This window comes from Trichocoleus sp. DQ-A3, assembly GCF_039961975.1.
In the GTDB taxonomy this organism is placed as follows: domain Bacteria; phylum Cyanobacteriota; class Cyanobacteriia; order Cyanobacteriales; family FACHB-T130; genus FACHB-T130.
The window spans coordinates 1-115,343 of sequence record NZ_JAMPKC010000005.1; the positions used below are offsets into that span (position 1 = coordinate 1).

Sequence of the window (115,343 nt, forward strand, 5' to 3'; positions counted from 1 at the left end):
TTTTCGGGACGCTATCGCAATCGTAGAAAGCGGTTTGGCTTACGCTTCAACTTGATTGCGGGACTGTTGAACTACGAACTGGCACATACTCACTGATTCATGCAGGAGGTCTAATAAACTGGCTTGTATGCAGCACCGCTTCACCATGATCCGGAATCCATGCTACCCATTCGTCCTCAGACTGCTGGCAAAGTAGCAACGCTTCATCGTGGCTATAAGGGTTGGGAAGTTCTAGCAACTGTACCCAAGTCGAATCCTGATAATCCATCTGAGACTGGGTTCGATTGGTTTGAGGTGCCCAGCTTCTAGTCCGAGACAGCAAAGGAAGTACGCAATAATTCAATGTCATATCTGTTTCCCCTCCAATAGCGATAACAGCACTCAGAGTTGGCTGACTGCTCTCCGTCGCAGTTAAGAGCCTCCACTGATAAGCTATTTTCAAAACATTTCTGTAACAAATGCTACGGAATTTTTGCCGATCAAATCAACTACCTGTCGTAAAACTTTATGTTTGATAAGACGAAACCTAAGAGGGATGCAAGATCCAGCGAATAGCAATTCTCTATTGGAGGCAGTAAAGTTTAACCCCACCCCCGCCCCTCGACCTTCACCCAGAGGGGTTCAATATTCTCCCCTCTCCGTTCACGGAGAGGGGTTGGGGGTGAGGTTCCGAGTTCAGCAAAGAATGCAGAGGTAAGCAAAGTTAAAAAAACGACCCAGAATTGACTACTTCATTGTTGAAGATTTGAGGGGAATAGCGGTGGAATCAGGTGAGGCTTCGACGATAACACCCGCTTTATTTTCGGCTATCAATTTAGGTTTTAAGTAAAGATTTTCCAACAGGACAGCGGCACCCGCCACCCAAGGAGGAACAATCAACGCGCCAAGAATGCCTAAAACCTGCGTTCCTCCCAGCACCCCCAGCAGTTGATACAAAGGATGGACTTTCACAGAAGAACCTACCAGTAGCGGATCGAGGACATAAGTTTCCACATTCTGGATAATCACGAACAACAGCAGCACCCACAGGAACGTCCACCCACCTTGAGAAACTGCCACGATGAGAGCGGGAATGGCTCCCAAAACTGGCCCCACAAAGGGGATCAAATTGGTGAAACCAGCGATCACGCCAAGTCCGAGTGCAAACTCTGATAGCCCTAAAAAACCTAAGCCAAGGGTAATCGCTACCCCTAAAATCCCTGAAACCGCAACTCGACCTTGGATATAATTCCCCATCCGCTGGCTCATCGGTGTTACTTGAGCCTCCAGACGTTCATCCCAAGGTGACGGGAATAGCTGCACCAAACCTTTAACCAGGTTTTGACTACCCGCCACCATATAACCGGAAATCAATAAAGCCAAAATTAAGCTAAAAACACCGCCAATAATTCCTCTGGTGATGTCGTAAGAGCGCAGCAGGACTTGTTGACTGGAACGAAACACCCACCTGGACAGCGCTTGGGTATCAAGGAGTTGGTTGACTAAATCGGGTCGCTCGTCGTTGTAACTGATTACAATTTTCTGAATGAGTGCCCGAAGATTTTCAATGTATATTGGCAAATTGACGGCAAGCAGTTGAATCTGCGCGGCTACGGTAGGGCCAATAATCAATCCCGCCCCAACGATGCCAGAAATTAGCGTTACATAAACAACAATGACCGCCAACCACCGGGGAAGCTGCAAGCGTTCAGCCTTGTCGATGAGGGGGGAAATCGTTGCTGCGATGACTACGGCAACCATGAGGATGACTAGGAGACTCCGCAGCTGCCATAGCAACACTCCCAACAAACTGGTGACGACAATTAGCAGGATATTCGATAGAGAAATCGCAGTGCGCCGCTCGAACATGATTTAGTAGCGATGGGCTAGGTGTAAACTACCTACACAAAGAATAGCGCTATCGTGTGGGCTTGCAGCGTCACCGAGAAATCCCTCTGTTTAAACTTGCGCCACTTTGTTGCAATACACACTCCTAACCTTACCCCCAACTCGATCTCCACAAGTGGAAAGGGGCCGGGATGGGGTTAAATTGCACTGCATCCCAACGAGAATTGCGATAAGAGGGACACAACGCGCTAGGCGACTCCATGAAATTTAGGTTGAGTCATCTTCTTTAACAAAGCTTTGGCTTGATTGAGTTCTTCGTTGCGCTGGTACAGTTCTTCACTGAGAGACTGCAACTCCTGATTCATCGTCTGTAGTTGTTCGTGGGTGGACTGGAGTTCCTCTTGAGTCCTGTTCAACTGTTTTTTGAGATCCAGACGTTCTTGCTGAACGGTTTTTAGCTCTTCTTGAAGCACCAGGAGTTGTGTCTGCTCGGTTGTTAACGCTTGATGGGTAGACGAGGGTTGCTTGGTTTTTACCTGTGGCTGAAACACTTGCTGGAACTCTGGCTGGAACACTTGCTGGAACGCTTGCTGCAACTCTTGCTGCAACTCTTGCTGCAACTCTTGCTGGAAGTATGAGGGTTGCTTTTCTAGAGGCTTCACTGCCTTTTCAGGGCTTGTCTGGGTAAGCGATCGCAACTCCTCTCCCTTAGTCTGGACACCTTTAGTCTGGACACCTTGGCTAGTCTGGACACCTTGGCGGATGCGATCGCGTTTGGAGTCCTGCACCTCAGATGCATTCAGATGCACATTCACCTTTGGCGTCTTTGTATAAACACGTCGCTTCAAATCTGCGGTGCTGAAAGTCTGAGGGCTGTTGAGCAGTCCCTCCGCATGACCTAATACGAGAAAGCCACTATCCCGGAGCGCAAAGTGAAAGCGGGACTGGATTTTTCGTTGGGCTTCGGGATTAAAATACATCAGGGCGTTGCGGCACATCAGCAGATCGAGACGGGAGATGGGCGCATCTTCAATCAAGTTGTGGCGACTAAACAGTAGCGCAGAACGCAACTCCTTATGAACAATGTAGCTGTTAGGAGTGTTATCAAAGTATTTCTCTAACAAAGCGGGAGGAATCCCCGCAACTTCCTTAGCCGTATAAGTTCCCTGACGAGCTTGCTTAAGAGCTTCCTCATCGATATCTGTGGCGTAGATTTTGACCCGCGCCTGGAACTGTTCGATTCCCAGTATCTCCGCAAGGATGATTGCTAACGAGTAAGCTTCCTCCCCAGAAGCGCATGCAGCACTCCAAACTCGAATCGGTTCGTCTGGTTCCTTCTTCGCAACGATCTGAGGGATCAGCTCGTGAGACAAATAATCCCAAACTGAGCGATCGCGGAAGAAAGAAGTAACATTGACTAAAAGTGTGTTAAATAGGTGAGTAAATTCTTGGGGATGCGCCTTTAGGTAATCAATATACTTTGTACAGCTGTCGATTTCCACTTTCTGTATCCGGCTCATTACCAGACGCATCAAACTAGGACGCTTGTAGCTGGTGAAATCAAAACCACGACTTCGCTTTATGTAGTCCAGCAAAGCTTCTAACTCATAAGCTGCTTTAGTCCGGGGCGGAGTCGTATAGGCAGTTGATTGTGATATTGGCATCATTTATCGTTATACAAGTAAAAGTGTAGCGACCTGTCAAGTAGAGGTATATTTTTTAGCAATTGTCCTAAATCGATCCCGCCTTGCCCCGCAAGCGGGGCAAGGCGGGATTTTGATGTTTATTTTTTTGATATTTAGCATCATCTAGATAAATTGCGATCGCTGTAATTACTTTAGCGGTGAATGCTTCTAGATTCATCCTCACAAAGTAGAGCGAACAGTAACAGATATTCCAACGGATGAAGAGGTTTTTAGACCCTTGGTATCAAAGCAACCAACCTTGAGGTCAAGGCACTCTGAAAGATAATTATCCACCTATTTTTAACAGGGAGTCGCACTACCAGACTTCTAGGCTTCTTTGTTTTAAATTCCTAAGAATTTCTGAAACCAATTCTTTCTGCTTTGGAGTTAGTTTATTCCAACCATTTCCCCAAAGTTTTTCTTGGTTCGTATCATTATATGTAAAAGGCATTCTTGTTAAATTATTCATTTTACACCTCTTATTTCCTTTGACCCTGACAGATGGAAACTCCCTAATTCAGTCGTCTGTTAAAGGAGACAACAAGGGACACGAGAGGAACTTAATACTCGACTATTTCAAGCATAAACGCGAGTAACAGTAACGTCTGTCCGGTTTCGCACATATTTAGGGAAACCTACAAGATTTATCGGCATCTAGTCATGTTTTGTGGTCAAAAACCCCTTTTAGCTCAGCTTTGCTGAGACTCATCACATTTTTCAGTTGCCATCTTCGCCTTCATACTTGGCAACACGACGGAGCTTCAAAGCTGTCTATCTAATGATGTGTAACTGTCTCTTGTGATGGTGACGGTAGCATCTCACCATGTACTACGATTGTGCGCTTCGTGCTTGGCTCCCCTTAGTAGCGCTTAGGAAACCGCGCAGAATGACAGTTTCAGCTCAAGTTACACTTGGTACTATCTAAACAATAAACGCGATCGCAAACGCCGTCTGTCCGCTTTCGCACATACGAGAAAACAAACAATTTAAAAAGAATTTATCCGCCATTTACCCAGCGTCGCCCGCTTGAAGAATGAATTTGATAGCTATTCGTGAACCCAGGGTTGAATATTCTCCCCTCTCCGTGAAGGTCGAGGGGTTGGGGGTGAGGTTCCGAATCTATTGCATCCAAAAGAGAAACCCTATATACAACGCTCGCCCAATCATTAATCCTAGCCGCAGTTGTGCAACAGCATCTAGGGCAACACCATCTAGTACAACGCCATCTAACGGTGTTCCGTGCCAAGCAACCGACCGAACTCGGCTTTGATAATTCCATAACACTCGCAGGAGATCGCTTCCAAGTCGCCTTGATTCAGAATGGTGATTTTGCCACGGCTGTAGCGAATCGTTCCCGCTTTGCTGAGGGTGCCAGCCGCCACCGTGACGCCAGAACGGCGCGTGCCCAACATCTGGGCGATAAATTCCTGAGTGAGGGGAAACTGGTCTGATTCCACGCGATCCTGAACGGTTAGCAGCCACCGGGCAAGTCGCTCTTCTATCGTATGCAGGCGGTTGCAGGCGACTCCTTGAGAAACCTGAGTCAGCAGTGCTTGCGTATAGCGCAACAGCAGGCTTTGCAGTGCCCCTCCCCGCTTAAACTCGGATCTGAGCTGCTCTGCCTTCATTCTCATGCCATTGCCTGCGACCTGCACCAACGCTCGGTTGCTCGTTTTGTTGCCTCCTAAAATTATGGGGAGACCTACCATTCCGTCATTACCCACCATTCCAGCTTCCACAGTCGAGCCATCTTCCAGCACGCTGAGTAAAGAAACAATTCCCTGTTGGGGAAAATAAACGTATTCAATTGGTACGCCAAGTTCGTAGAGGACTTGATTGAGTGGGAGCGAGACGGGTTCTAGATGGGGAACCAGACGTTCGTACTCCTCGTCAGGCAAAGCGGCAAGAAGTCGATTTTTTATTGGCTGAAGAGGATCTTTGGGGACTGACATGAGGAGTTTCCTTAATTTAGCCGTGTTAGAAAAGGCATCTAACGGCAGAAGGAGAAGAACTCAGTAAACCAATCCTAATACCAAAAGGTGTATTTTCTGAATAGAAAGCCGCACGCTTAGCAGGTTAAAGTCTTACAGCCGCTTACTGATGCTGTATTCATTCTAATGGGGTGTGAAATTTTCTCACATTAATAATATTCCCTAGATTCCTAGAGCAACTTTCTAGGTTATGTTGCAAAAACTTGCTGAAAAAAGTTTGGGTACGGAAATCGGGATGTAAGCGCTGATTCTATATAAACTCTCAGCACTTTACTCCTAGATACATCGCAACACTCCCGACCCAGAGGCATAGGATGTCGAATTTTGATCTCGTTTTAAAGTTATTGCTGCAACTAACCGTTATTCTCGCTACTTGTCGCATTGTGTCGATGATTGGGCGGCGCTATTTTGGTCAAACCGATGTTGTCTGCGAGATGATCGCGGGGGTGATGTTAGGGCCATCTCTGTTTGGTCTGCTGCTTCCTGATGTGCAGCAATGGCTGTTCCCCAAAGCCCCGATTGTGATTGATGCGGCGACGAAAATTCCCAACCCATCGATGTCGATTCTCTTTGCCATCAGCCAGATTGGGTTGGTCATTTATATGTTCTTGATCGGCTTAGAGTTTAATACCGATTTGATCAAGCGCCGAGTCAAGAGTGCCGGTTTGGTATCTGGGGCAGGAATTTTGGCTCCTTTTATCTTAGGCGCGATCGCAGCTTTGTTGTTGTACGGCAATGGCGAACTCTTCAAACCTGGAATTACTCGTCCGGCAGCAGCCTTATATCTGGGCGCATCCATGTCGATTACAGCATTTCCGATGCTCGCCCGGATGCTATACGAACGCGGCATCGCCAAAACCCGCTTCGGGACGCTGGCACTGGCAGCTGGTTCGATCGATGATGCGACGGCATGGTGTTTGCTAGCGATTGTACTTGCCAGCATTAAAGGCAGCGCCAGTATTGCCGCTTTTGCGATTGGCGGGGGTTTTGGCTACGTGTTGTTGATGATTTTCGTCGGACGACCGGCATTTACCTTTTTCGCACGTCGGACGAAGCAAGAGAAGGGCGTGACGATGCAAACCCTGACATTAGTTTTAGTCGTTTTGATGGTATGCGCGTGGTTTACCGATTTGGTAGGCATCTATGCGGTGTTTGGGGCGTTTATTCTGGGCACAGTGATGCCACGGGGCGAATTTGCCGACCAAGTGCGCCACCACACGGAGTTTTTGACGACTTCGTTTTTGCTCCCGATTTTCTTCGTTTTCTCCGGACTGAACACGCAAATCGGGTTAGTCAACACGCCGCAACTCTGGGCGATCGCATTACTGATTATCCTGATAGCGATCGCGGGGAAAGGGCTAGCTTGTATGTTGGCAGCAAAAGTCGCCGGTGAAAGTTGGCGCGAGTCCGCAACCATTGGGGCGCTAATGAACGCACGAGGATTGATGGAGTTAATTATCCTCAACATTGGTTTAGAGGAAGGTGTAATTACTCCAACCTTATTTACCATCATGGTCGTTATGGCAATTATCACTACCCTCATGGCATCCCCGCTGGTTTCATTATTGTTGCAAGGAACCAATTATGAACCTGTTCCCAGATAAGCCACGCCATGTGCAAGTTTTTCTAATTCGCTCAAAGGCCTCGCAAATCTAACCTAGTGCATTCCTCTTCAAAACCCCTCTATCGAGGTCGGAGAGGGGTTTGGGGAGCCTGCTATGCCTACAGGTTTTAAAAAGGGGCTGAGGGTAGCGAAAATAAATTGCTGAAGAAATACGGAAAATTGCCAACAGCGATCGCAGATATAGCAATTCTATTTGAGTAATGAGCCAGCCCTTGAGATCCCCAACTTCTGTCTGGAAATCGCAGATCTCGCCTTCACAAATCATTTAGGATGCAGATAAGATAATCAGACAGAAAAGCCTTGACTCCAAAAGGAGTCAAGGCTTTTTTGCATAGACAATGAGTTGTTACAGCACAAGCGTTTACTACCTAAGACCGCTCTGATGGAGGGTTGCGCCTCCCCTCGGTAGTAACAAAGTGGAGGAAGCGACAAAAACTCCACACCTTCTAGGCCTTTTGTTATTCAAACCGTTCGGACATCTGACGTCGCTCTTCTTTGATGTCCGATTCTGGGCCACTGCGGCATAACGCCCATCCGGTGTTTTTTTCCTTAATCAGAATAACAATCGCCAATTTAAATGTTGTCGTGCTAGCGGTAGAACCGCTGTCAGTCTGTAGAGGCAACTACTAGCATGGCTAACATCTATCTCTGGTGGGAAAGTTCCGGGCTGTAACTGTGTATACAGCAACCACGACGGCTATCTGTACAAGCCTATTCACAAGAGGGTGAATCCCTCCAAAAGTCTCAGCCACAACTGAAATTAACCGTTTAGCATATTGGCTGCCTTTCTAAGACCAATCTTTGTTTTTTGTAGAAAGCTCTATTTTACTCGGATTTTAACTTTTACCGTTACATTTTTTAATCCAGAAGCCAGTTAGAAAACTTGACACTAGGAACGCAAATAGCTAAATAATTGCAACAGATAAGAAGCAATGTCCCCAAGGGACGACTTCTGCGAAAGGTTCGCATCCTTAACCCGCTACAATTTGAGAAAACTCTCCTTGAGGCATCTACCTATGAAAATCCTCCACGGTACTTGGATTCCTAAGGCAGAAGCTAATTTCCTACAAACAGGTGCATTTTACCTGTGGGTAGAAACCCCAATTTTAAAAAAACGCCGCAACTCGCAAAAAAACAGCCATCCCAGCCATCTTGCCAAAGACGACTTGGAAGCTTTTCTAAGCAATGAACTGGGAATCGCCACAGCACCCTATCATAAGATTAGCGAGAATATTTCTACTCAATACATTGCTCTTCCCACCGCGAACAACCAGCCTCTTCCTTCTCCTGAATTAATTAAATATTTGGAAGAAGAAGTTAACGAAGACTATGAAGAATTTACGGACTGGGAAATTGATACCTATGAAGTTAACGCTAGGGTAAAAACCGGCAGTTATAGCTATGCCAAGGTCAATAATGTTATTAAACTGCTTAACGATATTCACTTCTTGGCTTTACATAACTTTGGTGAAATTATTATCGGTTCAGACCTCCTATTTTGGTATCACTATACCCAAGCATTTAAACAAATTATATTCAAAGACCAATATATTCCCAGCCTCAAATATCGAGAACTTCCTGCTGTAACCAAAGGAAAACGCAAGCAAACCGCTAATTCCTTTGAAATTTATTCAGGATGGGAAATTGTTTCTGAAAAATACGAAACCTTAATTCAAAGATATGCAGACTATATGCCTCTAGTCTGCGTTGCCGGTTCTTCCGTACCCAGGACAACAGTAGAATTTTTTTCTAAAGAAAGCTTACTCCGTCACTTTTCTGAATGTCTGTTGCATGAAATTGTCACCCATACTCCCTCGACTGCTAAATTCGATCAGCAGATTACAGATACCATCCTTTATGATTGTTTCTATCCGGACAGCAAAAACCCGCAAACTACCGAAAAAGCTTTAGAAGAATACAAGCAGTGGTATGCCTGGAAAGCTAAACTAACCCGCAGCCAAAATACAGGGAATTTTGACCTTTGCTTTCAGTTAAAAGAAGCTAACTCTGAAACAGATAACTGGCAAATTGTTTTCTTGGCTAACTCCAAACAAGATCCATCCTTAAAACTTTCCTTAGGGGATTATTGGCGGCTGAATCAGAAAAGTAAAAAAGATATTCAAAAATACTTTGGCAAAGATTTTGAAAATAATCTGCTTTTGAATTTGGGATATGCAGCGCGGATGTATCCTAAACTGTGGCAGGGATTAGAAACTGACCAGCCAATCGGGTTGCAACTTAATCTGCAAGAAGCCTTTGAATTTCTCAAAGAAAGCGCCTGGGTATTAGAAGATTCCGGTTACAAAGTCATCGTTCCCGCCTGGTGGACGCCGGATGGTCGTCGGAAAGCTAGAATTCGGCTGAAAACGTCTTCTCGAAGCGTTGGTAAATCCAAAGCTGCTAACAAAGGATACTTTAATTTAGACGCGATTGTTGAGTATCAATACGAGCTATCAATTGGCGGTCAGCCGGTTACTCAAAAAGAATGGCAGCAACTCGTCAAAGCTAAAACGCCGCTGGTGCAATTTCGCGGTCAGTGGATAGAACTAGACCAAGAAAAGATGCAGCAGATGTTGGAATTCTGGCAATCTCAGGCTAAAGAACAGCCAGAAATGACTTTGTTAGATTTCATGAAATTAGCCGCAGCAGCGGAGGATGATATTGAAGTCGAGCATGACCAGACATTGTCAGAAATGATGGCGAAATTGGAGGATAAAAGTAGACTAGAGCCGGTTCAAAATCCGCCGAAGTTGCAGGGAAATTTACGCGAATACCAAAAACGCGGCGTGTCCTGGTTGCAATATTTAGAAACGCTCGGTCTAAATGGTTGTCTTGCTGATGATATGGGATTAGGTAAGTCGGTTCAAGTAATTGCTCGGCTGGTGAATGAAAAAGAATCGACAAATTCAGTTTTACCAACTTTATTAATTGCACCGACATCAGTTGTCGGAAATTGGCAAAAAGAAATCGAAAAATTTGCGCCTCATCTACAAGCAATGGTGCATCATGGCAGTAGCCGCATTCAACAAGTCGCTGATTTTAAAGAAGCTTGCCTTAAGCATGATGTCGTGATTACATCGTTTACTTTGGCTCGAAAAGATGAAAAACTTTTGCATAGTCTGAAATGGCATCGAGTGGTAGTGGATGAAGCGCAAAATATCAAAAATCCTAAAGCTGCTCAAACTAAAGCAATTTTAAAATTGACCGCTAACCATCGACTGGCACTAACGGGAACCCCAGTAGAAAATAGGTTATTGGATTTATGGTCGATTTTTAACTTTCTGAATCCTGGCTATTTGGGTAAAGAAGCGCAATTTCGCAAGGGTTTTGAGATCCCAATTCAGAAAGATAATAATCGGGTGAAGTCTACGACGTTGAAGAAATTGGTAGAGCCTTTTATTTTACGTCGAGTCAAGACTGACCAATCAATTATTAACGATCTGCCAGATAAAGTTGAACAAAAATTATATTGCAATTTGACAAAAGAACAAGCTTCTCTTTATGAGGCTGTCGTCAAAGATGTGAGCGAAAAAATCAATGATTCTGAAGGCATTCAGCGCAAAGGGTTAATTTTGTCAACCTTGCTGAGGCTGAAACAAATCTGCAATCATCCAGCGCAATTTTTACAAGATGGGAGCGAATTTTCAACCGCGCGATCGCATAAACTTAGCCGTCTTGCAGAAATGGTTGAGGAAGCCATTTCTGAAGGCGAAAGTTTGTTAATTTTTAGCCAATTCAAGGAAATCTGCGACTCTCTAGAAAAATACCTCAAGCATACTTGTCACTACAACACTTATTACATTCATGGAGGCACCAACCGCAACAAGCGAGAACAAATGATTACCGAATTTCAAAACCCAGAAACTGAACCATCGGTGTTTATTCTTTCTCTCAAAGCTGGCGGAGTTGGCATTACGCTAACGAAAGCAAATCACGTCTTTCACTTTGACCGCTGGTGGAACCCCGCCGTTGAAGAGCAGGCGACAGATAGAGCTTTTCGGATTGGTCAGAATAAAAATGTATTTGTTCACAAATTTATTGCCATTGGGACTTTGGAAGAACGCATCGATAAAATGATTGAAGATAAGAAAAAGCTGTCTTCTGCTGTTGTCGGTACCGATGAAGCTTGGCTGACAGAACTTGATAACGAAGCCTTTAAACAACTGATTTCACTGAACAAAGCTGCAATCTTGGAGTAATCATGGCTCAATTTAGCCGTACCTGGTGGGGAAAACGCTTCATTCAAGCCTTAGAAGCTTTTACCGATCCTGCGAGATTAGGACGAGGACGTTCCTATGCGAATGGGGGGAAAGTCCTCCACTACAAAATTGACCAGAATGAAATTAATGCTGTTGTCAAAGGTTCAGTGAATCCCTATTTTGGAGTTTATAAAGAGCCAACCTATATTATCAATATTGAAATTACACCGATTGATGAATCTAGTTGGTCGAAGGCGATTAAACACCTTTCATCAAAAGCTAGCTTTGTCTCCAAGCTATTGATGAATGAAGTTCCCGATAATATTGAAGATGCTTTTTCTGACCTAGGATTGCATCTTCTCCCCCACAATCGCAAAGATTTTAAAACCAATTGTTCTTGTCCAGATTACGCCAATCCCTGCAAACACATCGCGGGTGTCTACTACTTGGTAGCGTCCCAACTAGACCACAATCCGTTTCTCTTGTTTGAACTCAGAGGTTTATCTAAAGAGGCACTGCAAGCGGAACTGGCAAAATCTCCTTTAGGAGAGGTTTTATCCACTGAACTCATAGCAAAAGAAATTCCTTTAGAATCCTCGGCGTCTTACTACACCCCACTGGAAAAAGTCCCGGTTACTGAGAAGGTAAATCCCAGAGAATTTTGGTTGGGGACTAAGCGACTGCCTCAAACTGTTGAAGTAGCATCGCTGGCAAGTTTGCCAGCAATTTTGATTAAAAAGCAGGGGGACTTTCCGCATTTTTGGAAGAAAGATAGTTCTTTTATTGAAGTAATGGAGGAGTTTTATGAGCGGGTTAAAACAAAAAATCGAGATGTGATGTAATACTGCTTATTCTCTCGCGTGCATTGTAGAGACGCGATTAATCGCGTCTCTACGCCAATTAAAATAGGCTCATACAAATTACCTTTAATAGCGATACACTTGGAATTTGCTCTTTGCCCCTTTTGTAAGGGGATCTGTATCAGTCTTTTTGTGAAGTGGAGTGAAATCCTTTACCAATAATTTTTAGAGAATTTTGCCAATCTCTATGCAGAATTGCCCATAACGCCACATCCTCAAATACTCCCGACTTTCGCACTCGCTGGCGTAGCACCCCTTCTTGTACAAACCCGTTTTTCTGAAATACTTTTCCCGAAGCTGGATTTCTGACCATGTGATAGCCATAGAGCCTATTGAGAGATAAATCTTCAAAACCGAAATGAAGCACTGGTTTCAATGCTTCACTCATGTAACCTTGTCCCCATGCTTCAACTGCTAACCAAAAACTCAGTTCAGCCTGAGAATGCTCCCGTTCAATATCTCGAACCTCGATAATTCCGCTAAACACACTCTCAGATTTACGCTCAATCACAAATGTGACAGAATGACCCGCTTCAAACTCTGCAAGTTGCTTAGAGATGTATCGCTCAGCTTCACCATTAGGGTAGGGATGAGGAATGGAAATCATGGCATCAGCGAGTTCACGAACGCTAGCAAATGTCTGGATGGATAGAGCATCCTCAAAAGTGAGCGGACGCAACACTAACCTACTTGTCTTTAACGTAGCTTGAGCAGTCATGAAACGTATCTTATCGCAACCTATTTTTTAGATGTAACTTGAGTATTGATTTTCTGGTTTTTGGCTTAACCTGAGAACGAGAGATATCTTCGTAAGGTGGCATCAACTGTTAGCTGAATTTCTGGATAATTGCTCTTTTTTACATTTTCTAAAGCCAACTTCACCGCTTGGTCAGGATAGATAATTTGTCCCAACCGTTTCACAGCATACAACTGGCGAAACTCCTCTGGATGCTGCAACTCGTCAAGCAAAAATGCTTTGTAGCGCCAAAGAAAATAGTTCTCGAAAGCTAAAGCGCTTTTACAATATTCCCTCAGTTGCTTTCGATTTGCCTCTGCTTCCGGCACCCGATAATTCCAATGATTGCGGCATTGTTCGTAAATGTCTTCTACAAGCGCCGTCCACTCGTCATTAATCCATTTGCGGTACTGGATAACACATTCGCGCTTCGTTACCACATATTGTCCGGCATCTAGGGCGATGAGTGCTGTCGCCGGACAAAGGACATTTAACACTAAATCTTTAGTTCCGTAGTGAATCGTTCCATCCGACGCACGCATCTGACGGCGATCGCAACCATAAAACTCACCGTCCGGATCGGGATAGTCGAGAGGAAACGTTAACACCTCCGGATTGCCACGCGATCGCGTCAACAACCGATATGGAAAGTGCATACTGTCCAGGATATAGCTATCTATTGGCTTTATTGGAACTAGAGGGCGAATGTCTTCCCCATATATCAGAAGCGTGCCTTTCTGGAACCTAACCGCACCAATCCGAAACAGTGCCTCTTCACTGTCTGCGGTCATACCCAGTTCTATAGAGGTAATTTTCTGGCACTCGTCGCTTATCTGTGCGAATTCCTGTCGTTCGTCAGAAGTCAGGCTACCGTTAAAAACGACGCGCAGATCGATATCACTGGTAGCTACCGCAGTGCCATCAGCATAACTGCCTTCCAAATAATAGCCGCGAATGCGACCTGGAAAACTTTGCTCGACTTTGCCGATAATTTCGCAGGCGATCGCGTCAACTTTCTCGACACCTGTTGAGGCAATGAGACTAATATTTGTCATCTTCGGTTAAAGTCTGCTTGTAGACTTCCCGTTGCGATTGTGAAGGAATTGAATTATACCAACTCTTTATAACAATGCATTCGATTGTTCTGTAGGGACATGGCATTGCTATGTCCCTACAGAAAATAAATAATGCTCATAAAGAATTGGTATTAGCAGAAATTAGCGATCGCACCTCTTCTAAAATTCCTTGATAAATCTAACACATGGCAGCAGATCCCCCCAACCTCATGAATTGGGGGGCTAAGAAGGAACGCAAATAGCGACAGAATTAATCAATGGGATTAAGCCGTAAGTCCACATGGTTTTTTGGCAGAGAAATGAATAGGGGCAGGTTTTAAATTGAAACCCACCCCTACTTCCGATATATTTCGCCCAACAGCTGCTGCTACAGGTCTTAAGCTATGAACGAGATCCACCATATCTTCTAAGGAAAGCGCCTGACGAGCATCGGAAACAGATTTTTCGGGTTCTGGATGACACTCAATAATTAAGCCATCTGCACCACAGGCGATCGCTGCCTTTGCCAAAGGTGCTACCAATTCCCGCTTACCGACGGCATGAGACGGATCGACAATGACTGGCAAGTGGGTTATCTGCTTCAAAGCCGCTACCGCGCCTAAATCCAGCACATTGCGCGTATAGTTATCGAAGCTGCGAATACCCCGTTCGCACAGCACCACATCGGGATTGCCGTGGCTTAAAATATATTCCGCCGCCATGACAAATTCTTCAATCGTAGAAGCTAGACCGCGTTTGAGCAATATTGGCTTGCCAGCTTGACCCAAAGCTTTCAGCAAATCGAAGTTTTGCATATTACGGCTCCCAATTTGCAGCATATCCGCGTGAGTCGCAACAGCTTCTATTTGCCCAATTGACATCACTTCTGTGACGACGGGTATGCCATAACGCGATCGCACATCTGCCAAAATCTGGAGTCCTTCCACTCCCATTCCCTGGAACGCATAAGGAGAGGTACGGGGTTTGTAGACACCGCCACGCAGCGCCTGAACGGGTGCAGCGGCGAGTTGGCTAGCGACAGTTTCCATCTGTTCTAAGCTTTCCACTGTACAAGGCCCCCCGATGATCGCAAGTTCCGTCCCACCGATGGAAACTTGTTCGGAAAGTTTGACAGTGGTTTGGTGATTGGCGTGGGATTGCGAGGCGAGTTTGGCGTTAATCATGGTTTGAGTCTCCTTGAAGCTAAAAGATTTTTCTGACCCTTCCTTGCAGGAGGGAGTAGGGCGAGGGAGTTGACAAAAAAGCCCGGAACCTTTTCTAGTTCCGGGCTATAGACGATTCATTGGCATGACGCTATTTACCCGGAACTTGTGGGCCAAAAATAAAAGCCATAAAACCAGCTACTGAAATAGGTCATCACCATGAAAAGTTGCTCCTTAAAACAAAAAAACCGCAGATTTTACTCTGCGGTTCACCGGGCGGTTCCAATGCGGGCACTGGATTCACTGCCGGTGAACCGTCCTAAACCAATAAAAGTAAAAACTGCTGCTGAACATAGGGGGAAGCGTCTAATTTGGTTTAATTTTGAGAATTTACTGCGTACCTGAAAATTTTGGCAAAAGCCAGTTTTTTCTAGGTCGCTATGGAACTTATCACTCTTTTATTTAAGTTTTATGCAATAAGTCCATTCATCCATGAACTTAGCAAAGGGATCAAATTGCGTCAAGACCCCTGCGAGGGTAAATCAAGCGACTAATCTTGAGGAAACGCCTGAATTAACACCACCGAACTGACTACCAGTAACCCTCCCAATATTTGTCTGCCTACGAGTTGCTCTCCTAGGAAAATGATTCCCAGCAGCACCGTCACCACGGGTTCGATGGTGGAGAGAATGGCAGCTCTGGAGGTTCCCAGCCGCTGGATACCCGCGAACAGGGTAATGATGGGCAGCACCGTGGCGATCGCTGCCAACCCGGCGATTGTCCCTAGGGCGATGCTCGTTTGGGGAACAATCAGCCCCCGCCCCAAGCAAGCGGCTCCCATAAAAGAGAGGGCGGCTCCCAGAGACAGATAGGCGCTGGTTGTCACCGGAGAGAGCGATCGCACTAATCTCGCCCCAAAGGTTAGATAAAGTGCGTACCAGGCTCCCGATGCGATCCCCAAGCCTAACCCTAAAGGCTGCACGGTCGTTCCACCCAAATCGGCAGTCAGCAAACAGCCGGTGAGGGCTAAACCGAGGGCAATCTTCCGGTAGAATCCAGGGCGATCGCCTTCGATTACCCACGCCAAGACAGTGACAAAGGCGGGATAGGTGTAAAGTAACAAAGCCGCAACGCCAGCGCTGGTATAAGCAAGAGCGCCAAAGAACAGAGTTGCTTGAATCGCATACCCCACGCCTCCTAAAAGGGTAGACGCGATCGCGTCTTGCGGTTTTAAGCGCCACTCGTCTCGCCACACCAGCCACGCCCAGAGTACCACTGCCGCGCCTGTAAATCGCCAAGCCAGGGTGCTGGACAAATCTAACCCTTCCGCATAGGCAAGCTTGGCGAAGATCGCCAGCGTCGCAAAACCCGTTGCGGAAACGGCTATCAGAGCAACTCCCACTCGATTGGGGCGAGGCGCGGTTCTTCCTTCCTCTCGTTTGTCGTTTGGCATCGAGTCCTCCTGCTTCTACATCAGCATACGAGAAACGACAGGGTGCAATTGACAAGTTTCCAGATATTCTTACAGAGGTGAGAGATGCCCAATTTTCGATGACATCAAGCAGTGAAAGTATGACTCGTCTCAACCATCCAGGGGAGAACTCGTTGCTACTTTCCTACGTCTCATCGGGTGGGAAAATTCATCATGCTCTGCAATTTCAGCCACAATTCGCTATGTCAATCAAGAAAATTATTTCTTACGTCCTGCTAATTTTTGTACCCATTTCAATTGCTGCTGAATATTTAGGGTGGGGTTCGCTTGCCATTTTTATTACATCAGGGATCGCGATCGTCCCCCTAGCAATTTGGTTAAGCACTGCGACTGAAGAAGTTGCCGTCGTTACGGGGCCTTCGATTGGTGCATTGTTAAATGCAGTCTTTGGAAATGCGACCGAGCTAATTATTGCTTTAGCAGCTCTAAATGCTGGTTTAGTTGACATTGTTAAAGCAAGTATTACTGGAACAATTATCAGTAATTTACTCCTAGTCATGGGCCTTTCCATGCTGTTAGGAGGACTGCGCTATAAAGAACAGGAATTCAAGCCGATTGTGGCGCGAGTGAATGGTTCCTCGATGACGCTGGCAGCGATCGCCCTTATTTTGCCTACGACGGTCATCAATACCTCAAATGGTGTTCCACTCGATGCAATTCGCAATCTCTCCCTCACAGTTGCCACTGTGTTAATCGTAGTTTATGCTCTGACGTTACTGTTTTCTTTAAAAACTCATAGCTATCTTTACGAGGTGGGATTAGTCGATTTAGACTCACCAAATTCAATCGGTTCTGAAGCTGAATCAACTGCCCACAAACCGAATCTTTGGCTCTGGATTGGTGTGTTAGTAGCCTCTACGGTTGCAGTTGCCTTTGAGTCAGAGATTTTTGTGGGAGTTGTGGAGGAAGCAACAAAGGGTCTGGGTTTGACTCCCTTATTTACAGGTGTTGTTCTGTTACCTCTCGTTGGCGGTGCAGCCGAATATGTAACTGCGGTCAACGTCGCTCTCAAAAACAATATGGATTTATCCGTCTCTGTGGCGATGGGATCTAGTTTATTAGTTGCCCTGCTCGTGGCTCCAATTTTAGTTTTGGTAGGAGTTGTCATTGGTCAACCAATGGATCTCAACTTCAATCCTTTTGAAGTGATTGCGGTAGCGATCGCTGTCACTGTTGCCAATCTTATCAGTCTAGACGGACGCTCTAACTGGTTAGAAGGCGTACTGCTCTTAGCAACCTACATCGTTTTGGGAGCAGCTTTTTACTTTCATCCCGCCTAATGGTTGTTTTTTGATAATTGGGAAAAAGTTTTGAGTTAAAGGACTTTCGCTCGCCTCAAAACTCAAAATTCAAAACTCTCATTACCAAATCCTTACGCCGAACGTCCGCTTTCTCCCTTCACCACCGCTGCTCCAATTAAATGCGCCAGACGTAATGCCTCTGGAACGTTGCCGCAGTCAGTCAGACGTTGCAGCACCGCAGCGGTTACGTCTGGCTCAGCACCGCACACTTGGAAAAAGAATGGCGGGAAGGTATAAATTCCACCAGCACGCTGCAAAAGCTTGAGCCGTCGCTCTGGCTGTGGCAAGTGGTGAATGGCTTGTTTGACGGCGGCTAAATCAGGCTGACGCCGCATCACGGCAACGCAGGGGAGTTCCAATCGCTCGGCAAGCTTAGGAAGGTCAATCACATTAAAACCGCCAAAAGCGATGCCGTCGAGCAGCACCAAGTGTAATTGCGGCAAGAACTTTTTACCGAGCAGTAGGTTACAAACGGTATCAGTTGCATTCCAGCCATCTTGCCGCACCTTTCCCCACACCATGCCCTCAAAGCGGGTGCCTGCACAAACGATCCCAGCGATGGAGGCACTACCACCCCTACGGCGTGCGAACGGCGCATCATCGAAGCCGATGACGCGAATTAGGCGATTGAGTCGGAGTAAAGATTCAAGATTCATCTCACACCAAAAAAGCGATCGCATCCGTGATTTTAAGCTAATTTTCCCTTTTAGAAGCGCTTAAAGTAGCATTTTTGAGCTTAAGAAACTAAGACATACTAATCGCCCTAGAAAAGCTTATTTCTGCCAATTTTCAGGAAAATATGTTTAATTCTAACTTGATCGCTCGTCTAACTCAGGCCTCTTGGTGGCATCCGAGGTACTAAAGTGCCCAAAAGCACCCGTGAAAGCTGAACCAGTCCGCTCTAAATAATGAGAAAATGTTAAGTTATCTATCATAAAAACTTGGTGGCAGAATTATGGCTCAAATTCAATTTTCCAGAGGGATCAACGAAGAAGTCATACCGGATGTAAAGCTAACCCGCTCTAAGAGTGGCGCTCATGGCACCGCTACGTTTTATTTTGAAAGTCCCAACGCCTTTAACACCGAAACCTCAGGGGAAATCACTGGGATGTACATGGTTGACGAGGAAGGAGAACTGTTGACGAGAGAAGTCAAGGGCGTATTCGTCAACGGTCAAGCAAAAGACCTCCAAGCAACTTACCTGATGAAGTCTCCTGAAGAATGGGATCGCTTCATGCGCTTCATGCAACGGTATGCAAAAGATCATGGTTTGGAACTTAGCCAGTCCTAAATAAAGAGCTAAGTGCTTGGGGCACAGGCAATACCCATGCAATCCGGTTCGGATAAGCTCATTTGCCTACCAGTAACCTCCGGTAGAGACGCGAAATGGTGCGGCACTGCACTGCGTTAACGTGTCGCAGCACGAATGCACCATTTCGCTAATGCGTCTCTACACCCCTCCACTGAGCGGTTGAAACTGCACACCGACAGCAAGCACACATGAAAACCTGCCGGGAGCAGGTTACAGAACCCTTGATTTTCGGTTGGTTCGCGCTTTTAGGACTTGGAATGCAATCGCCGCAAAATTCCATTCTGAGGGCTTGGTGCAAAATTTGAGTTAACCGAACAGTATTTGAATGCGCGTGCCCTTACCGAGAGCTAGCGAAATCAGGAGTCAAGATTCGTAGGAACGGTTAATCGGACAGCCGTGTGGCAGTAAGATATCCCAGAAAAGCCCGTTTTTAAAAACTCAAAACTCTTGAGGGAATAGCTTACCCATGACCAATCTACCTCACCCAGACCCGGAGAGGATGACAGTGACTTGCGCTGTTATCACTGTTAGCGATACGCGATCGCCCGAAACCGACAAAAGCGGTCAATTGATTAAACAGTTACTCCGAGATGCCGGTCATGCGGTCTCAGAGTACGCCATTCTCAAAGATGAACCGGAGGAGATTCGGGCGCAGCTGCAAGCACTCGCCCAACGCCCGGATCTGGATGCTTTGATCTTCAATGGAGGCACTGGCATCGCGCCGAGAGATACCACCTACGACGCTCTAGAAAGCTTGCTCTCAAAAATCTTGCCTGGATTTGGCGAATTGTTCCGGTTTCTCAGTTATCAAGAAATTGGCTCGCGGGCGATCGCATCTCGCGCCGTTGCCGGTGTCTATCAAACCAAACTGGTATTTTCCATCCCCGGTTCTACCAATGCCGTTAAACTTGCCATCCAACAGCTAATTTTGCCAGAACTCGTTCACTTAGTTAGCCAGCTACAGAAAAGTGAGGAGTGAAGAGTTAGGACTGAGGACTGAGGGCTGAGGACTGAGAAGTGAAGAGTCAGGAATCACGAGTCAAGAGTCAGGAGTGAAGGCGTCTTACAGGCGAGTCAGTGAGAAATGGAGGGGGATAGGCGAGTGAAAGATAGAGTAGAGCGATTTGAAGATTTGATTGCTTGGCAAAAAGCTAGAATCCTTACAAAATCAATTTATCAAGTCACTCAACAGGGTGATTTTGCAAAAGACTTTGGGCTTTCTAGGCAAATTCAACGAGCAGCAGTCTCCATAATGTCTAATATTGCAGAAGGCTTCGAGCGAGGTGGTCGGGCAGAGTTTCATCAGTTTCTTTCTATCGCCAAATCTTCTTGTGCCGAACTTCGTTCTCAACTCTATGTCGCCTTTGATATTGGTTATCTCAAGCAGACTGAATTCAACCAGCTTTTAACACAGGCACAAGAAGTTGCTCGAATTACAGGCGGTCTTCGCGCTGCCGTTGAGAAACAAAAATACCAACAAAAAAGGACTGAGGACTGAGGATTGAGGACTGGGCTAGAAGAAAAGAAATATTTAAAAGTAGTCAATTTTTCTCCAGTTTCTTCTTACTTCTTCCTCTTTTCCTCAGTCCTCAGTCCTCAGTCCTCAACCCTCAGTCCTCACTCTTCAGCCCTCACTTCCTTTACTACTTACCGGACGCTAATCGGTCGGGTCCGTTGAGGTTTATTGGGTTGGGCAAGGCGGGTGTTTTCCAAAGCTGCGATCGCGCGAGCATATTGGGGATCTTGCTGAGTTCCCACCAGCGATGGATTCGTCCCCAGACGCTTTCGCTGATCGTCGTTCAGGTCAATCTTGATATCCGGAGTCACCCCCTTGTGGCTGATATCCGTTCCTAGTGGCGTGTAGTAGTGGGCAATCGTGACCGCTAAACCCGAACCATCGGAGAGAGAATGTACCGACTGCACTAACGCTTTGCCAAAGGTTTGAGAGCCAATAATTGTGGCTCGACCATTATCCTTCAACGCACCTGAGAGAATCTCGCTGGCGCTTGCCGAGTTGCCATCTACCAGTACAGCCAAAGGCAACTGTGTCAGCGCCGTGCGATTTGTCGCAAATTCTTCGTTGTCTCCCTTGCGGTCTACGGTACGGACGATAGCACCTTTGTCCATCCACATCCGGGCAATTTCCACACTCGCGTGCAATAATCCACCCGGATTTCCCCGCAAATCCAATACAAAAGCATCTACTTTGTCGTTATTCAGGGATTGGATAGCGCGGCGCATCTGCTCTGCTGAGTGAGCGCTAAATTCATTCAGACGGATATAGCCAACGCGCAACTTGCCTTCCTGCTTGACCGACTGACGGACGGCTGCTATTTCAATCTGCGCTCTGGTCAATGTCACATCAAAGTCGCCTTTTCCGTCTCGTGACAGCTTAAGCTTTACTTTCGTCCCCACCTCACCCCGAATCAGGTTAGCGGCGGCTTCCACACTCATCCCTTTTGTGGCTTTGCCATCAATTGTCAAAATCTTGTCCCCAGTCTGAAGTCCCGCTCTCACTGCTGGGGAATTCTCAATAGGTTCTACGACGGTAAGAACCTGAGTCTTTTCGTTCAGTTCCAAGCGCAAACCGACGCCAGAGAGTTCGCCGGAAGTTTGACTGGTGAGGGCTTGGTACTGTTTAGGATCTAAAAAGCGGGTGTAGGGATCGCCTAAGGTTTCCAATGCTTCCCGAATCGCCTTGTAGGCATCTTCACGGGAATTATAGTTTTTGTTCAACAGTTGTTGCCGCTTTGCTTGCCAATCCACCTGATTAAAGGTGCCATCAACATACTCGCGGTTGACAATTTGCCATGCCTCATCGACAACTGATTTTGGACTTTCCTGTAGAGCAGCGCGAACGGAGGAGCCAAAGAAAGACAAAGCTGCTGTCGTAGCGATCGCTCCACCAAAGAGAGCAACATGGAGCAAGGAAAAGTTTTTTGGGGATGGATTCATGAACGGTGGCTCGAACGGGTGGGGTTTAATGTGTAGATACCGCGTGACGCCTGAAACGAACTATTTCTAAGATACTCAGGTTAATTAACCAGGCTGCATCAATTTTGTGCCAGTTCGCCCAGTGTCCTCCTTATTCGTCTCTGTAACAAGGATAACAGTCTAATTTAGCTAGACTCCCCTGCAAATTTTTGTCTACCTAAGTGTAATCGCCGCCAGAGTAAAAGAACAACAAAATCGCTTGGCTAGCTAAAGTAGTGTTAAGCATCGGCTAAATACCCTTCAAATTCTCAAAATGCCCGGAAAACGCAGAGGTAGTTCAACTGTGCGCGATCGCATCAACTTATCTAGGCGGGCTGGTTTCAGAAGATGGCGACAACTTCTAACACCAGGGATCGCTATCTTTAGCGTCATCTTGGGGACATGGTTATTAACCATTATGCTAACTTTGCGCTCTGCGGCGTCCGGTCCGGTAGATGCCTATTTGGTTTTAGGAGGTAGTATTCGTAGAGAAATATACGTAGCTCAGCTTGCAAAAGAATACCCGCAAAGCCGCATATTAATTTCTCAAGGTTCTCCCGAACCGTGCATTTTGCTAATTTTTCAACGGGAAAATGCTCCCATAGAGCGAGTTTGGTTAGAAAAGTGTGCAGACTCCACCTTTGGTAACTTCTACTATAGTGTGCCGATTCTACGCGAATGGGGAGTAAAAAAAGTCAAACTAATTACTTCCGGTACCCATCTACCACGAGCTAAGTGGCTAGCACAGATTCTCATGGGCGCTCAAGGCATTTGGGTAGAGCCAGAGATTGTTCCCGAACAAGGCATTCCTGGCAATCGAGAATCCTCTTTCAAGACAGGATTGGACTTATCTCGTAGTTTGTTGTGGGCAATGGTGAGTCAGGTTTATCAGCCTAAATGTTCAAAATTAATTCCCCTGAAGGATGTAGATATAAAAGATTGGCGTCAGCGGGGTTTTAAGTGCGAACACCAGGGGAATATTCAGTAGCGAGTCGCGATCGCATTCTCTTACCCAGCCATAACAGATGCGGTCGCCGACTCATTTTTTAATAAACCGCAGTTTGAGCAGCCATTGCTCGAATGGTAGACAAGGGAATTTCATAGAAGTACCTTTGGCGAAATTTTTCTTCTTGAACGGCTGCGATAAATTGTTCGATGGCTGTCTCTGCTTTCGGTAATTGTCCGTTCCCTAAATCAGAATGGGCGTTATCTTCCTGGGAATGCCAAGTAATTTGAACCATCCAGTCGAGTTGTTTAACATGGAAGCCAAGATGAGAGATGGCTTCTAATCCGAGTTGGAGAGTGCGATCGCTAATTCCCAGCTTTTGGTGCAGTTGAGTATACGTCGCCTCTTGACCCGTTCGACTGAGGTATTTGGCAATTCCTAACAGTTGCAGCCAGATTTGGCTGGGGGGAACGGGTTCTGGGGGAGGATACGCGATCGCGAGGGTTTGATTTGCCTGAATTGCCCGCCTGAACCACACTTGCAGCTCATCCCAGCTACTGGGGCACTCTCGAACTGGCAGAACTGATCGCGCAGCAGTAGCAAGTGGGGACTCCTCACGACAGTCTAAAATCCAGTCTATCTGGTTCGGAGTGCCTAACTGCTGCGGCTGTTCTAAAGAACGCACGGCAATTATCCGCACTTCATAGTGAGGTCTAATCCCTTTATTAGGATTTTCGTAGCTATTAAAATCAAGCTCGACAATTGCATCGCATCTACCTTGGGGTAGCTCTTCCTTATAATGTCCCCACCAGATTCCGGAAAACCCAGTTTCGCAAGAGTCATCTCGAATTTTAAAAGTAGTTTTGATATATTGAACTTTTGTGCCTTTTAAGTCCTGAGTATTACTATTCCAAGTATTCTCAAACCAGCAATTTTGAATGAGCAATTTTGGTGCTGGATTGCCCATTCCGCAGGGTTCTAATAGTTTCAGTTCCCAAAATAAATCTCTTCCTAATTCACTGACCGTACACACCAAATCTGCCTGCACAATCGGCGCTAAAGGTGTCCCATCTGGGGTGCCCACCGAAGCTCGCAATTGCTGGTTAACCGCTTCTGTAAACAGGGGAATCTTATCAACTGGGAGACTCAACCCAGCAGCAAAGGGATGACCGCCAAATCGATGTAAGAGGTGTTCTTGCGCTTTCACCAACTGGTAAAGATCGACTTGATTCACAGAACGGGCGGAACCGCGTGCTAAAGCGTTTTCACTCAAGTCGCCTTCTGTACTCAACAAAATCGTAGGACGCCCTGTTTCTTGCGCTACTTGCCCCGCCACTAAACCCAACACACCGACAGGCCATTGCGTATCGCAAAGAACAATCACGCTAGTCGTTGATAAGTCCAGCTGGCTTAATTTTTTATTAACTTCAGTGGCGACATCTTTTTGCAACGATTTACGACGGGCATTGGCTAATTCTGTTTCTAATGCCAACTGCTGACAGCGCTTCTCATCGCGGCTGGTAAGTAACTCCACACAGAAGGAAGCATCCCCTTGAATGCGGCTAACTGCGTTAATTCTAGGGCCAAGACCGAAAGAAATGTCCGTTGGGCGATCGCCACTTTTCTGGCACAATTCCAATAGACGAGCCACCCCAGGACGATTGCGTTTTTTGGTTTGCTGTTGTAGCACTGAAATTCCTCGCTGTGCCAAGTAGCGACAATCACCGCTTAACTGCACCAAATCGGCAATTAAACCAATTGCCACTAAATCCAATAAATCTTCTAACGGCTGTTGGGGAACATCCGGCAAAGTTTCATAAAGTGCTTCCACTAACTTATAGGCAACAGCCACACCTGAAAGGTGAAACATCGGATGGTCATTGGATAAGTAGCGAGGGTTGATGATAGCTGTCAACGCTGGACGTTCCTCTGGCAGGGTGTGGTGATCCGTGACAATTACATCAATCCCTAGCTGATGGGCATATTCAATTTCCTTCAGATTTGTGCTGCCAGTATCGCAAGTTACAATTAGCTTTGTTCCATCTTGGACAAGGGCGTCAATTCCCCGTTCATTGAGTCCATGAGACTCGGTTAAACGATTGGGAATGTAATAAACTAGCTGCTGCTGCTGGGTAAAAAACTGTCCCAGTCCATCCCAGAGAACCGATGTTGCGGTAATCCCATCAGCATCAAAATCTCCCCAAATGGAAACTTTTTCCCCCGCGTTACGGGATTTTATTAATCGTTCTACAGCCCATTGCATTTCCTGCCCAAATTCAAAGGGACTTGCCGGGTGATACAACTGAGAATTTAAAAACCCCGACAATTGCTGAATATCGCGAATCCCCCGTTGCCACAACAGCTGTGCGGCATAATGTCCGGGTAATCCTGGGGCGTGGCGTCTGACTTCGTCAATAAATGCCGCCGGTGGTTGAACAGTTGACTGGATTTGCCATTGAAGTTGCTGCTGTGACATTTTTCTCTTTTATCCTTCTTTCTGGCATCCTATCTCACAATAATTGCCCAGAGGCTAGCGAAGAGATCGGCGTGCTATATGTTGCAAACAAAAAACAAAATAGGATTACAGATGTGTTGATAAAGGGATATGAATCTGGCATCAGCATTTAGCTGAAAATTCATACAACTACAACACTTTCTACTTTCTAATAATAATAGGAGTTACGCAGAGATCCCCCTTGCATCCCCCGATAAATTGGAGGCAATAGACGGAGCTGTTGTAGATATAAAGTGAAATGGGATAAAAATGCCGCCACAGCCTGATTAGACGCTGGGTACTAAAAGGATGTTTTAAAAGGGGAGGCTGCGGTAAGAAAGCTCACAAGGCTTAAGCTGAAATATTGTAGATACCTGCACCTTGTGAGCAAATGACTAAAGCATATCCTAGTAATCTGACGTGTGTTCAGTGGGAATTAATTGCAGACCTATTTCCGTCAGTAAAACCAGGTGGATGGAAGCGCAGTGTAGCTTTGTTGGCGGTGGTCAATGCAATTCTCTATGTACTGTGTCAGGGTTGTACCTGGCGAGCTTTACCAGGTGATTTTCCAGCTTGGTCAACCGTCTATGGTTATTTCTGGAGATGGAGCCAAGATGGTACTTGGTTGAAGATTCACGATCAACTTTATCAGTGGGTTCGGGCCGCCGCCGGAAGGGAACCTAGTCCATCAGAAGTTGCTGCTCGTGTGCCAATCAGTAGAAACAGCAACAATGATTTCAATAGATGTGGGTTATGACGCTCTTAAACAGATACACGGGCGTAAACGACATCTGACGGTAGATTTGTTAGGGTTGGTTTTGCGCGTCTTAGTCACATCTGGTAGTGTTCCGGAGCGTCAAGGAGCTAAAAAAGTCCTTAGAGGATGTTTTATAAAGTCTCCTTGACCGACTTTGACTAGCTCAACTACTGAGGGTTTACTACGGTAGATTGAGCATTTGAGGCTACTTAATCTCCTACTAAGGTAGCTTTCAGAACTTAAGTTGACCCTTTTAAAACATCCTCTCAGTGGCAGTAACCAGTAACTACTACATTAACGATGTGGACAAACTATACAAATAGGCGTGAGAGCAAAACCTCTTTGGGCATCAACTGAGTAATTTTATCTTTGACGCTTCAGATGAAAACTTGTCCCCAATGCAGTTCTACTCTCTGCCATTGTGTTGCGTTTGAGTTTGGGTCGAAAACAATCGCCCGGTAGCCTATCTCAAGCCGACAGCATTATTAATTTGAAATTCATCGCGCTGCCTTCTGGAAAAATATTGATAAAAAGAGTGCAAACAATCCCAGCACAATCCCAATCCAAATCAACGAATTAACTATTTTTTGGATTGGTGTTTCAAGTGAAGAGGCTTCTTCAGGTTGACTGGGTGTAGCATCAACCAGCGACAGAGTGGAGTCCCAAATAGGATTTCCGTGAATGGTGCCATGATTAGCATTGCTAGTTTTGTCATGGGCGATCGCACCCTCTCCTTCGTTCAACGGCCAATAGCTCACCAACCCTGCTTCATCTCCCCTCAGACGACGTGGCATACTCTCTTGAATCTCTGCCTGGGATAGCACTTTGTTCCAAACACGGGCTGCCGTGATTTGACCTTTAAAGAAGGAGCCAGAAAAATGAGACCCAATTGTGAGGGTGCGGTCTGAGGGAGTAAACGGTGGTACATTACTGGCTTGGCTGATGAGATGACCATCTCGATACAAACACATGATTTGTGTTTGGTTATCATAGGTAACAGCCGCATGAATCCAAGTATTAGCTGGGCTGGCGCTAGAATCTTTCACAAGCCACCACTTCTTGTTATGTCCAGATGCCAGACATCCGCCATTGGGCATAAATAAGGCATGGTCATGCCCAGAAAGGATGTTGTTGTACTGCGCCAGTGGTTCAGAGAGCTTCACCCAGGCTTCCTTGGTATAAGAGCTATTGACAATCCCTTCAGGACAGGTGATGAAATCATCTTGACCATCAAAGGTCAGCACATATTCAATAACAGGCTCAAGCAGGATTTTCTGATCTTTGGTGGGTGAAGTGGATGCTTCTTCGTCTTCAGATGGGCTGGGTGTAGCATCAACCAACGACAGAGTGGAGCCCCAAATATGATTTCCGTGAATGGTGCCATGATTAGCATTGCTAGTTTTGTCATGGGCGATCGCACCCTCTCCTTCGTTCAACGGCCAATAGCTCACCAACCCTGCTTCATCTCCCCTCAGACGATGTGGCATACTCTCTTGAATCTCTGCCTGGGTGCGCTCGCGGCTCCATAACTGCACCTCTGCCAGTCTACCTGGATAGAATAATTGCGAACCACCCAAGGAGCGACCCAGTCCCGCCTTAGCTGCTGGGGGGATAGGCATCGTTCTATTTGTTGCCTGATGCCACAATTTTCCATTGAGATAAATTTTCATCGCCCCGGTAGTCGCGTTTTTGGTAAACGCCCAATGTGTCCATTTGCCCTTGCAATCAGCCGCGTCAATATGCTTCGCCAACCGATCAAAATTGTTAACATGGGGATCGTTATTGCCACAATCAAAGTAAACCGCACTGTTACTCCAGGGTAAATGGACATTCAGTATTCGTTGATTGTTCGCACACCATACCTCGATTACTGAATTCCCTTGCGGTAGTGCTTCTCCGCCATAAGCCCAAAAACTACAAGTGATTTCCTTGCCCCAGGGAATACTTGCTGGAGGCAATTCCACCCAATCATCTTGACCATCAAAGGTCAGTACATATTCAATAACAGGCTTAAGGGGTGCTTCCTGGTTTTGTTTGGATGACTTAGCCATAGCTGTAACCGTTTTAATTGAGTTTTTTATGGTGAATAGAAGCGAAAACTGAAGCAATTGAACTACACAAATGCACCCCCGCCAAAGGCGTGAAAGCATCCACAGCCAGACGTTTTAAGTTGGTTATAGGTGCGATACTCAAACGCTGCTGGATCGTTGTAGTTTGCGCCATGCTGCAATTTCATCCGCACGTTTACCAACTCCTCTACGAAGCCGTGAACTACATCAACGGCTTCGTGCGTCTGAATTCAATCGGGACCTTTGACGGGAGGAGATTGTTTGGGGAGTTTCATAGTTTGGTTCCTTTGGGTGAATTGAGGCGTGGGCAACAACTTGGACGACTTCGCCCGCAAGTATCGAGGATTTTGCAAGCGCTACAACCCGAAAAGTAAGCCAGCTAGAAAGTGCGGTTGGGGGAATACGGTTTCCTAGATTTTTGCCTGGTCATAAGTTATAGAAATAGATAAATTTAGGTTAATCAAGAAATTGTAACGTTTCTTCGTATCAATGAATACTTATTGGTAATAGCTGAATATCAGTGTAGTTGCATGTTACAACAGCATCCAAAAGTAAGATTAATTGATGATGTACGCCACAGCATTGACGGCTTGCGCCATCGTATAAGCTAAATCGAGTTGGGGCAGATTGAGGCGAGCGTCGTGAAACATGGGCATACTTAACCCTTTGCATTTAGGAGCAATCCCCATGACTGGACTACCCGGCTGATCAAAAATGACGCTGGCGACATGAGTGCCGTGAAGAAACATCCCGCCATTTGGTCAAACCAACTCTGCTATTTTCTTGAGCCGTTCTCGCGATGGTTTGGCTCAAGAGATTGACAATTGGGCGGTAGGCGAATGCGAATACGGTCAATTGGTAGCAACTAGCCACGAAATGCTAATTGTCGTCATTCAGTTTTTGATTATTTGCTAACAATTAGTGAGCCAACAAAATTATTCGTCTCAAATGGATTGCGAAGCTGTCTGCCAGCTAAACTTGCTACTCTAGCGTTTGTTCGACGACGTTTGCGTGTTTTTTTCATTTGGGTGACTCCTATTTCTTTCTAGCCTGCAATGCTTCCAGAGTTCCCAAAGCTTCCTTGTCAATTTGATGATTTTGAAAGATTGCTTCCTAAGAGGATGTTTTAAAAGGGTCAACTTAAGTTCTGAAAGCTACCTTAGTAGGAGATTAAGTAGCCTCAAATGCTCAATCTACCGTAGTAAACCCTCAGTAGTTGAGCTAGTCAAAGTCGGTCAAGGAGACTTTTAAAACATCCTCTAAGTGCATAATCACGACAGACAGAACTGGGACAAAAGGCGATCGCGCGATCGCCTTTTTGGAGGGTGCGTTTCTCTTAGCACCCTAAATTCGCAATCTAATGAGGTAAAACCTGTTTCAATGCGTCCAGGAGGCGATCCACAGTCTCTGGACGACTGTTGAATCCCATAAGACCCACACGCCAGACTTTACCTGCGAGTTCGCCTAGTCCGCCCCCAATTTCGATATTGTGTTCGTTGAGCAGCTGACGCGCGATCGCTTTGCCATCCACACCCTCTGGAATACAAACAGTTGTAAGCGTTGGCAGGCGAAACTCTCGTTTAACGTGCAGATCGAGTCCTAAGTTTTCTAACCCTTCCCAGAGATACTCGACGTTCTTTTGATGGCGCGTCCAGCTATTTTCGATTCCTTCTTCTGCAATCAAACGCAACGCTTCCCGCAGAGCATAGTACAAGTTAATCGGGGCAGTGTGGTGATAGGTGCGTTCCTTGCCCCAATACTTACTCAACAACGTCATATCTAAATACCAGTTAGCTACCTTAGTACCCCGTTGTTGCAACTTCTCTACTGCACGGGAACCCATCGTAAACGGCGAAGCACCGGGAGGACAACCTAACCCTTTCTGGCTACAACTATAAGCTAAGTCAACCTTCCACTCATCCAGAAACAAGGGCACGCCCCCCAGACTGGTAACACTATCCACTAATAGCAGACAATCAAATTCACGACAGAGGTCACCGACTCCTTCTAACGGTTGGCGTGCCCCCGTGGAGGTCTCGGCATGGACTAAAGCCAGAATCGCAGGGCGATGAGTTTCTAAGGCGGTTCGGAGTTCGTCTATAGGGAACACTTGCCCCCAAGGTTTGGTAATCGTTCGCACATCCGCACCATATCGTCCTGCCATATCCACGAGGCGGTTGCCAAAGTACCCGCTAACGCCCACTAGAACCACATCACCGGGTTCGGTAACGTTGGCAATGGTTGCTTCCATTGCTGCCGTTCCCGTCCCGCTGACTGCAATGGTGAGGGGGTTTTCTGTCTGCCAAACATAGCGCAGCAACATCTGGATTTCGTCCATCAGTGCCAGAAATGCTGGATCGAGGTGCCCCACGGGAGGGGTATTCATCGCCTGAAGGACAGCGGGATGGGCATTGGATGGACCTGGACCCAGCAGCAAACGAGTCGGGATTTCTAGAGGGGCGAGTTGCAGCCGAGTTGTGTTGTTAATTGAGGAGGTTAGGGTCATGATTGGTTCTAGGCTCGATCAAGCGAGGACTATTTTAGAGTCTAAAGGTTAGCTGAGTGCAAGTAACGCTACTGATATAGCAGTCTTAAATAATTCGTGAAGGCGAGATCCCGAACTTCTTTAAGAAGTCCGGGATCTGAAGGGCTGCCTCACAGCTCAAATAGAATTGCGATAAATCATCTAAGAGACTATTTTTGAAGAAAATCTGAAAGCAGAAACTTAAGGACTTGCTAGTGTTTTAAAGTAGTCCTAAGGCTTTAAGACTGCGCCGGGTAATTTCAATGCGATTGACGCCATCATTATCATTTCGCATATCCATATTTGTGGCAAAGAAATAAACATTTTTGTTCTGTTCCAGATATCCCACAAACCAGCCATTCTCAGGAGTCGTACTGTCCGTCCAGCCAGTCTTTCCGCGCAGCACATAGTCTGGAGTTTGTTCGCGTACCATAATATCTTTGACCAAATCTAAGCTGCGTTGGGAAAAGGGTAAGTCGTTGCGATAGAGACGTTGCAGAAACTCAATCTCTTGTTTGGGCGTAATTTTTAAAGGGCCGCTTAACCAAAATCGATCGATTTGCTCAGATGTCCCAATTTGACGGTTTCCATAGCCGACTTGATTGATAAATTTCTGCATCCGTTCGTGCCCAATTTTCCGAGCCAAAACTTGGTAGAACCAAACCGTTGAGTCTTTAAAACCTTGGCGCAAGTTGGTGTCTCGGTTCCAAGCTGTGATGTTCCGTTGAATGCCGTCCCAGGTTAAAACAGTCACCTCATCTCGAATCACCCCTGTTTCCAATGCCACAAGCGCGTTGAAAATCTTGAAGGTTGAAGCGGGGAAGAATGCCGTTGAGTTTCGAGGCGCGTTATGTTCGTAGAATTGGTTTTTATTTTGGTCATAAACCACAATTGACCCTTCAATGCCCAGTTCTCGGAAAGAACGCCCTAGGTCTATCCCTTGAGTTGTAGTGATTTCCGAAGTTGGTTGAGGTGGCTGAGAGTTCGCAGCAGTGCCGAGGAAACCGCTAATGGTCAATAGCGCCACGAGGCTAGCAATGGCGATCGCGATCGCTAAAGGCACTTGCTTAATTCGATACATCAGGATTTTCCTTACGTGATTTTCAAACCAGTCCTAATACAGGAATGGGTTTGGCAATTCCTGAAATCTAGTTAGGTATCTGGGTCTTGCTGGCAGCAAATTCAAGTATTGCGACTGTTCTGGAGATACCAGGTATTGAGCGCCAGTTGATGCACCTCGCGCCAGGGAAGGTTATTTGCCTTCGCTAATTCGGCACAATCTTCGTATTCTGGCTGCACATTCGCGATCGCTTTCAGGTCAGGATGCCCTGTCCAGGCAACCTTGACGCGAACGAAGCCATATTCTGTCTGAACCTGTTGAATTTCTCGCTGCAAAATTGAGCGTTGCTGTGTCTGACGCCGGATGCCGAGTGTCGTCGTTTCTCGGAATAAGATCGCTTCGCAAGCGGATATTTGTTCGGGATGGCAAATAACCGTCAGCAAAATGCCAGGACGAGACTTTTTCATCCCAATCGGTTGCGTGAAGACATCCACCGCACCGGCGTTAAACAGTGCCTCAAACACATAGCCGATGGCTTGGGGACTCAAGTCATCGATTTGGGTTTCCAGCACCGAAATTATTTCTAAACAGGGGCTTTCGGAAGGCTGAATGAATCCCGACTCTTGTTGAGAGGCAAATCGCGTCTCTACACCCTCGCCAATCCAGAGGCGTAGAATATTGGGAATCGGTAACTGACGGGAACCGGCACCATTTCCAACCCGCTGGATCGTCATGGGGGGTGGAGATCCAAAGCCGGTGGCAAGCGTACACGCGATCGCTGCTCCAGTCGGTGTCACCAGTTCCCGATCGATCCCATTACTATAAACTGGCACCTGGCGAGATTCCCACAACTTTAATACAGCCGGTACCGGCACCGCTAGCTGACCGTGAGCTGCTCTAACCATCCCGCCACCAGTGGGGAGTGCCGAACAGTATAGTTCGTCAATCCCCAACCAATCCAAGCCCAGACAAGTGCCGACAATATCTACAATGGCATCAGTCGCCCCGACTTCATGAAAATGAACTTCTTCTGGGGGAATGCCGTGAACCGCTCCTTCCGCGTCTGCCAGCCGTTGAAACACTGCCAAACTAGACGCTTGTACTCGTAACGGAAACTCTGCGGCTGCAATCAACTGGACAATTTCTGGTAGATGCCGCGTCGGGGAATGAAAATGAACCCGATCGCGATCGCCATCGTAATGCTGATGCTGATGCCCACCATTTTGCCGGTGATGTTCGTGGTGGTGATTTGAATCGGTGCGATCGCGATCGCTCAAATCTACGTGAAATTTAGTAGCTTGCTGACCGTTCCGGTGAACGTGTTCGGCTCGTAACTGGTATTCTTGGGAAATTCCCAGCCTCTTGAGCTTTTCTATCAAATAATCTAGGGGAACTCCCGCATCTACAAGTGCCCCCAGGCACATATCACCGGCAATTCCTGTTGGACATTCTAGATACGCTAGCTTGTTCATAAGGAGTAATCAGGAGTCAGGAAAAATTCTGGATTCTGAATTCTGTAGTCTCAGTTCTGGATTCTGCATTATGGCGACAATCTACAATATCCATCCTGATACACCGCAAACTCGTGGAATAGAACAAATAGTAGGTGCCCTAAGAGCAGGCGCTGTGATGCTATATCCCACTGATACTGTCTACGCGATTGGCTGTGACCTAAATGTCAAGTCAGCGGTGGAGCGTGTGAGGCTCCTTAAGCAGCTATCTAATGATAAGCCCCTGACGTTCCTGTGTCCGTCTCTGTCCAACATTGCCCAATATGCCATCGTCAGTGATGTCGCTTATCGGATTATGAGGAATTTAATTCCTGGGACTTACACGTTTCTGCTACCCGCCACCAAATTAGTGCCGAAACTGGTGATGAGTCCTAAGCGCAAAACGACGGGTATTCGGGTTCCGGAGCATACAGTGTGCCAGTCGCTGTTGCAGGCATTAGGCAATCCGATTATTTCCACCTCAGCTCACCTCGTGGATGAGAATGGCAACGCCCCAACCCTAGGGTTGGAGAAGGCAAAATTGTTTGACCAGCTAGACAAGCTAGTCGATCTGATTGTGGACATTGGCTCGGAACCAGGAGATGGGGTTTCCACAATTTTAGATTTGACAGATGAGGAACCTGTCATCGTCCGGCGCGGTCTGGGATGGGAGGCTGCAACGGCTTGGGCGACATCGGTCAGTTGATTTTAGATGAAAGATTAAAGATTAAAGATTGAGTTAAAGCTTTTACATCCAAAATCCCCAATCGCTAATCTAAAATCCCTTTGCGAACTAAAGACAATTAACTACAGCCTCGGCACTAGGGAATTCGGACGATAACCCTACCAGCAATCCACTTCCTGGATTGTCCACTCAACACCAGCTCCTACCGCTTTGCGACAACACTTGTGCGTCGATAGTTTGAGGGGCGCAAGCCCAGATACAGCAAGGGTTAGTGCTTCTTTTAGGTCAGATGGAATGGGGAGAGAGCGTAGAGATGACCCATAGTGAGCTGAGAGTAGTAACACACCCGCTGTCCGGTGTCTAACAATCAGCCCCTACAGTCTATATATAGAGAGTTGAGACGGTCAATCGCAGGCGCTGCCTGAAGGGAGACAAAACTTTTGAACCGTTCTCAGTGGCTCTTGTTGACTTTGAATACTGTCGCTACCAGGGGCTTTCACCATGACAACTATTAATTCTCTCAGCCAATCTTCTGAAAATCTATGCCACTCGACCGAGCAACTGTTGGGAATCGACGTGGAAACGATGACCGGCCTGTTGTTAGAGGAATTGCGGACTGAAATCAAAACGACGTCATTGCACGTTCAGGCGATCGCTAACCGGATCGCTCTAGAGGTGCAGCGGATTTGCAGCAAGAGTCCGCGCATCCAGACTTCTGGTGAGGTTCGCTCTTGGCAGTTAAATCTGGGACGGCATCGGTTGCAAAAGTGTCTGTCATACTACCGGCTGGGTTCTAAGCGGGGTCGGGTTGAACTGCACAGCAACCTCAGCGCGATGGTTTATCGCTATGTGGTGTCGCCCAACTCTCAGTTAGGTTTTCAAGCCCGCTACAACCTGATTGAGGACTTCTTGCAAGAGTTCTACGCCGAGTCAATCAAAGCTTTCCGGCGGGAAAACGAGCTGACAATAGACTACACTCCCCGCACTCAACTGGAACTGGCGGAGTATATGGCATTCAGCGAACAGTATGCCAAGCGTCGCATCAATTTACCGAATGGCACCAGCCAGCAGCTAATTGTGTTGAGGGCACAGGGGTTTGCTCGCCGCCAGCCTGCTGAGACGAGCATGGATATTGAGAAGGCGATTGAGTTTCCCAGAGGTGAAGATGCGGACACGCAAAGTCGGTCAGCGGCGATGCACCAGCTGCGATCGCAATTGGTTGCCGATACGATTGACCCGGCGGAAGCGGTATTGCGCGATCGCGTCGTTGCCGAACTGATGGAATACCTGCAAGCCCAAGGTCAAGAGGACTGTGTCAATTACCTGGTTTTAAAGCTGCAAGACCTCTCCGCACCAGAGATTGACGAAATCCTTGGTTTAACCGCACGTCAGCGCGATTACTTACAACAGCGCTTTAAGTACCATGTGGAAAAATTCTCTCGTCAAAATAACTGGAAACTGGTACATCAATGGTTGGGAGCCGATCTCGACCAAAAGCTGGGACTTTCTTCTCAGCAGTGGGAAGCGTTTTGGAATCAACTTTCTGACGAACAGCAGCAGCTATTGCAGTTAAAACAAACTCAAGTCAGCGAGCGGGAGATTGCTCAAACACTCGGATGCACGCCCAAACAGTTGCAAAAGCGCTGGACTCAAGTGCTGGAAATGGCTTGGAAAATCCGCAACCAAGGAGATTTATGACTAATGAGTTTCGAGTGTTGAGTTAAGAAAATTCTTTTAATTCAACACTCATCACTCATCACTTTTCTCTACCCCCACTGAAATTTCCCCGGAATGGAATAGGAACGGGAATCGAGCAAATGCTCCGCCTGACCCACTGCAACAACTTGTCCTGCTGCCAAGATTACTAAACGATCGGCGAGTTCCAGGGCATCGGCTCGTGAATGAGTCACCAGGACAACCGGCAAGTTAAATTGACGTTGAATGGTTTTCAACTCGGTACGAAGAGTAGCTCTCAAATCATCATCGAGGGCGCTGAAAGGTTCATCAAGAAGCAGAATTTTAGGGTAGGGAGCTAAAGCACGGGCGATCGCTACTCGTTGAGCTTGCCCGCCAGAAATCTTCTGCACGGGTTGATGTACCAAATCCTCAAGTTCTAACAAATTTACCAATTCGCGAACGCGCTGCTGCCGCCGGTGCCGTTGCCAGCGGTTGAGAGCAAAGCCAATATTTTCCGCTACGTTCAAATGCCCAAATAAGGCGCAGTTTTGGAAGACATAACCGACATTTCGCCGGTGCGCTGGCAAGTTCAAACGCTCTTTAGTATCCAGGAAGATTGTTCCCGCCACTTCAATCCGGCCCCAGTCCGGACGCAACAACCCTGCGATCGCTTGTAATGTCGAACTCTTGCCACAGCCAGACGGTCCAAATAGAACGGTTAAGCCGCTAGAAACTTCAAACTGAATATTTAAATGAAACTGCCCGCCAATGGTCGCCGACTTAGGCAGAAAATTTTTGCCAAAGGCGACTTTCAGCATGGAATACACATCGAATGTCCCAACGCAATTCCTCTTTAGTTTTGTTAGGGTATATGTTAACAATTGTCAACGAACGCGCACAGCTACTCGGCGGTTATGGCGATCAATCTTGCTCAATCTTCTGCTTCACCCCAGCCACCAGCCCAGAATACAACAGCACTCAGGCAAGTCTTTGAGACGATTCAGGCTGATAGTTGTCCGCACTCTTATAACTTTCATATGCACACCGTCTACTCGGATGGTCGTTTGTCACCGAGTGCGTTGATGGAACAGGCGATCGCGATAGGTCTTAAAGGGCTGGCGATCACCGATCACCATACGATTGGCGGTTTCAAAGAGGCTCAATACTGGCTGCAAAACACCTACACGAATCCTGATTCCGCCCACTTACCCCACTTGTGGATCGGCACCGAAATCACCTCTAGCCTGCTGAACACAGAAGTCCACATCCTTTGCTATGCTTTCGATCCAGAACACTCTGCGATGAAGCAATATCTGAAAGGCTCTGCACCCAAGGGAAGCGATGCTGACGCTGCCAATGTGATTGCCGCCGTCCATCAGTCGGGTGGTTTTGCCGTGTTGGCTCATCCAGCCCGCTACCGCCTTCCTGCTGCCAAACTTATCCCTGCTGCCGCTGAGGCAGGCATTGACGGCGTTGAAACCTACTACGCCTACAACAACCCTAGCCCTTGGCAATCCAGTCCGAGGGAAACGAAAGAGGTGGAACAGCTCGCTGCCACCTATCGTTTGTTTAGCACCTGCGGCACCGATACCCACGGCTTAAATTTGCTCCAACGCCTGTAATTAGAACACCTCGCTCCCAATCCCTCTAGACAAACTCTAGAAGGGAACTGGAGCCACTTGCAAAGCGCACTCCGGCGGATTTGATCTGGCTTTTTTTAATCCAGGGCTAGCAAGGACATGACGGTAGACAGATCGGGAGAAACCCGCTGACTCAGATTTAGTTCATTCACGACTCTCTGGAAGGAGCCGCCCTGCTGCAAGCGATCGCGCATCTCCTCCACTTCACCCCAGGTTAAATCGCTCTCGACATAGGCTTTAGCTACTGCGATTACTAAGTCTGAGTATTCATTGCCCTCTGTTTTGGTCATCATATTGTGCTGAATATTCAGAGTTTGGTCAAAACGGTGATACCAGCACTTGGGTTGTTGGGGGAGTAAGGTTTTAAACAGAGCTTTATGTTCTTCGTCGCCAACTGCGCGATCGCTTTCACTCGACACAATCAACATGGGCGCAGCGTAAGTCGTTTCTGCCCGCTCAAAGATATCTTTTCCCATGTCTAAAAACAGTCGCAAGGATGGCATCAGAAAGCCGTCATAGCCAAAATGTGCGACTCCTGGTGCAGTTTTCCACTCAAAGTAAATATTAAATACCCGCACAAACAAATCGACTACTTTATGGCTACCACTCAAATAAGGGGCAAACAGCAAAGCCCGATAAATTTGTACGGCGCGTTCTAGGGATAGCCAAGCTGCTAAAGTGCTACCACCAGAAAGCCCTCCCACCACCACTTTTCTTCCCAAAGCTTGAGCTTGTTGTAGCCAGTAAATCCCAAACTGTTGATAAACTTCTTGTTCTTCGGGAAGCGGAGGAGGGTTATTGGCATCCCAATTGCCTGCAATCCCATGCCCGGGTAGCAAAGGAATCAAGACGTTGTAGCCTGCTTTAAAGAAAGCTTCTCCTATCGGCACAAACTGTTCTGGAGTAGCAGTAAACCCATGAAAGAACAGACACACTTTGTCCGTAGGATTAGAGTAAAGAAAAAACCGAGAGCCGCGGGTTTCATCCATCAGCGGTAGCGCATCTTCACGGGCTTTCGTCTCTCGCACCAATGCTGCGGTAAAGGTGGAATAGTTAAACATTGTTATCTAAATCGTTTTTGCATGGGAAGCCCGAATTCAATGCGGCGCAGCACATCTATATCTATTTAGATTAACAGCCACCAGAACGCAGTGAATCCTTCATAAGGATATTCAAAAATGAAGTCATGTCTCAAGTGCGCGTTTTCTGAGTTAACCGAGTCAGTCCAATCAGCCACCTGAACAGGGGTAGGGTGCGGGGTAAGGGTTGAGGCGTGGGGAATGCAAAAGAACCAAAGCTGCTTTCAGATGAGATGCGGACTAACTTCTGCTGTAAAAGATTGAGTGCCAAGTCGATTTCCTGGGCACAATGGCGATATCTGGATAAAGATTTGCCAACGGGATCGCTAATATCTAAGGAATTTTGTTCTCCTACAAATTCTTTGAGCGTGAAAGTCTTGTTGAGCGCCTCCGGATAGATCGCGATCGCAATATATTTATGAAACTTTGTCATCGTCAGCACTAAATCTGCCCATTCGACGAGTTCTGGCTTTAACCCTTGCGGTTCGCAGTCATATTGAATTCCGTACTCTGCCAATACCGTTAGAGTATGGGGCGAAACGGGTATCCCCTTAAATTTATAAAGTCCAGCTGAACGCACCTCAGTTTGGGCTAAGATTTCCTGCCTTTGCCTCAGTTCCCGAATCTTTTTCTGAAATAGCGCTTGTGCCATCGGGCTGCGACAGGTGTTGCCAGTACAAACAAATAGAACTCGCATACCAGAAGTGAGTGAAGCAATGATTTATTTTGCTACGCTACGACCGATGGTGAACCCTTTCACCTTTTAAAATCCATTCGGCTGATTTTTACAAACGAATGGGTGGCACCCGCAGCTACAACTTTTGATTTAACAAATACCCACGTATTTAATCACTTTCCGCTTCCATCTAAAGGAATATCATGTCACTTTTAGCCAAACAAAAGCCGCTCATTGCGGAGCGGCTTTTGTTTAGGTAAAATTAGCAAAAATTAGCTATTTTTAAAGTTAGATTCCACTTTGAATAACCATCAGGACGGTAACACTGACGCTCATCAATACTAAAAGAATTGCTAGAGAAACTGATTGACCCAGATGTGGCGCTTGTGAAACTTTCATGTGGTTTTCTTTTAATTTCTGAATTGTATTAAATGAAGAATACCAGCAACCTTAAGGGATCAATGAGAAAAGCACAAGTTTCTTTAATAAACGCAACAGTTCTTAAGAATCGCCAGTGCGATCGCTCTTAAAGACAAGCACAGATATAGATAAAAAAACACGTAAGGGAAAGGGCTAAGCCCGTTCCCCTAAACGTTTTGAGAGCGAGGACAGTTATCGAGTCAAACCGTGTTCAAGGGCATAGCGCACTAACTCGGTGCGGCTATTCGTCCCTGTCTTGCTAAACAAGCGGCTAACATACTTCTCAACGTTGCGGACACTGGTTTCCAAGCGTCGGGCAATTTCTTTATTCATCAATCCTTCCGCAACCAAGTCTAAAACACTCTGCTCTCGTGGCGTTAAGTCTATGCGGATATGGGAAGGCGACTGGGGGATTCGATTTGTATCTTCTAACATCCCCCGGATGGCAGCAATCTGTTGCTTGATGTCCTCAATATCGTTACCGCCGGTGGTGCTAGTTGGAGTGGTGCGACGTTCCAGTAAGTTTTTGACAATTGCCTCCAATTCCTCTGGATCAAAGGGCTTCGGGAGATACGCATCGCACCCCGCTTGATAGCCTTGGATGCGATCGCTTGTCATGCCTCTAGCCGTTAAAAATACTACAGGTAAATTTTTGAAGCGAGGATCTTCCCGCAGCTGCTTGAGAAATTGATACCCATCCACCTTGGGCATCATCACATCTGAAATCACTAAATCCGGCTGGTTCTTCTGCAACATCTGCCATGCGTCACCAGCATTACTGGCAACCTGAACGGTAAAACCACTGTCTTGCAGATATTCTTTGACTGCTTCGCGCAGTCCGGGTTCGTCGTCTACCAGTAACAATTTTCCTGTCATTTATCTTTCCTTGCCGCTACGTTTTTTTAATATAGGACTTACGCAGAGATCCCCCTTGTATCTCCCGATAAATTGGGGGAACCGGAAAAGTCCCCCAATTTATCGGGGGGTTATGTCGGTTCTAGGTTTCAAGCTTTCAGTGCGTAAGTCCTGTAACAGTATTTTCTTAACAGCTGTGTTCCTTTGCTGCTGTTTTTTTTAATGTAACGAACTTTTTGAACCTCTATTTGTTCGGACTTCTGGACTATCCAAATGCAACCATCAATAATATAATTAAATGCCCTAAAATTGTCTATTTTTGTTTGACAGATGTGCTTTCCCTTACCTACTCGGTTAGTAGGAGGGAAAAGGATCGTCGCTGGATTTGCGAAGCCTAGAATTTCCAAATGCGTTAGCGATGGGGGTTTGATTTTCCTTCAGGTGGACGGATGGAGGGAGTGCGATCGCTACCGACTCAGTCTGTTTAGTAAAACAAGCGATCGCAGACCTTAATTAAAAATTAAAACTTGGCATTTTATTGAATAATTTCGACTTCCGTTCCCTTTTTCACAACTTGATATAACTCTTCAACATCTCGATTTTTCAGAGAAATACAGCCTAATGTCCAATTTGAGCGCTTTTCTATCAAAAAATCCTGCTCATCAGGGACGCCGTGAATTCCTACCTGCCCCCCGATTGAATCAAGCCAATTTATTTTCCCGTTTCCCTTGGCTTTGATATGTTTTCTCCAAGAATCTTTAGTTGGGTAATCCAGCCAGAGAAACTTTGACCACGTAGGATGAGTATAGAGGTCTTTTATCTTGAATATGCCTTCTGGCGTGCTGCCGTCCCCTTCTTTGAGCTTATCATCCACTGAGTTGAAGCCCAAAACCACTGGATAAGACTTCAGGGGCTTTTTATCGTAATAAACTGTCAGCCTGTACCTGGATTTCTCAATGAGTATAGAGACTTTATTCTTGTCTATTTCTGGAGAATCTACTAGCTGTGTAAGCTGATGCGTATAGTTTAAAAGACCATTTCCTAGAACTTTAGGATGTAAATGATTTGAAAAAAGATTATCGGAACAATTATTCCAGCAAAAGACGTGCAGAAGATAGGGCAGCGGTACAGCATAACCCAGACGCATGAGTTGGATGTATAGGCAAAAAATTCCGGATAGGAGAACAGAAAAAATTAAAAACTGCCTTCTTCTATTCCCCTGTTTTTTGCTGCTGCCCATTGTGGATGTAGTTGGAGCGATTCAAACCTTTGGTGGACGCCCAGCTTGTGCGGTTTTAGACACCAAAGGATGATTGACAACGGCTATTTTAACTAACGGAGGACAAGACACAACAAAGCTAAAATGCCGTTAATCAGATAAAAGGCGGCAACCACTTGGGTTTCACTCCAGCCACTCAGTTCTAAATGGTGGTGAATCGGTGCCATCTTAAATAAACGCTTGCCGATCCCATCCGGGCCTTTGGTGGCTTTATAGTAGCCCACCTGCGCCATCACGGAGAGCGATTCCACGAAGAAAATACCGCTGAGGATAAACAGCGCCCAGAGATTGTTCGTCAGAAGTCCGACTGCTGTCAGTGCGCCTCCCAGCGCCATAGAACCCGTATCGCCCATAAAGACGCGGGCTTTGTTGCGGTTGTGAACCAAAAAGCCTAGGTAGCTGCCACTCATGCAGGCGCAAAAAATCATTAAACTTGGCGACACGGGAGCAACAATGGCACCGAGTCCCAAAAGAGCGATCGCGCCCGTTCCCGCTGCTAGTCCATCGACTCCATCCGTGAGGTTCGTCGCATTACTTTCCGCCACTAGCACAAATACGGCTAAGGGCCAGAACAGTAACCCCAAAGGAATCGCTAAACCAAAAGGCAAGGCAATCGTGGTGATACTGGCTGGTTGATGCCAGACTAGCCACAAAGAAAACAGAACACCCACCCCAATCTGCAAAATGAGTTTCATCCGGGGCGAGATGCCTTTATTCGACCGGCGTCTAATGACTTGCCAATCGTCAACCCAGCCAATTGCACCGTAGGCTAAAGTTACGATTGATACGGCAAGTACGGGAAAGAATCCTTGTATGCCTACAGCCAATCCAGACCACACCAAGGCGGCGATTACCCCGACAGGCACAAAAAACACCCCGCCCATTGTCGGAGTGCCTGCTTTTTGTAAATGCGCTTGGGGGCCATCCTCCCGAATAAATTGACCCGCTTTTAGGGCTTGCAGGAAGGGGACTGCCCAATATCCTAAAAGAGCTGTCACCAAGGCGCAAAGCCACAGGGGAAACGTCATCGAGATGCCTACCGATGGGAAGACACCTGCTTGCAGATCGAATAATATCGTCCCTAGGGAAAGCCCAACTGCCAGTAACGCTAGCAGGCTAGTTCCTGAGGGGTTGAACGACCGACCAGAAAATAATTTAGCGTCCACAAATTTTTCGTTCACTTCTCACACCAGAATTCAGAATTTCAGAATCCAGAATTTACTCTGACGCCTGAGTGCTGAATTCTTTTCGTCTGACTAATCTTCGTCTACATCGATGATTTCATCATCGTCTTCGAGATCATCGTAAACATCATCCGGTGCCATCAGATCGGAGATTTCTGCATCACCATCGCGGAAACTATCTTCAGCTTGAACATCCCGCGCCAACAAGCGTCCTGTAGATTCCAGCCAGTCGAGAATGGAAGGTTCTTGTTGTAACGGAATCAGACCAGCCAGCTGGTGACGAGGTTCTTCACGCAGAGACGGGTTGTACATATTTGACATATTTGAGAATTTCGGATTGGGAGCTAACTAGACATATTGAGTTTACCACTCCCAGAAACGCGATCGCTGGCGTGGAGATTATTGCGTGTCAAGGGAGTTGTTATCAAACTTATCAACTGGTCGCTGATGCCATCTGCGTATTGAACAAAAGTTAAGCTGGGGGTAGAGAAGTCACCCACAAGAGAGGTCTAGGAGGAAATGAGGAAAGCAGCACTGTTGGAAGCGATCGCTTCTCAAAATCGCGGACTGCTAGCAACCGAAACCGACAAAATAGCGATTCTCTCAGCGGTTGCCCGATTGGAAGACCTCAACCCTACTCCCCGTCCGGTTGAGGCAACTGACCTACTAGATGGCAATTGGCGACTACTTTACACCACCAGTCGCGGTTTATTAACCATTGACCAACTGCCATTTCTCAAACTTGGTCAAATCTATCAATGCATTCGAGCCAAAGACGCCAAAGTTTACAATATTGCTGAAGTTTATGGCTTACCCTATTTGGAAGGATTTGTTAGCGTTGCTGCTCGGTTTGAACCAGTTTCTGAACGTCGTGTATTGGTAAAATTTGAGCGTTCTATTTCTGGTTTACAGCGTCTCATTAACTATCAGTCGCCTTCAGAATTTATTCGGCAAATTGAAAGCGGTCAGCGATTTCCAGCTTTGGATTTTGGTATCGACAGCAGCAACCAGCAAGGTTGGCTGGATACTACTTATCTAGATGAGGATTTGCGGATAGGCCGAGGCAATGAAGGCAGCGTGTTTGTGTTAACAAAAGCTTAGGTTAATGGCTAGTGGCTAATGGTTAATGACTATTAGCCATTAGGAAGATAAATTCCTGCAAAATAGGGCGGGGTTAGTCTTTTTTTTACGAACCACTAAGAACGCGAAGGATGCCAAGGAAGAAAAAGAGGATTTGACGAATTAATTGGGATTACTACACATAAATAATATCCAGTTATCTAAAAATCATTACCCGTTAGCAATTAATCAGATGGAATCTACGCAAGAAGTTTTGCTCCGCTTGTCCCAAGGACAATTAAATCTACTACAAACTTGTCCTCGAAAGTTTCAACAAATCTACTTAGATAAACTGAGTTCACCCACCAATCCAGAACAACTAGAACGGCAAAATTGGGGCAGTCGCTTTCACTTATTGATGCAGCAGCGAGAACTGGGATTGCCGGTAGAATCTTTGGTGCAAGAGGACGCCCAATTACATCGTTGGGTGACGGCATTGGTGGATGCAGCACCAGAAATCTTGATATCTAACCCGAAAACCTTCCGCCAAAGCGAACATTGTCGCACGCTGAATTTTCAGGGATATTTATTGACAGTCATCTATGATTTGTTCATTGAAGACACGCAATCTGCTGAAATTTTGGATTGGAAAACTTATCCTCAACCAAAAAATCGGCGTTGGTTAGAAAAAGATTGGCAGACTCGCTTGTATCTTTATATTTTGGCAGAAACTAGCGATTATTTGCCAGAACAGATTTCTATGACTTACTGGTTTGTCCAGTCTCAGCCTCAACCAGAAAGCCTCAAATTTACTTATAATGCCGCTCAACACGAGCAAACGAAAAGGGATTTAACAGAACTGTTGACGCAGCTAACGGATTATTTGCAACGTTATCAGCAAGGAGAAGATTTCCCTCAAGTTCCAGAAAACGCTAATCGTTGCCCTGACTGTAATTTTGCGATTCGGTGTCAGCGCGATCGCAATTTTTCAAATACTTCGCATCTTACCAGTGAAGAAAATTTCTCTCATCAAGATTGGCTACCCAATTTAGCGAATATTCAGGAAGTTTCCCTGTAAAAAATAAAAAATCAAAATTTATGACAAATCCTGATAAAAACGAGCCTGCATCTAACTACTCTTCCATCTATATCCGCGACCTTGAAATTGACGATCTTGCCCCAGTTTACCACTTGGGAGAAGCTGTATTTACAAGCAATTTGTACCCTTATTTATATCGCACCTGGGATGAATGGGAGGTGATTGGACTTTACAATACCGATCCGGAATACTGTCTGGTTGCTGAAATCGACGAACAACTGGCAGGGTTCATTTTGGGAACCGTGATTAGCAAAGCATCCTGGACTTATGGATACATTATTTGGCTGGGTGTGAATCCGAATTTTCAGCGTCGAGGCGTCGGGGACAAGCTCGTTGATAAGCTGGTAGAACGGATGATTGAAGATGGGGTGCGGTTCATGCTGGTGGATACCGATCCCGCAAATGTCCCAGCCGTGAAGTTTTTTAGCCGCAAAGGTTTTGGCAATACTCGCCAGCACATTTTCTTGTCGATGAATTTGAGCAAGCACGAGTATTATGGCAGGCTGATTGCCTACGAGCGCGAAAAAGCTGAGAGGGCTGCTTATAAACGATCGCGCCGCCGTCCTTCCACTCAAACCCAAGGAATTGCTAGCGAAGCAGCGACAAAAGTTATGGTGACTGACACTCCATCAACCCCTGTCGAACCGCCGAATTTCTCCGATCCCGAAAGTTAACCTTTTCTTTTTGATAACAATTTTCCTTAGCTACTGCTGCGGCTAAAGAAAATCGCCGCTAAGACTATCAAACCCAATAAGGCTAGGGGAACCCACAGATTGACAAGCTCGCTCATCTCAGTTGTTTTAATCTTGGCAATCAACTTAATTAATTAATATTTTTTATAAAAAATGGCTAAAATGTAAAGCGAAATTTATTTTTAAGGCAACCATGACATCAAAAGACACGGTGACATGGCTACAAGAGAGAACAGCGCTGGGTGTACTATCGGCAGAAGTATTAGAAGCGATCGCGCAACTTCTGGAAGAAAAAGTCGTACCAGCGCAAACGACTTTAGTGGCGGAGGAAACTCCCCCCGAAGGACTCTATATTCTCAAACAAGGGCAACTAGAAGGCGATTCTCTTTCAGAGACGCTACGCGAACGCACCAACCAAACAGGTTTAGCCTGGGTGATTAGTTTTCTTCCTGGAGCCACCATTCACTTACAAGAGCTACTGTTAGACCAGCAGGCTCAAAGAACTATCAAGACACTCAGCGAATGCACGCTGTGGTTTATTCCCGCAGAGCAATTTCGGCAAATAGTCGCCCAATATCCCGAAATTACCCAAGCGTTCTCCCAACGGTTGGCTCAAGAACTCGCTCAACTATCGTCTCAACTGAACTACGAACAAGAGCGTCAAACCGCCTTGCGCCCTTATCTGGTAGCAAAGGCAAGACGCGGGGTGGTGGGAAAAAGCCGCTATGCAGTGCGGCTGCGGCAGCAAATCAAAGAGGCGGCTGAGTCAAGGCGTCCAGTCTTGATTTTCGGGGAACCGGGACTAGAAAAAGATAATACTGCTGCTCTGGTTCACTTTGGTTCTTCCTATCGGCGCGAACCGATCGTTAAAGTAGACTGTAGTACGCTGCAAGCAAGTGGTGCAGAACTATTTGGTCGTGCTAGTGGCAAACCAGGGCTAATTGAATCCCTGGGGACAGGCACTTTAGTCCTCAACAACATCCAAGAACTTCCCCCAGAGTTAACGCCGAAGCTGGCTCAATTATTAGAAACCAATACCTACACCCCCCTCAGCCGTTCGGAAGACTCCCCAGCCCCAAGCCGCTCGTGTCAAGCCCGCATTATGATGATTGCGGAAAAACACCTACCGACAATTGAGCGTCAAGTCGGTCATTTAATTAAAGTGCCGCCTCTGCGGGTGCGAAAAGCGGATATTGAAGACCAGGTAGAATACTACATTCGCCTGTTCTGTCGAGCCAAAGGCACTCGCAAACCCAAAGTCGCTCCAGAAGCTATACGCCGCTTACAAGCCTATGATTTCCCCGGCAACTTGAAAGAGTTGCAAAGTCTCGTAGAACGGGCACTCGTTCAATGTGCCGGTGTGAATCTGCTCACCGAAGAAGTATTCTGGTCAGCCGAAACCCATAAAAAGCGATTTCGCGTCAATCTTTTAAATGCCTATCCCGACTTGCGGCGATTTCTCCGCAGTTCTTGGTGGCCCGACCGGATTAACTACGGATTTACTTTGGGTGCTTTTGCGCTTGTCGTCGCCTTATTATTTTTGGGTCCCCAGCATCGCTCCGAAAATATAGCTCTAAACCTATTTTGGGCGTGGTGGTGGCCTTTGGTATTGATCGGTTTTCCCTTTGTCGGACGCTTGTGGTGCTCTGTTTGTCCCTTCATGATTTATGGGGAAGTCACCCAAAAACTTTCTCAGTGGCTTTTTCCAGGGCGATCGCTGAAGCGTTGGCCCCGACAATCTGCCGAGAAGTGGGGCGGATGGTTTTTGTTCGGGCTATTTGTCCTCATTTACCTGTGGGAAGAACTCTGGGATTTAGAAGATACTGCCTACCTCTCCGCTTGTCTGCTGTTATTAATTACTGCTGGGGCGATGATTTTCTCGGCAATTTTTGAGCGGCGGTTTTGGTGTCGGTATCTTTGTCCAATTGGGGGGATGAATGGACTTTTTGCAAAACTATCGATGACTGAACTCAGAGCGCAACAGGGCACTTGTTCGGCGGAATGCACCACGTATCAATGCTACAAAGGTGGCCCTCAAAAAGGGGAAGGCTTAGAAACCGGCGGATGTCCGTTGTACTCTCACCCAGCTCAGTTGGAAGATAACAAAGACTGCGTTTTGTGTATGACCTGTCTTAAAGCTTGTCCTCACCGTTCGGTCGAGTTAAATTTGCGTCCGCCAGGAATTGAATTGTGGACAACTCATATCCCCCAAGGCTCTGAAGTAGCACTGTTAATGTTGCTATTAGGAGGCGTCTATCTCCATCGATTGCCGGAATTGCAATCAACTTTGGGATTGCATCTGGATTTAACCCAGTTTTGGCAACATTTCGGATTTTCCTTGGTAGCTTTAATCGTCCCTGCGACTGTGCCGTTTTTAGCTTATAGCGCTATTAAACTCTTTAAGGGTTCCGTAAAGCCTCGCTCGTTTATAGAGTTGGCTTATGGATATTTGCCGCTGGTGTTGGGGGCAAATTTAGCTCACTATTGGCGGCTGGGTTTAGGGGAAGCGGGACGCATTTTGCCGCTAACAATGGCAACTTTCGGTCTTAGCGGTGAAGGATTGCCTGTGTTGGTCGCACACCCGGCTGTGATTGAATTTTTGCAAGGCACAACGCTAATTTTCTCACTCCTGTTGACGATGCTATTAACCCAAAAAATTGCTCGTCAATCTTTCCGAGCGCTGTTGCCTCAGCATCTGGGCGCGATCGCTCTATTTGTGAGTCTCTGGGCAATTATTGTCAGATAGTCGGCATAGTAAATCACTCTTATAATCAGATCCCCGACTTCTCTAATAAGTCGGGGATCTTACTTTGACGAATCATTGAGGATTGCTATATACAAAAGCTGCAACAAACTCTATAACTTGCAGTATTTTTAAAAACTTTTAACCCTATTCTCTGGTAATTGGTAACTCCAACCAATTACTTAATTCTTGTGCTAACCAATCAAGTTCTTGTGTTGTCAGATAGCCATAGAAGCGGTTTTCGCTGTCCGTACTCAGCGATTGCCCGATGCGATAGCTAGAGCTGGCGTCTGTGTAATTGACTCCATCTGTAGCCCAAATTTTTAGCTCTGGCGGTACCTCCATAATGCCCGCTTCAGTATCGCGACGATAGAGGCGCTTCAGGTAAGTCAATTTATAGAGGTTACTGCGACTTGCCTGAAAAACCAGCCGCCGTATTTTCCACGCTATTTGAGTTACCTTGATTGACTTGCGATCGATATAAATGTGCGTGTTTACCCTGCTGATGTAAAAAGCTTGCCAGAGGCTAGAAAGACCTACTCCTAAAAGAAATAAGCTGAACAAGATTAGTAGCCCATTACCACTAAACAAAGAGCCAATTAACGCCATCCACGAAAAAATCGTATAACAGAAGATAAAGGAAATTGAACAACCCGCTCCTGCATTAGTAGTTTCTGGAGGTAGAGATATCTCTAGAGCTTCTGCATTCTTGAGAAGTGAAATTTTACTGTCATGAGGTTTTTGCAGTATTAGAGGAGTTGATGTCGCTGATGCAACAGATGGGAGTTGCAGAAGAGAAGGCTGCTCTAATGTCGCGAGAGCTGCTTGAGCTGAACTAAATCGCTGCTTGCGGTTGGGATGGGTCATTTGCTTGAGCCATTGCACAAAGCTGGGAACTAGATGCGGCACGGGTTCAAACTGAAGAAGCAAATCTTCTTGTAACAAATCCGCGGGGTGTCTCCCTGTCACCAAGTAGATTAATGTTGCGCCTAAACTATAGAGATCGGAGGCTGGAAAAGCACGTCCGCTAAATTGTTCGGGTGGCATATAACCATAGGTTCCGACAATCGTCATCGTCCCGATTTCTCGGACAGCCGTTTGCACCGAACCAAAATCAACCAAGTAGATATCTCCAACCTGATGAGCAGAGCGATCGCTCGTTAATAAAATATTGCTTGGTTTAATATCCCGATGAATCACCGGAGGATTACCAGAGTGCAAGTAGCTCAATACATTCAGTAATGCTTTCGCGATTTGTTTTACCTCTTCTTCGCTAAATGTCCGTCCGCGCTTAATCCATTCCTGCAAGGATGTTGCAGGAATATAAGTTTGCACGAGTACAAATCCCTGACGATCGGGTAAGTGCAATTCAAAGGAATCGAGATAGCGGGGAATTGCCGGATGCGATAAAGATTTGAGGGTTTCTGCTTCTCGTTCAAACAGTTTTAAATCCTCCCAACGGAAGTCACTGTTAAAAGTGAGAATCTTAAGCACAACAAGTTCCTGGGTTTGTAAATCCTGCGCTAATAAGGTACGCCGTCCAGAATTGTGCCCCAGTTGGCATTGAATGTGATAGCGATCGCGCAATACTTGTTCTTCTGCAAGCATGGGAAATTATTGCTCCTATCTGGTGGTCTTTTGCAGTTTGCCTATATGAATGCCAGTTTATGAGGATTCAACAAGCATTCTACTTTTAACGTTTCTGTTATCTCTAAAGAGAATTACACCGAATTTTACGGCTGTTAACCAACTTATTTCTCCTCAAAATCACTGGCATCAATTTGCTTTGTTCGGGCGCTTCCGTGAGGCACAGGATGTAATGTGGCCCGATACTCCATCCACTCTACTCCAGCTTCTTTTTTGATTTCCTTAAAATTCAAAGGATTGCTGAATTCCGAGAACGAAGGGTTCTGCAAAAACTTTTGTTTTTTTTGTTCCCAATCTATTCCCATACTTAACTTTAAGCGACAGTTACAAGGGCTAATATTTGCAATGTTCGTTTCTCGATTAGCCTGAACGTACACAAAACGGCGCGTCTTTCCAGAGACGCTATCTACAAGTTTTACAGCCGCATCGCGGGTCGTTCCATTAATAATTTTTAGCTTCCCAAATCCCTGCAAATCTTGAGGTGGGATAATATCAGTGCCGTTTTGAAGAGAAACAGGAGGACGGTTTGGGCTTGGTTTCCGTGCAGACTTTAAGGAAACTGGTACGGTAGATAACTGTGTTCCTTGTTGCGTTCTAGGAAGATAAATCATCATCCCTAGCAAGCTGGCAATAGATACTGCTGCTAAAACAATGCGTCTGGTCAAAAAAATTGCTGAAAATCGGTTGTAATTCCTCAGAAGAGTAGAGCGACTGGGGATATTTTTTGAAGAAAAGGATGCTAATTTAAGTTGTTCTATCTGAGGAGTTCGACCGCATTTAGAACAAGTCATTTTGTTTCCTAAAGCTCGACCTTTACTGACATAAAGCATTCCGCAATTGCAGTGCAGAATTTGCAACTTATTTTTCTGCATCGTTGGCTCCTTGGTTCTACCTTTCAACACCCAATAAACGATGAGTTGATGCTTCTCCGTTGAACACACAGCAATGCGAGTTTTATATACAAGGCTGTGCGCTCGCAGAATATATATCTTTGGATCATCAGCACTTATGCAATAGATGAAGAACTCGCTGGAATAGCCAACACTGTTTGTCGTTCAGATTTCTTGCAGGCGTTTCCCTGGAAGTAGCGTGAAGCTGACTCCGAAGGCGTTCCCGTTCCCCGGAATGCTCGCGCAGAACCCCAAGGGTTGCGATCGCCTAATTGCGATCGCAAAATATCTATTCTTCTCCTAGCATGGGGAATTACTACTCCTATCTGGCGTAGCAGGTTATGCAACTAGTTAATTCAGAGGAATTACTGGCCTTTCTATTGTTCCGGTAGCTGCTGTTTTAATTTATATGGATTAATTTTATATATACCTTGTCCTATAGTAAATTAGAAAAGCTTTGCAGTATTTATTTAAGTTTAATAACCGTTGTATATTTGAAATTTCTTCAACCCGAAAACTCAGCTAATTTTGTGTAATTGGTACATTTAACCACTCACTTAATTCATGGGCTATCCATTCTTTTTCTACATTTGATTTGATACTGCTACTAATTTTTATTTTTTGGTTTTCACCCCAAATTTCTAAAGTATCTGGATATTGCTCTCTGTCTTTATTAATAAATTCGCCTGGATTATAAATTAATTTAGTAATATTTTTTATTGCGAGAAAAGACTCAAACTCAAATCCTAACAACTCATGGGTGAAGTAAATCAGCTCTGATTCTATACGCAATCGTCGTTTACCCAATAAAGAGTCGATAAGTGAATATGGGAAACATACCCAAAAAATTAATATCCATAAACTTAGAAACATTAATGGTAGCCAGAAGAAGAGTAGGAACAATATAGTTACCAAACCAAGAGAAAAAAACTGAAAAGTTAAAAACCAGGTTAAACCCCAAATAATTGGAGTAATAAAAAACATACTAGCCCCAGCTTTGATTAAGTCAAAAAAGCCAGATGGAGGAATCAAAACTTCCATACTATGTATGTTTTTGGTTAATGTAATTCTACTTCCCAATGGTTTTTTGACGGGCGTACAAATGAGATTTAGCCGTGGTTCATTAAGCGATTGTAGCGCTAGGTTTGCAGATTTCAGACGCTTTTCTAACCTGGGTTCTGTCATCTGTTGCAACCAGTTGGTAAAGTTTGGGGTAAGATTAGCTTTTTGCTGAAATCGAATGCGAAAATCCTTTTGTGGTAAATCTGCGGGATGGGCTCCGGTTACTAAATAAATTAAAGTAGCACCTAAACTATAAAGATCGGAACTAGCAACAGTGCGTCCGCCAAATTGTTCGGGTGGCATATAGCCATAGGTTCCTACTATAGTCATTGTTCCACCTTTGCTGTCAGAAATAGTTTGCACAGAGCCAAAATCGACTAAATAAACGTTACCAACACTATTACCAGACCTATCGGTTAATAAAATATTACTTGGCTTGATATCGCGATGAATGACAGGTGGGTTTTGTTCGTGCAAGTAAATCAAAATTTCTAAAATAGATAGAGCTATTTCTTTTACTTCTTCTTCAGTGAAAGTTCGACCTGCTTGTAAATATTGCTCTAGAGTTTTTGCAGGAATATAGGTTTGTACTAAAGCAAATCCTTTTAGGTTTTGTAAATTTACATCGAAGTAATTTAAATAACGAGGAATCGAGGGATGATTGAGTTTTTTTAGAGTTTCCGCTTCTCGCTCAAATAATTTAAGGTCATCCCATTCAAAATCACTACTTAATGATAGTAATTTAATAACTACTAATTCTGACGTATGCAAATCATGCGCTAGGAGGGTTTTTCGTCCATTTTTTTTGCTTAACTCCTGCTGAATTTGATAGCGATCGTCTAATATCTTATTCACTAGCATAAGCAATATTACTCCTTAAACTTTTCTAATTTCGATTGAAACAAACAGAATATTTACTTAGCGATAGTTCTAGGGATTATTTAATTGTATTGAATACCTGTTCGCCCTAATTTATTTTTTTTAAACTTGCTTATCTGCATATAAAATCGGCAAATCCAACCAAGTGCTTAATTCTTTTGCCAGCCATTGCACTTCTTCTTTGGGTAAATTTATGCTAACACCAGGAAATTTATACTTATAAATCCCAGCCCAAATTTCCAATTGTGCGCCCACAGTTACTGAATATCTATTACCGTGAGAATTTTCACTTTGGTCAACGTATTCGGAGAAATAAACCAATTTGACAATTTCCTCTCGCGGTGATTCTGGAGCTAAATGAAATTTCAAAAATTCAAACAACTCTTTAGTAAAAATAACTTTTTCCTGGTTTATATAAAGTGTTTTACTAATAAAGTACGATGAAAGGAGATATAAGTACACTAATAAAAATATTATAGGTAGCAGATAAGTCATATTGAATTCATCAAACAAAGCGTACAAGAACAGGGTTCCAATTCCTATAGCAAATGAAATAAAAATAAACGTTCCCAAAACTTCAAAAAAATCTAAGTGTTCTGGCGGCATGAAAATTTCTAGAAATTTGCTACTTTTTCTAAGTTGAATTCTCCTGATAAGTGGTCGATTGATAGCTACAAGATTGGGATTTTGATTCAAAGCTTGTAGAGTTTGGTATGCTGAATCAAAACGATTTTCTAAGTTTGGCTCGCACATCCGCCGCAACCAGTCACTAAAAGTCAGACTAAGATCAGCTTTTTGCTCGAATTGAATGCGAAAATCTCTCTGTGGTAAATCTGTAGGATGGACACCTGTTAATAAATAAATTAACGTTGCACCTAAACTGTATAAATCTGAAGCGGGAACTGTACGTCCACCAAATTGCTCTGGAGGCATATATCCATAAGTTCCCACTACTGTGCGAGTTGCGCCTTCTTGGGCGGCGACAGTTTGCACCGATCCAAAATCCACCAGATAAACTTTGCCAACACTATTACCAGACCTATCGCCCAATAAAATATTACTGGGTTTAATATCTCGGTGAATCAATGGCGGATTTTGACGGTGTAGGTAAATCAAAATTTTTAAGATAGCGTTAGCGATTTCTTTAACTTCTATCTCAGTCAAAATCCGACCTGCTTTCACATGGTGTGACAAAGATTGTGCAGGAATATAACTTTGAACGAGAGCGAATCCTTTTAGCTCGGAAGCGTTTATCTCAAAATAGTCTAAGTAACGAGGAATAGCTGGATGTGACAAGTTTTTTAAAGCTTCTGCTTCCCGCTCAAACAGTTTGAGGTCATCCCACTCAAAATCACTGTTAAAAGTTAGTAACTTGACAACCACTAATTCTCCAGTCGCTTGTTCGCTACACAAAAGTGTCCTTCGACCAGCTTTCTTTCCTAATTCCTGGTGGATTTGGTAGTGCGCTCCTAAGATTTGACTATCCATTTGCTTACCTAATATTTTATCTTTTGTTATTTGTTACGTATTTGACGTTGCTACTACCCTCATACCCTTTGAGTCACGTTTATTGGACGAATGACAATTTATAGACAATGTTCCCTATACGTTAACGAACTGCTTGTATATATATCCCAGCGAGGAGAAGTTATGCAAAAGAGGGCAGAGAGTTTCAGCTACTGGATAATAATTAAGACTTTCTTGGTTTGGATATTGCACAGATTTGTCTAAAGTCGAATGTTTTGCAGTGTTACTCGGACTCTCCGATAAGGGTGAAAGCCGCCCATTGTTTAGGATTGGGATATTGTTTCATTGCTGTCAGCATTGCTTGACGGAGGGAAACCGCTTTGTCAGGATTTTGTTGTAAATTGCGATAAAATTCGGTCATCAAAAAGGCTGTAGAATTATCATTAACTGCCCACAGCGAGACCATGACGCTGGGTACTCCCGCAGAAATTAAAGACCGAGATAAGCCAACCACACCATCGCCTGTAATGTCTCCGCGTCCCGTATCGCAAGCGCTGAGAACCACTAAATCGGCGCTTAGTTTCATGTCGAAGATTTCGCCTGCGGTAAGTAAACCATCAACTACGTCGTCAGGTGTACCAGAAGGAGCAAGCGCGATCGCTCCCGGTACACCGAATCCTTTAAAATCATGAAGTAAGCCGTGGGTAGCCAGATGGATGATACGAGCTTTCTGCATTTTCTGCATTACCGCCGTTTTGGTGGCATTGCTACCTGTAAGTGCTTTGGTATTGAATAATTTAGCAATTTGAATTGCTTCTTTTTCTGCACCAGGCAGAGGCTCTAAGCTTGCCTCCAATTTCCCAATTTTAATTTTAGGCATGGTAGGATTGCCGACAACCAGCACATCCTTAGCTAATCTTTGACTGTTCTGCTTCTGCTTACGGGTTAAGTCCAAAACTTGGATTGCAGGAGCGGTGAGGATGGTATGTTTTTCGATTAAGTATTTGCTTTGCTCGTCTTGCAGCGCGGGAAAGGGAACGAGAAATAGGAATTCTTGCGGGATAAAGATGACTCGCTCATTGGAGTCTTTTGGTAGCAAGTCTGCAATGGGTGCGATGAGGATTTTATGGAGTTGCTGTAATTTTTCGGTTGGGTTTTCGGGTTGAGGATTTGTGGGAGTTACTTCAAAGATACTGCGGCTTCTGACACCAATATCATCACGGCTGGTGGTAACGAGGTCTTGTAAGGATTTATTCGATGTTTTTTTTAGATCGACTTGTTTAAAGGCAATTTTACCTGTGGATTTGATGACCCAGATGTAGATTTTTGATTGCTGCCATTCTTCTTTTCCTTGAAATTTAAACGGGTCATAAAGAATTGAATATTGAACAAGTGTGGCGTTTTGTTTTTGGGCAATTTGCTTAATTTCTTGAAGGCTTGGGGGTGTGATATTGGGTTGATTGCTGGGGTTTTGTGATAGCTTGGAGTCTAATAAATTTACTAAAGCACGGCCGCGACTACGTTCAGAAATTAAGAGTGCTTTGTCAAATTTATTCTGAGCAACTAAGGCTTGTTGCAGAAAGCGGTATGAATTAGATTGCTGTTCAAAAATAGAGATTTTCTGGTCATCTTTTAAGTTTCGCGGTCGTAGAGATTCCCAAGCTTCAATTGCTGCAATTAACGTGGTTTCGGCTTGAGAATATTGACCAAGAGTATTGTAAACAAATCCAATATTAGTGAGTGTAACACCTTCTCCTGCCTTGTTACCAATTTTTTTATCAATGGCTAAGCCTTGTTGATAATTCTCTAAAGCTTGATGGTATTGTCCCAGGTCGTTGTAAACTAACCCAATATTATGGAGTGTATTACCTTCCATCACCTTGTTGCCAATTTGTTTGTGAATAGCTAAGGCTTGTTGATAATTCTCCAAAGCTTGAGGGTATTGTCCCAGGTTGTTGTAAACTAACCCAAGACCAGTGAGCGCAGTACCTTCTGCTGCCTTGTAACCAATTTGTTTGGCAATGGCTAAGGCTTGTTGATAATTCTCCAAAGCTTGAGGGTACTGTCCCAGATTGCGGTAAGCTTCTCCAATATTGATGAGCGTATTACCTTCCATCACCTTGTTGCCAATTTGTTTGTGAATAGCTAAGGCTTGTTGATAATTCTTTAAAGCTTGAGGGTATTGTCCCAGGTTGTTGTAAACTAACCCAATATTGTTGAGCGTAGTACCTTCTGCTGCCTTGTCACCAATTTGTTTGTGGATAGCTAAAGCTTGTTGATAATACTCCAAAGCTTGAGGGTATTGTCCCAGATTGCGGTAAGCTTCTCCAATATTGTTGAGCGTAGTACCTTCTGTTGCCTTGCCACCAATTTGTTTGGCAATGGCTAAGGCTTGTTGATAATTCTCCAAAGCTTGAGGGTATTGTCCCAGGTTGTTGTAAACTGTCCCAATATTGTTGAGCGTAGTACCTTCCATTGCCTTGTCACCAATTTGTTTGGCAATGGCTAAGGCTTGTTGATAATTCTCCAAGTCTTTTGGGTACTGTCCCAGGTTGTTGTAAACTAACCCAATATTGTTGAGCGTAGTACCTTCTCCTGCCTTGTTACCAATTTGTTTGGCAATGACTAAGGCTTGTTGATAATTCTCCAAAGCTTGAGGGTACTGTCCCAAGTTGCGGTAAGCTTCTCCAATATTGTTGAGCGTATTACCTTCCATCGCCTTGTTGCCAATTGCTTTGGTAATAACTAAAACAGTTTGAAACGTATTCAATGCTTCTCGAAACTGACCTTTATTGAATTGCTGAAAACCTAATTCGCTCAACCGTAATGCTTCGTCATTTCGTTCATCTCCTGTCTGCGCCTGCGCCAAAACCGTATTGCTTCCCGAAGTAGACCTCACCACTTGTAACGGACAACTCAACGAGATGAGCAAGGTTACAGTAACAACGCTAAGGCGACGCAGATGAGGATACATAGCAGAATTCTCTATCAATGGGTTAGCGAGGCGAGCTGCTTATATATATCTCCCATGTTGGCGAGGTTATGTAAAAATTCACTCAACTTCTTCACGGACATTCCGAAGAGTGCGCTGTTCGTAAATATTTTGACAATTTCTTTGGCTCAGTTGAGGATGAAATTGTTCAACAGCCGTTTCAGATGCTTTTTTCTTTCCCCCTAAATCCGTGAGTCGCTAATCGCTTACCTGAAAGGCGATTGACAAAGTAGCCATCTCTGAAGTGTTCATGGGTATGGCTTCTACAGCAATGCCACCGCGATCGCTACTCAAATCATCAAGTAAATCGCCCATCACCTCAACTGGCTCTTTTAACTCCAACGCTCCTCTATCTTGATTTAGTTCAGCGGCGAGAGATGCTAATGTCTTGACAGCTCTTTCTAGGGGTGAACGGCTGACAATTACCAGCGCTTCTCCTGTTCCGGTTGCGATCGCTCTCAATTTCATCTGTTGCGGGTCGCCAATTAGTTGCGTTTGATTGGGTCGTAATTTCATCGTCTCATTTGACGCAGGCCACTGATAGGGAAACACCACCACTAATCCCCCAGTCGAGTCAATCAGTAGAGTTGTCAGATAGAGGTCGCTAGACTCGTGATTGGTAACTCGAAACTGAAATAGTTTATTCACTGGTAACTTATTAGCATAAGTTTGTTCCAACTCCTGACGAGTGTTTCTACCTCGACTGGAAGTTCTAGCAAGGGTTTGATTGGGTTGTTCTACCAAGTTCATCGAAACTTCTACAGAAAGCTGCGAAGAATCGGCATTCAAAGTCTTTTTAATAATCCGAACTGCTAACAGAGATTTGAGTTTAGCTGCCAGACGCTCCACCGCTGCCGTTACCGTTTCCCCTGGTTCGCCAAAGGATTTCGGCACCAGTTCCAGTCCTTCGGTAAATAAACCAATACTGCCGACGGCTGGAAGATTTGCCCCTTGCTTTTGCAGTTTTTGCTGATAATCTGCCGTCATCCGACTGAAGATGTACTGCACCCCTCCCGGATAGGGGACATTTCCAGATTGTGCAGGCACCGCTGCAATGCGATTAATCGCGGAGAGTTCCTGTTTAGCCGCGTTCGTCTCTCCTGCTAAAGACGGATCGAGACCAATGCTTAACTTCAAATCTGCTGGCACAACCCGACTTGCTTCTTGCAGCAGCGTCCCTGGTTTTAGAGATGTATTAGTTGCTTTGTCTACCAGTTTTGCTTCTCCCCTTAAGCCGCTACGAGGAGAGATTAATTGCAATTTTCCCGATGTTTGCCCGTTGTCATCGACAATTGCGAATGTAGCACCGGATTGGAAAGCTTCTAGACTTTCAGAGTCTACTCCTCCCAACCACAAAGTTGCCTTATCGCCTTCTACTTTGGTAATTACGGCATCAGTCGGAGGGAGTTGTTTGTTGATGAAATAAACTGGTTTTTTGGGGTCGCCATCTGCTAAAGGAACTTGACTAGAAAGTGAATTTATGCCAGTAGTGATTTGAGCGATCGCGCTTCCCACCGTATCGGTTTTTTGCCAGAGATACTGCGTCATCAGGTAAGTAAACGCACCAGCAGAAAAGCCATCGAACTCAGCATCTAAAGCTTCTTCTTCTCGTTGAGCAGAGGCAAAAACAACCCCTTTTGCAACACCTGCACAGCGCCGACGAGCCAGTTCGGATTCGGACAGTTGCAGCCGTTCCATCCAGCCTTTTTGATAAGCGATTTCTTCAGGACTGGGATTGAGTTTATCGCCGGGTACAGAACGCACTCGAAAGTTACCACGAGTACCGCCGCCAGAGTGACAACTATCTAGTACGACTGTGACATTTTCTGTGTTTAAAGCCGACATCAACAGAAACAAAGTGCGCCCCATGATGTCTGGTGCCAAATCTTTTTGCCCCTCATCGGCAACGACTAAAGTGCTATTAAATTCATCATTGAATGCCTGATTAGCACAACCTTGGATAGGATTTGGGTCGCCCAATCGAGAACCGTGACCGGAAAAATGGAAAACAACCACATCTCCCGGTTTAGCTTGTTTAATTAAGTGTTCTTCAAACGCTGTCAAAATATTGTTGCGAGTCGGCTGTTGAGCAGGAGCTTGATTGCTCGTCAACTTAACGACATCGCTGGGATTAAAACCAAAACGATGAACCAAGAGTTCTTCTTGCAAAGCGACATCAGTAACGCATCCTTCCAGATTTCTAAGAAAGCGATCGTTGGCTGGATAATCATTAATTCCCACTAAAAGAGCGAGCTTGCGCGGGGTATTTTGCGCCAGAACTTGAGCGTAGCAATTTCCCCTATTGATAATATCTAACTGGCTCAATCCCAAGGTAGTTATAGTTGAGCCGGCGAATTGTAAAAAATGACGGCGAGAAATACGGGACATTACTAATTCCTCCTAGTATCCTATTCGGGAATATTTAAGTAGGGGTGAAGTATACCCTTTGGGAAGGATATGCTTCTCCCTACACGTAAATTCTGATTACTCAACCGATGCTCCTACTCAGCTTCACCAATTAAGGTAAAAGCTGCCCAAGCTCTAGGATTATCGCGATGTGTTTCCATCATTTTGAGCATTGCCATTCGCAAGGATTGGGCTTTATCCAGTTTCTTTTGGTAAAGATTAGTATAAAACTCGGTCATTAATTCAGCCGTGGGAGCATCGGGGACAGCCCACAGGGAGACAACAACGCTGGGAGTACCGGCGATAAACAAAGAGCGGGATAGTCCAATTACCCCATCACCCGTGATGCGCCCGCGTCCGGTGTTGCAAGCACTCAGGACAACTAAATCTGCATTTAGTTTCAGATTAAGGATTTCTTCGGCAGTGAGTAGACCGCGATCGCTGCTAGTGGGTGCGAGTGCGATCGCGCTTTGCAATCCCTGGAAATCATCAAATAAGCCGTGGGTTGCCAGATGCACAATTCTAGCTTGAGATATTCGTGATAAAACAGCAGTTTTGGTGGCTGCATTGCCAGTAAGGGCGTTGGTGTTCAATAAAGGAGCAATCTCTTCGGCTTCTCGTTTTGCTCCTGGTAAGGAAGCTAGCTGTTGCGGCTTTTCTCCAATTTTAGGCGCTACGCTGGGCATGGTGGGATTTCCTATGATGATGGCATCTTTGGCGGATGCTTGCTTCACCTTTTCCCGTGAGGCGCGTGTTAGTTCTAGTACCTGAATTGAAGGTGCGGACAAAATTGTATGTTTTTCAATTAAGTATTTCCCATCTTTATCTTGCAGTGCGGCGAAGGGAACTACAAATAATTCACCTTGCGGGACAAAAATTACACGCTGATTTTGGTCGGTGGGCAGAAGGTCGGCGATGGGCGAAATTAATAGTTGATGAAGTTGCTGTAAGCTTTTGGCTGAGTTTTCTTGATTACCTGGATTTACAACTTCTGCTTTAAAAATACTGCGCTCGTCTACTCCGATTGAGTCACGGCTAGAGCTAACAAGGTCTTTTAAAGAGGTATTTTTTTGCTGCAATGGTTTTAGGTCAACTTTGCGGAAGGTTACTTCGCCTGTAGGTTTAATCACCCAAATGTAAAGGTCTGTTTGCTTGACTTGCGATTTATTTTGACTTTTAAAGTCATCATCAATAATTGAATATTGAACGAGAGTCGCATTTTGAGCTTTGGCAATTTGTGTAATTTGGGCAATATTTGGTGGTGGTGGGGAAGTAACGTTACCTCTAGTTTCTGAAGATAATCTCTTTACCAATAGCTCCACAAATGCTCTTGCACGCCCTCGTTCAGCAATTTCTAAAGCATCATTAATGTTATTTTGGGCAATAAAAACTTGTTGGAGTAGACGGTAGATACTAGCCTGGGTTTCAAAAATTGATACTTTATTGCTATCACTCAATCCTGACCGTAGAGACTCTAAAGCCTTAATTCCAGCAGTTAGGGTTTCTGTAGCTTCCGCTAGCTTCCCAGATTGATAGAGGTTACTACCCATATTTCTCAGAATTCGTCCTTCACCTGGATAATTCTCTATTTTCCTGGAAATAGTTAAAGCTTGTTGAAAAAGTTTCAGCGCTTGGGAATAATCACCTTGATTATCATAAGTTTTACCCATGTTGTTAATAGCTGTTTCTTCACCACCAAAGCTGCCAATTTTCCTATATATAACTAGAGATTGCTGATAAAAATCTAATGCTTGCGAATATTGACCTTGATATCTATAAAATTCGGCAATATTGTTGAGTAGCGCTGCTTCCAGACCAGTCACGCCAATTTTTCTAGCAATAATTAAAGCTTGCTGATACAAATTTAATGCTTTGGAATAGTCACCCTGGCTCATATAAACTGTTCCCATTGAATTCAGAACAAGAGCTTCTCCATTTTTGTTATTAATTTTTCTGCTTACATTCAAAGCTTGCTGATAAGTTTCCAGTGCTTGATTATATTGACCTAAATCATAATAGATAACTCCCAAGCTAAGGAGGGTTACTACTTCACCTTGAAAATCACCAACTTCTCTACGAATAACTAAGGCTTGCTCGTATAATTCCAATGCTTGAGAATATTGACCCAAACCATGATAAATCGTTCCAAGGTTACTAAGAGTTACCCCTTCGCCTTCGCGATCCTGAACTTTTCGACGAATAGATAAGGCTTGCTGAAAGAAATCTCGTGCTTGAGCATATTGATCTGAGCTTCTATAAACTGAGCCAATGTTGTTAAGTGCAGTTCCTTCGTTCCAGCGATCGCCGAGTTTTCTGAAAATCTCTAAACCTTGCCGATAAAATTTCAGGGCTTCTGGATATTGGCTGAGACTGCGATAAATTAACCCGATGTAGTTCACGGTTAATGCTTCGCCTTTGGTATCTTTTAGTTCCCGATAAATTAAGAGCGCTTCTTGAAAAGACTGTAATGCTTCCTGAAATTGGCTAGTCTTATACTGCTGATTACCTTGCTGATAAAGTTTATCTGCTTGCGCCTTCCTCTCCTCAACCGTCTGCGCCATCACCGCAGATCCACTAAATGTCACCGGAAAATTCAGCCAACAAGTCTGCAACCCAGTCAGTAGAACTGTGCTAGACGCAAGCAAGAAAAATCTTTTTAATTCCATAGCTGTAGGAGTGCGATCGCAGCGTTTAAGATATTGTCCGCTTACATATAATATCCTTGGGCAAGGGGTACTTATGTAAAAACCCAAGCCGTAGCCTATTGAGATGCAGAAACGTTTGGCTCATCTTCTGCACAGAAATCATGAGCTTGAAGAAGCGCGATCGCATTCCTTAATTCCGCTGAGAGATTTGGCACCGAATAGAGTTCCCGCAGCGCATCTGACCAGAGTTCGCGTTCGGCAAAATAGTAGACTTTCTCCATTGCCAAAGCCTCTGGTGATGGGTCTTTAAGCTGCTGTACGAGTGCTATTGAAATCAATTCGGCTGAAATGCGATCGCGTGTTTCCGGTTCCATCACTTGAAACATGACGCTGGTTTCAATTGGGTACGGCTCTGAAGCAGACAACTTCCATACATAAGACTGTCCAGGTTGCAATGGTTCCCCATCATAAACCGCCCTTGTCTCTCCTTTAATTGGTCGGTTCCAGAATGCCTCTTTATCCCCCTGACGAGATAGCTCAATTCGCGTTACCGTTCCACCTGGGATATTCCAGAGAAACAGAGGGCGATCGCTCCAAATCTCAAGGATTTCCCCTTGTTTTGAATGAAGCGAATCTGCGTCTACCAGTTTAGCGGGAGCGATCGCGCAAATCGCTCCTCCTCTCCCGCCCCCTCCTTTCCTTTTACGACGTAATTTCTTCCAGATATCACCCCACGATAAAGCTAGATATGTCTCATTGCTTTCTGTTAGGACGGGATGCGGTTGTTGTCTGATTGCCGCTTGTAGAGGCACTGAGGAAGAAGTTGTAATCAAGGCAGATATTAACAAAATGGATTGGAGTTTTTTTAAGTTAAACATGAGACTTTTCCCTGAATGCTAAACGAATATAATTCCAAAACAAAACTGTTGGTAAAAACCAAGGTAATAACATCGCCGCCGATATATAGATTTGCAAGGAGGCGATGATATAAATGGTTGTAGCCGTTCCTAACTTTATTACCCAGCGTTGCCGTTGATGAAGATTATCCTGTAACATCAGCGTTACGCCTTTCCCCAGCAATCCTGAAAGTAAAATCATCCATAAATCGGGGATAGGTATCACCAATCGCCGCGTTAATAAATGATGAAGCATATAAGCATGAGCTTCACCGCCAGGAAAATTTTCCTCCTCCCAACCGCGCCAGAAACCGACAGCTAAAGGAATCGCATAATTATCTTCATTTTCTCCTTCTAACCCGGCTCCTTTATATCCACCTGGAGTAATCAACACCACTTCATTCTTAAAGGTGTCTGGTACTTTTCCTTCTCCTAGGCAATCTCCTAGTAACTTACAGGCAGAAATGCGTTCGTAGGCAGATTCGGGGGGAATAGAAAAGTCAATAATTGGATGGAACCACGCTTGAATAAAATTTTGAGAAAAGCGGGTAAGTGAATGAAGGCGGATTTCTTGTAAAAAAGCTATTTTCTGGTTGGATTGGCTTATCAGATTTAAATAGTTAATCACTGATAAATTAAAATTCGTTCGAGCCTGCAAATTGGGTTGCGGTAAATTCGGCGGTAAGTCTTGATTCAACACATACGCTATAGCTAAGAGATAAGCAAAAGGATACATCTGTGAACTTTTGGGTTCTGCTGGCAAAAGTTCAACATACCAAGGGAAGAACATGATATCCCCTTCCAAACTCCAATTGAGGTTAGCAATATCCTTGCTTACCCCTGACCTAGGAGTGGATTCTCCCTCTCCAGAACCAAATACCAACCAAGTATTTTTATTAACAATATTCTGTACATATTCCTTAAGTTTTAAACTGTTATTTGGTTGTTTTCTATCATCTAAGATATAATCGATGCCAATAGTTTTAGCTTCTAATTCAGAAACCCGATTCAAAAGTAATGCTACATAACGATAATCGATAGGGTAAATTTGTTTAATTTTATCCGCATCAGCTTTTAGAGATTCCTCATCAATTTGGATAAGTCGCACAGGTGAACTTCCTTTGGCTGGCACTTGTAAGGTGACTTTGCGATAGAAGGCTTGAAGTAAAATGCGCGGTTCTAATAATAAGTTTTGTACGGGCGGTAATAAACTTAAAAACAGGATAGCGCCTAGCCAACAGGCTTCTTTTTTCGTTGGCAACCAGCGGTTTAGTGTGTCAAAAAAGCCAAAAGGTTTAATGCAAAACAGCTCGGCTTCTGGATGCCGAAATAGGGAGGGAACCAGGTAAGCAGAAGGGTAGGAAAGATGCTTTTCCTGTTGTTTAAGAAATAAACTTGCCTCCAGCAAAGCTGAATGAACATCCTTGTATTGAGTCAAACTGGCGAGAAACTGCACCAAAAATTCTTGTGCTACCTGATTGTGAATCGGTTCCCGCATTACTGCTACCTGGCTCAATCCCAAGTTAATCAAGGATTCGGCAATATTCATGCCACTACACGAGTTGAAAATTGCAAACTGAAGTCCCCGTTTTTTCGCCTGTTTCAGTGACTCTTCAATTTCCCGAATCGAGATTGAGGTGTGTGGTGCAATGCCTAATTCTCCACCCGTCAGGACAGTTTCATTACTGTGTCCGGCAAAAAATAAGATATCCCAACCTGGCTCAGATGCGATCGCTTTCTGGATCTCCATTTTCAGTGCATCAGCATCAAAAAATCGAGCCTCTATACTCTTAGGGATATTCAGTTCAGCTTTCCCCTGGTTCCGTTTCCAACCAATCAACTGGATATCTGCAACACGATCAAGCGATCGCAGTGCTTCTCGATCAGCTTCCAAATTCAAGCCAGTGTCATCCCCTAAAATCGCTAAAACCCTAGCTTTACGGCGAATCGGACGAACGGGTTCATTCAGAATATTGGCGGGAGTGCGAGCAATGCGTATTTGTTGAGTAGCACCCAAATCCGTCCCAATTTCCCAAATTTCCCACGGTAATCGCGCCAGTTCTAGAGGAGTGCAAGTCAGGAACACCTCAACCGTATGATGTTCCGGTTTATGAGCCGCCTTGACAATCTCGCGGCGAATACTAACTAATTCAGGAGTGAGCAACCAGTGTTGAAATTCTTCCCCTAGCTGAACCTCTGCATTCACCAGTTCGCGATGTCGATCAACTGGGAGAGTGCCTTTACCGCTGATGACCTTGTGCCCTCGCAGCCGCCTATAGTAGTTGAGATAGGCGCTTTGCCACTGTTCGTAACTCCTGGTCAGCGAGAGGGGATAATTCAGCTCTACAGAGAGTATTTTTCCTTTCCCCCAAGACAACTCAAAGTCGCAAACAGTGCCAACTTGCTTAACCCTAAGCTTAAAAACTATTCTATCCATCATTTAATTTTGGATTTTGGATTTTGCGGAGGTCGGAGTTGTCCTGCCTCTGATGATTTTCGAGAAGCTATAAAATAAATTCAAACGGCGGCAAAGTTTGGAATTCCCCAGTTTCCGAGGTAATGGTTGCGAGAAATTTATCTTGATAAGTCCCCGCCACTTGAGTAAAAATATAGTCCTCGTCCCCATCTAAGTGCAGTGTATCTTCTGCCAAAACTTCCACGCGATCGCTTACTCGCAAAGTCATCTCATCGTCAGGTTCATTTCCAGAAATCGCCTTCAATATCAGCAATAACGTCCAGCCATCATCATCCGGGAAAGACCAGGTAACAGCATACAGCCGCACCCGATTTCCTAGGGTTAAGTCTCGGTAAGCACGACCCGTATTGGCTGGAATCTCTAACTGATTATTGCGACTAATTTCTATCAAAATTTCATCTAATTCTTGAGATGGGTTTTGTTCGTTTCTGCGAAGGGAGAATGATGCTGGCAACTCTCTTAGTGGCTCAGTTCCGCGCAAAGGAGACGGTGCTGGCAAGGCTTCCCAGGACAATTCTTGCATTACTTCATCCATTTGGTTGCGTAACCAGTTCCTGACATTTACCGCTTGCTGAGTCAAGATTTGGAGCAGCTCTGATAGATGATTGGTAACAGTTGCTGTATTCTCAGTTAGCGGCTGGTAGAGCCAATTAAGTAAATCCGGTGTCGTTAGGACTGCTGCTCCCTGCTCCCACGTCAAGACTTGCCACAAAGGACGGTTACGCAGTTGGGGTAATAATGTTAATAGGGTCGACTGCATTCGAGCTAGGGTATTCTGACGATTCGTTGGGATTTCAGGTAAAGGAATTGCTGATGAAATTAAACATTGCAAATAAAGCAATAGTTCATTAGGTTCGCCATTAAACCAAGCAATCGGAATCTGATAATTCCAATCAGCTTCGGGTTCTAATTGTGGTAAATAATTCATCATTTGATCGTGACGCAGAAAACCTCTAATTGCTGCAACTTCCAATTCTTCCTCAATACCAATAAATACATAAAAATGAGCTGCAAATTCTGGTAAATCTACTACGGCTCTAGGGATAGTAAGTTCTTTATCGGTTAAGGTGATGGTAGGAATTAAACAAACTTTAAATTCGCCAATTCTCAAATTAAAAACGGCATCAACTGCATTAGCATACTGAGGTTGTAAAACTGAAGAATGTTCTTTATCTAGATAAATCTCCGGTTCTCGTTTCCGCAGCCATTCTTCAAAACTAAATAAACTTAAAGCTTGAAGATAAATTTGCCATTTTCGGTCTTCATTCCCTACTTGGTTGCTCAATTGTACAGCTTGGTCAAGCTGCTCCGATTCTAAGGGAATTGTTTCTGGCAATTCTTCAAGTTCGACCCAATCATCTGTCAAATCTGTTAAGTAATTCATGCTCGTTCTTCTTTCTGACTATTCAGATGGTTACAAATCGTTGCCGCTAGTTGACTGTTCATCACTCGGTTGTGTCCTATGTGAGATTCTTTTTTCGCCTTCTCAATCTCTGTAGAAATCTCTTTATCTAAAATGAATTGGACTTTTGACTCCAAATCTTGGAGCTGCACGGGATTAACGTAACATTGAGCTAACTTTAAAACGCAAGCTCTCAAGCACAATAAGGTTCGGCGTCCAATATCGCTGCGTAAGTTTTTGAGTTCCAGCAGGCGGCTTACTTGAGGCTGGTCTTTTAAGCCGAGTTGGGGAGCAATTTCTTTCATGGGAACTCCCTGACAGTGAAATAAATGAAGTGCCTTGAGGAAGTTTTGCGCTTTCTGATTTTTCTTGGATTGCAAATAGATAAAGCGAGCTTGAATGACCTGCTTGACGGACTGAGATAAACAGGTATTAAATTGCTGGTGATAACCTGCTAAAAACTCTGATTGCTCATTAGAATCATCCTCACTGGATGCTCTATTTCTTTCCGCAGAATTTCCTGAATTATCTAACGGTAAGCCTTTGCGAGTCCGGAGGCGTTCGGCTCTGAGCAACTGCGCGAGTTCTTGCAATTCTCTTAAGATTTGTTCGGGAAATATTGTCCGAGTGGTTGACAATTGTTCAGCCATTTGACGCAATTGCGAGGCGGTTGGGTCTGGATATCGGCTTTTCTCTCCAGCCTTGCGGTGCTGCAAAAGTTGGGTGCGATAAATCTGATGGTAGCTATCAAGTAGCTGAAGTGCTTGGTTGATTTCTGCTGGTGTCCGGTCAAACTCTAATAAAACTCGCTGTAATCGTCCGGGGTTCATGTAACTCAGAATCATCCAGTCAGTCACTTGCTCAATTCCGTGTTCGAGTAAGAATCGTTTGAGGAAGCGATCGCTTTTTACCATCCTGACCGTCCAAGTCGATAATTTACTCTTATCCGGGTCAAAGGTTTGCAAAATTCGAGCGGTTACAGATGGATAGTTTGTCCGGCTTTCATCCATTTCCTGACGCGGAGAACGCAAAGTGCTATCGAGTACCAACGGCAACAGCTCCATACTGGTGAAGTCATGGTTTTTGCCAAACTTCTGCTCTAGTTCTAAGCAAAATTCTTGAATTTGATGAGAGATAAAGCAGCGCAGACACACCTCAGCCATCTGACGGCGAGTGTCATCGTTCTGGAACCACTGCATGAGTTGGCGTTGAATTTCCCGGTCTGGCATATCCTCTCGGTCAGAGAGTTCGGGAAATTGAGTCAAGAAAAAGGCTTTTGCCGACTCAACTTCTTCAGTTCGACACTTGCCGAAACTATCAATTCTCATCAAAAGCCAGTATCTCGATGCCGTACCCATCGTTATTTCACTCAATTGTGCAAATGCAAAGCGACTCTGAAATTCCTCATCCTTGCCTCGCGTAAACCAGGATGCCGATCAAAGTCAATTGAGGCAAGTTCGGGGGAGCTGATTGAACGGCTAAAAACGATAAGGATAACTTTAAACAAAGCGAGTGACATCTTCAAGAAATTCCCGCTTTTCCCCAAACTTCACTCGGCTACTTTTCCATTCCTATCGCCACAACTTGCTCAGACGTTCTACGCGCTGCGGCGGGTTTTAGCCAGCTTGCGACCAGCTCCGGCTTTGTTTTTCGAGCAAAAATGCGAATTGCATGGTAACTGACTTTTTCCCGCAGACGATAGACTTCCCTAGTCCGCAAATTCAAGGCGCGAGCGATCGCTTGTTGAGAATTGCCAGCGAGGTAAAGTTCCAGCCAAACCGCTGCTTCTCGACTGACATTTTCGGCTAAATAGTTGTAAAACTCCTGCTTTACGGTTGTCCGCAGAAACATTTGTTCTTCAATTGCTTGATTCTCTTGATACTCGGCAACTGCGTGGATATCGAGGAAACTAACCGGATTGTTTGTCTCGTGGGACACCACTTCCTCAGAAATCAGTCGCACCAGTTCACCATCGGGGATATGAGTCATCCCTCCCCGCCGGGAACGACGTAGATAGTTAAAAAATCTATAAACTAAAAGTGGCTGGTTGCGAATTGGTCTGAGACAGTATTCTTCGATGCTGCTCATCAGTAGAGAGTTGCCTAAGCGAGCGTCTGAAGTACATTTGCTAATCCAGGCAATTTGCTGTTGAATGTAGCGATCGCGATGCAATAATTCCTGAATGACTTCTTGCAACACATCGACAACCGTTGCCGAGCGATCGCGCGATAGCGCCACCCAAGTCCGAATTTTATTCTTCAGCAATACTAAACTCCCCAGCCGAGTCGTCAAGTTGCAATAAGCACGCTCTGGTGCCACGCCTAAGTAGCGTTGCCGTAAAATGCGATAGCGATAATCCATCGCTTGCAAGGCAATTACCCTCTGAGTTGCGTTAAACGTTTCAAAACGCTCTCCTTCCTCTCCCACCAGCCACAGAGCAATACTTTCATGGGTTGCTGCGCTATAGCCAGGACAGTCAGATGCCAGCTGCTTCGCCACCTCAGTTGGAGACAGCACAACGGTTAGAAATTTTTTCATTTCAATAGCCGAGAGTGTGTGTTCTATTCGGCTATATCTTTAGTCAGGCTGAGGTTATGTATTTTTGATCCGGTTTCTCCGAAAGGATTCTCCCGGAGAAACCCTGACAGGGTACTATCACAATTCTCTATTCGATGCAGTACGGTTTAACCCCACCCTTGCCCCTCGACCTTCCCTTCACTTCAACTAGAGGGGTTCAATATTCTCCCCTCTCCGTTCACGGAGAGGGGCTGGGAGTGAGGTTCCGAGTGATATAGCACTCAAGTTAGAACCGCTATAGGGATACAAAAGCAAATAGGGGCAGGATTATCCCGCCCCTAGAATCATTGATTGAGTCTGGTGTTTATTTAATTCCAGACGCTGCTAATCAATCGCATCAGCAGCCTTATCTGCTGCCCGCTTAGCACTCTCAATTACATTTCTGCCTGCATATTTACTATTTTCCTGGACATTGTCAGCTGCCTGCTGCGTTCCTTTACCCAGGTCTTTGGTTGCATCCTGAGTATTGCCCTTGAGATTTTCAATTCCCTGCTTTGTTCCCTTAGCGAAATCACTAGCCGATTTTTGCGCTTTGTCGCCAATTGCGTCGGTATTTTGCTTGACATTCTCACCGAACTGTTTAGCGTTTTCGCCCTTCTTATCCAGAATCCGCTTGGTGTTTGTACCTACGTCATCGGTCTCGTCAATTACGTGGCGCTCAGCATTGTCAATTAGGCCTTTTGCCTTAGCTGCTACGCCTGAGGTGTCTCTTCTGGGATCGGTATCGCTATAGTCGTTCATCCCACCTTTATACTCATTGGTTAAGGCACCTGTAGGAACGTCCTCCCTAATTTGGTCGGCGGTCTTCGCTTGTGCCCCACCATTACAAGCGGTGGTAACAAAAATGATCGTGGCGGACAAAAACACGGTCAGGATTTTGCCCAAGTTGATTTTTTTCAACCAATTAATTACGCTGTTCATCAAAAAAACTCCTTTTTCTGTACGAGTCAATGGTTGTTTTGGTTAGCATTGCAATCCGAGATTTTCGATTGACTGCCAATCGAAAATCTCAATTATTTGCTTATTTGTGCAAAGCAGGGTTGCTTTGCATTTCAGGTCTCTGACCGGCTTCATCTGATTTATCTTTGATGAAGCTGGAAGCCTCTTTGAACTCTTCACCGATACTTTCTAATATCTTGGCATTAGGATCGCTGCGATTGATTATAGGTTGACGACCTCCAGCTCCAGAGACTTCAAAATCCTCTGAAGTTTTTATGGGCAATTCTTTTTCCTTTGCGGCTCGACCTGCTGGTGTCTCAGCACCCGGGTAGAGGATTTCAGAATCGCTGGTAGCAATTAACTGATTGGACAGGATCTGCAAGTCAGCGCGATCGCGTGGATTCGCTGTTTTGCTGACGTTAGGATCGGTAGACATTTTGTAATTCGTGTAGCCATCTCCACCATTGCTGTGGGGATTGTTGTTCCCTCCCATTTGCACGGGGGGATTTTGTGGACGTGCCCCTAAAGAATCGCCATTGTTACAAGCGCTGGTAACAATTAGCAACGCGCCTGCCAAAAAAACGGTCAATATTTGACGTAACCGTAGTTTTTTAAAGAAAGCAGTTAAGTGTTTCACACACTACTCCCAAGATTTTTACGAACTGTCATAAACAATACAAAAGCTACAGTGTTCCTACCTCTAGCGCAGGTCACATTCTGGTTGCAACTAAAAGCAACCTCTCTCTAACCGTAGAGAGATTCCCAAAAAATAAGCAAAACTACGGTGATATTGGTTGGTTCGCGACCATGCCAGCTAAAAACATCGCTCAGCCTAGAACTTGGCTGATTTTTCTCAATCTTTCAGCATCAGATGGGTCTGGGCATCGCTGCCTCAAACGCGATCGCTCACATCAAACTTGCCTCACCATCAGGTAGCGGATCGTTATCCGTATCCCAGATGTGCGAAGCTTGGCTGGGAAATTGTTCGCGAATGTCTGCAAAGTGTAGAAACAGAAGAGCGATCGCTCCCTCTGGCAAAAGTTACAGACTCGCTACCGTTCTCACTTTGGTATTCTCATACTCTAGGATGAGGTATTTGCCTCAACTCGCTACCCAGTGTGAAAGGTCATGAAAAAAATTTGGTCATCCCTGAAGCCGTACTTGCGCTGGGTGATTCTCGGCGGGACGCTATTTTTTTTGGCAAAAGCTCTCAAAGACAATTGGCGGGAAGTCGCAGCCATCCGAATGACTGGTGCGGGATGGACAAATCTAGCGATCGCCTTTTTGATCACTTTACTGGCTCATACTTGGTCTGGATTCGTCTGGAGTTGGATTTTGCAATCGTTCCGGCAACCCGTTCAGCCTCGATGGGCGCTCCAAGTTTACCTGAAAACCAACCTTGCCAAGTATTTACCAGGGAATGTCTGGCACTACTACGGGCGCATCGTGGCGGTGACATCCCACGGGGGTTCTTTCGGTGCCGCGACTCTCAGCGTGTTACTCGAACCCCTGCTGATGGCGGCTGCCGCTTTATTAGTTGCCTTAGCAGGTAGCCAGTTTGGTTGGGCAGGTGTCCCTCAGAATACCCAGACGAGAACCTTACAACTTCTTGGTTTGGGTGTAGTTTTGCTGGGCGTTCATCCCCGAATTTTGAACCGGCTGATGCAGTTGGCAAGTAAATTGAAGGGAAAGAAAGCAAGAGGTGCAGGGGCGCAGGGGCGCGGGGGAGAAGAAAATGCTATCTCTGCTTCAGCTTCTCCACCCCCCACAGAAGCGACAGAAGCTTCTTTTCGACTTGAGCGATATCCTCTATTTCCTTTGTTGGGAGAAATTGGCTTTTTGTTACTGCGTGGCGCGGGGTTTTTGTTTGCCATGCTAGCGCTGACACCAGTGAATCCCAATCAAATCCCGATGCTGCTGAGTGGGTTTAGTTTGTCATGGCTGTTGGGTTTGATTGTTCCCGGCGCACCTGGGGGAATCGGGGTATTTGAAGCGACAGCGATCGCTCTATTCGGTCAACATTTTTCTGCCGCCATTCTCCTCAGCGTCGTCGCCCTATTCCGCTTGGTGAGTATTTTAGCGGAAGCCGCCGCTGCTGGATTGGCAACTTTGAGCGAGCTGAAGGATCGCTAAAAGGGCTATCAACTACAGCTATGACAACTTTATTCCCCCTCAATCCAGGTTCCCCTCACCGAAAACCGGGGAGGGATTAAGGGTGGGGTTCCCCTGTCCCGCTTTCAACGGGTAGCCAGAAACCTAATCCTCTGCAACTTGATCTGACATCGCCTCTGCGATCGCAGAAGTTGCAGCTTTTATATCGCTATCTAACTTCAGTTGAGAAAAAACTCGATACATCTGTGCCGTCCCGTTAGGCAGCTTCTTCGTGCCATTTCCGTTCATCTTGATCAAATTGTATTGAACGTTTTCACCATAGATAGCGAAGGTTATATGAAATATTTCAAAGAAATTCACTACCCACTTGCAATCCTCTTCTGGATAGTGCATATAGTATTTGATTAACTCAGCAATGCAAGTTTCTAAATGGGTGCGAACATTTTTACAAATTAATAAAATTTTCAGCAGTACGATTACTAAAGTCAAAGGATGCCCTTGCGACATCAATAAAATAAATAGAGGCGAAGGTTCCCGATGATTTTCAGTCGTTAAATATTCGATCACCCGATTACAGGTTCTTAACAACAGGGCATCATCCAGCGTCTCTTCATGATGATTTTCATATACAACATCTAGCTTTTCTTCTAATTTTGTTTTCAAGACCTCTACAAATTTTCTATTTTCCACAGAAAAAATTAAATATTTTTGTAGACTATGTTTAAAGTTTTTGTAGGGAAGTCCTTGAGTTTGTTGGAGAAAAATATTTGCCAGATTTGTATAGCTAAATGGCCCCCGTTTCGCAACAATTGTCTTGATCAGACGCAGTACCTCATCCCCCAAGCCAGTCGGGTTTTTAGGCAAAATTTCTCTAGGCATCGCCGACTGCGATCGCGTGGTATACATTGCTAGCTCAAACTTAAAGCGATCTTTCAGTTCTTGCGACAATGCTCTGGCAGCTTCCCGCTGTTCGACGGGGTTTGAGAGATTCGCATATTGAGGAACTAACAGATAAGAAGTATAACGATGGCTCCAATGGGTTGCTTCATGTTCATCGTATCTAGCGGCAAATATCTTTAAATCTTGATAGTCTTGGCTTTTAATAAAATTTACAAGCCAAATTCTCAACTTACTTAAGCTTGGAGATAAGGTTGACTTGCTAATATTTAAATCGCTAAATACTAAAACTAATTCTTTAATTGCTTTATAGCTTCGTGTCGTCTCCCAATTATTGATGAGAATATAACAAGAGCGCTTTAGAGTGTTTTTAAATTCTTCTTCATCATTTGCAAAGATAATGTCTGAAAGCGCTTTGATCGCGTTGGTATTAACAGCGTTAGGACTGTAATAAATAAATAACTGCTTAAATTCTTGCAGAACGGCTTCTGGGGGCCATTGCTGAACAATGTCCACCAAAAAACGATAGATCATATCTCGATCTGACTGGTTGGAAATGACACGAAACTCGGCCTGATATCCATCTGATAGAATGTCCCTGACCATTCCATTAATTAGGACTATTGAGTCCTTCCTTAGAGTGTGAAGAGCGAAAGTAGATGGCACCCAGCGTCAATGCTAATTGCAGTGTATAGTACTTGACTTGACTGCCCATAGCAATCCTTGAAAATACATACGCTTGGGGAACTTGCTCTCAACCGCTAAGGATCTTCGGATTCAGACCGGAGACGGTTAATTTGTTCTTGCAATTCCTCAATTTGACGCTGTAGCGCATCCACCTCATTAACGGCTGTTTCTGATGGGACATTCACCGCGCCCTGTACAGGGGAACGTTGGTAATTGCCCCGGCGAATCTGACGATATTCCTCTGAGTTTGCCCACTCCTGCAAATGGTGAAGGCGATCGACCGTAAAGGGATGGGTCGTAAACCAACCTTGAGTAAAGTTATTGTAAAGTAAGAACTTGTAGACTTGATTCAACCCGTCTTCGTCCAATTCCTGATATTTTTGCGATTGACGAATAAATTCATCTAAATTTACTTCATTGGCATAACGGGCGCTGCCACCAGCAAATTTCATCATTAAGTGCATCACCGGATTCAGGTCGTCTGTCACCAGGAAAGCGGCTCGATCTGCTGATAATTCGGCTTTACGGCTCCATTCAATAAATGCCAAAACCAAGCCGGTACTGACCAAAGTGCTGAAGCCAAAGGTCGCGTTCCCGATAAAATTGACAGCTTGCAAAGCCCAAACCGCCATCTGACGTAAGGTCGTGTGACCGCATTTAATATGTCCTAATTCATGTGCAATGACTGCCCGAAGTTCCGCTTCGTTGAGCAGGTCTAAAAGTCCAGAGTTCAGGATCACATAAGGGCGTTCTTGTCCGAGGGCGCTGGCATTAACCCAAGGCGCTTGGGAAACGAAAAGCGTTGGTTCTGGGTAAACGTCCAGATCGCGCAAGCATTCCCGGAAAATGCCATAGATGCTAGCATACTGACGCGGCCCGACCTGAATGCTATTGCCCATGTGGTAGACAAACTGGGGACGCTCAGAGGCAAATTCCACAAATTTACGGGCAACCATATCAAATCCAGGCACGCTGCGTAAGGCTTGCTCGGCTTGTCGGTCGAGGGGATGTCTAAAAGCTTCACTGGAAATTCCGGTATAAGTAGGCATATTGATGAGCCTTATACAGCGTTCTACTGAACTATTAAAGCCTAGAAATACAACGAGCGGCTTTTGATCTACATCACAGGGATGCGCGATCGCCGTGTCGTTAAACTGCCACAAAAACTGCTTGATTTAAGCAAGTAACCAACCTACATCTGAGAAAACTTGACACGGCGGCAGTTATCGGAGTGAAAATCACTTCAAAAACTGATTCTCATGTGAATTCTGGGATTCAGCTTTGCTTCTATTGGTTCCCCTTTTTGTAAATGTTGTTCAACGATCGTCTGGACATCGCTGGGTTGAACTCGGCAGTACCAAGTTTCTTCCGGGACAATTCGCACTGTAGGACCACAGCTGCACTGTCCCTGGCAACCGCTCCCCGTCACTATGACTCCGGGAATATCAGCACTCTCAAAAGCGGCAAGTACCTCTGCGCTTCCATTTACCAAACAGGAACGGTACTGGCAAACGATGACGCAACGCCGATCTTGCTCCAAACACTTTTCTTGCGAACCAGTTTCCACTTTTGAGTCCAGCACAGTATAAATTCCTATGGCTCTATGTTAACTTCGCCTTAGCAGACCAGGGGAAAAGTTGGTAGCGCTGGGGAGAGTCCTTTTTCAGGCAATGCTCATTTATTAGGGATTTGATAGCCTTATAGATTGGAATCAGAGTATTTTTAGCAATTTGCTAAAAAGTCGCAACGCCAATCTAGGAGAATATTTGAGTGAGCTATCTCGAAACTGCTGCTGAGTTTTATAGTGAAGTAGCGCAGACGCCACAAGTCGGACTTTGTTGTGTCCAAAGCAGTCCCCTGCAACTGCCAGGACTAAAAATTTCGCCTCAGATGCAGGAGATGAACTACGGTTGCGGTACTACCGTCCATGCCGCTGAACTCGCTAATGACCCGACGGTGCTATATGTCGGCGTTGGCGGTGGTTTGGAAGCGCTGCAATTTGCTTATTTTTCTCGCCGTCCGGGTGGGGTGATTGCCGTCGATCCAGTGGCGGCGATGCGCGAGGCAGCGACTCGGAACTTAGCGATCGCTGCCCAAGAAAATTCCTGGTTTGACCCCAGTTTTGTGGAGATTCGGGAAGGGGATGCCTTCTCCCTGCCGGTGCCAGACGCCTCTGTAGATGTGGTGGCGCAGAATTGTCTATTTAATATCTTTGAACCCGCTGACCTGCATCGGGCGCTTCAAGAAGCCTTCCGGGTGTTAAAACCAGGGGGTCGTCTACTGATGAGCGACCCGATCGCCACTCGTCCCATCCCACCCCATCTGCGGCAGGATGAACGGTTACGGGCAATGTGTCTGTCAGGTGCTTTAACTTACGAGCAATATACTCAGCATCTTATTGATGCTGGATTTGGGCAGATAGAAATTCGAGCGCGGCGTCCTTACCGACTGCTGGATTGCGCTAGCTACGGGTTGCAGGAACCATTGCTATTAGAAAGTTTGGATTCTGTTTCTTTTAAAGTGGCAATTCCTGAAGATGGTGCTTGTATTTTTACTGGCAAAACGGCGATTTACACCGGCACCGAAGAGTTTTTTGATGACTCGAACGGGCATATCCTTCCACGGGGTTTACCAGCCGCGGTGTGCGATAAGACAGCAGGAAAGCTTGGTGCATTGATGCCAAAAGACATCCTGATTACTGATTCAACCTGGTACTATACGGGCGGCGGTTGCTGTTAAGTGACGAATTTGCTGGGTGCTTGGATAGGATAGCTGAAGAGATTCTTCAATAAAACTTGATGGCTAAACTACCTGCGATCGCACCTCCTTCCGTTTCTTCTGGCTTTCATGCCCTGTCTGACCCCCTACGGATTCAAGTGCTAGAGCTGCTCCGCGAACAAGAGCGCTGCGTCTGCGAACTCTGCGAACAGTTGGGGGTCACTCAGTCTAAACTTTCCTTTCACCTAAAAACACTCAAAGAAGCCGCTTTAGTTTGCTCCCGACAGGAAGGACGCTGGATTTACTACAGCCTCAATCTGCCTCAATTTGTTGTTTTGGAGCAGTATTTGGCAGAGTACAGTCGCTTCAGCCCGCTCTTATCAGCGCTTCCCTGTAAAGACTAGGCTTGACACATCAATTTTTTTTGAAATATGCTTAATGCATCAATTTTTTTTGAAATATAAGTTGCAGAAAATTCTTTGGTGCTGGGGATGGTCGTGAAATCAGTGTCGCGGATAGCGCGTTGGAACTCAGTTTTCCAATCGTGCAAGCAACAAGCGATCGCTGAGGGAGTCGGTACATTCATCCTGGTGTTTGCCGGTACGGGTGCCGTGATGGTAAACCAAATTAGCGATGGGGCGGTGACTCATCTCGGCATCAGCTTTGTGTTTGGCGCAGTTGTTGCCGCTTTAATTTACGCCTTGGGACACATTAGCGGCGCTCACTTTAACCCAGCCGTAACGCTGGCTTTCTGGACAAGCGGCTTTTTCCCGAAACGCCAAGTATTGCCCTACATCTTGGCGCAGTCTTTAGGAGCAATTGCCGCCTCAGCTTTACTCTGGATGGCTTTAGGGCGTGTTGGCAATTTGGGTGCGACTGTGCCGCTAGACGGGAATTGGCTGCAATCCCTGGTGCTGGAAACGGTTCTCACCTTCATTTTAATGTTTGTGATTTTTGGTTCCGGTCTCGATCGCCGCGCCCCGATTGGCTTTGCGGGGTTGGCTATTGGCTTGACGGTGGGGCTGGAGGCGGTGTTTATGGGGCCAATTACCGGAGCAAGTATGAATCCAGCGCGATCGCTCGGCCCCGCTTTAGTGGGCGGCATTTGGCAGCACCACTGGGTTTATTGGGTTGCACCGATTTTAGGGGCGCAATTAGCCGTGTTGATTTACAGCCAACTTTCCAACGGATTTCGGGACATTAAGTAAGGGAGAAAACCTGATGAAACGAGTGATGTTTGTTTGCAAGAAAAATTCTGCCCGTTCCCAAATGGCAGAAGGCTTTGCAAAAACACTGGGTAAGGGAGAAATTGAAGTGATTAGCTCTGGATTAGAAGCCTCTCAGGTTAGACCGGAAGCGATCGCTACCATGAAAGAAATCGGCATTGACATTACCAATCAACACTCGAAACCCCTTAGCGACTTCAAGGCTGAAGACTTTGATGTGGTAATTTCCCTGTGCGGTTGTGGAGTTAATCTGCCGACAGATTGGGTACTTCGGGAAGTATTTGAGGATTGGCAGCTTGACGATCCGGCTGAACAGCCTGAAATTTTCCCCAGAGTGCGCGATCAGATAAAAGAACGGGTGACTAAACTCATCGAATCGCTAAAGGAAGAAGCGACACCTGTTGGATAAGGTTTCAATGACAAACCAAACACCGATAGAGCAACCAATTCAGCAGGTTCTTGAGCAAAAGTTATCCTTCTCATGACAACTTTCGAGCATCCACCCAGAATTTTATTCTTGTATGGCTCTTTAAGAGAGCGTTCTTACAGCCGTTTATTAGCAGAAGAAGCCGCCAGAATCATCGAAGGTTTTGGTGCAGAAACCAAATTCTTTGACCCGCGTGAATTGCCGATTCACGGTAGCGTAGAGGCTGACCATCCGAAGGTTCAAGAATTGCGGAATTTAAGCTTGTGGTCTGAGGGTCAAGTTTGGTCTAGTCCAGAGATGCACGGGAATATTACCGGCATTCTGAAAAACCAAATCGACTGGATTCCTCTAACTTTAGGGGCAGTAAGACCGACTCAAGGTAGAACTTTGGCAGTCATGCAGGTCAGCGGTGGTTCTCAGTCGTTTAATGCCGTCAATACTATGCGAATCTTGGGACGCTGGATGCGGATGTTTACCATCCCCAATCAGTCTTCCGTTGCTAAAGCGTACAACGAGTTTAACGAAGACGGAACGATGAAGGATTCCGCTTATCGCGATCGGGTTATCGACGTAATGGAAGAACTTTACAAATTTACGCTACTACTGCGAGATAAAGTAGACTACCTGACGGATCGCTACAGCGAACGCAAGGAAAAAGCAGCGACTCAGCTGAGGTTATAACGACACCTCGCTTTTTAAAAACCTACCCTTGAAAGACCCCAGCCCAGCCCCGTGACCGGGGCTGGGTTCAATATTCCCCTCCCGTGGAGGTCGAGGCGTTGGGGGTGGGTTACGAGTGTGTACATTGCACTAAGCGTCAGAACCGCTATATACCACTTCTAAGATTGTTCTCAACTGATACTCAGCTTGCCAAGATTTAATAATATCTAAGCTTAATCCCTGACCCCTGTAATTTTAGTCACACGAGAGTATGCAGGTTACATCCTCTATCTTTTGGGCAAGTTCGGCAACAGCCGACGCATCTTGCCGAGGGTCAATGTACTGAGCTACAGCCAATGATTAGGATAGGACGATGAGTTATCAGAGTATCGCTGTATTTCAGAAAAAATCAGAACAAAAAAATCCTGGCACTTATGCTAGCATCTACTGCGACAGCAGCAGTGCTTAAAGTTGTACTTAAAAATTTATTAACATAAAACAGTGTTTTTGTCACTTCCTTTTAGGAGATTAGCGGCAATTAGGCTTGCTCAATCCAACATTGAGTTGTCCGCGTACTAATTTATTAGATAGGTTCTCCATAAATTGTCTGCCACCGTTACGGCAACTAATTTTCTGCGTGCCGCTTATGCCTTCTCCGGGTTCTACAAGATATTCATCAAGATGAGGCAAACAATCGTTTAGGCAGGGAATTTTTACTGCTGACATTGTTATGACCAACCTGACCTTCGATAACCATCTTTCCCTGTTTAGGGCTATCTCATGATTAATCTCGAATCAACTCGTTCAAACGTAACACCTTTTAAAGAAAAAATTGGTGTCCCTTTAACTAAAAGTAAAATTAGCGTTTTACAAATCAATTTGGGGAAGCGCTGCAACCTTGCCTGTACTCACTGCCATGTAGAAGCAGGGCCAAAACGAACTGAAGAACTAACCCCAGAAGTTTGTAATCAGCTGATTGAACTAATCTATAGATTTCCCCAAATCAAGATTGTTGACTTGACAGGGGGTGCCCCGGAAATGAACTATGGTTTTAAACCCCTGGTAGAGGCGGCACGGGATGCAGGTAAACAAGTGATTGTGCGGTCTAACCTCACCATTTATTTTGAAAAAGGGTTTGAGACTCTTCCAGAATACTGTGCCAAACACCAAACGAGAATTGTTGCTTCCTTGCCATGCTATCTGGAAGACAATGTTGATAAAATGCGCGGTTCTGGGGTCTATAACGACTCAATTCAGGCACTGCAATGTTTGAACCAGCAAGGGTATGGTCTTGACCCTAACTTAATCCTCGATCTGGTATACAACCCTCCAGTTCCAGCTACAGAAAATTTTTCTTTAACCCCCAATCAGGTAAATCTGGAACAAGATTACAAGGCTTATCTAAAAGAGCATTTCAACATTGTTTTTAACAGCTTGTTCACGATTACAAATTTACCAATTGGGCGAACAAAGTTTCATTTAGAGCACAGAAAATTAATCAGGCCTTATTTACACTTCCTAGAGTCAAATTTCAATGGCAGCACCCTTGAACATTTAATGTGTCGGGATGAACTTTCAATTGACTATCTGGGAAATGTCTATGATTGCGACTTTAACCAGATGGAAAATTTACCGGCGAAAACCCGCAATGGTGAAAAACTGACAGTTGCCAAGATATTGGAAGCTGGCAGCTTAGACATTATTGAAGAAATACAAACTGCATCTTACTGCTATGGTTGCACGGCTGGATGTGGTTCTAGCTGTGGGGGTGCCCTGATTTGAAACTAGCAAAAAAAGTAGGATTCTCCCTCTTCTCAGTCAAGGCAAAGTTTGTTCGCAAAATAAAATTTTGCCTGGATTTTATCGGATGAGAAATAAGACCAACCAAAGTGCTTCCCCGATGCCGAAACGTTACAGCCAGTGGGTCAGAACGCTCAAAAGTCCCCCCTTGTGGATAGCGATCGCACTCTCGATCTGCATCCTGCTCTGTATCTTTAGCCCATTGAAACTTTTGTTGGATAAATCTTTCCTGGTTAGTCACTTGGAAAGATTCGGTAGCTGGGCAGTCTGCCTGTTTATCCTGGTCTTTGCCCTGTCCAGCGCCATCGGCATCCCTGGAATTATGTTTCCTGTTGCGGCTGGTGCGGTTTTTGGTTTCGTCTGGGGAAGCCTTTGGTCGGTCATCGGCGCAACGCTGGGGGCAATTGGCGCATTTTTGGCGTCTCGCTACCTGCTGCGCGACTGGGCGGAACGCCGATTTGGTCAACATCAAGCGTTGATGCGGTTCAATCAAGCCGTGACCCGTCAGCCTCTGACTTTTGTGCTAGCGATCCGCTTTGCGCCAATCTCCCCCTTCACGGTGGTTAATTTCTTGTTGGGACTCACGCCTATCAGCTGGGTACCTTATTCAGTTGGCACGTTTATCGGAATTATTCCAGGGACGCTGGCTTACGCTTGGGTGGGGGTTACGGGTGAGCAAGCTTTGCAGGGAGGCGATCGCTTGCCCTTGCTACTAGCGCTCAGTTTTTTAACTCTCCTGTGTGTATTGCCTATTTTGGCTCGTAAAAAGACGCAACCCCTTAACTGACGAATAAATTCAACCAATTTTTAGTTTTATTTCCCTTAATTTTTGTTTTCACCGGCTGTGCCGGATACTCGCAGTCCGCTGATGCCAAGAACGAAGCGATCGCAGCGCCACTGCTGCCGGACGCTGCACGGCAACAGATTCCGTTATGAGATCAACTGATAACTTCTTCCACAACTTGGGAAAATTGCTTAGCTGGGAACCTAATTAGCTCCAATCAGTTCTGAAGAGTTAACAAGATTACGTAAATAGCAATAGGGAAGAGACAAACCGATGAAACGGGCAATTTCTGGCGCTTTATTAACTATTTTGAGCTTTAGCCTTCCAGCAATGGCTGCCACTACAGAGAAATTCCAGGTCAAAGGGCAAAACGCTTCCGCCTCTTTTTACCAATCTGACGACTGTAGCTCAAGCGGTGTCAGTGTTTGGGCTGCCGATAACGTCAGCCGTAGCGCACCAGGAGCACCGACTTCGGAGAAGGGAGCCAACGTCTCTTATTGGAACTCGAATTGGTGTACCGGCAAGTATTCCTATGGTTACGGTTACGCTCCAAATGTCACCTTCACCGCCAATAACCAGCTCAGCTCAGCTAGTTTGAAAGGCACCTTCAAAGTTGACGAATATTCGTCAGAGAATCCCGACTCAACGACTGCCAAAACGGTTGACGTAGCGCTAAATTGGACGGGAACAGGCGAGACATTCCGGGGTCACAGCAGTTCTCACTATCAGTGGATGGGCGGTATGTCGCACTCTCGCTATGTTGGCTCTTATCGGACTGCGGACGTATCGGGTAGCGTCACGATGGACGGCAAAAACCTGATTACGAATATCCCTGGTTTTGGCGATCTGAACTCGTCTAGCAGCGGCTCGGTGCAAATCACCAAGAGGTAGACTGTCGTTAAAGATTTGGACGTTAAAGATTTGGGGATTCTTCGTCTTTCCCGCCCAAATACAATCATTAGCCATCAGTTCTCTGGGGACTGATGGCTTGTCGTTAACAGCTAAAAATTAGCAACGAATTAAAATTCGGTGTCGTTATAGCCATTTACTGCACTGGGGTCTGTATCCTGTTTAGAACCGAGTAAATCTAGGCGATCCACCTTAATAACAGGTTTAGATCGGTTAGATGCCTTATTATCGCTCCAAGTCTCTATTTTCAAGGAGCCTTGTACCCCTATCAAACTGCCCTTTCTCACATAGTTCGCAGCCACTTCCGCTGTCTTCCCCCACAGTTCCAGGTTAAACCAGTCAGGCTGGTCGCTATTGCGAGTTCGACGATCCACTGCCAGCGTCAGATTGCACTTAATTTTACCTGACTCGAAATACTTGACATCAGGCTCTGTACCCACACGACCTACCAAGTTCACAACATTCAGGCTCATAAAATTGATTAGTACAAATGTACTGAACTACAGTGAATATACTTTAACGAATTTAGATAGTAGGCTCAAGTCAACTTTATCCTGATTTGCTCTTCAACTACCAGAATGATGCTTGGAAATGGCCTTGAGGCGTTTTCACTGGATAAATTCGTCTACCTGACTAGACTCTGGATAGAAAACGTAATAGAATCCACCTCGGTTCCATTTCCGTTAGAATTCCATCTCACACAACAGCATTTCATTTTGGGGGCGTAGAAACGAGTGGGTCTTTTCAGTCGCTTTTCCTTATCCCGGGACATGGGTATCGACCTGGGCACTGCTAACACCCTGGTTTATGTGTCCGGCAAAGGTATTGTTCTCCAAGAACCCTCTGTGGTTGCTATGGATATGGACACAAAAACCCCGCTAGCCGTGGGCGAAGATGCCAAAAAAATGTTGGGAAGAACTCCCGGCAATGTGGTGGCCCTGCGCCCCCTGCGCGATGGTGTCATTGCAGATTTCGATGTCGCTGAGCTAATGCTTAAGCATTTTATTCAGCGAGTACATGAGGGAAGAGCCTTAGTTTCACCTCGTGTTGTCATTGGCATTCCTTCGGGTGTCACTGGCGTAGAACGACGAGCCGTTATGGAAGCAGCATCTCAGGCAGGTGCCAGGGATGTGTACTTGATAGATGAGCCGGTCGCTGCTGCCATTGGCGCTGGACTACCCGTGGCTGAGCCTACGGGCAACATGATCATTGATATTGGTGGCGGCACCACAGAAGTTGCCGTGCTTTCTTTACAAGGAACGGTTTTAAGTGAATCGGTGCGCGTGGCTGGGGATGAGCTTTCGGAAGCCATCATGCAGTACATGAAAAAAGTCCATAACTTGGTGATTGGGGAACGCACGTCTGAAGAAATCAAGATTCAGATTGGTTCTGCCTACCCCACCAGTTTTGATGAAGAAGCCATCATGGAAGTGCGAGGCTTGCACCTGCTCTCTGGCTTGCCGCGCACTGTCACCATCAAGGGACCGGAAATTCGGGAAAGTATGTCTGAACCGCTTTCAGTAATTGTGGATGCGGTGAAGCGAACCTTAGAGCGCACGCCTCCCGAACTCGCAGCCGATATTATCGACCGGGGCATCATGCTGGCTGGCGGTGGTGCTTTGTTAAAGGGGCTGGACACGCTCATCAGCCACGAAACTGGCATTGTCACCCACGTAGCGGCAGATCCGCTCTCGTGTGTGGTGCTAGGAACCGGGCGGGTGTTGGAGAATTTCAAACAGCTAGAGCGGGTGTTCAGCGGGCGATCGCGCCAGATGTAGCAGTCATTAGTCGTTAGTCATTAGTCATTAGTCATCGGCAGTAGACGATGAACTAAAGGCTAAGGCTAGAGACTAGGGACAAGGACTAAAAACTAAAGGACTCAAGACGAATCCCTGATACCTAAATGTTTACACTGCGTCGCTGGTGGGTTCGGCACGGAATACAAGTTATATTGGCTGGGCTAACGATTGGAAGTGCGTGGGCGATTCGGGAGACTCAGGGAGCTGCTCTTTATGAGACTTACCAGTTGCTCACCCGTCCTTTTCAAGGGGAACCCACGTCACAAGAGCGCATCGAGAATGCCCGCGTTCTGGAACTACAGGAGCGGTTAGTTGAACTCGAAAGCCAAAATCAGAAGTTACAAGAGCTGTTGGGTTATGTTAAACAGAAAAAACAGCCAGGGATAGTCGCTCCGATTGTGGGACGTAGCGCCGATCATTGGTGGCAACAGATAACCCTCGGTCGAGGAAGTCAAGACGGTATCAAAGCAGATTTCATCGTGATGGGTACGGGTGGCTTGGTCGGTCGCGTAACCAACGTGACTCCCCATAGCAGCCGGGTCTTACTGGTCAGCGATCCCAGCAGCCGGGTAGGGGTTGCAATTAGCCGCAGCCGTTATATGGGCTATCTTCGAGGACAAGGTTCTAACCGAGCAGTGATGCAGTTTTTTGATAAAGTTCCTGATGTCCGTCGGGGCGATGTCGTGGCAACATCATCTGTCAGTAAACTTTTTCCGTCAGGGTTGCCGATAGGGCGAATAGAATCTGTAAATTTGGACAAAACTCCAGCTCCTGAAGCTGTGATTGAGTTGACAGCACCGATGAGTTCCTTGGAATGGGTGGTTGTGTACCCGAAATGAGGAATGAGCGGTTAGCTGTCATTAGGAAATAGCAATAGTAAATAGTGATTAGTCATTAACCACAGACGATGGACTAAGGACTAATCACGGATGACCCATGACCCATGACCCATGATCAATGTATCTGACTTGTCACCTTGGCCTCGTCAAATGCTTAACTGGGCAGTAACCATTGGTTCTGTCCTGTTGTGCTTATTGGTCTTACCACTGCGCCTACCAGGAATGGAATTGTTGGGAATTGGCCCCAACTGGTTGTTAATTTGGGTGGTTGCCTGGAGTTTGAAGCGATCGGTGTTGCAGGGTGCGATCGCCGGGTTGGTGTTGGGACTGATCCAAGATGGAATGACATCTCCCGATCCCAGTCATGCCCTTAGCTTAGCATTGGTAGGAATGTTGACCGCTCGGATTCAAAAGCAGCGGTATATTGAGGAAGATTTTATTTCGGTGGCGTTAATTGTTTTTGGGATGGCGGTTGTGGGGGAGACGGTGAGTGCCCTTCAGTTCACGCTCCAAGGCGATCGCGATCTGACCGCAATTTGGACATATCACCAGCGCATTGCCCTCTCCAGTGCCATCCTGAGCAGCCTTTGGGCACCCGTTGTTTACTATCCTCTAAATCGCTGGTGGCAGCAGATAAACCTGTTAGGGCAGTCTTCTAAGTAGTTTCTAGCCAATCGTCAATACTCAGTCTTCTGAGTATTGAGTGAGGACTATTGACGATTGACCAATGAGTGATGACTCACTCCCAGCAGGTAATGAGCAACAGAAAGTAAATCGCTATGAATGCGGGTTGGTTGGAACTGTCGCAACCTTTGGGGGCTACGAATGCCACAAGTCAGCGCGATGGTGGGAATCGAAAGCGCTTGTCCTGCTAAAATGTCTGCTTCCGTATCCCCGACCATCCAACAATCATCGGCAGTTTGCCAAGGCGAACAATGTTCTGCGATCGCTGTAGTGAGAAGTTGCGTTTTCACTTCAGCGTAGTTTTGATAGGCGGCATGGCTGTCTTGAGTCCCATAAATGCCACTAAACAAACGAGCCAAACCGTGATTTTGCAGGATTTGCAGAGCTTGGGATTGACATCGCAACGTCACTAACACCAGCTTGATGCCTTGAGAATGTAGCAATGCTAGCGCCCAGTTCACTCCTGGCTGCATTTTGTCTTTCTGTAACAGCGCCGGTTGATTGACGATGCTGACGACACGCTGCAAAAATACATTAATTTGCTCACCCTGTAAGCCCGATCGCATCGCAATTTCCACATCTGGGACACGATCTTGCTTCATTTGCCAGAATTGCTCTTTAGTCAATACCTGAAGATGCAGGATTTCTCCTTGCTCCTGATATATCTCCTGAGTATCAGCGAGTCCTAGCTGATAGGTACTGTAATAGCGGTGGGAAACGTCCACAAGTGGGCCGTCAAAGTCGCAAAACACGGTCAGTTTTTGTAAATGAGGGGCAGCGGCTTGACCCCGGTAGGGCTGAGGTGGTTGCAAATCTGAGGCGGCGGGGCAGCAGTTCATAGGACGTTACGAATCCGAACTTTTTGATACGTTTATTTACATTAACAGGTGCAACATAAGTTGTCATGGGATTTAGCCATCAAAATATATTAGACCTATTTATAGGGATATGTAGCGATCGCCTAACTATAGGGGTGAAAATCGGGGTGAAGATCAATATAACTTTTGAAGGCGGGTAATCGCAAACTTAGTGATTGGTTCCCCGACGGATGAATTCCTCAAAGTGAAGCACCATGAAACGGTGCTTATCGGCTCATACGATCTCCTAATATTCCGCTCTTCACAGGTAAACACGCGATCCTCTTTTTTTGCAGGGATAATCCACCTAGCATCCCTCCCTAAGCCTGCTGCTGCTAAAGTAGGCTGGCTATTACACTCAGGTGTAGCCAGGACAGCAGCAAACTCATGGACAACTTTTCCGCAAACACCCAATCGGATGCACCCCAACAGGAGTCCCCTTTTACCTCCTTCGACCGCGCGATGATGCAGCGGTGTATAGAACTAGCCCGTCGCGCCTTAGGACAAACCGCGCCCAATCCCCTAGTGGGTTCTGTCATTGTCCAGGATGGGCAGATTGTGGGGGAAGGGTTTCATCCCGGTGCCGGTCATCCCCATGCAGAAGTCTTTGCGCTGCGAGACGCCGGTGAACGAGCCAAAGGAGCCACAATTTATGTCAATCTGGAACCTTGTAACCACTACGGACGGACGCCTCCCTGTTCGGAAGCGTTGGTAGCCGCAGGGGTGAGCAAGGTGGTGGTGGGCATGGTAGACCCCGATCCGCGCGTGTCGGGAGGCGGGATTGAGCGGTTACGAGCAGCAGGAATCGAAGTTGTGGTGGGCGTGGAAGAAGACGCCTGTCGGCAGCTGAATGAGGCTTTTATCCATCGAATTCTCTACCGGCGTCCGTTCGGCATTTTAAAATACGCCATGACTTTGGATGGCAAAATTGCTACAACGACCGGACACAGTGCCTGGATCACCAGCCCTGATGCCCGCAATGAGGTACATCGAATGCGGGTGGCGTGTGATGCGGTGATCGTGGGCGGCAATACGGTGCGTCTGGATAATCCCCACTTGACCAGCCATCAGACAGAGGCACACAATCCCTTGCGCGTCGTTATGAGTCGCACGCTGGATTTGCCCGTAGAGGCTCATGTGTGGGAGACAGCGGAGGCTCCCACTTTAGTGTTAACAGAGGTGGGAGCTAATCCGGATTTTCAGCAGATGCTGCTGAAAAAGGGTGTGATGGTAGTGGAGCTGACTCCACTGACACCGACGAAGGCAATGGCGTACTTATATGAGCGTGGATTATCGGGCGTGCTGTGGGAATGTGGCGGCACGTTAGCAGCAAGTGCGATCGCAGAAGGGACAGTGCAAAAAATTCTGGCCTTCATTGCTCCCAAAATTGTCGGCGGCAGGTTGGCTCCTTCTCCTGTTGGGGATTTGGGGTTTGCAAGCATGACAGATGCACTCACGCTAGAGCGCGTCCGTTGGCGAGCTGTCGGCTCAGATTGCCTGGTTGAAGGTTATTTACCCTTAGCAGTCAGTAGTCAGTAGTCAGTGGTTATTGGTCATTCGTGAATGGCGAATAGCTAATTGTCAATTGCCATTCGCCATTCACAAAGCTGATAGCTATCAAAATATGGTCGAAGTGATTGTATGGAGCCTGTTGGTTGGAAGTTTTGGTCTGGAGGCAGTCATGGTAAGCGGATGGATGCGCTGGCAGCAGGTGAGTGCAGGTCAGCAATATGAGGAAGAGGAAGAAACTTTGACTCGTTATGAATCTAAACAAGACCTGGCACCCGCAGAGCTGCCTTCTAATGGTTCCTCTGCCCAAACGTTCAAAGATCCGCGACTGATGGGCTGGGAATTTAAAATTGTGCGAGCTAAAGGCGATTTATTTCGCAATCCAACGGTTTTTCAAAAGCTGTGTGAAGAAGAGGCACAATCCGGCTGGATTTTATTAGAAAAAATGGATGACCGGCGGGTGCGGTTCAAGCGACCGACTGCCATGAGGGACATGATTCCATCAGAATCTCTCGCTTATGACCCCTATCGCAGCCATTACGGGCCTGTCTTGACGCGGCGTACCTGGGCGGCAGCGATCGCTGCTGTGATAGCGATAAGTTTACCGGCTTATTTGGGCTATGCCCTCGTGTCGGCAACGCTTGCGAATTCTTCACAAGTTAATACACCTGCCGCACCCCCACCAGAGCCGCAGTCTTTCCCAAAGCGTCCCTTGGCACCCAGGTAGCTTTTGGCTTCTAACAATTGGCACTTTAGAAAGTAGAGACGCGATGTACATCGCGTCTCTACTTTTAATGGGTTTCTTGCCAGACAGACTGACGCTCTTGAGCGAGATCCCGGATCAGGGATAGCTTTGAGTGCAGATAGTCAGTCATAATATTTGTTTCGTCGGAATTGAGCGATCTCTGTTGTTTCAGTTGCTTCAGCAGCCACTGTACTAGGCTGGCATCGTCTAGCTTCAATAACATATTGGCCTGAGTAGTTTCAATTAAAGCCCAAAGCTGACGCAGCATTGTGGGAGTCATAAAACCTCCTATAAGCGGATAGCTGTTCTGAGTGCCGAATTGGCTGGGAACGGGTGTTATGTGGGTGGTGGGAGCAGATGGGTACGGCACACGGCCTCTTATTTAATTATTCCTTTAGTTTTCCACGATAACTTATCTGGTAATACCAAAATCGCGATCGCACAAGTTGCAACAAGAGTTACCAAATACTTAACAAAGCGAACAATAACTTGACAGGGACTAAGGCGGAAAGTTAAAACTGGTTCCGGATTAACGATGGAAGGGAGCCGCTCAAGGCTTGTAGAGACCTCTGAAACCCCATCCCAACCCTCGTGAAAAAATTTAGGCTCAATAGGCGTTTCAGGAAAATTGAGCCAAGAAAGAGGCTAAAAGACTCAGGCTGCAAGTGTTGTAAGCGGAAATCAATCAATTGAGTCGTTAGTTTTGGGTGACAAAGGCGCAAGTAAAGAGCGAGTCGTTACCGTCAGATTGAGCAAGATAAGCCGTTTTATGAGTCGCCATAGGTGACGATCGATGCAAAGGTTACTGAAGTTAGAACAGGTCATGGCGGAGGAAGTGCGAGAATTCAAGAAACTATTACAGGCACGATCCCTCCTAACCCGCTGAGAAGCGGAATGGCGATCTACTGAGTGAGAAGATGAGTATAGTCACGCAGCCCTTAACTCTGGAGGAGTTCTTAAAACTCCCAGAAACTAAACCCGCATCTGAGTTTATTGACGGAGAGGTTATTCAAAAACCCATGCCTCAAGGTGAGCATAGCCGATTGCAGTTTAAATTTTGCGCGGTTGTTAACGAAGTCGCCGAACCGCAGAAAATTGCGATTGCATTCCCAGAACTACGCTGTACGTTTGGGGGAGACTCGATTGTTCCAGATGTTGTGGTGTTTCGGTGGGAAAGAATTCCGCTTCGTCCTTCTGGAAGGATTGCCAATCACTTCGAGATTTATCCCGATTGGTCAATTGAAATCTTATCCCCCGATCAGAGTCAAACGAAAGTATTAGGGAAATTGCTCCATTGCTCCCAGCATGGTACAGAGTTAGGGTGGTTAATCGATCCAGAAGAGGAGAGTATTTTAGTTGTGTTTCCGGAGCAGCGAGTACAATTGCTAAGGGGAACGGCTGAGTTACCTATTCTTAGTGGGATTGGGTTAAAACTGACGGTTGAGCAGGTTTTTAGTTGGTTAACGCTCTAAGACGGATAAGGATTTGCCTGTAAGCGATCGCAGATACTAAGGTGACAGGCGATGTGCAATTTATCAATCTGCAATTAAACCATCGAACTGTAGAGCTTCCTACAGCTAAGAAGACCGAAATCTCCATATAGCTACTCATTCTTAGTAGACTTTTAGTAGACTTTAGATTAATTACCTTGCTGATGTTGTACGTTCGCAAATTAAATGTCGCAATTTTTGAATAACGGCATAGCTGCTACAAACCAGTGAAAGCCTTTCCCCGAAAACTTTTTAGGCTTTTTAATTCCAAAAGCAGCAACTTTGTCGATTTCGCACACTCCATGTCGGAAATCTTGTCTCGCAAATTAATTGTCGTTTTTTAAATTTAGCGACATCGCAAATTGAGTGTCGCATTGTCTAGCTATTCTTCAGAAGGGATGGTACATTTTTACTATTCCTCAGAATGGATGATCTTCCCCTCATGCTAGACGACCCATCTGAACTGATAGAAGAATTGGCACAAGATTTAGACACTCTTTACCTCGGTGAGAGTAATTTTGAAGTCGATCCCTCACAAATTCTTCGAGAAACTGCTGATAAACACAAACTTAAATTTAATCTCATTCAATGGCTTGCCCAGTCCCCGAATCGCACGCTTAAGTCTCAAAGGAAGCAGGCGATCGCAAATACCCTAAATATTTCTACTCGGCAGGTAGAGCGCCTCCTCAAGCAATACATCAGAGATGAGCTACCAGAGACAACAGGAGTGCAGCGCTCAGATAAGGGGAAGCATCGCATCAGTGACTATTGGGAAGAATTTGTGAAGTCAACTTATGAAAAGAGTCTTAAAGATAAACACCCACTATCTCCAGCAGAAGTCGTTCGTGAAGTGAAGCGACACGCAATCGTCGAGCTTGGGCTTGAAGAGTGTGACTATCCCCATCCAGCCACTATCTATCGAGTTTTGCAACCATTAATCGAGCATCAAAACCGGAAAAAGCGCGTTCGCAATCCGGGTTCCGGCTCTTGGTTGGCAGTTGAGACAAGAACTGGGCACCTCTTAAAGGCTGAGTTTAGCAACCAAATTGTCCAATGCGATCATACAAAGTTGGATATTCGGATTGTCGGTAGTGATGGCGTGTTATTACCTGATCGACCCTGGATAACCACTGTCATAGATACGTTCTCAAGCTGTGTTATTGGTTATCACTTATGGAGAAAACAACCGGGTTCTGATGAAGTAGCTCTGGCTTTAAGACATGCCATCTTACCCAAGCACTATCCCTCGGCATACGAGCTGGAAAAACCTTGGCAAATATGTGGCTCTCCACTCCAATATTTTTTCACTGACGGAGGGAAGGATTTTCGCTCAAAGCACCTAAAAGCTATTGGAAAGAAGCTAGGTTTCCAGTGCGAACTGCGCGATCGCCCACCTCAAGGCGGAATTGTAGAACGAGTTTTCAAAACCATCAATACTCAGGTTCTTAAGGGACTTCCCGGTTATACAGGTTCAAATGTTCAGGAGCGCCCAGAGCAGGCAGAAAAGGAAGCCTGCTTGACCATTCACGATTTGGATAAAATCCTAGCTGGGTTCTTCTGCGATGACTATAACCACCAGCCATATCCGAAAGATCCTAGAGATACAAGGTTTGAGCGATGGTTTAAAGGAATGGGTGAAAAATTGCCTGAAGTGCCAGACGAGCGAAAACTGGATATTTGTCTAATGAAAGAGACTCAACGAGTGGTTCAAGCTCATGGCTCTGTCCAATTTGAGAATCTGACCTATCGAGGAGAATCGCTTAGGCAATATGGCGGTAAATATGTCACCATCCGATACGATCCCGACCATATCCTGACATTGTTTGTCTACAGCCAGGAAACGGATGACAAGCTGGAAGATTTTCTGGGATATGCTCATGCCATAAACCTAGATACTCAGGATTTGAGTTTGGATGAGTTGAAAAGACTCAACAAAGAGCGAAGTAAAGCTCGTAAGGAACATTCAAACTATGATGCTCTTTTGGCGCTAGGGAAACGGAAGGAACTGGTTGAGGAACGCAAACAGGACAAGAAGGACAGGCAACGAGCTGAACAGAAACAGTTACGACAAACCTCTAAGAAAGACTCAAATGTCGTCAAGTTACGTCAGCGTAGGGCTTCAACCTCTTCAAAGAAAAATGAGCCGCTTGAGGTTTTGCCAGAACGGATTTCCAGGGAACAAATAAAGCCTCAACAACCAGAACCACAACCTGAAAAAACTTTACCCTCTACATCTGATGCTCAACAGCAGGAGAGGCATCAGCTTGTAACTTCTGATCGTCAAAGCAAATTGAAAAGGATCTGGTGACTATGGCGCGATCGCAACTTGTAACTCAGACACCTGTTGAAATTCTGGCTCCTCAGTTGGATTTGACCGCTCAACTTGCCAAGGTTGCTGAAATAGAGGAGCTATTCAAAACTGCTTTTATCCCAACCGACCGCGCTTCAGAATACTTGAGATGGTTGGATGAACTGCGGTTCCTTAAACAATGTGGGCGTGTTATTGGGCCGAGGGATGTTGGCAAAAGCCGTGCATCAATCCACTATCGACAAGAAGATCGCAAACGAGTTTCTTATGTCAGAGCGTGGTCAGAATCGAGTTCCAAACGATTATTTACGCAAATCCTCAAGGACATTAATCATGCAGCAGCAAACGGTAAGAGGGAAGATTTGCGTCCTAGATTGGCAGGTAGCCTTGAACTCTTTGGTATTGAACTACTCATCGTTGACAATGCCGAAAATCTTCAACGGGAAGCCCTGCTCGATCTAAAGCAACTTTTTGATGAGTCTGGGGTTCCGATTATTTTAGTTGGAGGACAAGAACTAGACAGCAAATTGCATAGCTTTGACTTACTGACTTGTTTTCCAACGCTATTCGACTTTAAACAACTCGACTACGAAGACTTTAGAAAAAGCTTACGGACTATCGAGCTTGATATCCTTGCCCTACCAGAAGCATCTCGTTTAACGGAAGGAACGATGTTTGAAATTCTAGCGACCAGCACGGAAGCCCGTATAGGAGTGTTAATCAAGATTTTGACGAAGGCGGTTTTACACTCGCTCAAAAAGGGTTTTGTCAAGGTTGATGAAGGAATTTTGGGGAAAATTGCCAATCGATATGGCAGGAAATATGTTCCCCTTCAACCAAGAAATGACAGTGAGTGATTGCTCGGTTGCTAGCTAGCAGTCCTAAAACTTTATTTAACAAGACTCGAATGCAGGAAGTGGATGAAAGCTTACCAAGATTAGGCTATATTGAGCCTTATGAAGGCGAGAGCATCAGTCATTATTTAGGACGTTTTCGGCGGTTCAAGGCTAATAGCCTTCCCTCCGCTCATTCATTGGGAAAACTAGCTGGGCTGGGTGCAATTTTGGGAAGATGGGAAAAATTATATTTCAACCCGTTTCCCTCCTCTGAAGAATTGGCAGCATTGGGAAAGCTAATTCGAGTGGATGCAACCCGACTCGCCGAAATGCTGCCTCCCAAAGGTGTAACGATGAAGCCAAGACCCATTCTGTTGTGTGCGGCTTGTTATGGGGAGAACCCCTATCATCGGCTTGAGTGGCAGTTTAAAGATCGATGGGGTTGCGATCGCCATCAGTTACGCTTGTTAGCAAAATGCACTAACTGCGAGACTCCGTTTCCGATTCCGGCATTATGGATACACGGTGAATGTCCGCATTGTTTGTTGCCGTTTGCGACGATGGCAAAAAGACAGAAGCGACTTTGATAAGCGATCGCGAGTGACGTGTTGTTAACGTGGTTCAGCTTGACTACACTCTAATTGCAAATCAGGAAGCTGTTTACAGTTTGACTCCCTGCTAGAATAAGCGCTTTCAGTTGGAAGCTTTTGGTAGCAAGAGCGAAGTTTCTCCAAAGGCAGGGGAGGGGTAGAGCGTGATGGAATTCTTAACTATGCACCTGTACCACGCGCTACAACCACACCTGTAATGCAGCTATGCTATTGCCTAAGCCGCAGAGTAAGTTTTAGTGCGGGAACTTGGTGAGCATTTGACGAAGTTCCTTCTTTGCATCTTTTGCAAATTGAACACTGTGAAGACTCGCAAGCGTGCCTCCCCCTGTGATAATGGACGCTTCTGGTACTTTGTCTAAGTAGAGCAATCCAACACCCAATAAAGTGATTAAGGCAGATGCAGCAACTATGGAAAGAGCCAGGTTATAACTTTGACGAACTTCACGCAACAATTCTCGAATAATCTCTTCTTCGATATCGCTATAATCGTCTTTAAAACTTGGCTGATGATTGAGTATAAATTTTCTGAAGAGCTTGAAATTCATTGGTTCCTAGCCTCGAAGATTTAGTTTTTGAAACTCGATATTGGTATCATACTGGGGACAAAAACTTACTTTCAAGGGCAGATAGATTTGTTTTGTATTGAGTATTTGCCCTATATTTTGGGGCAGATAGGTCAAAGCGTGAAAACCTATCTGCCCTAGACAGCAAGACTCAAAATCAGCTATACCTGACATATTGCACTCTTTTTGGTAAGCCGCATTGTTTGTCCTAGAATGAATTTTCAAGCTAATTGAGCAAGTCGATTAAATGGACTAAAGCACTTTTTCAATAAGTGTTTAGTTCTATACAAGAGGATTTGCTGTATGAGCGAGGGAATCGATTCTCTCGCGGGTGTAGCCAACAGAAGATAACAGTGCAAAAACCTAATTTAATAAATTCCCGCGAGCGCAACTAAAAATCCCTATGCTTCCATCTGATTCTGATATAGTTCAATCTAGTCCAGAAGGCAAACGCAAACTTAGACAGGCGTATAAAGAAGCAAATCTTACTCAAGAGAAACTAAGGCGAAAAGCTAATGTTTCGCTGGAAACTGTGAAGCGCTTGCTTGGTACAAAAGGATACCAAAATGGGGTGGAAAGGTGGGCAGTAAGTAATATTGCGAAGGTTTTGAATATTGAATCAACGGATATTGTCGATCCGAAAGAGTGGTATCGTCAGCAGCAGCTACCATCAGAGTTTGAGCCACTGATCGAAGAAAAGATTAAGACATTTTGCGGGCGGAAATTTGTTTTTGAAGCATTTAAAAAATTCCTTCAACAAAATCCTAAAGGTTACTTTACGGTGGTGGGAGATGCGGGGATGGGGAAAAGCGCGATCGCTGCCAAGTACGTTTATGACTACCATTCTCCCTGCTATTTCAACATTCTCGCAGAGCGCCGCAATCGACCGGAACTATTTCTCAAAAGTATTCGCCAACAACTGATTAATCGTTACCAGTTGCAGGAGGCGGGAGATGCCGATCTGCCAACTTTAGTCTCTAAGGTCGTGTCAAAACTTCCCTCTGGGGAACGCCTGACGATCGTTGTTGATGCGCTGGATGAAGTGGAGCAAGAATCGGGCGCAGAGAATCTTTTATATTTACCGAAGGAGCTGCCAGAGCGAGTTTATTTCCTGCTGACTAGAAGACCTTATAACCAAGAGAAAAAACGATTAACTGTATCGCCTGGTATTCCGGTGCAGGAGTTGGATTTAAGGGCGAGGGAATATGTTGATTGCAGCCATAATGATATCAAAGAGTATATTCGCTGGTCTCTCAATTGCGCTCCAGACTATAAAGATGGGCTGACAAAGTGGATTCAAGACCGCAAGATTTATCCGGAAGAGTTTGTCGAGCTGGTAGCGGTAAAAAGCGAAAACAATTTCATGTATCTGCGCTATGTCTTACCAGGAATTACGCGCGGTTTCTATGACGATCTGAGTTTAAAGCAATTACCAGATGGTCTTCAGGACTATTATCAAACTCATTGGGTGCGGATGAATATGGATGCGGCACCGAATGAAATTAAGGCGATCGCTTTGTTTATTTTAGTGGAGATTGGCACGCCGATTCCGGGGAAGATGATTGCTGCCATTGCCGATCGAGATGAATATGAGATGGAATCGCTATTGGAAGAGTGGGTGGAGTATTTGCGGCGGCAGGAAATTCAGGGAGAACTCTGTTACACCATTTATCATGCTAGTTTTCTGGACTTCCTAAAAAGCAAACGGGAGATGAAGAAAAGCCGAAAGCTATTTCAAGAGGTTAATCAACGGATTGTTGATTACTTAGAAAAGGAGATGGCGTGAGATGGGAAAATTTGCTGACAAACTAGCGGCAAAAAGTCCTGCTATCCAACGCGCTTATGTTGGTCACTATGTACCAAATCTGGTGAAGTCAGGGAAACTCGAAAAGTATTATCAAACCCTAGCTGATTTTGATTTCTTGGCAGCCAAGATTAATCATCCTGAGTTTGGGGTGCAGGCGCTGATTGAGGATTATGATTTGGCTGATATTCCGGAGGCAGCAACTCAGCCAGAGTACGATCCGGAGAAGGCTGAGGTGCTGAAATGGATTCAAGGGGCGCTGCGGCTATCCGGGCATATTTTAGCTGAGGATCGGTCGCAACTAGCAGGGCAATTGTTGGGACGGCTCCTACCATATATAAACCAGCCTCTCATTCAAGAGCTAGTAGAACAGGCGAAACAGAGCAAAGCTCAACCTTGGTTGCGTCCCTTGACAGCTAGCTTAACGAATCCTAACGAGGCGTTACTACGCACCCTCACCGGTCATAGCGGCTGGGTAAATGCGGTCGCTGTCACCCCCGATGGCAAACTGGCGATTTCTGGTTCATCCGACAACACTCTCAAAATCTGGAATTTGGCAACCGGAGAGTTACGCTGCACCCTCACCGGTCATAGCGGCTGGGTAAATGCGGTCGCCGTCACCCCCGATGGCAAACTGGCGATTTCTGGTTCATCCGACAACACTCTCAAAATTTGGAATTTGGCAACCGGAGAGTTACGCTGCACCCTCACCGGTCATAGCGACTCGGTAAATGCGGTCGCCGTCAGCCCCAATGGCAAACTGGCGATTTCTGGTTCAGATGACAAAACTCTCAAAATCTGGAATTTGGCAACCGGGGAGTCACGCTGCACCCTCACCGGTCATAACGGCTTGGTAACTGCGATCGCCGTCACCCCCGATGGCAAACTGGCGATTTCTGGTTCATTCGACCACTCTCTCAAAATCTGGGATTTGGCAACCGGAGAGTTACGCTGCACCCTCACCGGTCACAGGCGCAAGGTACTTGCGGTCGCCGTCACCCCCGATGGCAAACTAGCGATTTCTGGTTCCTGGGAGAACACTCTCAAAATCTGGAATTTGGCAACCGGAGAGTTACGCTGCATCCTCACCGGTCATTGCAACTGGGTAAGTGCGGTCGCCGTCACCCCCGATGGCAAACTGGCGATTTCGGGTTCCTGGGACAGCACTCTCAAAATCTGGAATTTGGCAACCGGAGAGGTATTTGCTAGTTTTACTGGAGATAGTTCGTTACTCTGTTGTGCTGTTGCTCCAGATGGAGTAACAATTGTGGCGGGTGAAACATCAGGACGAGTGCATTTCCTCCGGTTGGAAGGGATAGCATCGCCATGAACAACCTACCGCGAGCGGCAACCCCGCTCTATACTCCCTCCTACCCCACCGAATTCCAGCAACTAATTAGCGAAAAAAGCGCTAATTTTGTTGGTCGTCAATTTGTCTTTACCGCCATTGAGGAATTTTTACACAAGTGCAATCGGGGTTACTTCACGATTGTCGGCGCACCCGGTAGCGGCAAAAGTGCCATCCTCGCCAAGTACGTCACCGAAAATCCCCACGTTGCCTATTACAACGCCCAAATTCCGGGTAAAAATCGCGCTGACCAATTTCTCGCCACCATCTGCCATCAATTAATGGCAATGAGCGGTGAAGATGCAGCGATGCCAGATAATGCTACTGAGGGGAGTTGGTTTCTGTCTCTGTTACTTCAGAAAATTAGCGATCGCCTCGAACCCAATCAAAGGCTAATTGCGGTCATTGATGGTTTAGATGCGATCAACCCCAGCAGTCAACCCCTTGGGTCAAATCTGTTCTATCTTCCCCGATATCTTCCAGAGAAAATCTATTTTCTCCTGGCTCGGAGACCTTTTGTACGGGAAAAATCCGGTTTATTAATTGAAACTCCGTCTCAGATTCTCACCCTCGAAAAATACGCCGATCGAAACCGGGAAAACGTGCAAGCATACATCCAGCAATGCCTCCCTGCCGATGGTAACGCGATCGCACCAGAAGAATCAAAAAATTTAACATCTTGGCTAAATACCCACCAAATTGGAGTTACAGAATTTTGCGATCGCCTAACGCGAGAGAGCGAGAATAATTTCATGTACCTGAGCCAGATTTTAAGAGCGATCGCTAGAGGATCTTATTCTCAACCCTTCCAATTCGATCCACTTCCTTCCAGTTTGACAAAATACTATCAAAGCCACTGGCAAAACGCGATCGCCAAGCGACAAGTTAGCTTAGCGGGTGAAAGCGTCGAGCCATTACCATTAGTGGAGTTAGCGGTACTGAACATCTTAGTGCAGGAAGCACAACCGATATCAGCAGAAGCGATCGCGCGAATCATTGATGAGGATGAATACGAAGTAGAGGAAGTGCTAGAAAATTGGATTGAATTCTTACAGCAACAGCAAATCGGTGGAGCAACCTGTTACAGTCTCTATCATTCCAGCTTCCGTAACTGGCTGGGCAAGGAACTCAATCTCAGTTAGACCTCGTACAAAATTTACACTCAAGAAGTAATGCGATTGATGTGTTCAACAGTTGGACACAGGATGGTAATAATCGCCTTTTACCTTTCCACAAAGACTTTGAAAGAGAATCTATTTCACATTCCTGGCTGAAAGTCAATTCAGAAGCCAGAATGGTTAGCAATGATTTGCGACTTAATCAGTGGGAACACTAAGAGAGTAGAGCGTGGAGCAAAGCGATCGCGCTCTTTGAATCGCTTTTAACTTCCGGCTTTACAAGACGTAGGCACAAATGAGCAAAGAATCTGAGTGGAAGACCAGGCAACAGCGGATTAACACTAAGCTTAGGTCGCTCAATCCTAAGTGGGAGATTATCAAGTATCGAGATGGGTTGGATACTTCCGCACTTCAATGCCATGCGGTTGAGGAATACCCTACAGCCAGTGGACCTGCTGATTATGCCCTGTTTGTGAAAGGGCGATTTTTGGGGGTTATTGAAGCCAAAAAAGTGTCAGTCGGCGCACAAAATGTTCTGGAACAGGCAAAACGGTACTCGCGGACAGCGTTTGATGGGACGGGGAATTGGCGAGGCTACCGAGTACCTTTTCTCTACTCCACGAATGGAGAAATTATTTATTTCCTCGATGTCGGGGGCGAACAGAATATCTTTCGTAAGATTGCGAATTTTCACACGGCGGATGCCTTAACAGAACTGTTTGAGCATGACCAAGCTGCCAGCTACACTCGGTTGCAAAATACTCCAATTGAGCTAATTAAGAGGCTTCGCCCCTACCAGGAAAATGCGATCGCTGCCACTGAAGATGCCCTTGTCAAAGGTAAACGCGCCATGCTGGTGGCAATGGCAACTGGAACCGGGAAAACCTTTCTCACGGTTGCTCAGATTTATCGGTTGCTGGAATCTAAGGTAGCCAAACGGATTCTGTTTCTGGTTGACCGCAGAGCCTTGGCAGCGCAGGCAGTGAGAACGTTTGCTTCGTTCAACACGCCGAGGGGAAATAAGTTTAATCAAGAATACGAGGTCTATAGCCAGCGGTTTCGGCGGGAGGACTTTGGTGAGGAAGAAGCATTTGACCCCCAAGTGTTACCAAGTTCCTATCTAACAGCCCCCCAATCTACTCATACCTTTGTCTATGTCTCCACCATCCAACGAATGACCATCAATCTGTTTGGTAAAGCAAGTGTTGAGGTCTCAGAAGATGGTGATATTGATGACGAAAGCGATGCAGAAGAATTAAGTATTCCCATTCACGCTTTTGATTTAATTATTGCCGATGAGTGCCATCGGGGATATACCGCTAAAGAGACAAGTGCTTGGCGCAATACTCTCGACTATTTTGATGCTATTAAGATTGGACTGACGGCGACTCCAGCGGTGAATACGCTGTCTTTATTTAAAGAGGTGGTCTACCGTTACAGCACTGAAGAAGCGATCGCAGATGGCTATCTGGTCGATTATGAGTCAGTTTACATTTATTCAAATGTTCGGATGAATGGAGCTTTTCTGCGGGAAGGGGAACAGGTTGGCGTAGTTGATACTGAAACCGGAGAGGAGATTTACGACGAGTTAGAAGATGAGCGGGAGTTTTCGACTACCGATATTGAGCATAAAATTACAGTACCCGATAGCAACCGCAAAATCATTGAAGATATTGCCAAATATGCCGACAGGCATGAGGAAGAAACGGGGCGTTTTCCGAGAATTTTGATTTTTGCAGTCAATGATTTGCCTCATAGATCCCATGCGGATCAGATTGTTGGCATCTGCAAAGAAGTATTTGGGCGGGGGGATGATTTTGTTCAGAAAATTACAGGCAGTCCTAGTGTAGATCGACCCCTGCAAAAGATTCGGGAGTTTCGCAATCGTCCTCAACCCAAGGTAGCAGTGACAGTGGATATGCTCAGTACCGGAGTAGACATCCCTAGTCTGGAATTTGTTGTGTTTATGCGTCCAGTGAAATCTCGGATTCTCTGGGTGCAGATGCTAGGTAGAGGTACTCGCCTGTGTGATGAGATTAACAAAACTCACTTTAAAATCTTTGATTGCTTAGGGGGTTCTCTGATTGAATACTTTGCCAACACTATCGATTTAAAGATAGAGCCACCCCGCAAAGACCTAGTACCAGTTGGGCAGGTCATTAAGAAGATTTACCAGAATCTTGACCGAGATTACAACCTTAAATCTCTGGTTAAGCGTCTGCGACGGATTGATCGAGGAATGAGTGATGAAGCAAGGGAGCGGTTTGCTGATTATATTCCTGATGGGGATATGGGCAGGTTTGCAGGGGAATTGACAGAAAGGATTGAGCGGGATTTTACAAACACGCTCAACTTACTGCAAGATCACGGCTTTCAAGATTTGTTAGAAAACTACCCTAGAGCTAAACAGAATTTTTTAGTCGCTTACGAGCAAGAGGATACTGTCTCCTCTGAGGTGATGATTAGGGGGCAAAAACCAGAGGATTATCTAGACAGTTTCTGCCGCTTTGTGCGAGAAAATTCTGAGCAGATAGAAGCGATCGCTATTTTACTAGAACGCCCGCGAGATTGGAAAACTCAGGCACTCAACGAACTTCGGGAAAAGCTGGGACAAAACCAGTTTCGAGAACAGGAACTACAAAGGGCGACTCAGTTGGTGCATAGTAAGGCTCTGGCTGACATTATCTCAATGGTGAAACGTGCTGCCTATGCTGAGGAACCAATTTATACGGCGGCGGAGCGGATCGAGAGAGCGATCGCATCTGTTATGGTTGGCAAGTCGTTTAACGACGAGCAGCTAAAGTGGCTAGGTTATATCCAAGAGCATCTAGTCCAAAATCTCACCCTTGATATAGATGATTTTGAGTATGCACCGATTTTTGAACGATTCGGCGGCAAGGGTAAGGCGAAAAAAGTCTTTTCAGGTGGACTAGAATCGTTGATTGATGAAATTAATGCTGCGATCGCGGCTTAGAAAAGGAAAGCATTGTGTCTGACGTTGTAAACAAACTCTGGGGCTTTTGCCACACTCTGCGCCATGACGGGATCGATTATGGCGACTATATCGAGCAACTAACTTATCTGCTGTTTCTTAAGATGGCGGATGAAAAGGGTGTTGATGTGCCTTCAGGGTGTGAGTGGGAGAGTTTAAAGAAACGCTCAGGCACCGATTTAACCGATCATTATCTGGATGTACTTCGCACACTCCGGGAATCTCCGGGATTGCTGGGGGATATTTTCGCTCAGTCGATGCCTCGTTTTAATAATCCTGTCAATCTCAAACGAGTAATCGCCATGATTGATGAGGAGGATTGGACTTCTCTGGGTGTGGATGTCAAGGCGGCGGCATTTGAAGGGTTGTTGGAAAAAGCCGCTAGTGAAGGCAAGAAGGGTGCAGGGCAATACTTCACGCCAAGAGTGCTGATTAAATCGATTGTTAGGGTGATGAAGCCGAATCCTTTGAGTAGCCCTAATTTCAAGATTTGCGATCCAGCTTGCGGCACGGGTGGTTTTTTGGTGTGTGCTTATCAGTGGCTATTGGATATCACTGGTGGGGTATTTGACCGTAAGGACATTAAGCGGATTAAAACCCAAACCTATTATGGTGAAGATTTAGTCCCGCGCCCTCGCAGACTGGCGCTGATGAATTTATTTTTGCAAGGGCTGGAACCCAAAATTTATTTGGGGGATGCAATTTATGAGGCGGATTCGGGCGATCGCTATGACTGCATTTTAACTAATCCGCCTTTTGGCACGAGGGGCGCGAATCAAGCGCCGGATCGGGATGATTTTACGATTGAGACGAGTAACAAGCAACTGAACTTTGTTCAGCACGTTATGACTATCCTCAAGCCTGGAGGTAGAGCGGCGCTGGTTTTGCCGGATAATTGCTTATTTGAGGATAAGGCGGGGGAAGTATTCAAAATCTTGATGCAAGATTGCAATTTACACACGATTTTGAGGTTGCCTAGAGGTACGTTTACACCTTATTCGCAAGGGGTAAAGGCAAATGTGGTGTTTTTACAAAAGGGTTTACCTACAGAAAATGTCTGGATTTTTGATGCTCGTTCTAATGTGCCTGGAGTGACTAAAAAGGATCGTCCCTTAACGTCTTTGCATTTTGCCGAGTTTGAGCAATGTTACGGGGATGATCCAAATGGGCAGAGTATCAGAACTGATTTAGGGCTGGAGGGAAGGTTTAGAAAGTTCTCGATTAGTGAGGTTAAGGAGCGGGATTATAAGCTTGATATTACTTGGCTGAAGGATGAGAGTTTAGAAGATGGGGACAGTTTACCTGAGCCTCAAATTTTGGCAAGTGAGGCGATTACTGAGTTAGAAGCGGTGGTAGATGATTTGAAAGATATTCTTCAGTTGATGGAAGTTGATGGCGATGAATAATCACCACATACAACCCAACAAAAAGGGATTACCAATAGGGTGGACGCTATGCCAGCTAAAAGATTGTGTAGATATTTTAGATAGTCAACGAGTTCCCGTCAATTCTGAGGAGCGTCAACAGCGAATTGGAAATATTCCTTATTATGGTGCCACAGGTCAAGTAGGGTGGATAGATAATTTTTTGTTTGATGAACAATTGTTATTAATAGGTGAAGATGGAGCGCCATTTTTTGACAAATCAAAATCAATAGCCTACACAATTAGCGGGAAAAGTTGGGTTAATAATCATGCCCATGTTTTAAGGAGTATTCCGGGACTAACAAGCAACTATCTTTTGAAGCACTATTTAAATCAATTCGACTTTAGAGGATATGTTAATGGTACGACAAGACTAAAGCTAACTCAAAGCTTAATGAGTCAGATTCCAGTTAGACTCCCACCACTCAACGAACAAAGCCGCATCGTAGCCAAGCTGGAAAAACTACTAGCTAAAGTCGATTCCTGCAAAGAGCGACTAGACAAAATCCCCGCCATCCTCAAGCGTTTCCGTCAATCCGTCCTGTCTGCGGCTTGTTCCGGTCGCCTCACCGCCGATTGGCGAGAAAATAATCCCGATGTGGAACCTGCTTCAGAACTTTTACAGCGGATTCAGGAGAAGCGTCAAAAGCACTACGAGAAGGAGTGTGCTAGAGCAAAGGCAGAAGGGAGAAGAAAACCGAAGAAACCCAAAGAGTTCCAATTATTGGAAACTTATAACTTTGATATTCCGAAAAGTTGGGCATTAGCCTATCCTGAAGATATTTGCTCTTCAAAAGATTATTCTATAGGAATTGGTCCTTTTGGTAGCAACCTGAAAGTATCAGATTACATAAATGATGGTGTGCCTTTAATATTTGTTCGACATATTCGGAGTGGAAACTTTGCAGGTTTAGAGCCAAAGTACGTTACACCAGAAAAAGCTCAAGAATTATTGCCTCACATGGTAGAACCCCTGGATTTGCTTATCACAAAGATGGGAGAACCACCAGGAGACTGCGAAATTTATCCTGATGACAGACCAAATGGTATCATCACATCGGATTGCTTAAAATTCCGAATCTGGGAAACTGACCTTCAAAGAACTTTTTTTAAACATTGCATCAACTCATTTATTATTAAAGACCAGCTTGGCTTAATAACTAAAGGTGTAGCGCAGCAAAAAATTAGTGTTGAACGCTTTAAATCTATTCTTTTTCCAGTTCCGCCATTTGCAGAACAACAAGAAATTGTCAACCGCGTTGAAACCCTCTTCAAACTTGCCGATCAAATCGAACAACGCTACCAAAAAGCCAGAGGCTACGTTGACCAACTCACTCAATCCATCCTCGCCAAAGCCTTCCGGGGTGAACTGGTTCCCCAAGACCCCAACGATGAGCCTGCATCCGTATTGTTAGAGCGGATTCGCGCAGAACGGGCAAAACCAGAAACCGAAGCTAAAGCCGCTAAGAAATCCACAGGCAAAAAAGGTGGGCGACGCGGCAGGAAGCCGAAGCCGCAAGACTCAGAGCCAATTCAGCTAGAGTTGCCAGGGTTAGAATAGGATACCGAATACCTGCCTAAAACACCAGAACCAGTTTCTGGGTAACAAGGGAGGCAAGCGCCACCTCTTATTTTGCTAAATAGGGTTTGACTAAAATAAAAAGTGACATTTGCAGTCTTATTTTATTGGACTGTAATAAGACCCTCAACCATTAGGTCATATTATGCGAACTGGTCAATATGTAAAACAAGTTGAAGGATACAGGGCATTTATTCCGACTCCCTTACCTCCAGACCCACCAATAGCAATGGATGCAGAGCTTATCCGCCTGATGTCTGACGCTGACCGCTCTCTAGGCAGGCTTGATGGAGCTACCTCCATTTTGCCTAACCCTGACTTGTTCGTAGCCATGTATGTCCGTCAGGAAGCTGTACTCAGCTCACAGATTGAAGGTACCCAAAGCACATTAGAAGATGTACTTGAGTTTGAAATCGATGCCAATGGTCAGGAACATCCGAAGGATATCCAAGAGGTAGTCAACTACGTTAATGCCATGCGTTATGGCTTGGAACGCCTCAAAGAGCTTCCCATGTGCTTGCGGCTTATCAAGGAGATTCATGCCAAGTTACTTGAAGGAGTACGAGGGAGTGAGCGTACCCCAGGTGAGTTTCGTAAAAGCCAGAACTGGATCGGTTCAAGTGGCTGCAACTTAGCTAAAGCTTCTTTCGTACCACCACCAGTTTCAGAGATGCATCAAGCACTGGGCAATCTAGAAAAGTTTTTACACGATACAACATCTCTACCTGTACTAATCCAGTGTGGATTAGCTCATGCTCAATTCGAGACTATTCATCCCTTTCTAGATGGGAATGGACGTATTGGGCGGTTGTTGATTACCTTCCTGCTTTGCCAACGGGGTATTCTACAGCGTCCTTTGTTGTACCTCAGCCATTACCTCAAATTCCATCGCACTGAATACTATGACCGACTCATGGCGATCCGCACTGATGGAGATTGGGAAGGATGGTTAAAGTTTTTTCTCCGAGGAATTTATGAGGTAAGCCAATCAGCAACTGCTACCGCCCGTTCCATTCTTGACCTGCGTGAAGTACATCGTGAAGTAATTGGTCATCTGACTGGAGGTAGTAATTATGGATTGCGCTTACTAGACTTGCTCTTTGCACAGCCGATAGTTAATGTTCGATTGGTAGAAGAGTACCTGCAATGTGCTTACGTTACTGCTAGTAAAATAGTAGAGCAATTTGCAGAATTAGGCCTATTACGTGAGTTCACTGGCTGGCAGCGAAATCGACGTTACCGATACGAACCCTACTTAGCTCTTTTTGAACCAGCTATTTCAGCGGCTGCCCATTAACTTATGTGAGAACCCCGGAGTTAAGCAGTTAGGGAAATTAGGCAGGTTTTCGGGTCATGTTGACGACCGCTTCTGTTGCCGTCTCTGCTTCAAATCCTCAGCTAGTCGAATATTCACCAGTTCCCCCTCCTCCAACGCTTCACCATCCGGTTTAACCAGGCGTTGAGCGAGTTTTTGGAGTTCTACATCTGAAGCGCGATCGCCTTCCAGTAATTCATTAATTCGTTCCACAGGCATTTCAGCATCAGCCGCTAGTTTCCCAAGCGCTCAGTCGCGGTTACTCAGAGTTTCTTCAATTAGAGATGCGATGGATTTTCATAAGCAGCAGAACCCTTATGTATTATCTTCAAAAAGGTCCAACTGGCTGGGAAAATACGGTCTTCTGATAGGGAGGAGAGGATTGCCAACTGTACCAGAGAGCTTAAGCAGATCATCATCAAAGGTTTCTAAAACATCTACCTTAGCCTGAACTGCTGTTGCCAGATGGGTAGCATCTTTTGGTTTTAACCATTCATACTGCCATATTAAATCTCTGGCTAATTCTCCAATTTTCCGATCCACGTTGTATATATAAATCCATTCATGCTTAAAAAATGAACTAATTTTTTCTTCAACATCCTTAGATAGCTTTGGCTTTCCTTTTTCGAGTTTGATAACTTCAATAAATGTTAATGCCGAAGTTACAATTATTAGTTTGCCATCATTAGCAGCCTTTATAACTGGTTTGCACTCATCAATCTTATCAGCTTCATTTTTAAGTAAAGCTAAGAATGCACATGAATCCCAGTAATGAAGTGGCTTGGATGAACGGCTCAATCTTCACCTCCCAGTATTCCAATTACATCTTCAATCCTTGGCAGTTCTCCTTTACTAGGGAAAACCTCCATCTCTTCAACTTCTATACTGACTTTTTCACCATCTTCCCTAGAACGAATCAGTCCATAAACAGATACTCTTTTACCAAAAGCATTCTTTATCCTGTCAAGAAAATTCGAGGGAAAGTAACACGCTACACTTCTGTCAGTTAGTAAATCATAAATTCTGAATGCTGGTCTTCTGTGTATGGTGATAGACTTAAGCACACCTTCTACAGAACCAAAACTTTTATAACGCGCACCGATTAACTCATCTACATTAGCGACTAAATGTTTAGTGAGATTAACCTTATGGGAATTAGACCCAACTTGAATCCCTACAATATCTTTCCCAACTAATTCAGCTAACGCTTTAGCACTCTCTAAAGCACGGTCAGAAAAGAATAGTGGTCGCTCTGGACGTTCTTCTAACTTAGCTAGACCTGTCTCGACTGTTGTAATAACTTCATTGATGTTATAGGGTTGCACCTCATCTGTAGGTATGCCTTCAAGCGTCAAGTGAACGCTACCGGTTGTTATCGATGAGACAACCCAACTTACAGATGAACGCTTATCTTCAGCGAGCTTCTGCTCTACCTCGCGCAGTAGGGTTGCGATTTCCTCTTGTGCTTTACGGAACTTGTCAAATGGAAGCGACGAGCCATCAATGTCCACAGTCAGGCTCGTATGGAGTTCTCCAGACCAGGTTAGCTCCTGTCGTTCCATCTCTGAAGCAAGGTATTTCCCTTATTAATCTAAGTTAAGTCGGCAACTTGTGGTGTGAGGCGTTTGACTTTCGCAACAAAGGCTTACGCGCAGAATCTGAGATCGGCTAATTCTCCAACAGCTACTCAAACTTCTCAAACAACAAGAGAGCGAGTGAGTCAGTTAGCTCGATCGCTTCTGTTGTCGTCTCCTCTTTAAATCCTCAGCCAGTCGAATATCTACCAGTTCCCCTTCCTCCCACGCTTCGCCGTTCAATTTGACCAACCGTTGTGCGAGTTTTTGAAGTTCTACATCTGAAGCGCGATCGCCTTCTAGTAACTCATTAATCCGTTCCACAGCAATTTCAGCGTCAGCCGCAAGCTTCCCAAGCACCCAGTCGCGGTTACTCAACGTTTCGTCAATCAGAGATGCGATCGTGGGTACTGCTAGCGGCGCAGTCGATGCAGCCACTACTCCCGAAGATTCAGACAGTGGCGAGTCTTCCTGCTGTTGCTGTTTTTCGATCCAGTTAGCGATCGCTTCCTCTAAACCGACATTAATATCCTGACCCAAACTTTTACAAATTCCCTTGAACTTCAAGGAAAGCGTCTTAGGGACAAAACCCCGCAACTCCTGATAATTCGTAGATTTCCGTTTATCGACCACAAATAAGCTAAACACGGGAGTTTCAGGCTTCATTCTCGCACAAACTCACAAAATCTCTTATTTCGCTATTATTGCTATTATTGCTATTATTGCTATTATTGCGTATATTTACAGTATTCACTCAACCCCCACCCCATCGTGATTCCAGACTTGCCTTTAATCGGTTTGGATGCACCACCTCCATCAGTCAGCCTCCCCGCCAACTTCCCAGATGATGCTCAAATACCGCGTTTTATATATGGCGATCGCGTCAGGTGGAAACCTGTATCTGACATCGATAAAACAGACAAAGGCTGGATAATTGGGCGTTTTTATGCCTTTGCCCACCATCAAAATCAGTGGGCATGGAAATATTTGATTTTTCTCGATCCCGTCTCCTACAGCGCCGCCTTCTGTACCGCCGATACAGCATGGGAAGAAGACCTCGAACCAATAGATGGAGATGAATCCCTATGAATAAACCGCGCCGACTCGGACAAAGCGAACTAGAGCTAGTTCATCGCCTTTCTCATAGCCAACTGGGAATTTCTCCCCGCATCTTTCTATCCAAATGGGAGGTTACCTACAATCAGTTTGCTGTTATCTGTCATTGCACCATTGGCAAAACTAACAACAAGGTTGGTAGTAAAGCGCCTTCTATTTACCTGAAGGAGTTTGAGCTATCTGGGACATCGGCAACAAGGCTGGATGAGATGTTGCGATCGCATTTTATCGAGCCAGCTTATCCCGCGAAAAGACGACTTTGAAGGATTTTTTCGGGCACGGATAATAGCTTTACTGGAGTTGATTGGAAAGGCGACGGCCAAGTGTTTGACAGTTGAATCGTTTGAGGCTTCCAATAGTAAATATAAAAACGGTAATCGCAGATGGCATAAACTTCATCTGCAAATAGTAATCAATTATTTAAAAATCGCAGAATTTGAAACATCCTCGTGTAGTAGTTTTTTATTTTAAAAAAATGATTTTTTCTAACAATTATCCTTGGATAATCCTATGAGCGTGATTACAATTCAATGTCGCTTAGTCGCTGATGAAGAAACCTTCCGCTGTCTATGGGACCTGATGGCTCATAAAAACACGCCGCTCATTAACGAATTATTGTCACAGATTCCCAAACATCTTGACTTTGAGAAATGGATGCAAAAAGGCGAAATACCTAACGGACTTATTACAGGACTTTGTAACTCTCTTAAAACTGAAGAACGCTTTGCAGGTCAAACCAGCCGTTTTTATATGTCAGCGAGTTCTCTAGTTGATTATATTTACAAATCTTGGTTGGCACTCCAGAAGCGACGGCAGCGCAAAATAGAAGGCAAAGAGCGCTGGCTAAAGATGCTCAAAAGTAACGTAGAGCTGGAAGAAGAGAGTAATTGCCGTCTAGATGAGATTCGTAGCAAAGCTGCCGAAATCATTAAGTCAGTGACAACCGAATCGCCTCAAAATGAATCTCAGCCGACCAACAAGAAAAAGAGTAAGAAGACTAAAAAAGGAAAAACTAACTTTTCCCGCTCCAAACCGTTCAACATCTTATTTGAGGCTTACGACAAGACGCAAGCTCCTCTTGAGCGCTGCGCCCTTGCCTATCTCCTGAAAAATAACTGTGAGCTTAACGAAGTTGAGGAAGACCCAGAAAAATTTGCTAAAAGGCGTCGCGCAAAGGAAGTAGAAATTGAACGCCTGAAAGAACAAATGAAAAGTCGGATACCCAAAGGTCGGGATTTGACAAGTAAAGAATGGTTAGAAGCATTAGAAATGGCTACCAGTAACGTTCCTAAAAATGAAGATGAAACTAAAGCATGGAAATCTAGCCTCTTAAGAAAATCAAGCTCTGTGCCCTTTCCTGTAGCTTATGAAAGCACCGAAGATATAATTTGGTCTAAAAACGACAAACAGCGCATTTTTGTTCGCTTCAAGGGTTTAAGTAAGCTTACCTTTGAGGTATACTGCGATTCTCGGCACTTGCACTGGTTTCAACGCTTTGTCCAAGACCAAGACATTAAAAGTCAGAGTAAAGACCAATACTCAAGTGCTATATTTACTCTCAGAAGTGGACGGATTTCTTGGCAGGAACGGACAGGCAAAGGAGAGCCGTGGAACGTCCATCGTCTGATTCTTTACTGTACAGTTGATACCCGTCTGTGGACGCTCCAAGGAACTCAACAAGTTGCAAGTGCAAAAGCCTCTCGTGCTGAAAAAATCATAAGCAAGAAAAAAGAGAAAGACGATCTCAACGAGGAAGAACAAGCTTTTTTAACTCGTAAGCAATCAACGCTAGCTCGAATTAACAATCCCTTTCCTCGTCCTAGTAAACCTCTTTATCAGGGTCAACCGTCTATCCTTGTTGGTGTCAGTTTTGGTCTGGACAAGCCAGCAACCGTTGCCGTAGTAGACGCTGCCAATAACAAAGTATTGGTCTATCGCAGTGCCAAACAGTTACTCGGCGACAACTACAAGCTCATCAACCGCCAGCGACACCAACAGCAACGTAACGCCCACGAACGTCATAAAGCTCAAAAACGGGATTCACCAAACTCGTTTAGTGAATCCGAGTTGGGGCAGTATGTGGACAGATTACTGGCAGATTCGATTGTAGCGATCGCAAAAACTTACAGAGCTGGCAGTATAGTTCTCCCTAAACTCGGTGATATCAGGGAAATATTACAAAGCGAAATTCAAGCCAGAGCCGAGCAAAAAGTCCCTGGTTACAAGGAAGGTCAAGCTAAATATGCCAAACAGTATCGTGTCAGCGTCCACAGATGGAGCTACGGTCGATTGCTCGGCAGCATTCAATCACAAGTGGCTAAGGCTGGAATTGCTGTTGAAGTTGGTCAACAACCATTTCAAGGTAGCCCACAAGAAAAAGCGCGGGATTTAGCGATCGCTGCCTACCGATGTCGTATTACTGCGGCGCTATAAGCAGATACTGAACCTTGACAATATAATACATAAATAACAGCGCCGCAGTTCATGCTTTTAACAGCCGCTGTACTGTGAAAAATCTGGGTTAGTTTGACTGTTGTGAGACAGTCTTGCTTTCTGACCCTGGTAGCTGCCCGCTTCTGATGCTGCTGTCTGTAGAGATTTGTCTATAGACGGGATAGGTGCGCTCCCAGCAATAAGAAGTAATGCTTAATTGCAATAACCTTTGGCAACAAGGGTGTGGATTTCCTCAGTGGTGGCTACTGAATCACCCCCTTCGTCGGGGGAACCCTCCCAAATTTTTTTTGACGGGTCAAAGTGGGGTCAAAATCCTGGCAATGCCGTCAAACGGTCGAAACTCCTGTCCAGTCTTGGTTTTAGAGTTTCATGTCAGTCAACTTTCTCCTTGGGAAAGAGCTGAAATGAGTAATTTAAAATCAGCCGACAAAAATGTATTTGTCAGCTTGTATAGGCAAGGGTTTCAGCGGGCGCGGTTTCATCAGCCTTCCCGCCTTGGGGCGGGTTGAAAGATTTCCCACATCGCATCTTTCACTGGCTCTGGGTTTCATCAGCCTTCCCGCCTTGGGGCGGGTTGAAAGCGAACGCATTTGGAAGCATAATCCAGATGAGAAATTGTGTTTCATCAGCCTTCCCGCCTTGGGGCGGGTTGAAAGCCAACGGGGGTCTCGTGGATCGCCAAAAATTGTGTCGTTTCATCAGCCTTCCCGCCTTGGGGCGGGTTGAAAGGGAGCCATTGCAATAAATGTTCGGCAACCGGCGATCGTTTCATCAGCCTTCCCGCCTTGGGGCGGGTTGAAAGAATACGATTGAATTTTTTCCAATCCGCTTTAAGTTTCATCAGCCTTCCCGCCTTGGGGCGGGTTGAAAGTCTAGCACTAGAACCAGGTAGCGCGATCGCCAAAGGAGTTTCATCAGCCTTCCCGCCTTGGGGCGGGTTGAAAGGATGAAATTACTCGGAAAATTCGGTTGAAAATCTCAGTTTCATCAGCCTTCCCGCCTTGGGGCGGGTTGAAAGCTGAGTTACAATCATCCCCCGCTCAAGCTCTCGGTCGTTTCATCAGCTTTCCCACCTTGGGGTGGGTTGAAAGTTTAAAACCACGTTCTCTGACTAGGATTACCAGCAGTCTCCACAACCCTCCAGGCTAGGAGCGTTTGAAATTTTCTGGAGCTGCACCAGCAATTGGAATCATAGAATAATAGTGGTAGATCGTCTCACAAATTTAGGGGGGTTGAAAGGAGCGCTGCGATCACACAAACCAACTGTTGCCAATCAACAGCGACATTAATTTGCGAACAGATGCTCAAGAGGGAAAAGCGACATTAATTTGCGAAGAACGACATGATTGTGCGAAAAACGACATTAATTTGCGAATCGCGACATTTAATTTGCGAACGTACATTAATGGAGAATAGGGAACTCGAATCCCTGACCTCTGCGGTGCGATCGCAGCGCTCTACCAACTGAGCTAATTCCCCAAGCTGTGAGCTAATAGCCATAAGCTATGAGCTATTGAACTTCAATATTCTAGCATCCAGCCAGAAACAACTAACTATCGCGTTATCCGTACAGAGTCAGTGGTTTATCCGATCGTTGCCTGGGGTGTACTTCGAGAATAGACTTGTTCCACCCGCTCTAATTCTAAGTCGGAAAACTCATCGACAGCCCAGTTTGCCCAGCGTTGCAGCATATGAAACGGGTAAGTATGCGCTACTCCCACTACTGGCACACCAGCAATCTTTGCAGCTTGAATTCCGGCTGGGGTATCTTCAATCGCCAGACACTCCGATGGCAGTAGGTTGAGATGAGGATATTGCTGATTGAGGCGTTCCACTGCCAGAAGATATCCATCGGGTTCTGGCGAACTCGCGCTGATGTCGTCACCAGCAACAATGACGCTAAAGAACTCAGCCACTCCGGTGCGAGTTAATACCAGTTCTACCTCAGAATGGATGGAGCCACTGACTACACCCAGTTTCAATTCTCGCATCCGCAATCGGTTAATGAAGTCTTCCAAGCCTGGATAAATAGGTAGCTTTTCCAGCGCCTCTAAGCGTTGCTGGTAGGCTTGCGCCTTGCGGTTCACCAATTCGGTTAAATAGTTTTCAGTGACAAACCTACCGCGATTTTTCAGCAGCTGATTTAGACAGGCGCGATCGCTCCTGCCTAAACAAAATTGTCGGTAATCTGTTGGTTTAGACCGCAGATTCTCTGAAATTAGAACTTCATCAATTAGTTCGCGGTGAATTGCCTCATCGTTAATAATGACACCGTTAAAGTCAAACAGAACTGCTTTCAAAGTCATGCCGTTGTGCCAAAAGCTGGGGCACCAAAGCCCTCCAAATCCTCATTATCTGCCGTGCTACTGGTCGCTGTACGGGATGTTGATACCGAGCCAGGGTTTTGAACTGGGATGGGTTTGATGCCTCTAGTAACTTGGTGTATCCACAACACATCCTGAGTTTGCACCGCTTCAAATCCTGCGGTTCCCATCCAGGCATCTACGCTATCACTGGCGTAAGCTCTGATGTACGGCTCCTCAAAAATATCACTTAGCCAATCTACTTGGCGAATCGTTTTCTGATTGCCATCGAGAATCAACACCTCTCCCCCAGCCTTTAACAGGCGGAAGCTTTCCCGCAAGATGGCGCGAGATACGGCGGGTGGTGTTTCGTGAAACAACAAAGAAGCTGTTACCAGGTCAAAGGACGCATCAGGAAAGCCAGTTTCTTCAGCATTCCCTTGCAAAAATTGGATGTTTAGCGGTACTTTTTTGGCTTTGTAGTCAGCCATCACCAGCATATAAGGCGACAAGTCTAGACCAATGACTTCCGCTTGCGGGAAAGCTTGCTTTAACATCAGCGTTGTTGAGCCGGTACCGCAGCCTAAGTCTAAAATCCGTCGCGGTTGCCCTCCAATCGCATCAATCAAGCTTTGGCGTACCCAAGTTTCGTTGGGAGGCAAGGCGTACTGGGTAATCGGGTCGTAGGAAACTGCCGCACCGGGGTTAAGATAACCGCGCTCAATGCCGTGGAAGTTTTGGCTACTGTAGTAGGAGGGATAGGAAAGATTGGGTTTCCGGAAGCGATCGCCCTCTTGCTCCCAATCCACACTCTCATAGAAACTCCGCAGCTTCTCTTCATCAATCAACAGCCGAACCACAGGTGCTAAGAAGCGCTCATAGATTGAGTTCTTGCCAACCGCCATAGGATTTTATCTGCGTTGTTGTAGAT

General features: G+C 45.7%; 101 protein-coding genes, 1 tRNA gene, 2 pseudogenes and 1 CRISPR repeat array. Of the genes and pseudogenes, 47 read left to right on the plus strand and 57 right to left on the minus strand.

Annotated elements, in window-relative coordinates:
* Nucleotides 1-96, plus strand: a pseudogene (locus NDI44_RS10930) (IS5/IS1182 family transposase); the annotation flags it as partial.
* A 1-nt stretch (nt 97) separates the two neighbouring features.
* On the opposite strand, the gene NDI44_RS10935 reads toward NDI44_RS10930, so the two are convergent.
* The 6 genes from NDI44_RS10935 to NDI44_RS10960 all read right to left on the minus strand — a co-directional run bounded on the left by NDI44_RS10935 (nt 98) and on the right by NDI44_RS10960 (nt 5,464).
* Nucleotides 98-349, minus strand: a complete 252-nt coding sequence (locus tag NDI44_RS10935) for a hypothetical protein (protein WP_190414823.1) — start codon at nt 347-349, stop codon at nt 98-100.
* Between the two features lie 377 nt (nt 350-726).
* Entirely contained in the window at nt 727-1,848 is a 1,122-nt protein-coding gene (locus NDI44_RS10940) for an AI-2E family transporter (protein ID WP_190414824.1), read from the minus strand.
* A 227-nt stretch (nt 1,849-2,075) separates the two neighbouring features.
* Nucleotides 2,076-3,494 (minus strand): protein-glutamate O-methyltransferase CheR, encoded by a 1,419-nt coding sequence (locus tag NDI44_RS10945; protein ID WP_199304953.1) that lies wholly within the window; start codon nt 3,492-3,494, stop codon nt 2,076-2,078.
* 64 nt (nt 3,495-3,558) lie between these two features.
* A complete protein-coding gene (locus NDI44_RS10950) occupies nt 3,559-3,690 on the minus strand; it encodes a hypothetical protein (protein ID WP_277877650.1) in 132 nt (43 codons plus the stop codon).
* A gap of 138 nt (nt 3,691-3,828) precedes the next feature.
* The gene (locus NDI44_RS10955) at nt 3,829-3,981 is read right to left on the minus strand and encodes a hypothetical protein (RefSeq protein WP_190414825.1); all 153 of its coding nucleotides are present in this window, start codon (nt 3,979-3,981) and stop codon (nt 3,829-3,831) included.
* A 757-nt stretch (nt 3,982-4,738) separates the two neighbouring features.
* Nucleotides 4,739-5,464 (minus strand): Crp/Fnr family transcriptional regulator, encoded by a 726-nt coding sequence (locus NDI44_RS10960; protein ID WP_190414826.1) that lies wholly within the window; start codon nt 5,462-5,464, stop codon nt 4,739-4,741.
* A gap of 353 nt (nt 5,465-5,817) precedes the next feature.
* Between NDI44_RS10960 and NDI44_RS10965 the strand changes: the two genes are divergently transcribed.
* From NDI44_RS10965 to NDI44_RS10975, 3 genes are all read left to right on the plus strand, one after another.
* Nucleotides 5,818-7,107 (plus strand): cation:proton antiporter, encoded by a 1,290-nt coding sequence (locus NDI44_RS10965; RefSeq protein WP_190414827.1) that lies wholly within the window; start codon nt 5,818-5,820, stop codon nt 7,105-7,107.
* 1,036 nt (nt 7,108-8,143) lie between these two features.
* Nucleotides 8,144-11,326 carry a DEAD/DEAH box helicase gene (locus NDI44_RS10970; RefSeq protein ID WP_190414829.1) on the plus strand — a complete coding sequence of 1,061 codons (3,183 nt, stop codon included), beginning with the start codon at nt 8,144-8,146 and terminating at the stop codon, nt 11,324-11,326.
* A 2-nt stretch (nt 11,327-11,328) separates the two neighbouring features.
* The gene (locus NDI44_RS10975) at nt 11,329-12,168 is read left to right on the plus strand and encodes an SWIM zinc finger family protein (protein WP_190414830.1); all 840 of its coding nucleotides are present in this window, start codon (nt 11,329-11,331) and stop codon (nt 12,166-12,168) included.
* 139 nt (nt 12,169-12,307) lie between these two features.
* Here NDI44_RS10975 and NDI44_RS10980 read toward each other — a convergent pair whose 3' ends face one another.
* The 4 genes from NDI44_RS10980 to NDI44_RS10995 all read right to left on the minus strand — a co-directional run bounded on the left by NDI44_RS10980 (nt 12,308) and on the right by NDI44_RS10995 (nt 16,593).
* Nucleotides 12,308-12,904 carry a GNAT family N-acetyltransferase gene (locus tag NDI44_RS10980; RefSeq protein WP_190414831.1) on the minus strand — a complete coding sequence of 199 codons (597 nt, stop codon included), beginning with the start codon at nt 12,902-12,904 and terminating at the stop codon, nt 12,308-12,310.
* A gap of 65 nt (nt 12,905-12,969) precedes the next feature.
* Nucleotides 12,970-13,977 carry a nucleotidyltransferase domain-containing protein gene (locus tag NDI44_RS10985; RefSeq protein ID WP_190414832.1) on the minus strand — a complete coding sequence of 336 codons (1,008 nt, stop codon included), beginning with the start codon at nt 13,975-13,977 and terminating at the stop codon, nt 12,970-12,972.
* Nucleotides 13,978-14,261: 284 nt separating this feature from the next.
* Complete coding sequence (aroF, locus tag NDI44_RS10990; RefSeq protein ID WP_190414833.1) at nt 14,262-15,161, minus strand: 3-deoxy-7-phosphoheptulonate synthase; 900 nt, start codon at nt 15,159-15,161, stop codon at nt 14,262-14,264.
* Nucleotides 15,162-15,690: 529 nt separating this feature from the next.
* On the minus strand, nt 15,691-16,593 hold the full coding sequence (locus NDI44_RS10995; RefSeq protein WP_190414834.1) for an EamA family transporter: 903 nt from the start codon (nt 16,591-16,593) through the stop codon (nt 15,691-15,693).
* Between the two features lie 221 nt (nt 16,594-16,814).
* On the opposite strand from NDI44_RS10995, the gene cax reads away from it, so the two are divergent.
* The gene (gene cax / locus NDI44_RS11000) at nt 16,815-17,912 is read left to right on the plus strand and encodes a calcium/proton exchanger (RefSeq protein WP_190415026.1); all 1,098 of its coding nucleotides are present in this window, start codon (nt 16,815-16,817) and stop codon (nt 17,910-17,912) included.
* Nucleotides 17,913-18,004: 92 nt separating this feature from the next.
* On the opposite strand, the gene NDI44_RS11005 is transcribed toward cax, so the two are convergent.
* Nucleotides 18,005-18,589: a DUF99 family protein gene (locus NDI44_RS11005; protein ID WP_190414835.1), complete on the minus strand. Its 585-nt coding sequence runs from the start codon at nt 18,587-18,589 to the stop codon at nt 18,005-18,007.
* Nucleotides 18,590-18,888: 299 nt separating this feature from the next.
* On the opposite strand from NDI44_RS11005, the gene psb28 reads away from it, so the two are divergent.
* The 3 genes from psb28 to NDI44_RS11020 all read left to right on the plus strand — a co-directional run bounded on the left by psb28 (nt 18,889) and on the right by NDI44_RS11020 (nt 20,743).
* Nucleotides 18,889-19,224, plus strand: a complete 336-nt coding sequence (gene psb28 / locus NDI44_RS11010; protein ID WP_190414836.1) for a photosystem II reaction center protein Psb28 — start codon at nt 18,889-18,891, stop codon at nt 19,222-19,224.
* Nucleotides 19,225-19,711: 487 nt separating this feature from the next.
* A complete protein-coding gene (locus NDI44_RS11015) occupies nt 19,712-20,224 on the plus strand; it encodes a MogA/MoaB family molybdenum cofactor biosynthesis protein (RefSeq protein ID WP_190414837.1) in 513 nt (170 codons plus the stop codon).
* Nucleotides 20,225-20,347: 123 nt separating this feature from the next.
* Nucleotides 20,348-20,743 (plus strand): four helix bundle protein, encoded by a 396-nt coding sequence (locus tag NDI44_RS11020; protein WP_190536747.1) that lies wholly within the window; start codon nt 20,348-20,350, stop codon nt 20,741-20,743.
* 149 nt (nt 20,744-20,892) lie between these two features.
* On the opposite strand, the gene ctpB is transcribed toward NDI44_RS11020, so the two are convergent.
* Nucleotides 20,893-22,200, minus strand: a complete 1,308-nt coding sequence (gene ctpB / locus NDI44_RS11025) for a carboxyl-terminal processing protease CtpB (RefSeq protein ID WP_190414839.1) — start codon at nt 22,198-22,200, stop codon at nt 20,893-20,895.
* Nucleotides 22,201-22,492: 292 nt separating this feature from the next.
* Here ctpB and NDI44_RS11030 point away from each other — a divergent pair, with 292 nt between their 5' ends.
* A complete protein-coding gene (locus NDI44_RS11030) occupies nt 22,493-23,206 on the plus strand; it encodes a YdcF family protein (protein WP_190414840.1) in 714 nt (237 codons plus the stop codon).
* A 58-nt stretch (nt 23,207-23,264) separates the two neighbouring features.
* Here NDI44_RS11030 and recJ read toward each other — a convergent pair whose 3' ends face one another.
* A complete protein-coding gene (gene recJ, locus NDI44_RS11035) occupies nt 23,265-25,640 on the minus strand; it encodes a single-stranded-DNA-specific exonuclease RecJ (RefSeq protein ID WP_190414841.1) in 2,376 nt (791 codons plus the stop codon).
* 409 nt (nt 25,641-26,049) lie between these two features.
* Here recJ and NDI44_RS11040 point away from each other — a divergent pair.
* A pseudogene (locus NDI44_RS11040) lies at nt 26,050-26,536 on the plus strand (IS5 family transposase); the annotation flags it as partial.
* Nucleotides 26,537-26,912: 376 nt separating this feature from the next.
* Here the strand turns inward: NDI44_RS11040 and NDI44_RS11045 are convergent.
* The 3 genes from NDI44_RS11045 to NDI44_RS11055 form a co-directional block, all read right to left on the minus strand.
* Nucleotides 26,913-28,466 (minus strand): LamG domain-containing protein, encoded by a 1,554-nt coding sequence (locus tag NDI44_RS11045; RefSeq protein ID WP_190414842.1) that lies wholly within the window; start codon nt 28,464-28,466, stop codon nt 26,913-26,915.
* A 62-nt stretch (nt 28,467-28,528) separates the two neighbouring features.
* Nucleotides 28,529-28,714: a cyanobactin biosynthesis system PatB/AcyB/McaB family protein gene (locus NDI44_RS11050; protein WP_339380792.1), complete on the minus strand. Its 186-nt coding sequence runs from the start codon at nt 28,712-28,714 to the stop codon at nt 28,529-28,531.
* 327 nt (nt 28,715-29,041) lie between these two features.
* Complete coding sequence (locus tag NDI44_RS11055) at nt 29,042-29,233, minus strand: hypothetical protein (protein ID WP_190414843.1); 192 nt, start codon at nt 29,231-29,233, stop codon at nt 29,042-29,044.
* Nucleotides 29,234-29,267: 34 nt separating this feature from the next.
* Here NDI44_RS11055 and NDI44_RS11060 point away from each other — a divergent pair, with 34 nt between their 5' ends.
* Nucleotides 29,268-29,399 (plus strand): hypothetical protein, encoded by a 132-nt coding sequence (locus tag NDI44_RS11060; RefSeq protein ID WP_277877651.1) that lies wholly within the window; start codon nt 29,268-29,270, stop codon nt 29,397-29,399.
* Nucleotides 29,400-29,841: 442 nt separating this feature from the next.
* Here NDI44_RS11060 and NDI44_RS11065 read toward each other — a convergent pair whose 3' ends face one another.
* From NDI44_RS11065 to larC, 3 genes are all read right to left on the minus strand, one after another.
* Nucleotides 29,842-30,990: an alanine--glyoxylate aminotransferase family protein gene (locus NDI44_RS11065; protein WP_190414844.1), complete on the minus strand. Its 1,149-nt coding sequence runs from the start codon at nt 30,988-30,990 to the stop codon at nt 29,842-29,844.
* A gap of 238 nt (nt 30,991-31,228) precedes the next feature.
* On the minus strand, nt 31,229-32,089 hold the full coding sequence (blaOXA, locus tag NDI44_RS11070) for a class D beta-lactamase (protein WP_190414845.1): 861 nt from the start codon (nt 32,087-32,089) through the stop codon (nt 31,229-31,231).
* Nucleotides 32,090-32,190: 101 nt separating this feature from the next.
* Nucleotides 32,191-33,540: a nickel pincer cofactor biosynthesis protein LarC gene (gene larC / locus NDI44_RS11075; RefSeq protein ID WP_190414846.1), complete on the minus strand. Its 1,350-nt coding sequence runs from the start codon at nt 33,538-33,540 to the stop codon at nt 32,191-32,193.
* Nucleotides 33,541-33,610: 70 nt separating this feature from the next.
* On the opposite strand from larC, the gene NDI44_RS11080 reads away from it, so the two are divergent.
* Together NDI44_RS11080 and NDI44_RS11085 are read left to right on the plus strand one after the other, a co-directional pair.
* Entirely contained in the window at nt 33,611-34,264 is a 654-nt protein-coding gene (locus NDI44_RS11080; protein WP_190414847.1) for an L-threonylcarbamoyladenylate synthase, read from the plus strand.
* Between the two features lie 480 nt (nt 34,265-34,744).
* Nucleotides 34,745-35,941: a HetZ-related protein gene (locus NDI44_RS11085; RefSeq protein ID WP_190414848.1), complete on the plus strand. Its 1,197-nt coding sequence runs from the start codon at nt 34,745-34,747 to the stop codon at nt 35,939-35,941.
* A 68-nt stretch (nt 35,942-36,009) separates the two neighbouring features.
* Here the strand turns inward: NDI44_RS11085 and NDI44_RS11090 are convergent, their stop codons facing one another.
* Nucleotides 36,010-36,738, minus strand: a complete 729-nt coding sequence (locus NDI44_RS11090) for an ATP-binding cassette domain-containing protein (protein ID WP_190414849.1) — start codon at nt 36,736-36,738, stop codon at nt 36,010-36,012.
* Between the two features lie 96 nt (nt 36,739-36,834).
* Between NDI44_RS11090 and NDI44_RS11095 the strand changes: the two genes are divergently transcribed.
* Nucleotides 36,835-37,542 (plus strand): PHP domain-containing protein, encoded by a 708-nt coding sequence (locus NDI44_RS11095; RefSeq protein ID WP_190415027.1) that lies wholly within the window; start codon nt 36,835-36,837, stop codon nt 37,540-37,542.
* Between the two features lie 95 nt (nt 37,543-37,637).
* Here NDI44_RS11095 and NDI44_RS11100 read toward each other — a convergent pair whose 3' ends face one another.
* The 6 genes from NDI44_RS11100 to NDI44_RS11125 form a co-directional block, all read right to left on the minus strand.
* Nucleotides 37,638-38,621, minus strand: coding sequence for an alpha/beta fold hydrolase (locus tag NDI44_RS11100; RefSeq protein ID WP_190414850.1), 984 nt, complete (start codon nt 38,619-38,621; stop codon nt 37,638-37,640).
* 130 nt (nt 38,622-38,751) lie between these two features.
* Nucleotides 38,752-39,336 carry a low molecular weight protein arginine phosphatase gene (locus NDI44_RS11105; protein ID WP_190414851.1) on the minus strand — a complete coding sequence of 195 codons (585 nt, stop codon included), beginning with the start codon at nt 39,334-39,336 and terminating at the stop codon, nt 38,752-38,754.
* Between the two features lie 591 nt (nt 39,337-39,927).
* Complete coding sequence (locus tag NDI44_RS11110; protein ID WP_190414852.1) at nt 39,928-40,611, minus strand: response regulator transcription factor; 684 nt, start codon at nt 40,609-40,611, stop codon at nt 39,928-39,930.
* A 514-nt stretch (nt 40,612-41,125) separates the two neighbouring features.
* Complete coding sequence (locus NDI44_RS11115) at nt 41,126-41,830, minus strand: L,D-transpeptidase (RefSeq protein ID WP_190414853.1); 705 nt, start codon at nt 41,828-41,830, stop codon at nt 41,126-41,128.
* 92 nt (nt 41,831-41,922) lie between these two features.
* On the minus strand, nt 41,923-43,035 hold the full coding sequence (mraY, locus tag NDI44_RS11120) for a phospho-N-acetylmuramoyl-pentapeptide-transferase (RefSeq protein WP_190415028.1): 1,113 nt from the start codon (nt 43,033-43,035) through the stop codon (nt 41,923-41,925).
* A gap of 90 nt (nt 43,036-43,125) precedes the next feature.
* Nucleotides 43,126-43,365, minus strand: a complete 240-nt coding sequence (locus NDI44_RS11125; RefSeq protein ID WP_190414854.1) for a DUF3134 domain-containing protein — start codon at nt 43,363-43,365, stop codon at nt 43,126-43,128.
* Between the two features lie 207 nt (nt 43,366-43,572).
* Here NDI44_RS11125 and NDI44_RS11130 point away from each other — a divergent pair, with 207 nt between their 5' ends.
* The 4 genes from NDI44_RS11130 to NDI44_RS11145 all read left to right on the plus strand — a co-directional run bounded on the left by NDI44_RS11130 (nt 43,573) and on the right by NDI44_RS11145 (nt 48,649).
* Nucleotides 43,573-44,154 (plus strand): PAP/fibrillin family protein, encoded by a 582-nt coding sequence (locus NDI44_RS11130; RefSeq protein ID WP_190414856.1) that lies wholly within the window; start codon nt 43,573-43,575, stop codon nt 44,152-44,154.
* 211 nt (nt 44,155-44,365) lie between these two features.
* Complete coding sequence (locus NDI44_RS11135; RefSeq protein ID WP_190414857.1) at nt 44,366-45,190, plus strand: PD-(D/E)XK nuclease family protein; 825 nt, start codon at nt 44,366-44,368, stop codon at nt 45,188-45,190.
* A 20-nt stretch (nt 45,191-45,210) separates the two neighbouring features.
* Nucleotides 45,211-45,885 (plus strand): GNAT family N-acetyltransferase, encoded by a 675-nt coding sequence (locus tag NDI44_RS11140; RefSeq protein WP_190414858.1) that lies wholly within the window; start codon nt 45,211-45,213, stop codon nt 45,883-45,885.
* 211 nt (nt 45,886-46,096) lie between these two features.
* Nucleotides 46,097-48,649 carry a sigma 54-interacting transcriptional regulator gene (locus NDI44_RS11145; protein ID WP_190414859.1) on the plus strand — a complete coding sequence of 851 codons (2,553 nt, stop codon included), beginning with the start codon at nt 46,097-46,099 and terminating at the stop codon, nt 48,647-48,649.
* Between the two features lie 144 nt (nt 48,650-48,793).
* On the opposite strand, the gene NDI44_RS11150 is transcribed toward NDI44_RS11145, so the two are convergent.
* The 15 genes from NDI44_RS11150 to NDI44_RS11220 all read right to left on the minus strand — a co-directional run bounded on the left by NDI44_RS11150 (nt 48,794) and on the right by NDI44_RS11220 (nt 71,561).
* Complete coding sequence (locus NDI44_RS11150) at nt 48,794-50,254, minus strand: serine/threonine-protein kinase (protein WP_190414860.1); 1,461 nt, start codon at nt 50,252-50,254, stop codon at nt 48,794-48,796.
* 143 nt (nt 50,255-50,397) lie between these two features.
* Nucleotides 50,398-50,958 carry a hypothetical protein gene (locus NDI44_RS11155; protein WP_348235278.1) on the minus strand — a complete coding sequence of 187 codons (561 nt, stop codon included), beginning with the start codon at nt 50,956-50,958 and terminating at the stop codon, nt 50,398-50,400.
* Between the two features lie 341 nt (nt 50,959-51,299).
* Nucleotides 51,300-51,530 (minus strand): hypothetical protein, encoded by a 231-nt coding sequence (locus NDI44_RS11160; RefSeq protein WP_190414862.1) that lies wholly within the window; start codon nt 51,528-51,530, stop codon nt 51,300-51,302.
* 175 nt (nt 51,531-51,705) lie between these two features.
* Nucleotides 51,706-53,106 carry a serine/threonine-protein kinase gene (locus NDI44_RS11165; protein ID WP_190414863.1) on the minus strand — a complete coding sequence of 467 codons (1,401 nt, stop codon included), beginning with the start codon at nt 53,104-53,106 and terminating at the stop codon, nt 51,706-51,708.
* A 120-nt stretch (nt 53,107-53,226) separates the two neighbouring features.
* Nucleotides 53,227-54,612, minus strand: coding sequence for a serine/threonine-protein kinase (locus NDI44_RS11170; RefSeq protein ID WP_190414864.1), 1,386 nt, complete (start codon nt 54,610-54,612; stop codon nt 53,227-53,229).
* Nucleotides 54,613-54,874: 262 nt separating this feature from the next.
* Nucleotides 54,875-57,565, minus strand: a complete 2,691-nt coding sequence (locus tag NDI44_RS11175; RefSeq protein WP_190414865.1) for a tetratricopeptide repeat protein — start codon at nt 57,563-57,565, stop codon at nt 54,875-54,877.
* 216 nt (nt 57,566-57,781) lie between these two features.
* Nucleotides 57,782-59,971 carry a caspase family protein gene (locus NDI44_RS11180; protein ID WP_190414866.1) on the minus strand — a complete coding sequence of 730 codons (2,190 nt, stop codon included), beginning with the start codon at nt 59,969-59,971 and terminating at the stop codon, nt 57,782-57,784.
* 113 nt (nt 59,972-60,084) lie between these two features.
* A complete protein-coding gene (locus NDI44_RS11185) occupies nt 60,085-62,655 on the minus strand; it encodes a CHAT domain-containing tetratricopeptide repeat protein (RefSeq protein WP_190414867.1) in 2,571 nt (856 codons plus the stop codon).
* 95 nt (nt 62,656-62,750) lie between these two features.
* A complete protein-coding gene (locus tag NDI44_RS11190) occupies nt 62,751-63,512 on the minus strand; it encodes a DUF928 domain-containing protein (RefSeq protein WP_190414868.1) in 762 nt (253 codons plus the stop codon).
* Nucleotides 63,505-65,970 carry a CHASE2 domain-containing protein gene (locus NDI44_RS11195; protein WP_199304954.1) on the minus strand — a complete coding sequence of 822 codons (2,466 nt, stop codon included), beginning with the start codon at nt 65,968-65,970 and terminating at the stop codon, nt 63,505-63,507. The genes NDI44_RS11190 and NDI44_RS11195 overlap by 8 nt, the downstream gene beginning before the upstream one ends.
* Nucleotides 65,971-66,034: 64 nt before the next feature.
* Entirely contained in the window at nt 66,035-67,390 is a 1,356-nt protein-coding gene (locus tag NDI44_RS11200) for a DUF1822 family protein (RefSeq protein ID WP_190414869.1), read from the minus strand.
* Nucleotides 67,387-68,766, minus strand: a complete 1,380-nt coding sequence (locus NDI44_RS11205; protein WP_190414870.1) for a hypothetical protein — start codon at nt 68,764-68,766, stop codon at nt 67,387-67,389. Before NDI44_RS11205 ends, NDI44_RS11200 begins: the two co-directional genes overlap by 4 nt.
* A gap of 199 nt (nt 68,767-68,965) precedes the next feature.
* Nucleotides 68,966-69,946 (minus strand): HetZ-related protein 2, encoded by a 981-nt coding sequence (locus NDI44_RS11210; RefSeq protein ID WP_190414871.1) that lies wholly within the window; start codon nt 69,944-69,946, stop codon nt 68,966-68,968.
* A gap of 363 nt (nt 69,947-70,309) precedes the next feature.
* Nucleotides 70,310-70,906 carry a DUF6658 family protein gene (locus tag NDI44_RS11215; RefSeq protein ID WP_190414872.1) on the minus strand — a complete coding sequence of 199 codons (597 nt, stop codon included), beginning with the start codon at nt 70,904-70,906 and terminating at the stop codon, nt 70,310-70,312.
* Between the two features lie 100 nt (nt 70,907-71,006).
* On the minus strand, nt 71,007-71,561 hold the full coding sequence (locus tag NDI44_RS11220) for a DUF6658 family protein (protein ID WP_190414873.1): 555 nt from the start codon (nt 71,559-71,561) through the stop codon (nt 71,007-71,009).
* A gap of 202 nt (nt 71,562-71,763) precedes the next feature.
* On the opposite strand from NDI44_RS11220, the gene NDI44_RS11225 reads away from it, so the two are divergent.
* A complete protein-coding gene (locus tag NDI44_RS11225; RefSeq protein ID WP_190414874.1) occupies nt 71,764-72,015 on the plus strand; it encodes a hypothetical protein in 252 nt (83 codons plus the stop codon).
* Nucleotides 72,016-72,052: 37 nt separating this feature from the next.
* On the plus strand, nt 72,053-73,057 hold the full coding sequence (locus NDI44_RS11230) for a lysylphosphatidylglycerol synthase domain-containing protein (protein ID WP_190414875.1): 1,005 nt from the start codon (nt 72,053-72,055) through the stop codon (nt 73,055-73,057).
* A gap of 123 nt (nt 73,058-73,180) precedes the next feature.
* On the opposite strand, the gene NDI44_RS11235 is transcribed toward NDI44_RS11230, so the two are convergent.
* From NDI44_RS11235 to NDI44_RS11245, 3 genes are all read right to left on the minus strand, one after another.
* Nucleotides 73,181-74,467: a hypothetical protein gene (locus NDI44_RS11235; RefSeq protein ID WP_242037154.1), complete on the minus strand. Its 1,287-nt coding sequence runs from the start codon at nt 74,465-74,467 to the stop codon at nt 73,181-73,183.
* 227 nt (nt 74,468-74,694) lie between these two features.
* On the minus strand, nt 74,695-75,669 hold the full coding sequence (locus NDI44_RS11240; protein WP_190415030.1) for a M48 family metallopeptidase: 975 nt from the start codon (nt 75,667-75,669) through the stop codon (nt 74,695-74,697).
* A 194-nt stretch (nt 75,670-75,863) separates the two neighbouring features.
* Complete coding sequence (locus tag NDI44_RS11245; protein ID WP_242029147.1) at nt 75,864-76,199, minus strand: (2Fe-2S) ferredoxin domain-containing protein; 336 nt, start codon at nt 76,197-76,199, stop codon at nt 75,864-75,866.
* A 191-nt stretch (nt 76,200-76,390) separates the two neighbouring features.
* On the opposite strand from NDI44_RS11245, the gene arsM reads away from it, so the two are divergent.
* The 5 genes from arsM to arsH all read left to right on the plus strand — a co-directional run bounded on the left by arsM (nt 76,391) and on the right by arsH (nt 79,672).
* Nucleotides 76,391-77,359, plus strand: a complete 969-nt coding sequence (gene arsM, locus NDI44_RS11250) for an arsenosugar biosynthesis arsenite methyltransferase ArsM (protein WP_190414877.1) — start codon at nt 76,391-76,393, stop codon at nt 77,357-77,359.
* Nucleotides 77,360-77,418: 59 nt separating this feature from the next.
* Entirely contained in the window at nt 77,419-77,742 is a 324-nt protein-coding gene (locus NDI44_RS11255; protein WP_190414878.1) for a metalloregulator ArsR/SmtB family transcription factor, read from the plus strand.
* Between the two features lie 87 nt (nt 77,743-77,829).
* A complete protein-coding gene (locus tag NDI44_RS11260; protein ID WP_190414879.1) occupies nt 77,830-78,546 on the plus strand; it encodes an MIP/aquaporin family protein in 717 nt (238 codons plus the stop codon).
* Nucleotides 78,547-78,559: 13 nt separating this feature from the next.
* Nucleotides 78,560-78,973, plus strand: a complete 414-nt coding sequence (gene arsC / locus NDI44_RS11265; RefSeq protein ID WP_190414880.1) for an arsenate reductase, glutathione/glutaredoxin type — start codon at nt 78,560-78,562, stop codon at nt 78,971-78,973.
* A 72-nt stretch (nt 78,974-79,045) separates the two neighbouring features.
* Nucleotides 79,046-79,672: an arsenical resistance protein ArsH gene (gene arsH / locus NDI44_RS11270; protein WP_190414881.1), complete on the plus strand. Its 627-nt coding sequence runs from the start codon at nt 79,046-79,048 to the stop codon at nt 79,670-79,672.
* 507 nt (nt 79,673-80,179) lie between these two features.
* On the opposite strand, the gene NDI44_RS11275 is transcribed toward arsH, so the two are convergent.
* Nucleotides 80,180-80,377 carry a hypothetical protein gene (locus NDI44_RS11275; protein ID WP_190414882.1) on the minus strand — a complete coding sequence of 66 codons (198 nt, stop codon included), beginning with the start codon at nt 80,375-80,377 and terminating at the stop codon, nt 80,180-80,182.
* Between the two features lie 54 nt (nt 80,378-80,431).
* On the opposite strand from NDI44_RS11275, the gene arsS reads away from it, so the two are divergent.
* Entirely contained in the window at nt 80,432-81,433 is a 1,002-nt protein-coding gene (arsS, locus tag NDI44_RS11280) for an arsenosugar biosynthesis radical SAM (seleno)protein ArsS (RefSeq protein ID WP_190414883.1), read from the plus strand.
* 85 nt (nt 81,434-81,518) lie between these two features.
* Complete coding sequence (locus NDI44_RS11285) at nt 81,519-82,238, plus strand: TVP38/TMEM64 family protein (protein ID WP_242037155.1); 720 nt, start codon at nt 81,519-81,521, stop codon at nt 82,236-82,238.
* A 48-nt stretch (nt 82,239-82,286) separates the two neighbouring features.
* On the opposite strand, the gene NDI44_RS11290 is transcribed toward NDI44_RS11285, so the two are convergent.
* The gene (locus NDI44_RS11290) at nt 82,287-82,412 is read right to left on the minus strand and encodes a hypothetical protein (RefSeq protein ID WP_277877652.1); all 126 of its coding nucleotides are present in this window, start codon (nt 82,410-82,412) and stop codon (nt 82,287-82,289) included.
* Nucleotides 82,413-82,508: 96 nt separating this feature from the next.
* Here NDI44_RS11290 and NDI44_RS11295 point away from each other — a divergent pair, with 96 nt between their 5' ends.
* Nucleotides 82,509-83,126, plus strand: coding sequence for a hypothetical protein (locus tag NDI44_RS11295; RefSeq protein WP_190414884.1), 618 nt, complete (start codon nt 82,509-82,511; stop codon nt 83,124-83,126).
* Between the two features lie 128 nt (nt 83,127-83,254).
* On the opposite strand, the gene NDI44_RS11300 is transcribed toward NDI44_RS11295, so the two are convergent.
* A complete protein-coding gene (locus NDI44_RS11300; RefSeq protein ID WP_190414885.1) occupies nt 83,255-83,617 on the minus strand; it encodes a single-stranded DNA-binding protein in 363 nt (120 codons plus the stop codon).
* Nucleotides 83,618-83,914: 297 nt separating this feature from the next.
* On the opposite strand from NDI44_RS11300, the gene NDI44_RS11305 reads away from it, so the two are divergent.
* The 3 genes from NDI44_RS11305 (at nt 83,915) to mreD (ending at nt 86,445) form a co-directional block, all read left to right on the plus strand.
* Nucleotides 83,915-84,922 carry a rod shape-determining protein gene (locus NDI44_RS11305; RefSeq protein WP_190414886.1) on the plus strand — a complete coding sequence of 336 codons (1,008 nt, stop codon included), beginning with the start codon at nt 83,915-83,917 and terminating at the stop codon, nt 84,920-84,922.
* A gap of 125 nt (nt 84,923-85,047) precedes the next feature.
* Nucleotides 85,048-85,782, plus strand: a complete 735-nt coding sequence (gene mreC, locus NDI44_RS11310; RefSeq protein WP_190414887.1) for a rod shape-determining protein MreC — start codon at nt 85,048-85,050, stop codon at nt 85,780-85,782.
* A gap of 111 nt (nt 85,783-85,893) precedes the next feature.
* Complete coding sequence (mreD, locus tag NDI44_RS11315; protein WP_190414888.1) at nt 85,894-86,445, plus strand: rod shape-determining protein MreD; 552 nt, start codon at nt 85,894-85,896, stop codon at nt 86,443-86,445.
* A gap of 47 nt (nt 86,446-86,492) precedes the next feature.
* Here the strand turns inward: mreD and NDI44_RS11320 are convergent, their stop codons facing one another.
* Nucleotides 86,493-87,305, minus strand: a complete 813-nt coding sequence (locus NDI44_RS11320) for an HAD family hydrolase (protein WP_190414889.1) — start codon at nt 87,303-87,305, stop codon at nt 86,493-86,495.
* Between the two features lie 480 nt (nt 87,306-87,785).
* On the opposite strand from NDI44_RS11320, the gene ribD reads away from it, so the two are divergent.
* On the plus strand, nt 87,786-88,862 hold the full coding sequence (gene ribD / locus NDI44_RS11325; protein ID WP_347276151.1) for a bifunctional diaminohydroxyphosphoribosylaminopyrimidine deaminase/5-amino-6-(5-phosphoribosylamino)uracil reductase RibD: 1,077 nt from the start codon (nt 87,786-87,788) through the stop codon (nt 88,860-88,862).
* Between the two features lie 46 nt (nt 88,863-88,908).
* Nucleotides 88,909-89,559: a hypothetical protein gene (locus NDI44_RS11330; protein WP_242037156.1), complete on the plus strand. Its 651-nt coding sequence runs from the start codon at nt 88,909-88,911 to the stop codon at nt 89,557-89,559.
* A gap of 64 nt (nt 89,560-89,623) precedes the next feature.
* Here NDI44_RS11330 and NDI44_RS11335 read toward each other — a convergent pair whose 3' ends face one another.
* A complete protein-coding gene (locus NDI44_RS11335; RefSeq protein ID WP_190415034.1) occupies nt 89,624-89,857 on the minus strand; it encodes a hypothetical protein in 234 nt (77 codons plus the stop codon).
* Between the two features lie 637 nt (nt 89,858-90,494).
* Between NDI44_RS11335 and NDI44_RS11340 the strand changes: the two genes are divergently transcribed.
* The 4 genes from NDI44_RS11340 (at nt 90,495) to NDI44_RS11355 (ending at nt 94,798) form a co-directional block, all read left to right on the plus strand.
* Nucleotides 90,495-91,049, plus strand: a complete 555-nt coding sequence (locus NDI44_RS11340) for a Uma2 family endonuclease (protein WP_190414891.1) — start codon at nt 90,495-90,497, stop codon at nt 91,047-91,049.
* A 460-nt stretch (nt 91,050-91,509) separates the two neighbouring features.
* Nucleotides 91,510-93,375, plus strand: coding sequence for a Mu transposase C-terminal domain-containing protein (locus NDI44_RS11345; RefSeq protein WP_190415035.1), 1,866 nt, complete (start codon nt 91,510-91,512; stop codon nt 93,373-93,375).
* Between the two features lie 2 nt (nt 93,376-93,377).
* Nucleotides 93,378-94,232 (plus strand): ATP-binding protein, encoded by an 855-nt coding sequence (locus NDI44_RS11350; protein WP_190414892.1) that lies wholly within the window; start codon nt 93,378-93,380, stop codon nt 94,230-94,232.
* Nucleotides 94,233-94,282: 50 nt separating this feature from the next.
* Nucleotides 94,283-94,798 (plus strand): TniQ family protein, encoded by a 516-nt coding sequence (locus tag NDI44_RS11355; RefSeq protein WP_190415036.1) that lies wholly within the window; start codon nt 94,283-94,285, stop codon nt 94,796-94,798.
* Nucleotides 94,799-95,055: 257 nt separating this feature from the next.
* On the opposite strand, the gene NDI44_RS11360 is transcribed toward NDI44_RS11355, so the two are convergent.
* Nucleotides 95,056-95,367, minus strand: coding sequence for a hypothetical protein (locus tag NDI44_RS11360; RefSeq protein WP_190414893.1), 312 nt, complete (start codon nt 95,365-95,367; stop codon nt 95,056-95,058).
* Nucleotides 95,368-95,788: 421 nt separating this feature from the next.
* Here NDI44_RS11360 and NDI44_RS11365 point away from each other — a divergent pair, with 421 nt between their 5' ends.
* The 7 genes from NDI44_RS11365 to NDI44_RS11395 all read left to right on the plus strand — a co-directional run bounded on the left by NDI44_RS11365 (nt 95,789) and on the right by NDI44_RS11395 (nt 106,947).
* A complete protein-coding gene (locus tag NDI44_RS11365) occupies nt 95,789-97,171 on the plus strand; it encodes an NACHT domain-containing protein (RefSeq protein ID WP_190414894.1) in 1,383 nt (460 codons plus the stop codon).
* A gap of 1 nt (nt 97,172) precedes the next feature.
* Complete coding sequence (locus NDI44_RS11370) at nt 97,173-98,519, plus strand: hypothetical protein (RefSeq protein ID WP_190414895.1); 1,347 nt, start codon at nt 97,173-97,175, stop codon at nt 98,517-98,519.
* Complete coding sequence (locus NDI44_RS11375; RefSeq protein ID WP_190414896.1) at nt 98,516-99,679, plus strand: ATP-binding protein; 1,164 nt, start codon at nt 98,516-98,518, stop codon at nt 99,677-99,679. The genes NDI44_RS11370 and NDI44_RS11375 overlap by 4 nt, the downstream gene beginning before the upstream one ends.
* 271 nt (nt 99,680-99,950) lie before the next feature.
* Entirely contained in the window at nt 99,951-102,629 is a 2,679-nt protein-coding gene (locus tag NDI44_RS11380) for a type I restriction-modification enzyme R subunit C-terminal domain-containing protein (RefSeq protein ID WP_190414897.1), read from the plus strand.
* Between the two features lie 14 nt (nt 102,630-102,643).
* Nucleotides 102,644-104,053 (plus strand): class I SAM-dependent DNA methyltransferase, encoded by a 1,410-nt coding sequence (locus NDI44_RS11385; RefSeq protein ID WP_190414898.1) that lies wholly within the window; start codon nt 102,644-102,646, stop codon nt 104,051-104,053.
* Entirely contained in the window at nt 104,046-105,632 is a 1,587-nt protein-coding gene (locus NDI44_RS11390) for a restriction endonuclease subunit S (protein ID WP_190414899.1), read from the plus strand. Before NDI44_RS11385 ends, NDI44_RS11390 begins: the two co-directional genes overlap by 8 nt.
* 163 nt (nt 105,633-105,795) lie before the next feature.
* Nucleotides 105,796-106,947 (plus strand): Fic family protein, encoded by a 1,152-nt coding sequence (locus NDI44_RS11395; protein ID WP_190414900.1) that lies wholly within the window; start codon nt 105,796-105,798, stop codon nt 106,945-106,947.
* A 54-nt stretch (nt 106,948-107,001) separates the two neighbouring features.
* Here the strand turns inward: NDI44_RS11395 and NDI44_RS11400 are convergent, their stop codons facing one another.
* The 4 genes from NDI44_RS11400 to NDI44_RS11415 all read right to left on the minus strand — a co-directional run bounded on the left by NDI44_RS11400 (nt 107,002) and on the right by NDI44_RS11415 (nt 109,205).
* The gene (locus NDI44_RS11400) at nt 107,002-107,178 is read right to left on the minus strand and encodes a hypothetical protein (RefSeq protein ID WP_190414901.1); all 177 of its coding nucleotides are present in this window, start codon (nt 107,176-107,178) and stop codon (nt 107,002-107,004) included.
* A gap of 102 nt (nt 107,179-107,280) precedes the next feature.
* Complete coding sequence (locus NDI44_RS11405) at nt 107,281-107,763, minus strand: PIN domain-containing protein (RefSeq protein WP_190414902.1); 483 nt, start codon at nt 107,761-107,763, stop codon at nt 107,281-107,283.
* On the minus strand, nt 107,760-108,527 hold the full coding sequence (locus tag NDI44_RS11410; protein ID WP_190414903.1) for a hypothetical protein: 768 nt from the start codon (nt 108,525-108,527) through the stop codon (nt 107,760-107,762). Before NDI44_RS11410 ends, NDI44_RS11405 begins: the two co-directional genes overlap by 4 nt.
* Nucleotides 108,528-108,689: 162 nt before the next feature.
* Entirely contained in the window at nt 108,690-109,205 is a 516-nt protein-coding gene (locus NDI44_RS11415) for a hypothetical protein (RefSeq protein WP_190414904.1), read from the minus strand.
* A 105-nt stretch (nt 109,206-109,310) separates the two neighbouring features.
* Here NDI44_RS11415 and NDI44_RS11420 point away from each other — a divergent pair, with 105 nt between their 5' ends.
* The 3 genes from NDI44_RS11420 to cas12k all read left to right on the plus strand — a co-directional run bounded on the left by NDI44_RS11420 (nt 109,311) and on the right by cas12k (nt 112,088).
* Nucleotides 109,311-109,628, plus strand: a complete 318-nt coding sequence (locus NDI44_RS11420) for a hypothetical protein (RefSeq protein WP_199304959.1) — start codon at nt 109,311-109,313, stop codon at nt 109,626-109,628.
* Nucleotides 109,625-109,918: a hypothetical protein gene (locus NDI44_RS11425; protein WP_190414905.1), complete on the plus strand. Its 294-nt coding sequence runs from the start codon at nt 109,625-109,627 to the stop codon at nt 109,916-109,918. Before NDI44_RS11420 ends, NDI44_RS11425 begins: the two co-directional genes overlap by 4 nt.
* Before the next feature lie 247 nt (nt 109,919-110,165).
* Nucleotides 110,166-112,088, plus strand: a complete 1,923-nt coding sequence (cas12k, locus tag NDI44_RS11430) for a type V CRISPR-associated protein Cas12k (protein WP_190414906.1) — start codon at nt 110,166-110,168, stop codon at nt 112,086-112,088.
* A 496-nt stretch (nt 112,089-112,584) separates the two neighbouring features.
* Nucleotides 112,585-113,200: a CRISPR direct-repeat array (repeat unit 37 nt; unit sequence GTTTCATCAGCCTTCCCGCCTTGGGGCGGGTTGAAAG).
* A 315-nt stretch (nt 113,201-113,515) separates the two neighbouring features.
* On the opposite strand, the gene NDI44_RS11435 is transcribed toward cas12k, so the two are convergent.
* From NDI44_RS11435 to NDI44_RS11445, 3 genes are all read right to left on the minus strand, one after another.
* Nucleotides 113,516-113,588, minus strand: a tRNA-Ala gene (locus tag NDI44_RS11435).
* Between the two features lie 104 nt (nt 113,589-113,692).
* The gene (locus NDI44_RS11440; RefSeq protein WP_190414907.1) at nt 113,693-114,415 is read right to left on the minus strand and encodes an HAD family phosphatase; all 723 of its coding nucleotides are present in this window, start codon (nt 114,413-114,415) and stop codon (nt 113,693-113,695) included.
* Entirely contained in the window at nt 114,412-115,317 is a 906-nt protein-coding gene (locus NDI44_RS11445) for a class I SAM-dependent methyltransferase (RefSeq protein WP_190414908.1), read from the minus strand. Before NDI44_RS11445 ends, NDI44_RS11440 begins: the two co-directional genes overlap by 4 nt.
* Nucleotides 115,318-115,343 lie beyond the last annotated feature (26 nt).

What these genes read in the sequence shown, in the direction of transcription:
- NDI44_RS10935 (WP_190414823.1), bottom strand. Translation starts at nt 349, where the DNA reads ATGACATTGAATTATTGCGTACTTCCTTTGCTGTCTCGGACTAGAAGC.
- NDI44_RS10940 (WP_190414824.1), bottom strand. Translation starts at nt 1,848, where the DNA reads ATGTTCGAGCGGCGCACTGCGATTTCTCTATCGAATATCCTGCTAATT.
- NDI44_RS10945 (WP_199304953.1), bottom strand. Translation starts at nt 3,494, where the DNA reads ATGATGCCAATATCACAATCAACTGCCTATACGACTCCGCCCCGGACT.
- NDI44_RS10950 (WP_277877650.1), bottom strand. Translation starts at nt 3,690, where the DNA reads ATGAATCTAGAAGCATTCACCGCTAAAGTAATTACAGCGATCGCAATT.
- NDI44_RS10955 (WP_190414825.1), bottom strand. Translation starts at nt 3,981, where the DNA reads ATGAATAATTTAACAAGAATGCCTTTTACATATAATGATACGAACCAA.
- NDI44_RS10960 (WP_190414826.1), bottom strand. Translation starts at nt 5,464, where the DNA reads ATGTCAGTCCCCAAAGATCCTCTTCAGCCAATAAAAAATCGACTTCTT.
- NDI44_RS10965 (WP_190414827.1), top strand. Translation starts at nt 5,818, where the DNA reads ATGTCGAATTTTGATCTCGTTTTAAAGTTATTGCTGCAACTAACCGTT.
- NDI44_RS10970 (WP_190414829.1), top strand. Translation starts at nt 8,144, where the DNA reads ATGAAAATCCTCCACGGTACTTGGATTCCTAAGGCAGAAGCTAATTTC.
- NDI44_RS10975 (WP_190414830.1), top strand. Translation starts at nt 11,329, where the DNA reads ATGGCTCAATTTAGCCGTACCTGGTGGGGAAAACGCTTCATTCAAGCC.
- NDI44_RS10980 (WP_190414831.1), bottom strand. Translation starts at nt 12,904, where the DNA reads ATGACTGCTCAAGCTACGTTAAAGACAAGTAGGTTAGTGTTGCGTCCG.
- NDI44_RS10985 (WP_190414832.1), bottom strand. Translation starts at nt 13,977, where the DNA reads ATGACAAATATTAGTCTCATTGCCTCAACAGGTGTCGAGAAAGTTGAC.
- aroF (WP_190414833.1), bottom strand. Translation starts at nt 15,161, where the DNA reads ATGATTAACGCCAAACTCGCCTCGCAATCCCACGCCAATCACCAAACC.
- NDI44_RS10995 (WP_190414834.1), bottom strand. Translation starts at nt 16,593, where the DNA reads ATGCCAAACGACAAACGAGAGGAAGGAAGAACCGCGCCTCGCCCCAAT.
- cax (WP_190415026.1), top strand. Translation starts at nt 16,815, where the DNA reads ATGTCAATCAAGAAAATTATTTCTTACGTCCTGCTAATTTTTGTACCC.
- NDI44_RS11005 (WP_190414835.1), bottom strand. Translation starts at nt 18,589, where the DNA reads ATGAATCTTGAATCTTTACTCCGACTCAATCGCCTAATTCGCGTCATC.
- psb28 (WP_190414836.1), top strand. Translation starts at nt 18,889, where the DNA reads ATGGCTCAAATTCAATTTTCCAGAGGGATCAACGAAGAAGTCATACCG.
- NDI44_RS11015 (WP_190414837.1), top strand. Translation starts at nt 19,712, where the DNA reads ATGACCAATCTACCTCACCCAGACCCGGAGAGGATGACAGTGACTTGC.
- ctpB (WP_190414839.1), bottom strand. Translation starts at nt 22,200, where the DNA reads ATGAATCCATCCCCAAAAAACTTTTCCTTGCTCCATGTTGCTCTCTTT.
- NDI44_RS11030 (WP_190414840.1), top strand. Translation starts at nt 22,493, where the DNA reads ATGCCCGGAAAACGCAGAGGTAGTTCAACTGTGCGCGATCGCATCAAC.
- recJ (WP_190414841.1), bottom strand. Translation starts at nt 25,640, where the DNA reads ATGTCACAGCAGCAACTTCAATGGCAAATCCAGTCAACTGTTCAACCA.
- NDI44_RS11045 (WP_190414842.1), bottom strand. Translation starts at nt 28,466, where the DNA reads ATGGCTAAGTCATCCAAACAAAACCAGGAAGCACCCCTTAAGCCTGTT.
- NDI44_RS11055 (WP_190414843.1), bottom strand. Translation starts at nt 29,233, where the DNA reads ATGTTTCTTCACGGCACTCATGTCGCCAGCGTCATTTTTGATCAGCCG.
- NDI44_RS11065 (WP_190414844.1), bottom strand. Translation starts at nt 30,990, where the DNA reads ATGACCCTAACCTCCTCAATTAACAACACAACTCGGCTGCAACTCGCC.
- blaOXA (WP_190414845.1), bottom strand. Translation starts at nt 32,089, where the DNA reads ATGTATCGAATTAAGCAAGTGCCTTTAGCGATCGCGATCGCCATTGCT.
- larC (WP_190414846.1), bottom strand. Translation starts at nt 33,540, where the DNA reads ATGAACAAGCTAGCGTATCTAGAATGTCCAACAGGAATTGCCGGTGAT.
- NDI44_RS11080 (WP_190414847.1), top strand. Translation starts at nt 33,611, where the DNA reads ATGGCGACAATCTACAATATCCATCCTGATACACCGCAAACTCGTGGA.
- NDI44_RS11085 (WP_190414848.1), top strand. Translation starts at nt 34,745, where the DNA reads ATGACAACTATTAATTCTCTCAGCCAATCTTCTGAAAATCTATGCCAC.
- NDI44_RS11090 (WP_190414849.1), bottom strand. Translation starts at nt 36,738, where the DNA reads ATGCTGAAAGTCGCCTTTGGCAAAAATTTTCTGCCTAAGTCGGCGACC.
- NDI44_RS11095 (WP_190415027.1), top strand. Translation starts at nt 36,835, where the DNA reads ATGGCGATCAATCTTGCTCAATCTTCTGCTTCACCCCAGCCACCAGCC.
- NDI44_RS11100 (WP_190414850.1), bottom strand. Translation starts at nt 38,621, where the DNA reads ATGTTTAACTATTCCACCTTTACCGCAGCATTGGTGCGAGAGACGAAA.
- NDI44_RS11105 (WP_190414851.1), bottom strand. Translation starts at nt 39,336, where the DNA reads ATGCGAGTTCTATTTGTTTGTACTGGCAACACCTGTCGCAGCCCGATG.
- NDI44_RS11110 (WP_190414852.1), bottom strand. Translation starts at nt 40,611, where the DNA reads ATGACAGGAAAATTGTTACTGGTAGACGACGAACCCGGACTGCGCGAA.
- NDI44_RS11115 (WP_190414853.1), bottom strand. Translation starts at nt 41,830, where the DNA reads ATGGGCAGCAGCAAAAAACAGGGGAATAGAAGAAGGCAGTTTTTAATT.
- NDI44_RS11125 (WP_190414854.1), bottom strand. Translation starts at nt 43,365, where the DNA reads ATGTACAACCCGTCTCTGCGTGAAGAACCTCGTCACCAGCTGGCTGGT.
- NDI44_RS11130 (WP_190414856.1), top strand. Translation starts at nt 43,573, where the DNA reads ATGAGGAAAGCAGCACTGTTGGAAGCGATCGCTTCTCAAAATCGCGGA.
- NDI44_RS11135 (WP_190414857.1), top strand. Translation starts at nt 44,366, where the DNA reads ATGGAATCTACGCAAGAAGTTTTGCTCCGCTTGTCCCAAGGACAATTA.
- NDI44_RS11140 (WP_190414858.1), top strand. Translation starts at nt 45,211, where the DNA reads ATGACAAATCCTGATAAAAACGAGCCTGCATCTAACTACTCTTCCATC.
- NDI44_RS11145 (WP_190414859.1), top strand. Translation starts at nt 46,097, where the DNA reads ATGACATCAAAAGACACGGTGACATGGCTACAAGAGAGAACAGCGCTG.
- NDI44_RS11150 (WP_190414860.1), bottom strand. Translation starts at nt 50,254, where the DNA reads ATGCTTGCAGAAGAACAAGTATTGCGCGATCGCTATCACATTCAATGC.
- NDI44_RS11165 (WP_190414863.1), bottom strand. Translation starts at nt 53,106, where the DNA reads ATGCTAGTGAATAAGATATTAGACGATCGCTATCAAATTCAGCAGGAG.
- NDI44_RS11170 (WP_190414864.1), bottom strand. Translation starts at nt 54,612, where the DNA reads ATGGATAGTCAAATCTTAGGAGCGCACTACCAAATCCACCAGGAATTA.
- NDI44_RS11175 (WP_190414865.1), bottom strand. Translation starts at nt 57,565, where the DNA reads ATGTATCCTCATCTGCGTCGCCTTAGCGTTGTTACTGTAACCTTGCTC.
- NDI44_RS11180 (WP_190414866.1), bottom strand. Translation starts at nt 59,971, where the DNA reads ATGTCCCGTATTTCTCGCCGTCATTTTTTACAATTCGCCGGCTCAACT.
- NDI44_RS11185 (WP_190414867.1), bottom strand. Translation starts at nt 62,655, where the DNA reads ATGGAATTAAAAAGATTTTTCTTGCTTGCGTCTAGCACAGTTCTACTG.
- NDI44_RS11190 (WP_190414868.1), bottom strand. Translation starts at nt 63,512, where the DNA reads ATGTTTAACTTAAAAAAACTCCAATCCATTTTGTTAATATCTGCCTTG.
- NDI44_RS11195 (WP_199304954.1), bottom strand. Translation starts at nt 65,970, where the DNA reads ATGATGGATAGAATAGTTTTTAAGCTTAGGGTTAAGCAAGTTGGCACT.
- NDI44_RS11200 (WP_190414869.1), bottom strand. Translation starts at nt 67,390, where the DNA reads ATGAATTACTTAACAGATTTGACAGATGATTGGGTCGAACTTGAAGAA.
- NDI44_RS11205 (WP_190414870.1), bottom strand. Translation starts at nt 68,766, where the DNA reads ATGGGTACGGCATCGAGATACTGGCTTTTGATGAGAATTGATAGTTTC.
- NDI44_RS11210 (WP_190414871.1), bottom strand. Translation starts at nt 69,946, where the DNA reads ATGAAAAAATTTCTAACCGTTGTGCTGTCTCCAACTGAGGTGGCGAAG.
- NDI44_RS11215 (WP_190414872.1), bottom strand. Translation starts at nt 70,906, where the DNA reads ATGAACAGCGTAATTAATTGGTTGAAAAAAATCAACTTGGGCAAAATC.
- NDI44_RS11230 (WP_190414875.1), top strand. Translation starts at nt 72,053, where the DNA reads ATGAAAAAAATTTGGTCATCCCTGAAGCCGTACTTGCGCTGGGTGATT.
- NDI44_RS11235 (WP_242037154.1), bottom strand. Translation starts at nt 74,467, where the DNA reads ATGATCTATCGTTTTTTGGTGGACATTGTTCAGCAATGGCCCCCAGAA.
- NDI44_RS11240 (WP_190415030.1), bottom strand. Translation starts at nt 75,669, where the DNA reads ATGCCTACTTATACCGGAATTTCCAGTGAAGCTTTTAGACATCCCCTC.
- NDI44_RS11255 (WP_190414878.1), top strand. Translation starts at nt 77,419, where the DNA reads ATGGCTAAACTACCTGCGATCGCACCTCCTTCCGTTTCTTCTGGCTTT.
- NDI44_RS11260 (WP_190414879.1), top strand. Translation starts at nt 77,830, where the DNA reads ATGGTCGTGAAATCAGTGTCGCGGATAGCGCGTTGGAACTCAGTTTTC.
- arsC (WP_190414880.1), top strand. Translation starts at nt 78,560, where the DNA reads ATGAAACGAGTGATGTTTGTTTGCAAGAAAAATTCTGCCCGTTCCCAA.
- arsH (WP_190414881.1), top strand. Translation starts at nt 79,046, where the DNA reads ATGACAACTTTCGAGCATCCACCCAGAATTTTATTCTTGTATGGCTCT.
- NDI44_RS11275 (WP_190414882.1), bottom strand. Translation starts at nt 80,377, where the DNA reads ATGTCAGCAGTAAAAATTCCCTGCCTAAACGATTGTTTGCCTCATCTT.
- arsS (WP_190414883.1), top strand. Translation starts at nt 80,432, where the DNA reads ATGATTAATCTCGAATCAACTCGTTCAAACGTAACACCTTTTAAAGAA.
- NDI44_RS11285 (WP_242037155.1), top strand. Translation starts at nt 81,519, where the DNA reads ATGAGAAATAAGACCAACCAAAGTGCTTCCCCGATGCCGAAACGTTAC.
- NDI44_RS11295 (WP_190414884.1), top strand. Translation starts at nt 82,509, where the DNA reads ATGAAACGGGCAATTTCTGGCGCTTTATTAACTATTTTGAGCTTTAGC.
- NDI44_RS11300 (WP_190414885.1), bottom strand. Translation starts at nt 83,617, where the DNA reads ATGAGCCTGAATGTTGTGAACTTGGTAGGTCGTGTGGGTACAGAGCCT.
- NDI44_RS11305 (WP_190414886.1), top strand. Translation starts at nt 83,915, where the DNA reads ATGGGTATCGACCTGGGCACTGCTAACACCCTGGTTTATGTGTCCGGC.
- mreC (WP_190414887.1), top strand. Translation starts at nt 85,048, where the DNA reads ATGTTTACACTGCGTCGCTGGTGGGTTCGGCACGGAATACAAGTTATA.
- mreD (WP_190414888.1), top strand. Translation starts at nt 85,894, where the DNA reads ATGATCAATGTATCTGACTTGTCACCTTGGCCTCGTCAAATGCTTAAC.
- NDI44_RS11320 (WP_190414889.1), bottom strand. Translation starts at nt 87,305, where the DNA reads ATGAACTGCTGCCCCGCCGCCTCAGATTTGCAACCACCTCAGCCCTAC.
- ribD (WP_347276151.1), top strand. Translation starts at nt 87,786, where the DNA reads ATGATGCAGCGGTGTATAGAACTAGCCCGTCGCGCCTTAGGACAAACC.
- NDI44_RS11335 (WP_190415034.1), bottom strand. Translation starts at nt 89,857, where the DNA reads ATGACTCCCACAATGCTGCGTCAGCTTTGGGCTTTAATTGAAACTACT.
- NDI44_RS11340 (WP_190414891.1), top strand. Translation starts at nt 90,495, where the DNA reads ATGAGTATAGTCACGCAGCCCTTAACTCTGGAGGAGTTCTTAAAACTC.
- NDI44_RS11345 (WP_190415035.1), top strand. Translation starts at nt 91,510, where the DNA reads ATGCTAGACGACCCATCTGAACTGATAGAAGAATTGGCACAAGATTTA.
- NDI44_RS11350 (WP_190414892.1), top strand. Translation starts at nt 93,378, where the DNA reads ATGGCGCGATCGCAACTTGTAACTCAGACACCTGTTGAAATTCTGGCT.
- NDI44_RS11355 (WP_190415036.1), top strand. Translation starts at nt 94,283, where the DNA reads ATGCAGGAAGTGGATGAAAGCTTACCAAGATTAGGCTATATTGAGCCT.
- NDI44_RS11360 (WP_190414893.1), bottom strand. Translation starts at nt 95,367, where the DNA reads ATGAATTTCAAGCTCTTCAGAAAATTTATACTCAATCATCAGCCAAGT.
- NDI44_RS11365 (WP_190414894.1), top strand. Translation starts at nt 95,789, where the DNA reads ATGCTTCCATCTGATTCTGATATAGTTCAATCTAGTCCAGAAGGCAAA.
- NDI44_RS11370 (WP_190414895.1), top strand. Translation starts at nt 97,173, where the DNA reads ATGGGAAAATTTGCTGACAAACTAGCGGCAAAAAGTCCTGCTATCCAA.
- NDI44_RS11375 (WP_190414896.1), top strand. Translation starts at nt 98,516, where the DNA reads ATGAACAACCTACCGCGAGCGGCAACCCCGCTCTATACTCCCTCCTAC.
- NDI44_RS11380 (WP_190414897.1), top strand. Translation starts at nt 99,951, where the DNA reads ATGAGCAAAGAATCTGAGTGGAAGACCAGGCAACAGCGGATTAACACT.
- NDI44_RS11390 (WP_190414899.1), top strand. Translation starts at nt 104,046, where the DNA reads ATGAATAATCACCACATACAACCCAACAAAAAGGGATTACCAATAGGG.
- NDI44_RS11395 (WP_190414900.1), top strand. Translation starts at nt 105,796, where the DNA reads ATGCGAACTGGTCAATATGTAAAACAAGTTGAAGGATACAGGGCATTT.
- NDI44_RS11410 (WP_190414903.1), bottom strand. Translation starts at nt 108,527, where the DNA reads ATGGAACGACAGGAGCTAACCTGGTCTGGAGAACTCCATACGAGCCTG.
- NDI44_RS11415 (WP_190414904.1), bottom strand. Translation starts at nt 109,205, where the DNA reads ATGAAGCCTGAAACTCCCGTGTTTAGCTTATTTGTGGTCGATAAACGG.
- NDI44_RS11425 (WP_190414905.1), top strand. Translation starts at nt 109,625, where the DNA reads ATGAATAAACCGCGCCGACTCGGACAAAGCGAACTAGAGCTAGTTCAT.
- cas12k (WP_190414906.1), top strand. Translation starts at nt 110,166, where the DNA reads ATGAGCGTGATTACAATTCAATGTCGCTTAGTCGCTGATGAAGAAACC.
- NDI44_RS11440 (WP_190414907.1), bottom strand. Translation starts at nt 114,415, where the DNA reads ATGACTTTGAAAGCAGTTCTGTTTGACTTTAACGGTGTCATTATTAAC.
- NDI44_RS11445 (WP_190414908.1), bottom strand. Translation starts at nt 115,317, where the DNA reads ATGGCGGTTGGCAAGAACTCAATCTATGAGCGCTTCTTAGCACCTGTG.